We start from the raw sequence: 113,735 nt of genomic DNA, 5'->3' as shown, positions 1-113,735 counted from the left end.
AGGCCGAGCGGAGGGAGGACCGTGGCCGTCACGCTGCACGACGTCGCCCGCGCCGCCGACGTCTCGATCAAGACCGTCTCGAACGTGATCAACGACTATCCGCACGTGCGCCCGGCCACCCGCTCCCGGGTGCAGGCGGCCATCGCGCAGCTGGGCTACCGGCCCAACCTCTCCGCGCGGAGCCTGCGCCGCGGCCGTACCGGCGTGATCGGCCTCGCCCTGCCGGAGCTGAGCCTCCCCTACTTCGCCGAGCTCGCCGACAGCGTGATGCGCGCCGCCGACGAGCGCGGCCTGACGGTGCTGATCGAGCAGACCGGCGGCGACCCCGAGCGCGAGCGGAGCGTCCTGGCGAGCGAGCGCCGGCAGCTCACCGACGGGCTGCTCTTCAGCCCGCTGGGCCTCGCCGACGAGGACGCGCTCGCGGTCGGCTTCCCCCTGGTGCTGCTCGGCGAGCGGATCTTCACCGGGCTGGTCGACCACGTCACCATGCAGAACACCGCCGCGGCGCACGCGGCCACCGCGCACCTGCTCGCCTCCGGCCGGCGCCGGATCGTGGCGCTCGGGACCCACCCCGACGCCGCCGTCAGCTCGGCGTCGCTCCGCCTCGAGGGCTACCGCGCCGCGCTCGCCGAGGCCGGCATCGCCTACGACGAGCGGATGATCGGCGTCTCGGGCCCGTGGCGGCGCTCCGGCGGCGCCGAGGCGATGCGCCGCGTGCTGGCCTCCGGGCTCGACTTCGACGCCGTGTTCGCGCTCAACGACACCCTCGCGCTCGGCGCGGTCCGCGCGCTCCAGGAGGCGGGGGTCCGCGTCCCCGAGGAGGTGGCGGTGATCGGCTTCGACGACATCGACGAGGCGGGCTACTCCTCCCCCAGCCTCTCCAGCGTGGACTCGGGGCGCGACGAGATCGCGCGCACCGCGGTCGAGGTGCTGCAGGCCCGGATCGAGGGCACCCGCACCGGCCCCGGGACGCTCCACGAGGCGGCGTTCACCGTGGTCGCCCGGGAGTCGACCGCGGGCCGGCCGATCGCGGAGGACCCGGCCGTCGGACGGGCGTCGGCCGGGGCCTAGGCGCAGGTCCCGCTGCCGCAGATCTCGCGGCGGATCCATGCTCCCGCGTCCACGACGGCCAGCTCGCCGCGGCGGAGGAGCCGGCTCCACTCCACGGCCCGCGTCGTCAGCCGGTCGTCGGCCGAGCCGCGGACGTCGCCGCCGACGGTCCGGAGGAACAGGTGCGCGAGCGGGCCGCCGAGGTACAGCGTGGCGCCCGCGACGCCGGCGAAGTGGCGGGCCTGGCCGCGGGTGCCGTCGTCGTAGGGGCGGCGGAAGCCCTTCCCCCGGACCCGGTTGCGGCCGCCGTGCGCCAGGTCGAGGGCGCCGAGCGGGGCGCTGCGGATGCCGGCGACGTCCTTCGCGACGGCCGCGAGGAACGCGCGCGGGCGGGGATGCGACGCCGCGAGGGCGTCGGCGCGGTCGGCGAGCTCGGAGCAGGCGTCGGTGGCGGCATCGGAGGTGGGCACCCGCCCAGTCGAGCACACGTGCGCTGAGCGGCGGCGGGGAGACGCGACGCCCGAAGAGGTCTGCCGCCGTCGGCAGCGGCGAGCATCGAGGCGGGTGGGGCCCGTGCCGCTCTTGACAGCAGCGGAGGCGGGGCGGACCATCGTGTACAACGTTAGAAAGACCGCTCGCCGCCGAGCCCGCTGCGGGAGCCCGAAGCCCGAAAGGCCCTCATGACCGACGCCCCCGCCGCCACCGCGCGCATCAGCCTCGACCCCGCCGCGGTCGTCGCCCCCGTCACTCCGCGCCTCTTCGGCTCGTTCGTCGAGCACCTCGGCCGCTGCGTGTACGACGGCATCTACGAGCCCGGCCACCCCGCCTCGAACGAGGACGGCTTCCGCCTCGACGTGGTCGAGCTGGTCAAGGAGCTGGGCACCACGACGATCCGCTACCCCGGCGGCAACTTCGTCTCGGGCTACCGCTGGGAGGACGGCGTCGGCCCCCGCTCCGAGCGCCCCCGCCGCCGCGACCTGGCCTGGCACTCGCTCGAGACCAACGAGGTCGGGCTGGACGACTTCGCGAAGTGGGCGGAGCTGACCGGCAGCGAGATCATGTACGCCGTCAACCTCGGCACCCGCGGCGTCCTCGAGGCGCTCGACGTCCTCGAGTACGCCAACGGACCGGCCGGCACCGCTCTCGCCGACCAGCGCATCGCCAACGGCGGGACCGAGCCCTACGACATCCGGATGTGGTGCCTCGGGAACGAGATGGACGGCCCCTGGCAGGTCGGCCACATGAGCGCCGACGACTACGGCAAGCTCGCCTCCCGCACCGCCAAGGCCCTCAAGATCGCCGACCCCTCGCTCGAGCTGGTCGTCTGCGGCTCGTCGAGCTCGTCGATGCCCACCTTCGGCGAGTGGGAGCGCGTGGTCCTCGAGCACGCGTACGACGACGTCGAGTACGTCTCGTGCCACGCCTACTACCAGGAGTACGACGGCGACCTCGGCTCCTTCCTCGCCTCCTCCCTCGACATGGAGTACTTCATCGCCACCGTCGCAGCGACGGTGGACCACGTGAAGTTCAAGCTCAAGAAGACGAAGGACATCAAGCTCTCCTTCGACGAGTGGAACGTCTGGTACCTCGAGGAGTGGCAGGCCAAGGAGAAGGCCGACGCCGAGGGCGACCAGAGCACCCGCGAGTGGGCCTACGCCCCGCGCCTGCTCGAGGACGTCTACTCCGTCGCCGACGCCGTCGTCCTCGGCAACCTGATGATCACGCTGCTGAAGAACTCCGACCGGGTCACCTCCGCCTCCCTCGCGCAGCTCGTCAACGTGATCGCGCCGATCATGACCGAGCCGGGCGGAGCCGCCTGGCGCCAGACCACGTTCTTCCCGTTCTCGACCACCGCGCGCGTGGCCTCCGGCTCGGTGCTGCGCCCCCGGATCGACGCGGGGACCTACTCGACCGCCCGTCACGGCGACGCTCCGCTCATCGACTCCGTCGCCACCGTCGACGAGGGCCGCGCGGCCGTCTTCCTGGTGAACCGGTCGCAGACGGAGCCGATCGAGGTCACCGTCGACGTCAGCGGCCTCGGAGTCTCGAGCATCGCGGAGGCGGTGGCCCTGTTCGACGAGGACCCCTACGCGAAGAACACGCGTGACGACCAGGACCGCGTGCGCCTGCGCGAGGCCCCGGCGTCGCTCGAGGACGGCGTGCTGACGCTGACCCTCCCGCCCGTCTCGTGGACGGCGGTCGCGCTCACGGCGTAGCGGCGTCCGACCCGCGGGACCGCGTCCGGCTTCCCGGAGCCGCGCGGTCCGGCGGGCCCTGTCGGGAACCGTCCCGGCTCAGGCCGCAGCCGCAGCGGGGAGGAGGCGCTCGAGCTGGTCCGCGAGGTCGTCCGCCACCCCCACGAGTACGTGGCGGGGATCGGGCTCGACAACCTCGAGACGGCGGGTCCGCCCGAGCGCTTCGCCGATGCTTACCGCCTCGCCGGGGAGGCCGGCCTGGGCCGGACCGCCCACTCCTCCGAGCACGCCCCGACCGCGGCCAACACGACGACCTGCCTCGATCTGCTGGGCTGCGACCGGATCGACCACGGCTACTTCGTCCTCGAGGACCCCGCCGTCGTCGAGCGCGTCCGCGAGCAGGGCGTGGTGTTCACCGTCGCGTCGACGACCTCGCGCCGCTCCTGGCGGCCCTGGCGGCGCGCGTCCATCCGGGCGATGCTCGATGCGGGACTGCGGGTCGTGCCGTGCTCCGACGATCCCGGGATGTTCCCGACCACGCTCGCCGACGAGTACCGCCTCGCCGCCGGCCCGATCGGCGCGACCGCCGCTCAGCTGCGCGAGATGGCGCTCACCGGAGCGGAGGCCTCCTGGCTGCCCGCCGATGAGAAGGAGAGTCTGCGCGCGTCGTTCGCCGCGGAGCTGGACGCGCTGGACGCGGAGTTCGGGCTCGTCTGAGGCCTGGGACGCGACGGGCTCCCCGCCCTGACAGAGTGGACGGATGAGCCCCCTCCCCGATCCCCTGGCCTTCGACCTCGAGGCGCTGCGCCGGGAGGTGCTGCCGGACGACGGGGGCGAGGTCGACGACAGCATCCCCGCGCTCGCGGACGCCGACCCGGGTCTCTGCGCGATCGCGCTCGTCCTGCCCGACGGGTCCGTCCGCGCGAGCGCCGACGCGGAGGAGCGGTTCAGCATCCAGTCGGCCGTGAAGCCGTTCCTGTTCGCGCTCGCGCTCCTCGACACCGGCGGCGACGCGCTCGACCGCGTCGGCATCGAGCCCACCGGCGAGGCCTTCGACGCCCTCACGCTCGAGAGCGGCACCGGGCGCCCGCCGAACCCGATGGTCAACGCGGGAGCGCTGCTGACCGCCGCCCTGGTCGACGGGGGCGACGCCGACGGCCGGAGCGAGCGGATCCTCCGCGGCCTCTCCGCCTTCGCCGGCCGCCCGCTCTCCGTCGACGAGAGCGTCGCCGCCGACGAGCACCTCCTCGGCGACCGGAACCACGCCCTCGCGCACCTGATGCGCGCGGAGGGCACCCTGCACCGCAGCGCCGACGACGCCGTCTCCGCGTACGCCCGGGCATGCGCCGTGCTGGTCGACGTCCGCGACCTGGCCGCGATGGGCGCGACGCTCGCGCTCGGCGGCGTGCACCCGGGGACCGGCGAGCGGGTCGTGCCGGCGTCGGTCGCGCGCGACGTGGTCGCGGTCATGGCGACGTGCGGTGTCTACGACGGCTCGGGCCGCTGGATGCGCGCGGTCGGCGTCCCCGCCAAGTCGAGCGTCTCGGGCGCCCTCGTCCTCTCCGCTCCCGGCCGCCTCGGCGCCGCCGTCGTCAGCCCGCCGCTGGACCCCCAGGGCACCAGCGTCCGCGGCGCCCGCGTCGCCGCCCGCCTGAGCGACGCCCTCGCCCTGCACTCCTTCGCCGTCTCCCCCCGCTGACCGCTGCCGTTCCCCCGGTCTCCCCGCTCCCGCCGGCGCAGCCGCGGCCCGTGCCCCGCGCCGTCGCAGGCGCCGGCGCCCACCGCACCCTCAGCGGAGACCACCCGGCCCCCTCGACAGCGAAGGGCCGAGCCGCACCCGTGCACGCTCGCCCTCAGGGCCGAGCCACGTCAGCGCACGCTCGCCCGCAGGGCCGAGCTGACCGCCGAATCGCGTTCCAGCGATTCGCCGTAGCGGTACACTCCCCGCTCCACGACACGCCCCCACCTCGTACAACCGACCTCGGAGCCGATGACGACGAAGGAAGAATCCGCTCGATCGAGCACCGCCCAGCTCACCGCCGAATCCCGTTCCAGCGGTTCGCCGTAGCGGTACGCTCCCCGCTCCACGAAACACACCACCTCGTACAACCGACCGCGGAGCCGATGACGACGAAGGAGGAATCCGCTCGATCGAGCACCGCCCAGCTCACCGCCGAATCCCGTTCCAGCGGTTCGCTCCCCGCTCCACGAAACACACCACCTCGTACAGCCGACCGCGGAGCCGATGACGACGAAGGAGGAATCCGCTCAATCCAAGAGCAGCGCCGGTTCCTCCAGCACGCTGGCGACGTCGGCGACGAAGCGGCTGACCACGTCGCCGTCGACGACGCGGTGGTCGAAGGAGCCGCCGACCGTGGTGACGAAGCGGGGGCGGACCTCGCCGTCGACGACCCAGGGCTTCTGCTTGATCGTGCCGAGGGCGATGATCGCGACTTCGCCGGGGTTGAGGATCGGGGTGCCCGTGTCCATCCCGAAGACGCCGATGTTGGTGATGGTGATGGTGCCGTTCTGCATGTCGGCGGCGGTGGTCTTGCCGTCGCGGGCGTCGAGGGTGAGCTTCTCGAGGGCCTGGGCCAGTTCGAGGAGGCTCATCGACTGGGCGTCCTTGACGTTGGGGACGAGCAGTCCGCGCGGGGTGGCCGCGGCGATGCCGAGGTTGACGTAGTGGCGGACGACGATCTCGGTGTCGGTCCAGGCGGAGTTGACGGTGGGGTTGCGGCGGACGGCCCAGATGATGGCCTTGGCCATGATGAGCAGCGGCGAGACCTTGACGCCGGCGAAGTCGGGCGAGTTCTTGAGGCGCTTGACGAACTCCATGGTGCGGGTCGCGTCGACGTCGACGAAGACGCTGACGTGGGGCGCGGTGAACGCGCTCGTCGACATCGCGGCGGCGATCGCCTTGCGGACGCCGCGCACGGGGATGCGCTCCTCGCGGTCGTCGCCCCAGGCGGGGGTCTGGATGTTGCGGAAGACGCTGGCCTGGGAGGCGTGGCGGATGACGTCGTCGCGGGTGACCTCGCCGGCGAGGCCGGTGGCCTGCACCTCGAGGAGGTCGACGTCGAGGTCCTTCGCGAGCTTGCGGATCGGCGGCTTCGCGATGACGGGGAGCGCGGCGGCGGCCGGCGCGGGGTGGGCCGGGATCGCGGGCACCTCGGAGCCGATCGAGCCGGCTCCGGCCTGGACGGTGATGATCGCGGTGCCGACGTCGACCGTCTGGCCCTCGTCGACGAGCACGTCGACCACGGTGCCGCTGAACGGCGAGGGGAGCTCGACGAGCGACTTGGCGGTCTCGATCTCGACGAGGACCTGGTTGACGGCCACCTCGTCGCCGACCTTGACCTTCCAGGCCACGATCTCGGCCTCGGTGAGGCCCTCGCCGACGTCGGGGAGGAGGAACTGCTCTGTCATCGGGGGGGACTCCTGTGGGCTCGTGCGGGCGGATGTCGCGCGCGTCAGTACGCGAGCGAGCGGTCGACGGCCTCGAGCACGCGGTCGACGTCGGGGAGGAAGAGCTTCTCGACCTTGGCGGGCGGGAAGGGGGTGTCGAAGCCGGCGACCCGGAGGACCGGCGCCTCCAGCGAGAAGAAGGCGCGCTCGGTGACGGTCGCCGCGATCTCGGAGCCGAGGCTCACGTTCGCGGACGCCTCCTGCGCGACGACGAGCCGGCCGGTCCTGCGGACCGACGCGAGCAGCGGCTCCCAGTCGATCGGGGAGAGCGAGCGCAGGTCGACGACCTCGACGCTCGTGCCCTCCTCGCCCGCGAGCTCGGCGGCCTGGAGGAGGACCGCGACCATCGGGCCCCAGCCGACCAGCGTGACCTCGGTGCCCTGGCGGACGACGCGGCTGGCGTGCAGCGGCGCGGCGGAACCGCTGAGGTCGACGTCGCCCTTGGGCCAGTAGCGGCTCTTGGGCTCGAAGAACATGACGGGGTCGTCCGAGGCGATGGCCTCCTGGATCATCCAGTAGGCGTCGTTGGGAGTCGACGGGCTGACCGCGCGCAGGCCCGCGGTGTGCGCGAAGTACGCCTCGTTGCTCTCCTGGTGGTGCTCGACCGCTCCGATGTGCCCGCCGTAGGGCACGCGGATGACGACGGGCATGGTGATCGCGCCCTCGTGGCGGTTGGTCATCTTGGCCAGCTGCGAGGTGATCTGGTCGAACGCCGGGTAGATGAACCCGTCGAACTGGATCTCGCAGACCGGGCGGAAGCCGCGCATCGCGAGCCCGATCGCGGTGCCGACGATGCCGGACTCGGCGAGCGGCGTGTCGAGCACGCGCTTCGCCCCGAACTCGGCGTGCAGGCCCTCGGTGATGCGGAAGACGCCGCCCAGGGGGCCGATGTCCTCGCCCATCAGGAGGACTCGGTCGTCCTGCGTCATCGCGCGGCGGAGGCCGGCGTTGAGCGCCTTGGCCATGGACATGGACTCGAGCTGCGACCCGGTGAGGGGCGGCTGCGCGGCCGTCGTGCTGGTGTCGATCGTCATCACTCGCCTCCGAACGATTCTTCGTAGCGCTGAAGCCACGCCTTCTGCTCCTCGACGAGCACGTGCGGCTCCGAGTAGACGTGGTCGAACATGACGCCCGTGGGAGGGACCTCGAGGGCGAGGAGGCGGCGGCGGATGTCGGACGCGAAGTCCTTCGCCTCCTCGTCGACCTCGTCGAAGAAGGACTGCTCCACGCCCTCGCTCCGCAGGAACGCGGCGAAGCGGGTGATCGGATCCTTCGCGACCCACGAGGCGAGCTCGTCGTCGGTGCGGTACTTCGTCGGGTCGTCGCTCGAGGTGTGCGCGCCGATCCGGTAGGTCAGCGCCTCGATGAACTGGGGACCGCCGCCGGAGCGCGCGTCCTGCAGGTGCTTGGCGGTGACCGCGTAGCTCGCGAGCACGTCGTTGCCGTCGATCTGCACGCCGGGGATGCCGAAGCCGGAGGAGCGGAGGTAGAGGGGGCTGCGCGACTGCGTGGCCACGGGGACCGAGATCGCGTAGTGGTTGTTCTGGAGGAAGAAGACCTCGGGAGCCTGGTAGCTCGCGGCGAAGACCATCGCCTCGCTGACGTCGCCCTGGCTGGAGGCGCCGTCGCCGAAGTAGACGACGACGGCCGCGTCCTTCTCGGGGTCGCCCGTGCCGGTCGCTCCGTCGAGGGTGAGGCCCATCGCGTAGCCGGTCGCGTGCAGGGCCTGCGAGCCGAGCACCAGCGTGTAGAGGTGGAAGTTCCCGTTCGTCGGGTCGGTCGGGTCCCAGCCCCCGTGCGTCGTGCCGCGCAGGAGCGCGAGGACGCCGAGCAGGTCGATGCCGCGGATCTTGCCGACGACGTGCTCGCGGTAGGAGGGGAACACGTGGTCCTGCGGACGCATCGCGAACGCGGAGCCGACCTGCGCCGCCTCCTGGCCGTGGCTCGGGACCCACAGTCCGAGCTGGCCCTGGCGCTGCAGGTTCGCGGCCTCGGTGTCGAAGCGGCGGACCACCGCCATCTCGCGGTAGAAGGAGCGGTGCTGCGCCTCGTCCACCCCGTCGAGGTAGGAGGCGTACTGCTCGGCCGCGGGGGTCGGCGAGAACCGCCCGTCCGCGGAGAGGAACTGGACAGTCGGCGACTCCGTGCTGGTGGCTACCACCCGACTAACCTATCCGTCTCGCGGGGTGGCCCTCGGGGAGGGAAGCCACAATCTCGGCCGCCGCGCTGAGGAGCTTGTCGACAGAGCGCGCCTCGCCGACGGAGACGCGGATCCCCTCCGGCGGGAACGCGCGGACCACGACCCCGGCGCGCTCGAAGACCTCGGCGGCCCGCGCCGTGTCCTCGCGGGTGTCGAACCAGAGGAAGTTCGCCTGCGACTCCGGGATCGTCCAGCCCTGGTCGAGCAGCGCCCGCCAGAGGTCGTCGCGGAGGCGGGTGATGCGGTGGACGCGCTCGAGGAGCTCCTCGCGGTGCTCGAGGGAGGCGACCGCCGCGGTCTCGGCGAACCGGGTGACCGAGAGCGGGATGGCGGTGGAGCGGGCGGCGTCGAGGATCCGCGCGTGGCCGATCGCGTAGCCGACGCGGAGGCCGGCGAGGCCGTACGCCTTGGAGAAGGTGCGGGCGATCACGAGGTTCGGGTAGCGGCCGAGCAGGCGGGTGCCGTCCACGGCCCGCTCGTCGTCGACGAACTCGGCGTAGGCCTCGTCGAGGAGCACGAGGACGTCTCCCGGGACGCGCTCGAGGAGCGCCTCGACGTCGTCGGCGGTGGCGACGGTGCCGGTGGGGTTGTTGGGGCTGCAGACGATCAGCAGGCGGGTGCGCTCGGTGACGGCCTGGGCCATGGCGTCGAGGTCGTGGGTGTCGTCGGCGCGGAGCGGCACGCGCACGCTGGTGGCGCCCGCGGTCGTGACGAGCGAGGGGTAGGCCTCGAACGAGCGCCAGGCGTAGACGACCTCGTCGCCCGGGCCCGCCGCCGCGGTGATCAGCTGGGCGATGACCGCGACGGAGCCGGCTCCGACGATCACCTCCTCGATCGGGACGCCGTACTCCGCGGCGAGCGCTGTGCGCAGGGCGGTCGCCGCCGCGTCCGGGTACCGGTTGAAGTCGTCCACCTCGCGGACCCGCGCGAGCACGGAGGGCAGCGGGTCGAACGGGTTCTCGTTGGAGGAGAGCTTGAAGGCGTCGGCGGCGGCCGCGCGGCCCTGCTTGTAGGCGGGGAGCGCCAGGATCTCGGGGCGGAGGCGGACGGGAGGCTCCTGCTGGTCGGTCACCCGCCCCATGCTAGGCGGCGCGGCGGCGGGCGCCCCGCCGTTCCGCGCGCGCCGTCCCCCGCCCTCGACGGGTGTGCGCCGGGCCCCCTTCCCACCGGTCGAGCGCCGTGGGTGCGGCCCGGAGGTGCGGCCGACCCGGGTCTCGGATGCGCGAACCGCCCCGCTGACCGGCGCCCACGGCGGCCGTCCCCCGATTAGGGTGCAGTGATGCGGAGTCGAGGGCGAGCCGAGCGGCGCGGGGGTGCGCGCCCGCTCCTCCGGGGCGCCACGGCCGCGATCGCCCTGCTCGTCGCCGCCGGCGCGCTCACCGGATGCACGCCCTCCGCGGAGGGCACGCAGGCGACCCCGACTCTCCGCGAGACGTCCATCGACGTCGCCGCGCCTCCGGCCTACACCGCCGCGCGCGAGGCCGGCCTCGCGCTGCGGGACGACTCGCTCGCGCTCCTCACCGCGACCGACGGCACCGTCGCGGGCGCGGCCCGCACCGATCTGCTGGTGGCGATCGGATCCCTGAACGCAGCGCTCGAGGGAGTCTCGGCCGACGCCATCACCACCGCGACGACCGCGGCCGGGGAGCAGCGGACGGCGCTGGCCGAGCGCGTGCTCGGCCTCGCCACGTCGACCCTCGCCTCCGGTCGCGGATCGACGTCCCGGCGGGCGGTGCTGACCGACGCGGTCGAGCAGCTCCGGAGCGCCCTCGCCTCGGGAGCCGCGGTCGCTCCGCTGGCCGTCGCCGTGATCGAGGCGCGCGAGCCGCTCGTCCCGGAGCCGGGCAGCGGATTCGCTCCTCCCCCGCGCCCCGCGCCTCCCGCAGCTCCCCGGCCGACCAGTGCACCCGAGCCGACCCAGGAGCCGACGCCCGATCCCCCGGCTCCGGAGCCGGCTCCCGCGCCCGCCCCCGAGCCGACCGAGGCCCCGCAGCCGACGGCGGAGCCCCTGCCGCAGCCCGAGCCCACCGCGGTGCTCCCTCCGCGGACCTGCGCCGACGACCCCCGCCTCTGCACTCCTGCGCCCGAGCCGACCATCGGCGGGCCCCTCACCTGAGCCCCGGCTCGCGGCGCGCCCCGCCTGCGGGGATAGTGGAGGCATGAGCAGACTCCTCCTCGGCCTCCTGACCAACGCCGTCGCGATCTGGCTCACGACCCTGGTCGTAGCGGGCGTGCGCGTGGACCCGTACGAGGAGGGCCCCGCCGCGGCGGTCCTCACGTACCTGCTGGTCGCGGTGATCTTCGGCGTCGTCAACGCCGTCGTCGGCGGAGTGGTGCGGGTGGTCGCGTTCCCCCTGTACGTGCTGACGCTCGGCCTGGTCTCGTTCCTCGTCAACGGCCTCCTGCTGCTCGTGACCGCCTGGATCAGCGGCCTCTTCGGCTTCGGCCTCGTCGTGGACGGCTTCTGGTGGGGCGTGCTCGGCGCCCTCGTGCTCGCCCTGGTGAACTGGTTCATCGGCCTCCTCCTGCGCCCCTTCCTCCGCCGCCGTCAGGACTGACACCGCCGGCTCGGCAGCCAGCATCGGCCGCGCCGCCGCCGCCCGGGAGGCCGCGCGCGCCATCGGTGGACGGCGGCCGCGATCGGCCTGCTGTGGAGGAGCCGCGGTGCGCCATGATGGGCGGGTGACCCCCGACTCCCCTGCGCCCTCGGCCTTCGCCGTGTGCTTCGTCTGCACCGGCAACATCTGCCGGTCGCCGATGGCCGAGGTGGTGCTGCGCTCCCTGGCGGAGCAGGCGGGGCTCGGCTCCGCGATCGAGATCAGCTCGGCCGGCACCGGCGAGTGGCACCTCGGCGAACACGCCGACAGCCGCGCCCTCGCGGCGCTGGAGCGGCACGGCTTCGACGGGGGCCGCCACCGCGCCCAGCTCTTCGACCCGTCCCGCTTCGCCGAGTTCGACCTGGTCGTCGCGCTCGACCACGGGCACGAGCGCGCGCTGCGCTCCTGGGCGCGCACCGAGGTCGACCGGCAGAAGATCCGCCGCCTGCTCGACTTCGAGCCCGGCCTCTCCCCGCAGGGCGACGTCCCCGACCCCTACTATTCCGATGCGGCGGCGTTCGACTCGGTGCTCGCGCTCATCGAGCGCGCCTGCCGGGCCCTCTTCGCTCAGATCGAACCAGGACTGCGCGGCAACCGCTCGGTCCGCCCCGACTCCACCGACGCGCGCGCCGCCCTCGCGCAGGACACCTGAGAACCGGAAGGCACCACCGCATGACCTCGCTCCCCACCCAGCCGCTGAGCCCCCTCGACGGCCGCTACAGCGGTGCCGTCTCGTCGCTCGGCGAGTACCTCTCGGAGGCGGGGCTGAACCGCGCGCGGGTGCACGTCGAGGTCGAGTGGCTGCTGGCGCTGACCGACCGCCGCCTCTTCGGCTCCGAGCCCGTCGACGCGGCGACCGCCGAGGAGCTGCGCCGCCGCGCCCGCGACTTCGGCCAGCCCGAGATCGACGAGCTGGCCGCCCTCGAGGCCCGCACCCGCCACGACGTGAAGGCCGTGGAGTACCTCGTCCGCCAGTGGCTCGAGGAGCTGGGACTGCAGCGCATCGCCGAGCTCACCCACTTCGCCGCCACCAGCGAGGACATCAACAACCTCTCCTACGCGATCGTGGTCCGCCAGGCCGTCGGCGAGATCTGGCTGCCGAAGCTGCGCTCGGTCGTCGCGTCGCTCCGGGAGCTGGCCGTCCGCTACCGCGACGAGTCGATGCTCAGCCGCACCCACGGCCAGCCCGCGACCCCGACCACGATGGGCAAGGAGTTCGCCGTCTACGCCTACCGGCTCGAGCGGGTCGTCGCGCAGATCGAGGCGACGGAGTACCTGGGCAAGTTCAGCGGAGCGACGGGCACGTTCGCCGCGCACCTCGCCGCCGACCCCGGCACCGACTGGCCCGCCCTCGCGGAGGAGTTCGTCACCTCCCTCGGCCTCGTCTTCAACCCGCTGACCACCCAGATCGAGTCGCACGACTGGCAGGCCGAGCTCTACGGCAGGGCCGCGCACGCGAACCGCATCCTGCACAACATCTGCACCGATGTCTGGACCTACATCTCGCTCGGCTACTTCCGGCAGATCCCCCAGGCCGGGGCGACCGGCTCGTCCACGATGCCGCACAAGATCAACCCGATCCGCTTCGAGAACGCCGAGGCGAACCTCGAGCTCTCCAGCGCCCTGCTCGACTCGCTCGCGCAGACCCTGGTCACCTCGCGCCTCCAGCGCGACCTCACCGACTCGACCACGCAGCGCAACATCGGCGTCGCGTTCGGCCACTCCCTTCTCGCCCTCGACAACATCGCCCGCGGCCTGCTCGAGATCGACCTCGACCCGACCGCCCTCGCCGCCGACCTCGACGGCAACTGGGAGGTGCTGGCCGAGGCGATCCAGACGGTGATCCGCGCGGAGGTGGCGGCCGGCCGCTCCTCGATCACCGACCCGTACGCGCTGCTGAAGGACCTGACCCGCGGCAAGCGCCTCGGCGCCGACGACCTCGCCGTCTTCGTGCAGGGTCTCGACATCGGCGACGCGGCGAAGGAGCGCCTGCTGGCGCTGACGCCGGGCGGCTACACGGGCCTCGCCTCGTCGCTGGTCGACCGCCTGAGCTGATCCGCCGGGCCGCGCGGGCGCATGACGCCGTCCTCGAGCGCGAGCACTCCGACTCCTGCGTGCTCGCGGCGGCGCGGTCGACGGCGGCGCGATGTCGGGGGTCGCACCTAGCGTCGGCGGCATGTCAGCGTGCGCGATCGGAGGGTGCGCGTCCTCGGCCGAGACGGGCGCCCCCCTCGCGCTCTGCGCGGCGCACCTCGGGCTCGCGCACGACTGGGTCGCCCGGGAGGACGGCGTGATCGACGCCCTGCCCTCGCCGTGCGCCGCGTGCGGGTCCCGCCTGGGCGTCCGGCTCCCCTCCGCCTGGCTCTGCGTCGCCTGCGAGTGGCGGCTCGGTGACGCTCCCGACGGCGAGCTTCCGCCGCCCCGGGTCGACGTCGTCTACTACATCCGCTTCGACGAGCGGATCAAGATCGGCACCAGCGGCAATCCCCGGCAGCGCCTCCACCGGCTCCGGCACGAGGAGCTCCTCGCGTTCGAGCGCGGCGGGCGAGCACTCGAGCAGCAGCGGCACGCCCAGTTCGCCGACGAGCGCCTGGAGCGCACCGAGTGGTTCGCGCGCAGCCCCGCGCTCGACGCCCACATCGAGACCGTGCGCGCCGGGGAGCCCGACCCCTGGGCCCTGCACCGCCGCTGGCGCAGCGAGGCGCTGGCCCTGCGGCTCTGACGCGTCGGCTGCGAGCCGGCGGCGACGACTCGACCGCTCCGACTCGCCGGTTCCCACGCGACGGTTCCCACTCGACGGTTCCCACTCGACGGTTCCCACTCGACGGTTCCCACTCGCCGGCATTGCATCCGCGGGTCCCGCTCCGCCGAGCCGGACACCGGGACGGAGCGACGGGGACGGAGCGACGGGGACGGATCCCGGAGGACCGTCCCGCAGCCGCCGCGCGACGCGCTCAGCGCCCCCAGGCGTCGACGAGCAGCGGACCGCGGACATCGCGGAGCCGGTCGACCAGGCGGTCCGCCAGCGCGGCCGTGACCCCCGTGGAGACCAGGTCGTGGGGGCCGAGCGGCAGCAGCTTCCCCGTGCGGATGCGCACCACCTCCCATCCGGCGGAGCGGAGCGCGCGGTCCTTCCGCCGGTCGGCCTCCTCGCGGTGCCCGACGTGCTCGAGTCCGTGACGGCCGGTGGAGTCGTACTCGATCGCGACGCGCAGCTCGCCGAGCACCAGGTCGGGCCACGCCTCGCAGTGCTCGAAGAACGGCCGCTTCAGACGCACCGCCGTGTGCGCCGGGTCGAAGACGAGCCGCTCGGCGAGGAGAGCCCGGAGCCGGGCCTCGACGGCGGAGGCGGGAGGAGGCGCGCACCGGCTCGCGAAGGGCTCGCCGACGGGGAGGTCCGGCGTCTTCGGGCACACGCGGGCGGGCCGGGGCCGGGAGCGCACCGGGCGGGCGGCGGGACCGGCGGACGGGACCGCGGCCGGAACGGCGGAGGCGGGAGGGGCGGACAGGAGCGCGGCCGGAGCGGCGGCAGCTGGAGGGCTCGATCGAGCGGACGGAGGAGTCGACGACGCGGCGGGCGCGGATCCGCTCGGGTCGGCGGGTGACGCGGACCCGCGGCCGGTGGGCGACGCGGACATCGGGAGCCCCCGCGCGATCACGGCGGGCGGCGCCAGGAGGACGAAGGAGCCGTCGTCGGGGGCGGCCGTCGGCGCGAACACCTCGGCGAGCCGGCCGCCGATCATCGGCGCGGCCCGGGGCAGGCGCGGCGAGGCGAGCTCGGCGCAGTCGGGGCACCAGGAGGAGCGGCGCCGCTCCCGGCCGGGACGGTGGCGCTGCTCCTCGGGAGTGGCGACGAAGACGTGTCCGGCGTCGCAGAGCCAGCACAGGTACACGTCGGCCGCGGGCGGGATCTGGCTGAGCACGATGCCCTCGTTGTACTCGGGCCGGTACTGCCGCACCAGGACGGGGTAGGACGCCCAGGCCTCCCGGTAGGTGCCGACCGCGTAGGGGACGTCGGCGCCGCGCGAGAACCGCCGCCTCTGCCACCACCGCCCGATCGCCTCCGCCACCCTCCGCACGCTACGCGCGACCACCGACGCGGAAGCGGCGCCGGCGTGCGCAGGCGGGATCCCGAGACGCCCTGCGGGCTGCTCGATCAGCATGCGCGGCGGAAGGGACCCTCCACCCGCGACGCTGTGCTCCCGGCCGACTAGGTGACGGCGGAGCCGTCCCTCACCTAGTGAGCGGAGTCCTGCTCGTCGATATCCGCGATCTCGGCCTCGTCGGGCTTGAAGGTCAGTGAGAACATGGCGATCGCGACGAGCACGACGATGAAGGCGACGCCGAACGAGATGAGCGCGACGACCGGCTCGCGGGTCGAGAGCATGACGACCAGGCCGACGAAGGCCGCCATCACCGCGGAGAAGCCGATGAGCTCGAGCGGGCGCAGGCGGTCCTTGCGCGTCGGCTGGAACGTGCGGGGCGTGAACTCGCCGGGGTCGCGCGCCGGGGCGGAGTCGGCCGCCGAGGCGCGGTCGGCGGGAGAGGCGGGGTCGGGGTGCTGGCCTTCGGCGGTCATCGGTCTCCTCCGGAGGTCGGTGTCGTGGGGGCGACGGGATCGTGTCCGGTGGCTGCGTCGGCGCCGGCGGCCCATTTGAGCGAGAACGCCGCGATGGCGAGGAACACGGCGACCATCACGGCGTAGGCGCCGAGGAGGCCGACGGTGACGACGGGGTGGGGCGGGAGGAGTCCGAAGGCGGCGCCGAGGAGCATCGTGCCGATGCCGACGATCACGGAGTCGCGGGCGGCGAGGCCCTGACCGCGGCGGCCGCTCGAGAACTCGAGGAAGCCGGAGAGCAGCGCCCAGCCGGCGACGAGGGCGACGAAGGAGAGCAGGTTGGCGACCGGGAGCGCGACGAGCGCCGCGACTCCGGCGACCAGGGTGAGCACCGCGGAGCCGAGGGCGAGCGGGCGGCCCCGGCCGCTCCAGCTGCGGAGCCCGAGGGCGAGCGAGACGGCGCCGGTCGCGATCGCGAAGCCGCCGAAGACGGCGAGGCCGAAGGCGGGCCCGTGGTCGGGCGAGAAGGTGACGACGCAGCCGGCGACCGCCGCGATCACGGCGCGCGCGAGGGGCAGGGTCCACAGGCGGCGGTCGGAGTCGGCGGCGATGGCCACGGTCGAGCCTCTCTGGGATGGAGGGAGAAGGCGTCCGGGAGCGGACGGCTGGGCGCGCGACGGCACGGCGACGCGGACTCCAGCGATTTTACGCTCCCGCGGCTCCGCCCAGGCCCGGAGCGGGGCCCGGGGCGCGATCCGGGGCGAAGTCGCAGGCGGCTCAGCCGAGCCAGACCTCCTCGACCCGCGGGAACACGGCGTCGGCGGAGAAGCGCTCGCGGAAGCGCGCCCCGGCCTTCTCGACGACCTCGGCACGGGTGTCCTCGTCGGTGATGAGCTCGGTCAGCGCGGCGGCGAGGCCCTCCACGTCTCCGGGCGCGACCACGCGGCCGCAGCCGTCGCCGAGGACCTCGGGGATGCCGCCGACCGCGGTCGAGACGACGGCGGCGTCGCGGGCGAGAGCTTCGAGGATGAAGATCGGCATCGCCTCGTCGCGCGAGGGCAGGACGGCGATGGACGCCTCGTCGAGCAGGGCGAGCAGGCGGGCGTTCTCGAGCGAGCCGAGGAACTCGATCCCCGGGACGCCGCGGTCGACGACCTCCGGCTCGCGGATCGGACCGGCGACCAGCAGGCGCCAGCCCTCCTTGCCCTCGACCTGCGCCCACGCCTTCTGCAGCACGTCGACGCCCTTGCGGTGGCTGACGACGCCGCCGAAGACGACGGTGCGGGTCTTCTCACGCGGGGTGCCCTGCTCGAGCGCGTTCGGCACGAGGTGCACACGCTCGGCGGGGACGTAGCGGCGGCAGATCGCCGAGGTCTCCTCCGAGAGCGAGATGATCTCGTCCGCGCTGCGCAGCACGTCCTTCACCAGGCGCGGGTGCGCGGCGGTGAAGGCGGCGAACTCGCTGCCGTGCAGGTGGGCGACCGTGCGCAGGCCCAGGCGGTGCGCGAGGCGGAGGAGGGACCCCTCGCGGAGGAACGAGCCGCGCTCCGAGAGGTGGACGACGATCACGGCGCCGGGCTCCCGGCGCGCGATCCTGACGATGCGGGCGGCGGCGCCGGCGGCCAGGCGGGCCGCGGCGACGTGCTCGCCCGGAGCGGTGCGGGAGGAGATCACCCGGACGTCCGAGCGCTCGAACGGCCAGCGCAGGTACCCGTTGACGACCTGCGTCATGCCTCCGGGGACCTCTCCGCTGCGGCCGACGTGGTACACCCGCGTCTTCGGGCCGGCAGGGGCTGCAACGGCGGCCGGGCGGCTGCGGGGCGGCACGGCGAGCAGCGCCTGGATGTCGTCGCGGACGCCGCGGAGGCGCCCGCGGGCGACGAGCAGCTTCTCGAGCAGCTCGCTCCGGCGGGCGACCACGGCGGAGAAGGTCTCGACGCCGGCGGCCGGGGTCGTCCGGGACATGTCGACGGTGACGTCGTGGATCCCGATGGTCTCGAAGTGGCGCGAGGCCTTCGTCGATCCGTCCATCTGCAGGCTCACCGGGGCGGCGCCCTCGGTGAACGCCATGATGATCACGTGCAGCCGGTCGCTCATCGCGACGCGGGCCGTGCGGTAGAGCTCGCGCAGCAGGATCTCGTGCTCGTCGTGGGTGTGCGCCGGATCCCAGTCGAGGATGTCCGCGTCGAGGTCGGCGGCGAGACGGCGGGAGCGCTCGGCGTCGACGGCGACCTGCGTGACCACGACGATGTCGAGGTCCTCGCGCTCGGCGAAGCCCTTGATCACGGCCAGCCACTCCTGCTCGGGATAGGGGCGGGCGTCCACCTCGTGGTCCTCGCGGAGGGAGAGGACCAGCACACGCCGCTCCTCGTCGGGCTGCGCGGCGAACGCGGTCAGCTCCGCGTCGCTCGAGCCCTCGCCGTAGCCGAGGTCGGGCATGGCGGCGCCGACGCGCATGTAGCCGGCGGTCTTGTCGTCGCGCCAGCGGGTGTAGCTCGAGAGCGCCATCGAGGGCCACATGATCGCGCGGGGCAGCGGGGCGAAGTTGCGGGTGCCCACGCCGGCGCGGATCACGCGGCCGCCGCCGAGGCGCACCAGGGCGATGCCCGGGAGCATCACGAGGTGCTCCTTCATCCCGATCAGGGTCAGCTGGATCTCTCCCGGCTTGAACACCGAGTTCGCCCGGCCGGCGAGGGCCTCGCGGGCGAGCGCCGCGTACCAGCGCAGGAGCGAGCGGTACACCGTGTCGTCCGGGCCCAGGCGCAGGCCGTCGTCGTAGCCCCACGGCGAGTGGCCCACGTAGACGTGGAGCGGACCCGACTCGCGGAGCCAGTCGAGGAGCTGGCGGCGCAGGATGATGTCGCCGATGTTCTCGTACTGGCCGCGGCCGACGGCGAAGATCGATCGGGCAGGTGTCACGGGCGGGCCTTTCGGAGGGGTTCGCGTGGGGGTGACCGGTGCGGAGCGGGGAGCGTCGCGGGTCTCCCCGGTCGATCCTCCTGCCGCGCTGCCGTCGTGGGCCGGGCCGGCCGGGCTCCGCAGGAGCGGGCTCGGGGCCGATGGCGCCCCGGGCAGACTAGCGCAGGCGGGCTCGGCGGCTCGAGGAGGAGTGCTCGCGTCAACAGCCGTTGGTGACCAGGAAGGCCTTGAGGAACGCGCCGGTCTGGTAGATGTACTGGTTCACCAGGTAGTCCAGGCCCATCGGCTCCCCCGAGGGCACCATCGAGAGCTCGCCGGGGTAGCAGCGCTCGATGATCATCTCGGCGCGCACGAGGTGGGAGGCGTTGGTGATCACGATGACGTGGTCCCAGCCGTACTGCTCGGCCATGTCGCGCAGCTGCCGGGCCTCTCCCTGGGTCGTGAGCGGCTCGGCGGAGTAGCAGAGGACGTCGCCGCCGGGCTCGTTGCACTTCTTGTACTTCTTGGCCTCGTAGGGGGCGTTCATCTCGCCGGGGCCGACCGAGAGCACCATCGTGTCCGTCGCTCCGGAGGTGATGATCCGGCGGGCGAACTCGACGCGCGCCCTCGTGGACGGGCCGAGCACGAAGACCGCGTCCGCCTGCTCGGGGATCGGGTCGATCGGGGGCGTGACGTAGAGCGGGATCCCGGCGCCGAAGAGGGCGAGCACCACGAGGGGGACGAGGAGGAGCCGTCCGATCACGGTGCGAGCGCGGCTCCGGGGGCGTCTCGGGCGCTCCCGGGACGGCGGGGTGGACGGGCGGTCGCCGGTCGCGGTCGTGGCCGTGTCCATCGCGTCCTCCCTCTCGTCGGGACCGCCGCTCGCCCGCGGCGGGTGATCCGCGACGCGGGTGCGACGGCGATCACCAGTGGAGAGCCCATCATCGCAGTGTTTCGGCGCGGGGTCGGCCCGGTGAACGCCCGGTCAATTCTCTCGCCCAGCGGCCCGGCCCGGGGCCGTGTCCAGAGTCGCCGGATAGGGTCGCCGTTCCTCGACCGAGCAGCACTCCCCCTCGTCCATTCCGCGGACGGGCATTCCCGGAGTCCCCTCCCGATCCGACATCCGCCCTCCGATCCGTCGTCGACAGCGCGTGTGACCGTTCCGCGTACACGCATGCGCGGCGGTTCGCCAGTCCTTCAGCGGAATCGCTGATACGAGCCCGACCACCACGCCCGAATGGGGCACTACAACCTGAATCCGTCTCATCCAGCCATCAGTCGCAAGGCCCGTCTATAGCGTCGGGAGGACCAGCACCACCCCCTTGAGCAGCCCCCTCGAACCGCCCCCGACGCCCCCTCGAAGACCCGGAGCCGATCGTGAATCCTCAGACGACGCCAGACCCGACCCGCCCTCGCCGACGACGCGCACGCCTCTCCCTCACCACCGCTCTGATCGCCGCTCTCGGCATCCTTGTCGCCCCCCTCACGGCGCCCGCCGCCTCCGCGGCCACTCTCGACCCGGGCGCCGGGCAGAGCACGCGGATCCAGGAGACGAACTCCTCGCTGACCTACAGCGGCTCGTGGCGCACGATGACGGGCGGCGACAGCGGCGGCGGGATCAAGTTCCTCAACAGCACCGGCTCCGTCTCGTTCAGCTTCCGCGGCACCGGCTTCAGCTGGGTCAGCCGCACCACCGCCTCCGCCGGCATCGCCACCGTCACGGTCGACGGCGCGAGCACCTCGGTCGACCGGTACACGAAGACCACGGCGTACCAGGTCCCGGTGTTCACGAAGAAGGACCTCGCCGACACCGTCCACACGGTCAAGATCGCCTGGAGCGGCAAGGCCAACAGCTCCGCGAGCGACAAGAACCTCGTCATCGATGCATTCGACATCACCCGCGCGACTCCCGCCACCGAGGAGCCGACCGACGAGACCGGCGGCGGCGAGGAGGACGGCCCCGTGCTCGACCCCTCCGGAGCGACCAGCCTCCTCGTGCAGGAGACCGATCCCGCACTGCAGTACACCGGCTCGTGGAAGTCCATGGCGGGCGGCGACAGCGGCGGCGGGATGAAGTACCTGACCTCCGCCGGCTCGGTGTCGTTCACCTTCGTGGGAACGTCGTGGCGCTGGATCAGCCGGAAGACCTCCTCCTCCGGCATCGCCGCGGTCTCGGTCGACGGCGGACCCGTCACCAAGGTCGACCGCTACAGCTCGACCGCGCAGTACCAGGTGCCGGTCTACGAGACGACCGACCTCGCCGAGGGCACGCACACCGTGACCATCTCCTACACGGGGACGAAGAACTCCAAGTCGACCGACAAGAACCTGATCATCGACGCGTTCGTCCTCGCCGAGGACGGCCTCGCGACCGACGCCGTGGAGCTCTCCCCCCTGACCGACGGCTACACCGTCGCCTGGGACGCGCCCTTCAGCTCGCGGGTCGTCTCGTACGACGTGCACCGCTCGAACGAAGACGGCTCCGGCGACACGGTCGTCGGCACCGTCGCCGACCCGGTGCGCCAGTACCGCGACGAGACCGCCGAGGCGGGACGCGCCTACACGTACACCGTCACGGCGACCGACGACGCCGGCCGCGACTCGCGGCTGAAGGAGTCGGCCACCACCTCGGCCGACATCCTCGCCTCCCGCGCCTCGCTGCTCGCGGCCTTCGACTGCCCCGCCGCCACCAAGACGGTGTCGACCTCGGCCCAGCTCGTCACGGCCCTGACCAACCCCTCCTCCGGCGACGTCATCCGCCTGGCAGACGGCGTCTACACCGGCAAGTTCGCCCTCCGCGGCACCGCCGCCCAGCCCGGGTCGATCTGGATCTGCGGCTCGCCCAACGCGGTCCTCACCTCCGGATCCACCTCGAGCGGCACCGCGCTCATCCTGAACACGGTGAGCGACGTGCACCTCGTGGGCTTCTCGGTCCGCAGCTCCTTCCAGGGCATCCAGGTGCTCGCCAGCAAGGGCGTCCAGATGGCCGGCCTGACGGTGAGCGAGATCGGCTACGAGGCGGTCCACTTCCGCAACCAGACCACCGACTCCCTGATCGTCGGCAGCACCATCCGCCGCACCGGCATCGTCTCCGCCAAGTACGGCGAGGGCGTCTACGTCGGCACCTCCGACCGCAACTGGTGCGAGTACAACGACTGCGACCCGGACCGCACGGCCCGCATCGCCGTCGTGGACAACACGATCAGCGACACCGGCGCCGAGCCGATCGAGGCCAAGGAGGGCACCCTCGACGGCGACATCATCGGGAACACGGTCGTCGGCGGATCGCGGCTCGCCTCGGACGTGGTCTCGCTGATCCTCGTCTCGGGCAACGGCTGGCTGGCCGCGGGCAACTCCGCCGCAGGCACCACCACCTACGGCTACCAGGTGATCACCCGCGCCGACGGCTCGGGCAACGACAACACGATCAGCGGGAACCTCGCGCTGAAGACCAGCAACGCGGTGGTCTACCTCCACCAGCCGTCCAACTGGTCCACCAGCGGCAACACGCTGAGCTGCTCCAACTCCGGGAAGGACCTGATCGGGAACGTGGCCTGCACGCCGTGACCTGATCCGCTGCCCGCGCACAGAACCGCCGCCGTCGTCCCCTCGACGGCGGCGGTTCTGCGTGTGCCCGCCTCCCGCCGACCACGCGCGAGTCGGCGGAGTCGCGCGCGACGACCGCGACTACCGCGGACTCGCGAGGGCGCGGGCGGGCGCGCGGCGCCCGTGGGCCGCGGGAGGAGCCGAGCGGACGGGGACGGGGACGGGATCGGAGGCCGGCTGACGCGCCCGCGCCTCTCCAGCACGCGGAAGTGGGCGGAGTCGCGCGCGAGTACTGCGGCTTGTGGGGGCTCGCGGGGTGAGCGGGCTCCCGGGAGCCGGTGAGGCACGTGATCAGGCCACGGCGGGCGCTGGAGACGCTGAGGAGGGACAGACGGGCGGGCCAGGCCCCGAAGAGCCCGCGGGCCCGGACGGCGACGCCGCCTCCTGCCGAGTCCGCGGAGGTGGGCGGAGTCGCGCGCGAGTACCGCGACTTCTGCGGGCTCGCGGAGTGAGCGGGCTCGCGGAGGGGTGGAGGGGCTGGAGTGCCGGCCAGGCGTCGGCGGGGCCGGCTGGGCCCGGAGAGAGGGCAGCCGGGCCCGGGCGGGCACCGCGCAGTCTCCGGACGCAGAAGAGCGCACCGCGGCCGGGGCCGGGGTGCGCTCTCCGCAGCGTGCGAGGACGCGATCAGACGATCGCGGGGGCCTTCTGCAGCTTGTGGCGGGCCAGGACGACCGCGCCGACCACGGGGGTGCCGGCGGTCTCGATCCAGTGCACGTCGGCGGCGGCCTGGGGCGAGTCGACCTTGCCCTCGATCAGGACGAGGACGGCGCCGTCGGCCACGCCGCGGAAGGTCGGCGACTGCTCGGTCGCGCCGAGGGTGCCGGTGACGATCAGGACGATGTCGTAGACCTTCTCGAGCTCCTCGACCAGCGCGCGGAGGGCGTCGGTCGGCATCGGCGTGCCGGCCTGGGCGCCGCCCGCGGGGAGCAGGTCGACGCGGTCGGTCGAGCGCTTGATGATCGCGTCGTCGAGCGAGGCGGCTCCGGCGAGCACCTCGCGCAGGCCCGGGCGTCCGCCCGAGGCGGAAGCGAGAGCCGAGCCCTCGGCGGTGCCGTCCACGATCACGACGGACGAGCCGAGCACGGCCAGCGCCTTGGCGAGCAGCACCGCGCTGGCGGTGTGCGGGGTCTTCTCGGATGCCGGGGCGATCGCGAAGGAGGAGTACGAGCGGGTGCGCGCGATGGCGGAGAGCTCGAACGCGACGGCCGAGTAGCGGGCCGGGATCTCGGTCGAGTTCAGCATCTCGTCGAGCTTGGTGGCCTTGACCGGGACGATGCCCAGCAGCGGCCGGTCGATCGCGGAGCGGACGTCGTCGCCGCTGCGGAGGCGGCGGTCGAGGGCGGTCAACACGATCGCCACTCCCACGCCGACCACGGCGCCGCCGAGGATGCCGAGCGCGAGCAGGACGAGGATGCCACCGGTGACCGGCAGCTCCGGCGGGAGCGCCTGGCTGAGCACCTGGAGCTGGATCTGCGGGACGGCGACGCCGTTCGTGGTGGTCGTCGGGTCGGCCCCCTTCACGGCCGCGTCGAGCTGGGCGGCGACCGCGTTGGCGATGACCGCGGCCTGCTCGGGCGAGGGGTCGGTGGCCGAGATCGTGATGACCACGGACTCCGGCTCGGCGAGGACGGTCACGCGCTTGGCGAAGTCCTCGATGGGCTCGTCGATGCCGAGGCCGTCGATGACGCCCTGCAGGACGGTGTCCGAGGTGCCGAGGGCGACGGAGGTGACCGTGGCCTGGGAGGCGGCGCTGTTGGCCGCGACCCGGTCCGCGGTCGAGAGGACCCCGGACGAGGAGACCGCGACGTACACGCGTGCGTCCGCCTTGTACTGCGGGAGGAGGACGGCGTTGAGTACCAGGGCCGCCACGGCGCCGAGCAGAGCGAAGGCGACGATGTAGACCCACCTCCGGCCGATGCCGGCGAACAGTCCGTTCAAGGTCATGGTGTGTGGTGTCCCTTTCGTCGACTGCACCGGAGTGCAGGGGGTCTGACTGTAGCGTCGTGATGTGTCGTCCGCGTTGCGCGGAACCGGCCGCGAGGTTTCGCGCGGGAGCGGTGGATCAGAGGTGGGCCTGCAGGAAGGCGAGGATCGCCTTCTTGTTGTTCGGGGTGTTGTTCTGGAGCCCGTGGTGGCCGGAGCCGTCCACGCCGACCTCGGACGCCACTCCGGCGTCCTGCAGGGCGACCTGCATCGCGTCGGCCTGCTCGACCGGGACGAGCTCGTCCTCGGAGGTCAGCCAGATCTGCGGGGCGTCCGTGGAGTCGACCGAGGTGATCGGCGACGCGGGGATGCTCTGCGGGCAGGTCGTCGAGTCGATCTCGTCGCAGTCCAGGTAGGCGAGGATCTGCTCCTTCGCCTCGGGCACCGGCGTGCCCAGCGACATCCCGGTCTCGGTCATGTCGGCGACCGCCGAGAAGGCGACGACCGTCTTGACCCGCGAGCCCTCGGTGAGGGAGCCCTCGCCGAGCGTGCCCATGGTCGCTCCGATGATCGCTCCGGCGGAGCTGCCCATCACTCCGATGCGGGCGGGGTCGAGGCCGAAGCGCGTGACCTGCGCGGGCTCGCGCAGCCACTCCACGGCGGCCTGCGCGTCCTCGATCTGGCCGGGGTACCGGCTGTCCTGGAGGAGGCGGTAGTCGACGGAGACCGAGACGAAGCCGCGCTCGGCGTAGTACTCGCAGAGCTCGGTCATCCCGCCCTCGTCGCGGGCGCCGTCGACGAACCCTCCGCCGTGCAGCATCAGCAGCGCGGGGCGGTCGGTGCCGCCCGCGGTGGGGAGGCAGGCGTCGGCCTTCAGCGAGACGCCGTCGACCGAGCGGTACTCGATCGCCTTCTCCGTCGTGAAGCCGTCGGGCGTGCGGACGGGCTCGGGCTGCGAGGAGCAGCCGGCCAGCCCGAGGGCGACGGCCACGACGGCCGCCAGGACTCCGGCTCTGCGTGCTCGTGTCGTCTTCACTCGTGGGACTCCGCTCTCTTCTTCTCGTAACTGGGGGAGGTGCCGGGCTCATCGGCCGGGACCGCGACGGGATCGGAGACGACTCCGGGGCCGCGCGCAGGGACGGGCACGGGCTTGCGCCGCTTGCCGGGGCCGCCGAGGGCGGCCGGGGGGACGTAGATCCACTTGACCTTCGAGAGGTAGCGGGTCACGAAGAGCGAGAGGACGACCGCGAGCACCATCACGACCAGCAGCAGCGGCACCTCGAAGCCGCCGATCTCGGAGCGGTCCTCGGGGAGGATCACCCGCAGGATCGTGATGGCGATCACGATGAAGTAGAGGTGCAGCAGATAGATGTGCAGGCTGCGCTCGCCGCAGATCGTGAAGAAGTTCAGGAATCGCACGCGGGAGAGGGCCCGCGACACGAGGATGCCCATCGCGACGGCGGCCATCTGGCCGGCGAGGGCGAGGAACGGCACCCAGCGGATCGGGAAGAGGAAGAGCACCGCGCTCAGCACGACGAAGACCGGAGTGACGTAGAGGAACGCGCGGCTCCCCTTCTGCTCGACGAAGTCGATGATCCTCTTCGAGTAGAGCGTGCCCACCAGGAAGAAGACGAACAGGGCGCCGATGCGGTTCCAGCCCACGTTGGTCGTGTTGAGGAGACCGGTGGTGAACATCGTCCCCATCACCGCGGCGAGGGCGACCTGCACGCGGTGGTCGACCTTGCGCAGGAGCCACGCGCCGAGCGTGAAGAGGACGAGGCCGTAGATGAACCAGTAGCTGCTGCTGGGCCAGAAGAACAGCAGGAGCAGGTTGAGCGGGTCGGTCGCGGGGAGCTCGCCGAGTCCGCCGTTCGCGAGCGGCACGACCAGGTAGAAGGCCATGCGGATCACGGACCAGACCACGTAGAGCCAGAGCAGCGGGTACAGCCTGCGGCGCCAGAGGTCGCCGAAGCTCCAGGTGCGGATGCGCGAGCCGAAGAGACCGGACACCAGGAAGAAGAGGGGCATCGGGAACAGCTCGAACACGACCTTGATGCGGCCGAGAGTGTTCTCGACCCCGATGTCACCGAGGTACAACGACGTGTGGTAATACACGACCATCAGGATGGCGGCACCCTTGGCGAAATCCACCCATTCGCGTCGGGCCCCGCCCGCAGGCTTCAGCAGCTTCATTCTCTCCCCCTTGTGCCCGGTCGTACCGCTCGTGAATTCCATCCGAGGTGAACAAGGCTCAGAGAAGGACGCAGGCTCGGTCGCAGAATGCGACCGAGGATCAAGACTAAGGGTGTATCGTCCGCGCCGCACATTCGGCGGAATAGTGACGAGGACTCGATTGCCGGAAAGTGCACTCCGGCCTCTCCGCTCACCGGGGAGACGACGGTCACCGGCGTCCGTTCCCGGCGCTCATCGCCGCACGGTAGAGCGCGGGCGCCGCGGCGGCGAGCCCGAAGAGGACGGAGCGCTTGAGGTCGCGCCGGCGCACGAGCGCGACCAGGTGCCGGAGCCCCGCCTCGTCGTGCGCGGCCCGCCAGAGCCGGTCGGCCTCCTCGGGGCTGTGCGCGCCCGAGGTGGCGTCCTTGAAGCGGGAGAGCAGGGAGAAGCGCGCGCGGTAGTAGGAGTAGTCCTGCGAGTCGAGGATGCGCGGGTCGAGCCCGCGGGCCGTCCGCTCGATCACGGCGGCGAGCCCGGCGAGCGAGTCGGCGCGCTTCGCGCCCGAGCGGATGATCGAGCCGGAGCGGAGGCGGTACTCGTAGACGGAGTCGGGGACGACGACGACCTCGTCGGCCGCGGCGAGCAGCTGCGCGACCTGCGCCTGGTCCGAGTGCTGGCGGATCCGCGTGAAGTCGATGCCGTCGAACAGCTCGCGGCGGAACAGCTTGTTCCAGAGGTGCCCGGTCAGCTCCCCGACCAGGAGCGCGGTGAAGGCGCCCCGGCCCGAGAGCGCGAGCGGGCCGCGCAGGGAGCCGACGGGCGTGGATCCGGTGGCGTCGACCGTGACCGCCTGGGCGACCACCACGTCGGCGCGGCCCGCCTCCCCCGCGGCGAGCATGGCCTCGACCGCGGTCTCCGGCCACTCGTCGTCGGCGTCGACCAGCCAGACCCATTCGCCGGCGGCATCGCCGACGGCGCGCTCGCGAGCGGCGGCGACGCCCTGGTTCTCGTCCTGGCGCAGGTAGCGGATCCGCTCGTGCTCCTCGGCGAACGCGCGGCCGATCGCCTCGGTCCCGTCGGTCGAGGCGTCGTCGACCACGAGGATCTCGAGCTCGGCGTGGGTCTGCCGCAGCAGGCGCTCCAGGGCGGAGGCGAGGTGCGCCTCCTCCTGGTGCGCCGGGACCACCACCGAGACGAGGGTCACTTCTGCCCCACGACCCGGCGGAGCACCGTCTCGAGGTCGCGGCCGCTCGACTCCAGCGAGAAGCGGTCGAGCCAGCGGTCGATGCCGGTGATCTCGAGCTCGCTCGCGCGGATCAGCGCGTCGGCGAGGTCTGAGGCGGAGGGGGTGAGCGCGAGCTCGCCGGTGAGGCCGGGGACGATCGCGTCCGCGACTCCGAGCGCCCCGGACACGGCGACCGAGGGGACGCCGGCGGCGGCCGCCTCGACCAGCACGTTGCCGAAGCCCTCGCGCAGCGATGGGAGCAGCACGACGGCGTTCTCGTCGAAGTGGTGGAACCAGTCCTCGACCCAGCCCATGTCCTGGAAGTCCACGCCGCGCGCGGTCGCCTCCGCCTTCATGCTGCCGAGCAGCGGGCCGCCGCCGAAGGAGACGACCTTCGCGGGGATGCCGCGGCGCTCCAGCTCCTCGGCCGCGAGGATCGCGAGCTCGGGGCGCTTCTGGACGACGAGGCGGCAGGGCAGCACGATCTGCAGGCCCGCCGCGGTGCCGGGGGTCCGCGAGACCTGGCGCGAGCGGTCGACCTTGGCGGTCGCCGGGTTCGGCACGACGGTGCAGCGCTCGCCCGAGACGCCGAAGCCGGCGACGAGCTCGCCCGCGACGGGGTGCGAGATCGCGATGACGTGGTCGGCGCGACGGTAGAGCGTCTTGGCGAGCCCGAGCTGCACCTTCTGGGTCCTCGAGAAGCCCGGGATGCCGAGCGAGACGAGGTTGCGCTCGCTCACGATGGTCTTCGGGCGGTCCGCCTTCGCGGTCATCTCGGCCGAGGCCAGGAGCACGATGTTCGGGTAGCCCTGCAGGGCGATCGCGACGTCGGGGGTGCGGCGGCGGAACAGCTCCTTGAGCATCCGCGCCTTGCCGACGTGGCCCTTGCCCTCGCCGATGCGGTGCAGCACCGCGCCCTCGGGGAGGTACTCGTCGGTGCCCTTCACCGAGGTGGTGACGACGTCGACGTGGTGGCCCTGCTCGAGGAGCCAGCCCATCCAGGTGCGGGCGACGAACTCGGCCCCGCCGCCGTGCAGCGACGTGACGACGAACATGATCCGCATGCGCGGTCCCTTCTCCTGCGCCGCGCTCATCGCACGACCTCCGCGCCGAGGCCGCGGGTGTTGAGCGCCGAGAGGCGGCGCACCTCGGGCATGGCCGCGTCGATGGTGGCGCGCACGCCGCCGTCGCCCGGCTCCGCGAGGATGCGGTCGATCACCGGGAGGACGCGGTCGGCGAAGCCGGGGACCGGCTCGACGCACAGCTGCGGCAGGCCGATGAGGCGCATGATGCCCTCGACCTTGCCCTGGGTGGCGAGGGTGATCGCGGGGACGCCGAGCGAGAGCGACATGATCGCGAGGTGCATGCGGCCGGTGACGGTCAGCAGGGCGTCCTCGGCGAGGCCGCGGATCTCTGCGGGCATGAGCACGCGGTCGACGACGGTGACGCCCTCGGATCCCACGCGCTCGGCGACCGCGCGGACGGCCACCTTGTCGTCGCCGATGGGGCGGGAGACGTGCGGGAGGAGCACGACGTGCACGCCGGCGGCGCGGAGGCGGTCGACGATGCGCTCGTACTCCGGCACCTGGTCGACCATGCCGGCGACGAGGGCGCTCGCATTCACGAGCGCGAAGGGGACGCCCTCGGGCAGCCCCAGCCCCTCGCGGAAGCTGCGGTCGCGGGTGCGCGCCGAGAAGACGATGTCCGTGACCTCCTCGACGCGCTGCACTCCGATGCTCCGGGCGCGCTCCGCCGAGAGCGGGTCGCGGAGCATCGGGACGACGCCGGCGCGGGAGGCGGCGATCAGGGAGCGGCGGGCGGCGAGGCGGGCCGCCGCGTTCCAGGAGAAGCCGAGGATGCGCGTGGGCACCCCTGCCTCGGCGGCCGCCTGCGCGAGCAGGGAGCGGCGGACCGAGCCGCGGAGGCTGTACTTGCCGTCCATCATGTCGGCACCGACGACCGAGACCGAGCGGGCGCGGCGGATCAGCGCGGCGTAGGCGCGGAGGTCGGCGGCGTGCGCGTCGCCCACTCCGTAGACCAGGTGCGGGAGCTCGACGACCTCGACCCGGTCGGCCTGCTCCTCGGGGATCACGACGTCGCCGGCGTAGCGCTGGACGACCACGACAGGACCGGTGGTGTTCTCGAGGAACGCCTCCAGCATCGCCTGGTCGCCGATGTTGCCGCTGCCGGGAGCGGCGATCACGAGGTGCGACTCGGGCTCGGGTCGGAGGTCCGCGAGGGCGGCGCGGAGCACCGCCGCGTCGCGGCGGGCGGGCAGGCGGGTCGTCGTGACGAAGTCCTTCTTCCAGGACTTGACGACGCCGAGCTTGAGTTTCATCGATCTCTTTCGGTGGGGGGAACGGCGGCGGGAGGCCGCTCGGAGTCGGGGGTGCCGGCCGTGACGGCTCCGTCGACCAGCGCGCTGTCACCGGTGGGGCTGGTGGCGTCGACCGTGGCCGGGGCGGGAGCGGCGGCCGGGCGGCTGCGGCGGAAGTGGCGGCGCAGGTCGGCGAGGCCGAGGATCTGGCGGCGGAACGCGGGGAGGATCAGCATCCAGAGCCCGACCCCGACCAGGACGGCGGCACCGCCCACGAGGAGGCGGAGGACGGGCTGGTCGGCGGCGATCCAGACGGTGGAGAAGGAGGAGCCCACCGTGATCGAGCCGAACGCGATGCCGCTGCGGAGGCCGTTGGTGAACATCTCGCGGGCGGGGGCGTCGGAGGTGCGGCCGATCCAGATCAGCGCGATCGGCCAGGTGAGGGCGAGCGAGCCGGCGTACGCGACCGCGACACCCGTCACTCCCCAGTTGGAGCCGAGCAGGATCAGGACGACCATCAGCGGGCGGGTCGCCAGGCTGTACCAGACGCTCTGGCGCACGAGGCCCTTGGAGAGGAACACCCACCAGGAGCAGTACGCCGTGGCCTGGAAGAACCCGGCCACGAGCAGGATCTGGAAGATCGGGACCGAGGCGAGCCAGCGCTCCCCCAGCAGGATCCGGATGACCGAGTCGGACTGGGAGCCGAGGACGGCGAGCACGAGGCCCATCACCGTCAGCATCGCCGACTGGCCGAAGAGGATGAACGTGCGGAACCGCTCGCGCTCGTCCTGCAGCTTGGAGAGCACGGGCAGGGCGACGCGCTGCGCCGGCGCGTTCAGCTGCTGCAGCGGCAGCATCATCAGCTGGAACGCGCGGTTGTAGAGCCCCAGGTCGACCGGGCCGAAGCGCGCGCCGATGATGACGGAGTCGACGTTCTTGCTCGCGTAGGTCAGCGCCTGGGTCGCGAAGACGCCGCCTCCGTAGCGGAGGAAGTGGCCCATCGCCTCGCCGCGGCGGTAGCGGCCGGGACGCCAGCCCGTGATGAAGACCAGCATCAGCACGCCGATGAGCGGCTGCACGACCTGGCTCGCGGCCAGCGCCCAGTAGCCGGCGCCGCCGAGCGCCATCAGCACGCCGACCACGAGGCCCAGCACCTGGCCGACGATGTCGACCAGGGTGAGCTTCACGAAGCGGAGGTGCCGGGCGAGGTCGGCGCGGAACTGCGTCGAGATCCCGTTGAGGAGGAACGTCGAGGAGAGCACGACGGTCAGCAGCTGGAGCCGGTCGTCGCCGTAGAGGGCGGCGATCGGCCACGAGGCCGCGATGACCAGCAGGGTGAGGGTGAGGCCGATGCCCGCGTTCATCCAGAACAGGTTGCTCTTCTGGCCCGGTGTGATCTCCTTCGCCTGGATGGCGGCGGAGGAGAGGCCGAAGTCGCGGAAGATCTCGCCGATGCCGATGATCGCCGTGACCATCGCGAGCAGGCCGTAGTCGGCCGGCGCGAGCAGGCGCGCGAGGACGACGATGCTGCCCAGCTGGACGGCGATGCGGATCGCCTGCCCGCCGATGGTGACGGCGGCGCCGCGGCTCGCCGAGCGGCCGAGGCTCGGGGACGGCTTCTGCGTGGTCCCGGTCATCGGGTCGACCCCTTCTTGGTGGCGATCGCGCCCTCGTAGGCCTTCTTGAGCTGGAGTCCGAGCACGTCCCAGTCGCGACCGGAGAGGGCGGGGAGCCCCTCCGGCGGGCGGGTGCGCGTGCGCTCGAGGGCGGAGGTGATCAGCTCGGGGGTGAGATCGCCGTCGTACTCGATCACCCAGTCGCTGCCGACCTCCTCGGCCAGGGCCGTGTTGGTGGGCGTGCGCGGCACCAGGATGGGCCGGCCGAGCGAGAGGGCGACCAGGATCGAGCCGGAGTTGTGCATCTCGCGGTAGGGCAGGACGATCAGCTCGGCCCGGCCGATCTCGTCGACCATCTCGGCGTCGTCGACCCGGCGGAGCGTGGTGCGCACCCGGGTGTCGCGGGCGGCCCGCTCCTCGACCAGCTCGCGCTGGCCCGTGCTGGGGCTGCCGACCACGTGCAGGGAGAGGGAGTCGTCCTCCACGCCGCGGAACACGTCCATCAGCTCGACGACGCCCTTGTACGGGCGGATGATGCCGAAGTAGAGGACGCGGCCGTGCTCGGGCTCGGGCAGCGGGTGCTGGGCGAACTGGTCGCGGTAGTGGCCGTGCAGCACGGTGACGGCGGGCGCCCGGCCGGGAGTGACGGTCGTGGGGTTCAGGCGGACGAACAGGTCGGTCGCGCGGTCGATCCGGGCCAGCGAGCGGCGCTCGGCGGCGGGACCGAGCTCGTGCGGGTGCAGGTTGTGCACCGTGCGCACGAGCGGGATGCGCTGGAGCGCCAGGCGCACCAGCAGCACGTCGAGGGCGCGGCGGCGCAGGAAGCGGTGCAGCGGGCTGCGGCCGCGGATCATCAGCTCGGGCCAGTGCACGTGCAGCACGTCGTAGTCGGCGAGCAGGGCGCTGCGCCAGGAGAAGAACAGCAGCTCGACGCCGGGCGCCAGGCCGTCGACGATCGAGTCGACGTACTGCGTCGTCGAGTCCGGCGGCGCGAGCGACTGCTGGACGACGAGCGCGGCCGGCGACGAGTCGTTCCGGCGGGAGCGGCGGCTCACCGGTCGCCCCGCATCCCGACGGCCATCGGCGCGTCGAAGATCCGCGCACCGAGGGGCTGGCGCATCCGGATGCCCTTCGAGAAGTCGGGGACGTGCACCGGGTTCAGGCAGATGATGACGAGGAAGCCCAGGAGCAGGTGGCTGGGGCGGACCGCGTCGATGGCGTTGTAGCCGGCGAGGCAGACCATGAAGCCGAGCAGGCCGGCCGCGGGGCCGACGTCGCGACGGCTGAGCGTAGCGCCGAACATCGCGGCCACCATGATCACGAAGAACAGCAGGCCGGGGATGCCCACGCTGATCAGCAATTGCAGGAACGAGTTCTCGATGACCACGTCCGAGAACCGCCTGCCGCTGATGCCGGACGTCGCCGCTCCGGAGCCGAGCCAGTGCGTGAGCTCGGCCGCCTTCAACGACACGGTCACCGCGAGGTCGCGGGCGCCGGCCGAAATGGAGGCGTCGAGGTTGTTGTTGCGGGCGGTGACGGGCTCGAAGTTCAGGACTCCGACGCCCGCGATGAGGCCGGCGATCAGGATCGAGCCGGGCCGGAGCAGCGAGCGGTCCGGGTTGAGGAAGCCGACGGCGACGAGCGCGACGACGACCGCGACGGCGATGGCCGCCATCGGTCCGCGCGAGACGGTCGCCACGACACCGCCCGAGGCCAGGATGCCCAGCAGCAGGTCCGACTTGCGGGAGCCCTGGAGCCAGGAGCCGAAGGCGAGCCCGGCGCCCACGGTGAGGAAGGTGCCGGCGAGCAGCGGGTGGCCGAAGGTGATCTCGGCGCGGTAGAGCGACCAGTGCTGGTCCTGCTCGTAGCCGAGGGCGCCGTAGACGGCACCGAGGATCGGGGAGCTCTGCGCGACCAGCTCGAGGGCGGCGTAGAGGGCGAGCAGTCCGGAGAGGATCACCCACGTCTTGCGCAGCAGCACGGCCTCGCGCTGGGCGTCGAAGACGAGCATCGGCACGCCCACGCAGATCGCGAAGCTGAACAGCCACGAGACTCCCTCGCTCGCGAAGGAGCTGCGCACCGTCGCGACGGCCGACCAGAGCATGAGGGCGATGAACGCGAGGATCACCACGGCCCGCCAAGGGGAGAGCACGAGCTCACGGGTCCACGCCTTGACGGGGGCGCGCCACAGCTCGGGGGCGAGCCCGCGCCGGATCGCCCAGATCACGAGGATGACCGCCCAGAGCGTCATGCGGAACGTCAGGGTCGAGGGGGTGAGCGGCGTCGGGACGAGCGCGAAGAACGCGAGCGCCATCGCCGGCAGCCAGTGCGCGGGGACCCGCAGCAGCACGTAGGCGCCGACGATGCCGCCGACTCCGGCGGCGATCACCAGGAGGCCGGTGGCCGGCTCCCGGGTCGAGAAGATGTACCCCATCCCGAGGACGATCACCAGGGCGACCGAGAAGAGCGCGCCGACGAGGAGTCGTCGCGGGAGGATGTCGATCACGTCAGGGAGTCCTTCTGGCGTCGGAGCGGAGTGGTGGAGGAGGGGGCGGGCGGTGCGGCGCTCACGGGAGCGGTCCCGTCGGCCTCGATGAGGATCGCGATGCCCTCGCGAGCCGCCTCTCGGCGGCTGGGACGCCTGCGATGCCGTGCCCTCCTCCTCCACTGCTCGACCCTGGCGCCGACCCCCGGGGAGGAGGGGTCGCGTCGGTCCTGCCGCAGATCAGGCGGGGCCCTCCTGGAGCCAGCGGCGGAAGGTCTCGACCGAGTCCTTGTTGGTGGTGGTCGGGACGATGTGGCCGCCCTGGTAGCCGTCGCTGCTGTGGTACGCGATCGTCGCCTCCTTGGCGACGGGGAGCGCGAGTCGGCGCAGGCGTCCGCCGTGGAGCTCGGCCGGAGCGAGCTGGTCGGCCGTGCCGGCGCTGACGCGCAGGCGGATGCCCTTCCACGCGTCCTGCGGCAGCCGGGCCGGGTTGGTCGCGCGCATCAGCGCCCGGTCTCCGCCGTACACGGCGAGGACGCGGTTCGGCTGGGTGTCGTCGCGCGCCGCGAGGTCCTCGACGTCGAAGACGCTGCTGGCGTGGTAGGCCCCGTAGATGTTCGGCACCATCTTCTTCGCGTAGGCCCAGCACATCATCGCTCCGCCGCCGGAGTTCGAACGGAGGAAGCTCGCGCGGACGTTCCAGAGGCTCTGGACCCAGGCCGTGGCCGCCGTCTGCACGGCGAGCGCGGTGGGGTTGGTGTAGTTGCTCGGGCCGCCGAAGTCGGGGCTTATGCTGACGAAGCCCAGGTCGACGAGCGGATCCGCCGAGTAGCTGTACGCGTTGTCGAGGGCTTTGTAGCTGCTGCCGCTGGCGTGGTAGAACCAGGCGACCGGCACCGAGGAGCCTGAATTCGGCTTCGCCGAGTGCGGGACGAAGAGACGGGTGGAGTCGTTGCCGATCTTCACATCGATGATCTCGTACGGCTTCCTGCCGTTCCTCGAGATCGCGGTGTCGAGTCGCGAGACCTCGCCGGGGAGCTTCGGGATCACGCTGTAGTTCGGCGCGGCGAGCGCCGGGGTCGCCACCAGCGCGGAGGCGGTCGCTGCGGCTCCGACGGCGGAGGCGGCGAGCAGGAGGCGGCGCGAGAGGCCGCGCGGGGTGTCAGTCATATCGAGAATCCTTCGGAGCTTTCGCCATCAGTGTCGAGTCGGCCGACCATTCCGAATTCGACGCACATGAAGTGACGTCCGGCCCCCCAACCCATTCGAGAGTGTACGGGCCGCGGATGACGCGTGGATGTCGTTCTCATCACGTCTGGTCGCTCGGGCGGGGATCAGCGGGAGGAGGGGAAGAGTCGGCGGGAGAGGCTCGAGGACTTCTCGGCCGTCTCGTGCACCACGAAGGGCACGGCGGAATCGGCGGAGACGACCCGCCTCGCCGCGGCGAGTTCGAGCGTCTCGCGGGAGAGGCCCTCGATGTCGACGGTGACCGCGAGGCCGGAGTCGGCCAGGCGCGTGGCGATCTGCACCTGGTGGTCGTCGACGTGCTCGCCGAACGAGGCGCGGCGCGGGACCAGGATCGGCACCCGGCCCTGCTCGATGGCGCTGAGCGCGGTGCCCACTCCCCCGTGGGCGATGACGACGTCGGCCGCCTTCATCGCGGCGTTGAGCTCGTCGTGCGGCACGGAGTGGCGGCCGTCGATCCCGAGCCCGGAGACGTCGTTCGCTCCGGTCTGCCAGAGCACCTCCACGCCCTCGAGCAGCGGCGCGAGCGCGGCGAAGAAGCGGGGGAACGGGTAGCCGTCCTGCGTGCCGACCGAGACCACGGCGCGGCGGATCGGCTGCGGGACGACGTCCTCGACGCGGTAGGTGTCGAAGATCGAGCCGCCGAAGCTCCAGCGGTCGTCGGCCCAGGAGCGGTACTGCGTGTAGGTCGAGACGGCGGGGACCCGGGCGAGGATCCGACCGGTCATCGACGGGCCGAGCACGCGGGCGGCGCTCTCGATGTAGTGCGCGGGGATGCCGCGCGAGGCCGCGAGCGGCAGGAAGGAGAGGGCGGGGCTGGCGCCGGTACTGAAGACGGCGTCGAAGGACCCGCGGGCCAGCAGGGAGCGGCCGATCATCGCGTTGCGGAGCACCGGCACCACGGCGCGGGGCGGCGGATCGGCGAGGTGGGTCACGCGCCGGTCGGCGAGGAGGGTTCGGCTGAGGGCGCTGTCGACGGTCGCCCAGTGCTGCTCCTCCGGGTCGACTGCGAGGAGCCCCGAGAGGGCGAACATCTCCTTGAGATGCCCGCCGCCGGAGCAGACGAAGAGATACGAAGCCATACGCGCCTTCACTGGTGATGATCGAGATAACAGGCGTGTGGATGATCGATCGTCCGCCGAGAACGACCCCCCGGTCCCTGGTGCAGAAGTCGCCCGATCATAGCAGGGAGGGTCTCCGAGGGGCACTTCTCTGAGAGAACTGTTCACCTCGCCGGAAAGCGATAGCGGCTCATTCGACAGGCGATATCCGCTCACTTCTCCGGCGGGTGGAAAGCGATATCCGCTCGGTTCGGGGATGACCGCGAACGCCCATAGAGCGCTCGATAGCGGACTGGCCGATTCCCGTCGATCACCTGCACCGCACGGTCCGCGCGCGTAGCGTCGGACCACCGGCGCAGAGGCCGGTCGACCCAGGAGGAGCGCCATGAGCGACAACGAGCAGAACAGCCCCGTGATGGACGGAGCCGAGGACGCCAGCAACGACGAGAAGCTCGGCGGCCTGATCGACCAGGTCGAGCACGACCACGGAGCCGAGGGCGCCGGCGCGATGGCCGACGCGCTCCGCGACCGCGCCGACGAGACCGACACCGAGATCACCGAGGAGTCGGACGCGTCCGGCCCGGTCGAGGACAGCGGCACCGCCCAGGTCTGAGCGACGGGGCCCGGAGGACGACTCCGGGCCCCGCTCCCGGATCGCCGGGGTGAGCGAGCAGCCCGGAAGCACCGGTGGAGCCTCCGGATCGCTCGTGAGAGCGGCCCGGCGAGCGCCACCCGATGTGCACCGGAGCGGCCCGGTGAGCGCCGCCCCACCCCCAAAGCCCTTTTTGACGGTGCGGGAGCCGCCGGACACCCTGGCCGCATGTCCTCTCTCGACGAGCTGCGCGCCACCGCGCACCCGATCCGCCTCCGCCTGCTGTCCCTGGTGACGGGAGCGGCGATGAGCGCCGCGGAGGCCGCCCGCGAGCTGCAGCTGTCACAGGCGACGGCGAGCTACCACTTCCGCGTGCTGGAGCGCGCCGGGCTCGTGACCGTCGTCGAGACCGTGCGCCTGCGGGGCGGCGAGGCGAAGAGGTACCGGCACGAGGCCTCCGGAAGGCCCTTCGACGTGACCGCGTCAGTGGACGCCGGGCCGGAGGAGGAGCGGGACCTGCACCTCGAGGCCCTGATCGAGGAGCTCCGGCGGCGCTCGTCGAGCCGGGCGGACGGTCCTCAGCTCTCGACGGACGCGGAGCTCTGGGTCGACCCCGAGGTCTGGCGGCGGGTGGTGCGGCACGTCGGGGAGGCGTCCGCGCTGCTGCACGCGGCGGCCCGGCCGCCGAGGACGCCCGGGACCGCGCCGGTGTCGATGACGACCGCGATGTTCCCGCTCCGCCGGCCGTGACCCGCGACGGGCGCGGGCCGCTGGCGCACGGGCCTCTCGCGCACAGCCCCTTCCGCTGGCTCCTCGCCGCCCGCACGACCGGCGTCCTCGGCAACGCCGTCGCTCCGATCGCCCTGGCCTTCGCCGTGCTGGACCTGACGGGCTCGCCGACGGACCTCGGACTCGTCGTCGCCGCGCGCTCCCTCGCCAACGTCGCCGTCCTGCTGCTCGGCGGCGTCCTCGCCGACCGGATCCCCCGCTCCGTGATCCTCGTCGGCACCTCGCTCGCGGCGGCGGCCACGCAGGCCGTGGTCGCCGTGACGGTGATCACGGGCACGGCGACCGTCGCGGCCCTGGTCGTGCTCAGCGTGCTCAACGGCGCCGTCGCGGCGATGAGCCTGCCCGCCGCGGCCGCCCTCGTCCCCGAGACGGTGCCGGTCGGCGAGCTCCGCCCGGCCAACGCCCTGCTCCGCCTGGGCCTGAACGCCGGGAGCATCGTCGGCGCCTCGGGCGGGGCCGCGCTCGTCGCACTGGTGGGTCCCGGGTGGGGGCTGGCGGTCGACGCCGCGGGCTTCGCCCTGGCCGCGGTCCTCTACTCCCGTGTGCGGCTGCCGCGGACGGTCCGCTCGGGCCCGGGCGCCTCCGTCCTCGCCGACCTCCGCGAAGGGTGGCTCTCCTCATCGTGTCGGTCGAGCAGCCCGCAGAACGGCGGGGGCGGCGGGCGCGAGGCTCGCAGGGCCGGACCGCCATCGGACGGTCCTGCCGTGGGGACCGGAGTAGAGGTGGGTCCGAGGCTAGTCCCTTCCCGGAGGTGTGCGGACGGAGTGCGCTCCCGCGTCAGTCGGCGAAGATCGCGCCGACCGGCTCGCGCTTCTCGGCCTGGAAGCGGTCCTCGGCGCGGCCGAGAGCCCAGTAGGCCGAGAGCGAGAGCGCCCGGCGCTCCACGCCCCACTCGTCCTGCAGGAGGGCGCGCAGCTGCTTCATCGCGGTGCGCTCGCCGTGCGCGAAGACCTCGAGCACGCCCTCGGGCCTCGGCTCGGCCCGCACGGCCGCGACCAGCGCCCGGCCGGCCTCGAGACCGCCGCGGTGCAGCCAGCGCACCTCCACTCCGGCCGGAGCGGGAAGATCGAGCTCGTCGGCGGCCGAGTCCACCTCGATCAGGACGAGGCCGCGCGCGTGCGCGGGCATCCCCTCGAGGGCCGAGGCGATCGCCGGCAGAGCGGAGTCGTCGCCGAGCAGCAGGTGCACGACCTCAGGGTCGGCGCTCGGCGACCAGGCGCCGCCGGGCGCGGAGAGGGCGATCCGGTCGCCGGGAGCCGCGGCGAGCGCCCACGGACCCGCCACCCCTTCGTCGCCGTGCACGACGAAGTCGACGGCGATCGAGCGCCGCTCGAGGTCGACCGAGCGGACGGTGTAGGTGCGGCGCACGGGCAGCTGCTCGGGGGCGACGCTCGCCCGGAGCGCGTCGAGGTCGAAGGGCGGCTGGAGGTCGGAGCCGCGCGGCGGGAGCAGGAGCTTCACGTAGCGGTCGGTCGCGGCGAGGCGCTCGGGGTCGGACTCGGCGAGGAACGCGTCGAGCCCGTCGCCGCCGAGGTGCACGCGGACCAGGTGGCCGGTGAGGCGCTCGGTCCGCAGCACGGTGAGCACGTGCTGGCTGCGGGCGCGGCGCGGGCGGTCGGGGGACGGGGCGGCGTCGGTCATCCGCCCAGCATGCCCGGTCGTGCTCGGTGCGGGCCGAGTGCGGGCCGCTCGCGGGCGGGCGCCGAGGGGTCACGAACGGTCGCTTCCGACGGGCGGAGGGGACCGTTCTCGACGCATCGGAGCGGTCCGGGGGCACGGCCGGGACATCCCGGCGCCGAGCGCGAGGCGGCGCCGCGAGCGCGCGTACGGACGAACGCGCGCCGAGGGGTCACGAACGGTCGCTTCGGAAGGACGGAAGGAGCCGTTCGCGACGCATCGGAGCAGGCCGAGGGCACGGACGGGGCATCGCGGCGGGGATCCGCGCGAGGCGGCGGCGCGCGCGGGCGCTGATCCGTCGCTCACGGCCCGCGGAGGAGCGCAGGACGGGCCGTCCGTGACAGATCGGAGCGGGCCGGGCGCGCCTGGGCGCCGCATGCGGAGCGAGCGCGGGCCTGCCGGAAGGCGCCGGGCGTCGATCCGTCACGAACGGCCCGTGCGGGAGGACGGAACGGGCCGTCAGCGACGGATCGGAGCGGGCGGCCGGAGGCCCTAGCCGACGGAGCGGAGCGGACAGCAGCGCACGTCGGCGGAGCGGGCGGCGCCGCGGCCGTTCGCGACGGATCGGAGCGGGCGGCCGGAGGCCCGGGCCGACGGAGCGGAGCGGACAGCAGCGCACGTCGGCGGAGCGGGCGGCGCCGCGCCCGGTCAGCGACGGATCGGAGCGGGCGGCCGGAGGCCCGGGCCGACGGAGCGGAGCGGACAGCAGCGCACGTGGGCGGGGCGGGCGGCGCCGCGCCCGGTCAGCGACGGCTGGGAGCGGGCGGCCGGAGGCCCCGGCCGACGGAGGGGAGCGGACAGCAGCGCACGTCGGCGGAGCGGGTGGCGCCCCGGCCGACGGCCCGGCCGACGGCCCGGCGGACGGCCGGTGGCGCGAGGTGCGCTCGCGCGGGGCGCGGCGGCGGGGGCGCGCCTACTCTCGCGGGATGACTGCGACGGCTCCGCGACTCCGGCACGACCGACTGGTCGCCCCCGATGTGCTGCGCGGAGTGGCGGTGGCGGCCATGCTCGTCGCGCACGCGATGCCGCTCGTGCCGAGCGCGCGCACAGGGGTCGTCGGGTTCCTGGCGTGGAACGTCAACGATCTCGCGTCGCCGCTGTTCGCGCTGGTGATGGGGATGTCGGCGGCCCTGGTGCTCGCGCGGCCCGGTGCCTCACCCGGGCGGGTGCTGCTGCGGAACGCGATCCGCGGCGCGGTGCTCGTGGCACTCGGCGTCTGGCTCGAGACCTGGGGCAGCTGGATCGCGATCGTGCTGCAGTACCTCGGCGTCGTGCTCGTGCTCGGCACGCCGCTGCTCCTCCTCCGCTCCCGGACGATCGCCGCGCTGGCCGCCGTGCTCGCGCTCGCCGCCGGGCCCGTGAACGCCGCGGTCGCCGCCGCCGCACCCGGCTCTCCGCTCGCTCTCTGGCTCTTCACCGGGCCGAGCTACCGCGCGACCAACCTGCTCCCCTTCTTCCTCCTCGGAGCCCTGCTGCTGCGGCACGGCGCGCAGCGCGACCGGCTGCTGCCGGTGCTCGCGGCGGTCGCGGTCGTCGCGTATCCGGTGCGGCCGCTGGTCGCGCTCCTGCTCGGCGTGGAGTCGCCCTCCGGCAGCCTCCCGGACACCCTGCACGACCTCGGGCTCGTGCTCCTGGCCTACGTCGCGGTGGTGCTGCTGACCACGTCGCGCTCCACCGCTGTCCAGCGGCTGCTGGTGCCGCTCCGGGCGATCGGCACGCTCGCGCTCTCGGTCTACGTGCTGCAGGTGGCGCTCGTCGCAGCGCTCGCGCGGGCGGGCCTCGGCTACTCCGCCGACACTCCGCTCGCCGCTCTCGCCCTGGTGCTCGGGCTGTGCACGGCCGCCGTGCTGTGGTGGCGGTTCCTCGGTGCCGGCCCCGTCGAGCGGCTGACGGCGCGGCTCACCGGGCTCGTGCCGCGCTGAGCCGCCCGGCCGCCCGGGCGAGCCCGCGGCGAGGACCTGAGCTCGCCTGAGCTCGCAAGGTCCGCGGCGAACCCGGCTGATCCGCCGACACCCGGCGGCCCGCACACGAGCGCAGGCCGCCGGGCGTCCCCTCCCTCAGCGCGCGAGCGCCGACGCCTCCTTCGCGAGGGCCGGGCCGTGCGCCGCGAGCACCAGGTCGCGCACCGCGGTGGCCGGGAGCGACGCGGCTCCGGCCGGCAGCAGGTCCGCGTCCGAGGCCAGCACGAGCGGAGTGTCCGCCGACGAGGACGGCAGCCTCCCGTGCGTGCCGCGCACGAGCGACGCGTCCAGCGGCACCAGGTTCATCGCGTAGCGCAGCCCGAGCGCCTTCTTGGCGAGGTTGCCCGCCGCCTTCGCCTTCACCAGCGGGTCGGCCGGATCGAAGAAGAGCTCGGCCGGGTCGTAGCCGGGCTTGCGGTGGATGTCGACGCCGCGGGCGAAGTCGGGCGCGCGGTCGTCGTCGAGCCAGTAGTAGTAGGTGAACCACGCCCCCGGCCGGGCGACCACGACGAACTCGCCCGAGCGCTCGTGGTCGAGGCCGTAGCGGGCCTGCGCCTCCCGGTCGAGCACCTCGTCGACGCCGTCGAGCCCCTCGAGGATCGAGCGCACCCGCGGCAGGTCCGCCGCGTCCTGCACGTAGACGTGCGCGACCTGGTGGTCGGCGACGGCGAACGCGCGCGACGTCCACGGGTCCAGCTGCTCGCGGCCGTCCTGCACGTAGACCTCGAGCAGGCCCTCGCGGCGGAGCGCCCGGTTCACGTCGACCGGGGTGTCGGCGTCGGCGATCCCGTACTCGGCGACCACGATCACCGAGGCGCCCAGCGCCTCCGCGTCGTCGAGCAGCGGAGCGAGCACCACGTCGAGCTCCGACGCGGCCCGGCGCGCCTCGGGCGAGTCCGGTCCGAAGCGCTGGAGGTCGTAGTCGAGGTGCGGCAGGTACGCCGTGGTCAGCTCGGGCGGTCCGGACCCGTCTCCGGCCAGCACGTGCCGGGTCGCGTCGACCATCCACTGGGTCGAGCGGAGCGACGCGGTCGGCCCCCAGTACTGGAACAGCGGGAAGGCGCCGAAGCGCGAGACCAGCTCGTCGTGCAGCGCCGGCGGGCGCACGTAGGCGTCCGGCGACTTGCGGCCGTCGGCGTGGTAGATCGGGCGCGGAGTGACGGTGACGTCGGTCGACGCCCCCATCGCGTACCACCAGCCGATGTTGGCCGCGCGGTACGGCTCGCCGCTCAGCCGGCGCGCGGTCTCCCAGACCTTCTCCCCCGTGACCAAGCGGTTGTGCTGGCGCCACAGGTGCACCTCGCCGAGGTCGCGGAAGTACCAGCCGTTGCCGACGATCCCGTGCTGCGCGGGCATCGAGCCGGTGAGCATGGTCGACTGCACGCTGCAGGTGACCGCGGGCAGGACCGTGTCCAGCGGCAGGCGCCCGCCCCCGCGGGCCAGCCGCGAGAGGCGGGGCATGTCGGCGAGCGCCGTCGAGGTCAGCCCGACCACGTCGAGCAGCAGCACGGGCCTCACAGCGCCGCCGCCTGCGGGAGGAGGGGCGCCAGCAGCGCCTCTCGGGAGGCGGGCGTGAGCAGGTGCGCGGCCGCCCAGGCGAGCTCGGCGCCGATGCCCGTCGAGAGGTCGCTCGGGGCGTCGGCGAGCACCGACCAGGTGTAGGTCTCGACGTCGAGGTGGATCTCGTCGTACGGCCAGGCGGCGTCGACCGCCGAGACCGCCTCCGCCAGGACGGCCGTGGTGGCCGAGAGCGGCGCCTCCGGCCGGTGGTGCAGCGGCACGTGGAAGTGCACGCGCCACGGGCCGGTGCCGGGGAGCGTGTCCAGCGCCTCGGGCAGATCGTCCACGCGGAGCACTCCGTCGATCCCGTTCTCGCGGGTCTGGTGCAGGTAGCGCTTCTCGACGAACGGGGTGAGCGCGGCGCGGCCCGAGGGGTCCTCCAGGTGGAGCGCGGCCGAGGCCTGCACCTTGACCACGCGCAGGCCCGCGTCGCGGATGCGGCGGACGGCCGAGACCGGGTCGGCGAAGGAGACGGCGAGGTGGCAGGTGTCGAGGCACACGCCCACGTACGCCGGGTCGACCACTCCGATGCGCGGGTGCAGCCAGTCGACGACGTCGTCCACGGTGTCGAGGATGCAGCCGGGCTCGGGCTCGATCGCCAGGCGGATCGCGTGGCCGGTGGAGCGGCGCAGGTCGCGCAGCTCCTCGACGAGCCGGGCGAGGTTCCGGCAGGCGGCCTCGTCCTGCTCCCGTCCCCAGCCCTCGCGCCAGCCCAGAGGCAGCGTCGAGATGCTGCCGTCGGCGCCGGCGGGCAGCAGGTCGGCCAGGATCCGCGCGCAGTCGATCGTGTACTGCAGGCGCTCCGGCGTGGTCCAGTCGGGGCGGTAGACGTCGAGCTTCACGACCTCGGCGTGGAACGCGGCGTACGGGAAGGCGTTGAGCGTGCGCACCTCCAGGCCGTTGCGCTGCAGGGCCGCGCGGAGGACGGCGCGGTCCTCGGCGCTGGCGACCAGGCGGGCCGCGAGGTCGCGCGGGATCCACAGGCCGACTCCGACCAGTGCGAGCCCGGCGGCCACGCGCGCGGGTCCGGCGTACACGTCGAGCTGGCGGACGACTCCGGCCAGGTCCTCGGCGGGATGGACGTTGGTGCAGTAGGAGAGGTGCATCACACGACCTCCGCCACGCGCGGCGCGCCCCGGAGCACGGAGTTGCCCTCGAAGGTGCGGCCGGCCGACTCCTGCACGTCGAAGCCCGCGACGGGCGAGAGGTCCAGGCGTCCGCTCTGCCCGTAGAACTCGACCGGGTTCTGCCAGAGCAGCCGGTCGACGTCGCCCGCGCTGAAGCCGGCGACGAGGAGGAGGCGGCCGGTCTTCGCGGTCGTGAGCGGGTCGGAGCGGCCCCAGTCGGCGGCGGAGTTGACCAGCACGTGGTCCAGCCCGATCCGCTCGACCAGCGTCACCAGGCGCGTCTCGTCCATCTTCGTGTCGGGGTAGATGGAGAAGCCCATCCAGCAGCCGGAGTCGCGGACCGCGTCGACGGTGACCTCGTTGAGGTGGTCGACGAGGACCCGCCCGGGCTCGAGCCCCGAGTCGGCGACGACCTCGAGGGTGCGGCGGGTGCCCGACTCCTTGTCGCGGTGCGGAGTGTGCACCATCGCGGGGAGGCCGTGCTCGCCGGCGAGCTCGAGCTGCTGGCGGAAGACCTGGTCCTCCTCGGGGGTGAGCGAGTCGTAGCCGGTCTCGCCGACCGCGACGACGCCGTCCTTGGCGAGGTAGCGGTCGAGCTCGGGCAGGACGGCCCGGCAGCGCGGGTCGTTCGCCTCCTTCGGGTTGAGCCCGATGGTGCAGTGGTGGCGGATGCCGAACTGCGCGGCGCGGAAGCGCTCCCAGCCGATCAGGGCGTCGAAGTAGTCCGTGAACGAGCCGACGTTCGTGCGCGGCTGGCCGAGCCAGAAGGAGGGTTCGACGACCGCGCGGACGCCGGCGTCGAACATCGCCTGGTAGTCGTCGGTGGTGCGGGAGGTCATGTGGATGTGCGGGTCGAAGATGCGCATCGTCGCGCCTTTCTCATCGGTGGTGGTGCCCCGCGGTCGGGGCGGCGTTCGGGGGCGGTCAGCTCGGCAGGAGCACCGCCAGATCGTCCGGGAGCGGGCGCCCGGCCGCGCGGCGCTCGTCCGCGAAGCGGCCGGCCATCGCGCGCAGCTCGGCGTCGCTGCGCTCCTCCAGCCCGGCGACCGCCGCGAGCGGGACGCCGAGGAAGACGAGCTTGAGCACCCCGTGCCGCCAGGCGTGCGCGTCGAGGTGGCGGCGGGCGAAGGAGCCCATCGCCGCGGCGACGAGCCGGGTGTCGTTGGCGCGCAGGGCGTCGGCGGTCAGCTCGAGGCCGGCGAGGGCCGTCGCCGGTCCCGGGTCGCCGAGGGCGTTCAGCGCGGCCAGCACTCCGCGGCGCTCGGCGCCGTCCCCGCCGCGGTAGAGGCGGAGGAGGAGAGCGGCCAGGTCGTCGTCGCCGAGCGCCTGCGCGGCGGCCTGCACCAGGGCGGCGCGGGCCGCGTCGTCGTGCGTGCCGTGGACGAGGCCGTGCGGGTCCTCGGCGGGCCGGAGCGGCTCGCGTCCGGCCTCGCGGCCCGCGGCGGGGAAGAAGCGCTCGATCCGCGACGGGCGCTCGAGGACGGCGGAGCGGGCGGCCGCGGTCCACGGGTGCTCGGCGTGCGAGGAGGCGCCGCCGAGCGCCTCCTCCATCGCCGCGAGGCTCGCCACGGCCAGGCGGGGCGCGTCGTGCGAGTGCCGGGGCAGCTCGACGGCGGCGATCCCGCGGTAGCCGATCTCGGCGAGGGTCGCGAAGGCGGCCGCGAGGTCGAGCGATCCGGTGCCGAGCTCGAGGTGCTCGTGCCGCTCCGGGAGCATGTCGTCGACCTGCACGTTCAGGAGCAGGTCCCCGGCGCTGCGGAGGGCTCCGACCACGCCGTCCGGCTCCACCACGACGCAGTGGCCGAGGTCGACCGTCAGACCGACCGACTCCGGGTCGCCGAGCTCGCGGCGCAGCAGCAGCGCGTCGGCCACCGTCTCCACCAGCATCCCCGGCTCGGGCTCGACGGCCAGCCGCACGCCGTGGCGCTCGGCCGTCGCGACGACGCCGCGCATCCGCTCGACGAGCAGCCGCCAGGCCGCGGCCGCATCGGCGCCCGCCGGCACGACCCCCGACCAGAGGGAGACGGCGTCGGCGCCCAGCAGCGCGGCGATCTCGATCGCGCGCTCGAGGAAGCGGACCCGGGGGCCGGCCTCCTCGTCGACCAGCGTGGGGCGGTGCTTCGCGAACGGGTCGAGCAGGTACCGCGCTCCCGTCTCGACGACCACGCGCAGGCCCAGCTCGTCGAGCCGCGACCGGAGCGCCAGCGTCCGCTCGCGCCAGTCGGCCGCGAAGGGATCGAGGTGCGGGTGCCCGAGGGTGAGCGCGACGGCGCGGTACCCCGCGGCGTGGATCACCGTGAGCGCGTCGTCGAGGGTGTGGTCGGTGAAGCCGTTGGTGCCGTAGCCGAGGACGGGTCCGGTGGCGCTCATGTGATGTCCGCCGTCCGCGGGCGGCGGAGCAGGAGGGAGCCGAGCGCGTCGAGCGCGAGCAGCGCCGCCCCCAGCTCGGGACGCTTCAGGCCGGCGAGCGCGGCCTGCAGCGGGATCATCCCGGTGATGCCCGCGCGGGTCGCCGTCCGCGCGGCCGCGGCCGTCGGCGTCCGCACGGCCTGCAGCTGCGCGGTGAGCACGAGCAGGAGCCAGCGCCCGAGGCCCGCGGCGACGACCGCGGCGGGGGCGGCCCGGCGCTCGGCCAGAGCGCCGGCCGCGGTGGACAGCGCGATCGCCGCGGTGCCGGCCGAGACCGCTCCCGCCGCGACCGGAGTGGTCCCGTGCACCTCGCCGCGCGAGAGCACGGTGACGCCGAGCGTGTGCGCGGCCACGGCGGCGGAGGCGGGGGCCGCCGCGCGCACGCCGTCGACGCCCGCGCCGAGCAGCACGTCGAGACCGCGGCAGGCCGCCATCACGACCGGGCCCAGCGGAGTCGGCTTCGCGAGCAGGTCGTACGACCAGATCCCGGCCGCGAGCGGCAGCGAGAGCGCGAGCGAGCGCCGCCCGTCCACGACGGCCGCCACGGCGATCCCCGCCGCGGTCAGCGCCGCCGCCGTGCCCAGCGCCGCCGAGCGCCGGATGCGCCCCGAGGGGATCGGCCGCTCCGGCCGCTCCCGGGCGTCGAGCTCGGCGTCCGCGTAGTCGTTGAGCGCCATGCCCGCCGAGTAGAGCAGCGCCGAGGACAGCGGGAGCGCGACCGTGCGCGCTCCCACTCCGCGGCCCGCCCACGCTCCGCCCGCGACGGTGTCGCCGATCACGGTCAGCGCGGCCTTCGCGCGGACGAGCTCGAGGTAGTCGCGCAGCTCAGCCATCGCTCCGCGTCCCGCTCGTCACCGGGGTGCGGCGCTCGGCGACGAGCGCGCCTGTGCGGGCGGACCAGGCCACCAGCTCCGCGGTCTGCTCGGCGAAGCCGTGCACGTCGCTGCCCCACGGGTCCTTGAAGAAGAAGCCGAGCTCGCCGACAGGGCCCGAGACGCCGGCCTCGTCCGCGAGCGCCAGCAGGCGGGCGAGGTCGAGGATCAGCGGCGCCGCGAGGGCCGAGTCGTATGCCGACCAGATCGTCTGCACCGTGATCCGCGAGCCGAGGAAGCCCTCCGCGTGCACGTGGTCCCAGGCGGTCTTGACGTCGCCGAGGTCCGGGACGTTGTCGATGTGGAGTGGAGTGACGACGTCGTCGCCGAGGAGGCTGCGGAGTCCGCGGTTCTTCGAGACGAGCTTCGAGCGCACCGCCTCCGGGTCGGCGAGGGTCTGCCCGTCGCCGCCGCCGAGGAGGTTCGCGCCCGCCCACGAGAGCACGCGCATCCCGCGCGCCGTGAACATCGGCGCGAGCACGCTGCGGAGCAGGGTCTCCCCCGTCTTGCCGTCCTGCCCGGCGATCGGGATCCCGGCCTCGGCGGCCCACTCCTCCAGGGCCGGCAGGGCCAGCGCGGTCGAGGGAGTGAAGCAGGCGTAGGCCGCGCCCGCGACGACGGCCGAGAGGGCGGCGATCGAGCTCGGCGGCAGGAGGCGCTCGCCCGGACGCGCCAGGGCGGCGCGCAGAGCGGCGAGGTCGTGGAACTCGGGACGGTCGACCGGCAGCACCTCGGTCGAGGCGACGTCGATCACGACGACCCGGGCGAGGCCGTGGCGCTCGCGGAAGGCGACGATGTCGGCGGCCCGGCGGTCGATCTCCTCCTGCTGCGACGCGGCGTCGGAGGGGGCGAGGCGGATCTCGGCGTCGGTCGCGTCGATCCGGTCGGCCACCTCGGCGACGACCGAGGTCGGGAACATGCCGCCGGCCGCGAGGCCCGTGGCCTTCTCGAGCAGCGGAGTCGGCGAGACGTCGTGGCCGCCGATGACGATGTCGGCGAACCCGGCGAGCGGGACGTCCTCGAAGGCGGGGGTCGCGGTGGCGCACCCCGAGCTGGGCGCGGCTCCGGCGGCGATGGCGTGCAGGCCCACGGCGGCCGTGGTGGCGACGCTGCCCCGGGCCCCGATCAGCCAGAGGCCGATGCGCCCGCTCGATCGGGGGGCGCCTGTGGTGGTGGTGTCGGACGAGGTCATCGTTCTCTCCTGTCTGGAAGGGCTGGCTGAGCGGCGATCGTCGGGGCGCACCCGGGCGATCGGAGTGGGGAGGGGCCGCGGCGGGGCGCGCGACGCGCCTCCGCCTGGCCGTGTCGCGCACGACCCGCACGGGGGGCCCGCTGAGATTGCGCGACCGTGCGACGCCTGGTTTCCTCAGGTGTGCTGTCCCCCGAACCCGTCCTCCGGGCCGAGAGAAGGAGCTGAGCGTGGCCGAGCGCGCGGGTACCGCGACCGGCGACATGCTGAGGCTGTTCGCCGACGGTCGGCCGCGCACCCGCGCCGAGCTGGTCGAGGAGACGGGCCTCGCGCGGACCGCGGTGATGACGCGCCTGGAGCAGTTCTTCGAGCTCGGACTGATCGCGCACCTCGACCGCGCTCCGTCGACCGGCGGCCGTCCGTCCGCGCGTCTCGTCTTCGACCCGGCCGTCCGCTCGCTCCTGGCCATCGACCTGGGCGCGGCGCACTCGACCATCGCGCTGACCGACTTCGACGGCCGCATCATCGCCGAGCGCCGCGAGGAGCTCGACATCGCGCAGGGCCCCGTGGCGGTGCTCGGACACGCGCTCGACGTCTGCGACGGGATCCTCGCCGCGGCCGGCGTCGACCGCTCCGCCCTCGCGGGCATCGGGGTCGGCGTGCCCGGCCCGGTGGAGCACGCGAGCGGCCGCCCGGTGCGCCCGCCGATCATGCCCGGCTGGGACGGCTTCGACATCCCCGCCTTCGTGCGCCGGCGCTACGACACCACGGTGCTCGTCGACAACGACGTGAACCTGCTGGCGCTCGGCGAGCGGGCCTCGCGCTTCCCGCACGCCCTCGACCTGATGTTCGTGAAGGTCGGCACCGGCATCGGCGCGGGCATCGTCTCGTCCGGGCTGCTCCAGCGCGGAGCCCTCGGCTCCGCCGGCGATCTCGGCCACGTCCAGGTGCCGCGCACGGCCCCGGCCGCGGCGGGCGGTCAGGAGGGGGACCTCGAGGCGGTCGCGGGCGGCTCCGCTCTGGCCGCCGGGCTCGCCCGGGCGGGCCGCGACGTGCAGTCGGTGCGCGAGCTGATCGACTTGCTGAAGGCGCGCGATCCCGAAGCCGTCGAGGCGGCGCGGATCGCGGGACTCCAGCTCGGCGAGGTGCTGGCCACCTGCGTGAGCCTGCTGAACCCCTCCGTCATCGTGCTGGGCGGCGCGGTCGCCCTCGCCAGCCCGGAGATCCTGACGGCCGTGCGCTCGGTGATCGACGAGCGCTCTCTCCCCCTCGCGACGCAGCGGCTCGACGTGGTGACCGCCGAGCTGGGCGGCAGCGGGGGCGTGCGCGGTGCCGCGCTGATGCTGCGCGGGCACCTGCTCAGCCCCGCCGTGGTGGACGGCTTCCTCGAGCAGCTGCGCGCCGAGGGGCGGGCGGTCCGCTAGAGCGGCGGCCGCGGGCCCGGAGGCGGCGGGCCGTGCCGGCGCGATCCCCCGCGGACCGCGTCGGCCGCACCCGGTCAGGAGCGGACCTCCGCGCGGTCGGCGTCCTCCGGCTGGGCGCCGAGAGCGGCGGCGACGGCGGCGTCGATGCGCGCCTGCTCCCCCGCGGCCCGGCGGCGGCGGCGGACGACGGTCAGCACGATGAGCCCGATGAGCAGGGCGAGGAGGAGCACGGCGCTCCACGGCACGGCCGCGGCCGAGGTCTCGGCGGTGGCGACCGGCACGTCGGGGACGACGACGGCGGAGTCGGCCTGTGCGGCCTGGTCGGCGGTGACGACGGTGCCCGAGAGCGCGGCGCGGGCGGTCGCGACGAAGAGCGGCCAGACTCCGGCGACGGTCACGGTGCGCGAGACGGAGGTTCCGGGGAGGAGCTCGGGCAGCGGCTCCGGGTCGGTCGCGGACACCGGCGCGAGGCCGAAGAGGCCGGCGACGCTGATCTCGGCGCCCGGCGCGATGCGGGTGTTGCCCGCGTTGGTCACGGTGTAGTCGACGGTCGCGGAGCCGGGGGCGAAGGGGTTCCAGCCGCCCTCGTACGAGACGGCGAGGTCGTCGATCGACAGGCGCGGGGCGAGCTCGCCGCCGACGCGGAGGTACATGCGCGAGCCCAGGCGCCGGTCGACCGAGACTCCGGTCTCGCCCTGCACCAGGATCGAGGACACGACGCCCGCGGCGTAGTCGCCCGGGGTCACGTCGTCGGGGACGACGACCTCGAACGGGACCTGCACGCTCTCGCCGGCGGGCACGGTGACCTCGGGCTCGGGGAACGCGATCCAGCTGCCGAGCTGCGTCGAGGGCTCCGCGGCGGGGAGCAGGTCGAGCTGGCCGGCCTCGGTGATGAAGCCGTCGGAGCCGTAGACGCGGAACGTCTGCTCCTCGTCGTCGTAGTTGGAGACGATCAGGGCGTCGCTGAGGCGTCCGCCGGGATCGAGGGCGTAGGCGTAGTTCGGCCGCTCGCTGCCCTGCTCGGTGTCGGCGGGGCGCACCCCCCAGGTGACCGGCGTGGAGGCGGGGTCCGCCTCCTGGGCACCCGCCTGAGCCGAGAGGCCGCCGGCTGCGAGGAGCGTCATCAGCAGCAGGGCGGCGGTGGTGCGGGAGGTGCGTGGCATGAGCGACATCGATCAGGCTTCCGTTGCAAGGGGGGATGCCTCCCCGCGGGACGCCGCTCCGGTGCGCGGCACGCCGAGCGGGGCGTACCGGAGTGGCGTCTCGCGGGGAGACGGGGGGAGGGTGGGGCGGCCCGGAGGCCGCCCCACCGGTGCTAGCCGAGCGCGGTGAGCGTCAGCGTCGCGGTGTAGGTGCCGGTTCCGACCGAGAGCGGGAGCTTCAGGTCGAGGTCGGCGCCCAGGACCGAGGATCCGGTCGGGTGCTGCGCCGCGGCGGAGCCGAGGACGCGGGGCGTGGCGAGGCCGTTGCCCGAGTCGAACCCGGAGGGGACGGCAGCGCCGGCGACGGCACCGCCCGTGTTCTCCAGGACCTCGGGGGTCCAGCCGAGGTGCTTGCCCGAGAACGTCTTCTCGCCGGAGCGGAAGTCGCTCAGCTGGCCGGTGACCGACCAGGCCGGGCCGTTGAGGCGGGTGTCGGTCACGCGGACCGGCACGAGCTCACCGGAGGCGGCGAAGTGGTCGCCCTGCTCCTCGGCGACGCCGAGGTTCACCAGGTTGCTGGTGCCCTCGAGCGTCCAGGTCAGCTCGCCCTTGTTGGCCTCGGGGACGATGACGGCCACGGCCTGGTCGCCGGCCGCCGCAGCGCCCGCCGCCGTTCCCGTGAAGGTGCCGTCGACTCCGGCGGCGGTGTTGCCCGCGCCGAAGTTGACCGCCGGCGCGTTGTCGGTGAGCGCGATGCGCCCGCCGACCGTCGAGCCCGCGAGCTGGACGTTGCCGGAGTTGCCCGAGAGCGTGAGATCCCCGCCCACCGTGTTGCCGAGGGCCGAGGCCGAGCCGTCCTCGTTCGCGCCCAGAAGAACGCCGCGCGAGGAGCCGGTGACGGCGAGCGAGCCGCCGACGATGGCGCCCTGCACGTTCACGCCGAAGTCGCTGCCGGCGAAGGTGGCGTCGCCGCCGACGCTGGTGCGGTCGACGTCGACGTAGTTCGCCGCGTCGGTGCTGACCGAGCCGTCGACCGAGAGGTCGCTGAACTCGACGTCGATCCCGCCGGCCTCGACCATGCCGCCGACCGTGAGGTCGCGCAGGTAGAGGAAGCCGCTGCGGCTGCCGTCCGAGAACGACACGACGTCTCCGCCGACGCTGGTGCCGTCGATCGAGATGCCGTACGCGTCGGTGCCGATGACGTCGCCGCCGATGGTCGCCGAGGTGGCGTCCAGCCAGGCGTCGTCGCCGACGATGACGTTGCCGGTGACGGTCACGTTGCCGAGCACGCAGGTCTGGCCCGCGCCGACGTTGAGGTCTCCGGTGATCGTCTGGTTCCCGAGCTCGGTGGTGCAGTCCGTCGTCGCCGCGAAGGCGGACGGTGCGGCGACCATCGCGAGGGAGGCGGCCGCGAGGACCGCCGTGGGCGTCTTCCACTTCATGGGGGTTCTCCTCGGTGCGCTCGTGCGCGTCGTGCTGGTGGTGGTGCTGTCGGTGCGGCGCGCGCGGCGCGGGGTGCGCTCAGCCACGGAGCGCAGCGATCGCGGAGTAGCTGCGGGAAGCGGCCTCGAGGGAGTTCCCCGTGCTCGGCGGCGTCGCCAGCGTGGGAGCGGTGTCCTGCTCCCAGACGCCGAAGCGCTGGCCGCGGTCGCGCAGCTCCGAGAGGAACGCCTGGTAGGGCAGGTTGCCCGCGCCGAACTCGACGATGTCGTAGCCGTTGGTGTTGGCGTTGTTCGTCTTGCCGTCCTTGAGGTGCAGGATCGGGTAGCGGCGCGGGTTGCGCTTGATGTAGTCGAGCGGCTCGAAGCCCGGGTAGAGCTTCTTGCCGACGTACGCCCAGTAGACGTCCATCTCGAGGTACACGTGACGCGGGTCGGTGTTGTCGTAGAAGAGGTCGTACAGGCGGGTCTTGGGGTCGTCCGTGGCGAACCCGAACTCACCGGCGTGGTTGTGCTGGTAGAGCTTCATGCCCGCGGCCGAGACCTGCTGGCCCCACTTGTTCCACTCCTCCGCCGCGGCGAGGTAGCCCGCCTTGGTGTTGACGTTGGTGGGCGCGTTGCCGGTGCCGAGGTGCGGCGTGCCGAGGATCTGCGCGATCTCGATCTGCTTGCCCAGCTCCGAGCGGAGGAGGTTGGTGCCGACGTGCGAGCCGACGGCGCGGAGGCCGTTGTCATCGAGCAGCTGGCGGATCTGCTGCGGCGTGATCGCTCCGACGTTGCCCTGGGTGTACCCGGCGAACTCGATCTCGCTGTAGCCGATGCGGCCGAGCTCCTCGAAGACGGCCCGGAAGCCGAGCGACGAGACCTTGTCGCGGACGCTGTAGAGCTGGATGCCGATGCGGTTGATCGGGACCAGGCGCGTGGATCCGGACGAGGGCGCGGGGGCGGCCGTGGCGGGCGCCGCGAGGGCTCCCGCTCCGACGCCGACCGCGACGGTCGATGCGGCCAGGGCCGTCATCAGCGAGCGCCGGCTCATCGGCTTGGCCGTGATGGATGCGTGGTGGTGGTGCATCATTTCTCCTTCGAAATGGCAGATGGTGCAGGGGGTGGGGGGCCGGCCGGCCCGGTCGAGCCGGCCGGCCCCTGCGCGGGGGCTACTGCTGGACGGTGAGGTTCAGCAGCGCCGACGCGGCGTTGGTGTCCGCCGTGGCGGTGTGGGTGACGGTCAGCTTGTAGCTGCCCGCCGCGAGCTTCGGGAGCGTCACCACGACGTGCCCGTTCTCGTCGAGGGTCCCGGTGAGCATCGCGACGGTGGAGAGGTTCCTCTTCACCATCACGCTCACCTGACCGGTGCCGGCGACACCCGTCGAGGACTTCGCGTCGACCGTGACCTGCGCGCTTGCGCCCGGCTTGACCGGGTTGGGCGAGACGGTCGCGGTGAGCTCCGAGGCTGCCTTCGAGACGATCAGGCGGGCGGTGCCCTCCGAGGCCTTGAAGGTGGCGTCCGAGCCGTACGCCGCACGGAGGGTGTGGGTGCCGGCGCCGAGGGTCTTCGGCAGGGCGAAGGTCGCCTTGCCGTCCTTCAGCGTCGCGCGGCCCAGCTCGGTGGCGCCCTCGTAGAGGACGACCTCTCCGCCGGGGTTCCCACCCTGACCGGTGACCGTGACGGTCGCCTCGCCCGGTGCCCCGAAGGTCACGCGGGGAGCCGAGAGCGCCACGGTGGTGGTCGACGCGGCGGTCGGGGCGTTCGCCGCGGCCAGGTCGATCGTGAACTTCACCGTGCCGACCGCCGAGACGTTGCCGCCGGTGTCGGTGGCGCGGTACTGGATCGTCCGGGCGCCGTTCGTGGTGAACGGGACCGTGTACGCGCCGTTGACGGCGCGGACCGTGGTCCACGTCGTGCCGTTGTCGGCGGAGTACTGGACGGTGGAGATCGCTCCGTTGTCCGTGGCGGTGAGGCCGAGGGTCACGGGCTTGTTGTAGACGCCGCCGACGCCCGCAGGCGCTGCCGGGTCGAGGGTCGCCGCGACGGTCGGAGCCGTCTTGTCACCGGCGCCGACACCCTGGAAGGTGAGGGAGTCGAGCGACAGGCCGCTGGGCGAGGTCACGTAGAGCGAGCCGGTGCCGCGGGGGACGTTGGTGCCGAAGGGGACGAGGACGTCCTTCCAGCCGGCTCCCGCGGGGATGGTCGCCGTTCCGAAGGGCGCTGCGTCGGCAGCGTTCCAGCGGAGGTCGACGGTGCCCTCACCGGTGGCGCGGACCACGACGCCGGTCAGGTTGGCGAAGTTCACCGGGTCCCAGCGCAGGAAGGATCCCGCACCGAGTCCGCTGACGGCGTTGCCGCCGCTGGCGGTGGTGTCCGCGTAGGGCAGGACGCCCTCACGGGCGGCGTGCTCCGCCTCCTGCGTCTTCGGGTTCAGCCGCAGCGTCGCCTCGGCCGCAGCCGGGGGCAGGCCGTTGAAGCCGCCGTCCGTGTAGGTCACGACGACGGTGCCGTACAGCAGCGCGCCGGGGCCGTGCTCGGGCGAGTCCTTCGACGTCGGGAACGCTCCCTTGGCACCGGTGCCGGTGACCTCGGGGTGGGCGTGCTCGTCGTGGCCGAGGCCGTAGGTCCAGCCCACGCGGCTGCTGACGATCTGGTCGCCGTCCTCAGCGTCCTTGCCGGTCACCTGGTAGGGGATCGCGTCGCCCCAGTTGAAGAACGAGCCGTTGCCGGGCGTCTGGATCTGGATCTGCGGCGCCTGGTTGCCGACCGAGATGACCCGCGAGGTCAGGCTGAACTTGCCCTTGGCGTCGGTGACGCGCAGACGGGCCGTGAACTGTCCGAGCTCGGTGTAGGTCTTCTTGACGGTCACTCCGGTGGCGTCGAAGGTGCCGTCGCCGTCGAAGTCCCAGTCGTAGGTGAGCGCGTCGCCCTCGGGGTCGGTCGAGCCCTTGGCGTCGAACGTGACCTCGAGCGGGGTCTGCGAGGCGGACAGGGGGGTCGCGGTGAAGCGGGCCTGCGGCGCCTTGTTGCCCTCGGCGTAGTCGATCCGGTACAGGCCCGCGTCGGGGTTGGCGCGGAAGAATCCGTCGCCGTACTCGATCACGTACATCGACCCGTCGGGGCCGAACTCCATGTCCATCGGGTTGTCGTGGATCGGCTGCGCGGCCTGGCTGAGCGCCGCGTTGGGGAGGAAGTCCTCGATGTGCGTGACCGCGCGGTCCTCATCGAGCGTGAACGCCGCGATGTAGTCCTGCGAGAACTCGCCGAAGAAGGTCTTCTTGTCCCAGTACTCCGGGAACTTCGACGTCGAGGTGTTCTCCGCGTCGAAGTGGTACACCGGTCCGCCCATGGGGCCCTGGCCGTTGCTGGTTCCGAAGTTGACGAGCTCGTCGAACGGCTGGTCGCCGGGGTTGTCGCCGTAGTAGACGGTCGCCGCCTTGGCGTCCGGGATGTCGACGAGGCCGGTGTTCCAGCGCGAGTTGTTCTTCAGGTTCTCCGGGTCGAAGAAGCCGCGGGGCGTCGACGTCTCGAAGTTCCACTCGTTGTACGGCGCGTTGGGTCCGTGGACGTAGGGCCAGCCGGAGTTGTGCGGCTCGTCCAGTCCGGTCGCGTTCCACTCGACGAGGCCCATCGGGCCGCGGACGCCGTCGGCCGCAGCGGCCTTCGTGGCGTCGGGGCCGTAGTCGCCCCAGGAGAGGGTGTTCGTCTCGGCGTCGACGTCGATCTTGAACGGGTTGCGGACGCCCATCACGAAGATCTCGGGGCGGGTCTTCTCGGTTCCCACCGGGAAGAGGTTGCCCTCGGGGATCGTGTACGAGCCGTCCTCCTGCACGGTGATCCGGAGGATCTTGCCGCGGAGGTCGTTCGTGTTGCCGGCGCCGCGACGCGAGTCGAAGCCCGGGTTCATGCGGGGCGCGTCGTTGTTCGGCGCGAAGCCCGCGGCACCCGGAGCGCTCGCCGGCGTGTTGTCGCCGGTGGAGAGGTACAGGTTGCCGTCGGCGTCCCAGTCGAAGTCGGCACCCACGTGGCAGCACTGCCCGCGCTGGGTCTCGATGTCGATGATCTTCTGCTCGCTCGCGAGGTCGAGGCCCGAGCCGGTCCACTTGAACCGGGAGAGGCGGTTGATGCCCTTCCACTGGTCCCAGTAGCTGTCGGTCGCGCCCTCGGGCAGCATGTTCGGAGCCGCGCCGGTCGGGGTGTTCCCGGGGGGCGCGTAGACGAGGTAGACCCACTTGTTCTCGGCGAAGTCGGGATCGATGCCGACGGACTGCAGTCCGTCCTCCGAGTTCTGGTACACGGGGATCGTGTTGACGACACGGGTGGTGCCGGTCTTGGGGTCGGTGTGGCGGATCTCGCCGTTCCGAGCGGTGTGGAGGACCGACTTGTCCGGGAGGACGGCCAGGTCGAGGGGCTCGCCGACGTTCTTCGTCAGCAGGACCTTCTCGTAGTTGCTCCAGTCGAGAGCGGATGCTCCGCCCTCGGAACCGTGGTCCACTCCGTCGTGGGCCGAGGCGGGCAGGCCGAGGGCGGTGAGTCCGGAGACCGTCACCATCCCGGCGATGCCGAGTGCGAGAAGACGCCTGATGCTTCTTCTCGAGGATCGCTTACCATTCATGCGTGATGTGATTCCTTCAATGAGGTGTTCATCGCAGAGGCCGGGTCCGTCGCTGTCCGCACGACTGAGCGGATCCGGTCTCCTCCTGTCCGGCCCTGGGGCCGGTGTCTTGCACTCCTCCTCCTCTCGCGGATGCCGGTGGCGCTGCGCTGCGGGTCGTCAGTGATCCCGGGGCGGCGCCGAGGTGGGGGCCGGCGCGGGATGGTTCCCGCGCCGACCCGGGCTGGTGGGGCCGATCAGGACTCGAAGGCCGAGGGCAGGTACTCGGAGACGTTGTCCTTGGTGACGACCGGCGCGAAGAGCTGGATCTGGCGCGGGACGCCGAGCGAGCTGGTGTCGGCCATCGACTTGTTCTGCTCGACGAGGCGGGCGAGCTTGATGCCGTCCGCGGCCTGGGTCGAGGGGTAGACGACCGTGGCCTTGACGACGGAGTCGTCGGCCTCGATCGCGCGCATCACGTTGGCCGAGCCGGCGCCGCCGACGAAGAGGAACTCGTCGCGTCCGGCGGTGTCGATCGCCGCGAGGACGCCGACGCCCTGGTCGTCGTCGTGGTTCCAGATGGCGTCGATCTTCGGCGCGGCCTGGAGGAGGTTGGCCGCGGCCTGCTCTCCGCCCTGGACGGTGAAGTCGGCGGCGACGCGGTTGTCCACGTCGAGTCCGCAGCCCTCGAGCGCGTCCGAGAAGCCCTGGCTGCGCTCCTGCGTCAGCGGGAGGGAGTCGATGCCGGCGATCTCGGCGACGACGGCGTCGGGGTTGTCGCCGAGCTCCTCGCAGATGTAGGTGCCGGCGCTGACGCCCATGCCGTAGTTGTCGCCGAGGATGGTCGACCGGGCGGCGAAGGGGCTGGAGAACTCGCGGTCCACGTTGATGACGGTGATGCCCGCCTCCATCGCCTGGGTGGCGACCTGCGTGAGCGCCGCTCCGTCGATCGGCAGGAGCACGATCGCGTCGACGCCGTCGTTGATGAAGGTCTCGACCTGGCTGATCTGGAGGTTGACGTCGTTGGTCCCCTCCGCGGTGCGGAGCTCCACGTCGTCGTACTTCTCGGCCTCGGCGATGGCGGCGCGGCTGACCGCGCCCATCCAGCCGTGGTCGGCGGCGGGAGCGGTGAAGCCGATGACGACGTTGTCGCCGGAGGCGTCGTTGTCCGAGGCGGCCACGGCGGCGGCGGTCCCGTCGGAGGCGGCGTTGCCGGTCTCGACCGGGGCGTTCGAGATGCAGCCGGTGAGCATCAGCGCGACGGCGCCGAAGGCGACGCCGGCCGAGCCGAGTCGGGCGGTGCGGGAGAGGCGGCTGCGGGTGAAGGGGCGTGCGGGCATGGAAGTGATCTCCTTCGATCGATCCGAGGGGTCCGAGGGCACACGTGTCCTGCGGAGAGGTGACCTGAGTGGTCGGGTGGGTTGCTGTGTGTGGAGGAGCGGGGCCGGAGCCCCGGGGTCAGGACTTCCTGCCGCGGGCGGCGAACCGCTGCTGCAGCAGGACGGCGGCGACGATGATCGCGCCCTTCGCGACGGCCTGAGTCGAGGTCGACATGTTGTTCTGTGTGAACACGTTGGTCAGGGTCGTGAAGATGAGGACGCCGAACACGGTGCCGACGATGGTGCCGCGGCCGCCGGCCAGCAGCGTGCCTCCGACGACGACCGCCGCGATGGCGTCGAGCTCGTAGAGGAGGCCGTTGGTCGAGCTGCCGGCGGTGGTGCGGGCGAGCATCATGACGGCGGCGATGCCGGCGGTGAGCCCGGCGAGGCCGTAGACGTACATGGTGTGGCGGCGGACCTTGATGCCGGCGAGGCGGGCGGCCTCGGGGTTGCCGCCGACCGCGATGGTGCGACGGCCGAAGGTGGTGCGGTTGAGCAGGATCCAGCCGGCGACGGCGACGACCACGAAGATCAGCACGAGCACCGGGATGCCGAGCACGTCGGCGCGGAAGAAGTCGAGGAACGGCGTGACCGTGACGACCTGCGTCTGGCGGTTCGAGATCAGCTCGGCGAAGCCGCGGGCGGCGACGAGCATCGCCAGGGTCGCCATGAAGGCGACGACCCGGCCGTAGGCGATCAGCGCGCCGTTGATGAGGCCGCAGACGAGGCCGACGACGACCGCGGTGAGCACGATCACCAGCCAGGAGGTGTTGGCCGCGTAGTACTGGGTCGAGACCGTGCTCGCCCAGACCGTCGCGAGCCCCATCACGGAGCCGACCGAGAGGTCGATGCCGCCGGAGGTGATGACGAAGGTCATGCCGATGCTCAGCACGCCGATGACGGCGGCGAGGCGGAGGATCGTGAGGACGTTGTCGACGCTGGCGAAGCGCTCCCCCGCGGTCGCGAATCCGACGATGCAGAGGATCACCAGCGCGAGCAGCAGCCCGACGTTGCGGCCGAGGGAGCCCTGCATGAGGCGGGCGATCCCGGAGCGGGAGTCCTTCGAGGGCACGCCCCCGGAGGAGCCTCCCGTCGCGGCCGACGCGTGACGGGCGGCGTCCTCCTGCGGACCGCCGATCGACGGCGACGCGGTGTCGAGCTGTCCGCTCACGCTGCACTTCCTTCCATGACGAGATCGAGCACGCGGTGCTCGTCGATCGAATCGGCCGGGCCCTCGTGGACCACGGCGCCGTCGGAGATCACGAGCACTCGGTCGGAGAGTCCGAGGACCTCGCCGATCTCGCTGGAGACCACGAGCACGGCGGCGCCGTTGGTCGCGAGGTCCCTGATCAGGGTGTAGATCTCGGCCCGTGCGCCGACGTCGACCCCGCGGGTCGGCTCGTCGAGCAGCAGGACGCGGCAGCCGCGCACGAGCCAGCGGGCGAGGAGCGCCTTCTGCTGGTTGCCTCCGGAGAGGGTGCGGGCGTCGCGGTCGACCCCGGAGGGCCGCAGGTCGAGGGAGACCGCCTGCTCGGCCGCCGCCGCGCGCTCGGAGCGCTCGTCGAGGAAGCCGCGCTTGGCGAAGCGGTCGAAGGTCGAGAGGGTGATGTTGCGGTAGACCGGCTCGTCCAGGAGCAGGCCCTGGCTCTTGCGCTCCTCCGGGCAGAGGCCGATGCCGGCGTCGACCGCCGAGGTGACGGAGCCGGCGCGCAGGCGCTTGCCCGCCACGCTGACCGTCCCGGTGGTGGCGCGGCGCGCCCCGTAGATGGTCTCGAGGATCTCGGAGCGGCCGGAGCCGACCAGCCCCGCGAGGCCGACGACCTCGCCGGCGCGGATCTCGAGGGAGACGTCCGAGAAGGAGCCCTGCAGGCCCAGCTTCTCGACCTTCAGCAGCGTCTCGGCCTCGACGTCGAGCTCCTGGCGGTCCGGGAAGACGTACTCGACGGCGCGGCCGGTCATCAGGGTGATGAGCTTCGAGGTGGGGGTGTCGGCGACCGCGAGGTTCTGCGCGACGGTCGCGCCGTCCTTGATCACGGTGATCCGGTCGCCGATGGCGCGGATCTCGTCGAGGCGGTGCGAGATGTAGACGATGGCGACGCCGGAGGCGGTGAGCTGGCGCACCACGTGGAAGAGGTTCTCCACCTCCTCGGAGTCGAGCACCGCGGAGGGCTCGTCCATGATGATGACCCGCGCGTCGTGCGAGAGGGCGCGGGCCATCTGCACGATCTGCTTGCCGGCGGCGGAGAGCGTGCCGACCTCGCGGTTCGGCGAGATCTCGGAGTGGCCGAGGCGCTCCATCAGCTCGCGGGTGATCCTCGTGGCCTTCGCCCGGGCGGTGAAGCCGCCGCGGGAGAGCTCGTGGCCGAGGAAGATGTTCTCGGCGACGGAGAGGCCGTCGACGACGTCGAGCTCCTGGTACATCGTCGCGATGCCCAGGGCGAGGGCCGCCGTCGGGGACGGGATCGTGACGACGTTCCCGTCGACGAGGATCTCGCCCTCGGTGGGCTGGTGGGCCCCGGCGAGGGTCTTGATGAGGGTGGACTTGCCGGCGCCGTTCTGGCCGAGGAGGCAGTGCACCTCACCGGGTCGGACATCGAGGTCGACGCCGTCGAGAGCACGGGCGCCGGGGAAGACCTTCACGATGCCGCGCATCTGCAGAAGCAGCTGCTGAGACTCGTCGGAGGTGCGGGGAAGAGGCTGTGCAGCAGTGCTGCGGGGGTCTGCGGTGACCATGCGGATGAAGCTACTTCCACTTACGTCGCGGGTCAAGCAAAAGTTCTGAACCGATTCGAAGGCGGTTCGGGTGATCGCCCAGTCGCCCGGGAGGCTTCCTGCTACCGCGTCAGGGCAGGGATCCGCGGGATTACGCGACATCTGACGGCGGCTGTTGAGACATTCCGTCCGTGATAGAGCGCTCTCCGAACCCTATGAACGTGCTCATGTCCGTGCAGCCCGGGCGCGTCGCCCCGGAGGGAGCCTCGCCGAGCGCGGTAGCGCCCGCGCCCCGACCCGTGGCAGGGTCGTACGGCCGACGAAAGGACGACGATGTCGAACGACCGAGCCCTGCGCGTCGCGATGGTGGGGACCGCCTTCATGGGCCGCACCCACTCGCACGCCTGGCGCACAGCCTCCCGCTTCTTCCCCCTCCCCCTCCGCCCCGAGCTCGCCGTGCTCGTGGGGAGCAACCCCGACTCGACCGCGGAGCGCGCCGAGCGGCTGGGCTGGAGCGAGGCCTCCACCGACTGGCGGGCCGTCATCGCCCGCGACGACATCGACCTCGTCGACATCTGCACCCCGGGCGACACCCACGCCGAGATCGCCATCGCGGCCCTCGAGGCCGGCAAGCACGTGCTGTGCGAGAAGCCCCTCGCCAACTCCGTCGAGGAGGCGGAGCGGATGGTCGCCGCGGCCGCCGCCTCCGGGAAGGTGGCGATGTGCGGCTTCAGCTACCGCCGCACCCCGGCCCTCGCCCTCGCGAAGCGCTTCATCGAGGAGGGCCGCCTCGGCGACATCCGGCACGTGCGCGCCCAGTACCTGCAGGACTGGCTGTCCGACTCCGAGGCGCCGCTGACCTGGCGCCTGCAGAAGGAGCGCGCCGGCTCGGGCGCCCTCGGTGACATCGGCGCGCACAGCATCGACACCGCCCAGTGGCTGACCGGCCGCGGCATCACCTCGGTCTCGGCGACGCTGCGCACCTTCACCACCGAGCGCCCCGTGCTCAGCGAGCAGGTCGGCCTCGGCGGCCGCGCAGGTGCCGACGCCCCGCGCGGCGCCGTGACCGTCGACGACGCCGCGGCCTTCACCGCCTCCTTCGAGGGCGGCGCCCTGGGCGTCTTCGAGGCGACCCGCGTCGCGACCGGCCGCCGCAACGCCAACCGGATCGAGGTGAACGGCGAGCTCGGCTCGATCGCGTTCGACTTCGAGCGGATGAACGAGCTCGAGTACTACGACGCCCGCGACCCCGAGGAGGCGCAGGGCTTCCGGCGCATCCAGGTCACCGAGCCGGCGCACCCGTACATGTCCGCCTGGTGGCCGACCGGGCACGGCATCGGCTACGAGCACCTCTTCACGCACCAGGTCGTCGACCTCGTCGAGGCGATCGCCGGCGGCACGGCGGTCACGCCCACCTTCGCCGACGCCCTCGACGTGCAGCGAGTCCTCGACGCGGTGGCCACCAGCGCCGGCGCGTCGTCCGTCTCCACGCCGGTCGCCCGCTGACCCGCCCGTCCCCTCCCCGCGAGATGCCGCTCCGGTACGCCTCCCCTGCGTGTCGCGTACCCGAGCGGCCTCTCGCGAAGGGGGACGGAGGGCTGGTGCGGGACGCGTTCGGCGCCGTGCGCCGATCCTGCGCCATAATGCGCCTATGAGCAAGAAGATTGACGCCGCGCATCGCGCGCTGGTAGACGCCCTCGACAAGCACGCCCGACTCGTCTCGGACAAGGAGTCGAAGCCGCGGAAGGTCGAACGGGCGGGAGCCGAGCTCCGCGCCGCGACGAAGGCGTACGCCGCGCTCGTGTCCGCGCGCACCGGCGCCGCGAGCCCCTTCGCCGACCTGGCCGACCCCCGCCTGGACAAGCCGACCATCGCGTCGCTCCGGGCCGAGCGCGACGCGATCGCGAAGCGGATCGCCAAGCACGAGGCGTCGGCGGGCGAGGACGGCGCGCTCGCGAGCTGAGCGCCCGGCGCGGCGCGGTCAGGCGCTGAGCTGCAGCCCCAGCGGTCTCGAGAGCTCGTGCGCGCGGCACGGCGCGATCCCGCGATGAGCGGCCGCCACGGCGCGCTCAGGCGGTGAGCGCGCGCCTCCGCTGCCTCCGAGTCGCCGTGTTACGCGCGGGTTCCGCGCGGGTCCGACCGCCTTCGTAAGGTGATCCCCGGGATCCGCGCAGTCGCGGCGCCGAGCGACCGGAGGCCGGTCGCAGCGCCGGCGGTGACCAGCACCGCCCGGTCGGTGCCGAGTGCCCGGATCCTCTCCACGGAAGGATCCCCACAGCCATGACCCTGCGCACCCGACTCCTCGCGACCTCCGCGATCGCCGCCTCCGCCGCCCTCCTCCTCGCCGGCTGCTCCGGCGCGGGCGGCGGCGACGACACCGTCCGCATCGGCGTGGTCGGCGCGAGCGACCCCTACTGGGCCACCTACGAGAAGGCCGCCGCCGACGCCGGGATCGACGTCGAGATCGTCGACTTCAGCGACTACAACCAGCCCAACCCCGCCCTCACCGAGGGCGAGATCGACCTCAACCAGTTCCAGCACATCGCCTACCTGGCGCAGTACAACACCTCGGCCGACGCCGACCTCGTGCCGATCGGCGCGACCGCGATCTACCCGCTCGGCCTCTACTCCTCGCAGTACGACGACGTCGCGGACATCCCCGCCGGCTCCACCGTCGCGATCCCCAACGACGAGACCAATCAGGCGCGCGCGCTGCTGGTGCTGCAGTCGGCCGGGCTCGTCGAGCTGAAGGACGGCGGCGGAGTGCTCTCGAACGTCGACGACGTCGAGTCCTCCTCGAAGGTGGAGGTCACCGCGCTCGAGGCCTCCCTCACCCCGACGTCGCTCCCGGACGTGGCCGCCGCGATCATCAACAACGACTTCATCGAGAACGCGGGCCTCAAGGCCTCGGACGCGATCGCCCAGGACGACCCGAGCGACCCCGCCTCCCTGCTCTACACGAACATCTTCGCCGCCCGGGCCGACGACGCCGAGAACGAGACCTACACGAAGCTCGTCTCGATCTACCAGGACAGCCAGGACGTGCTCGACGGCGTCTCGGAGCAGTCCGGCGGCACCGCGGTCTTCCTGAAGACCCCCGCCTCCGAGCTGGAGACCTCGCTCGAGTCCGCCGAGACCGACATCTCCGCCGCCTCCTGACTCCGGCACCCGCGGCACCGCGCCGGTCGGGTCCTCCGCTCGCGGAGCTCCCCACCGGCGCGGTCCCGCGCCTCCCCCGCAACAGAAAGGGCGCCCCGTGCCGCTCATCCGCATGACCGACGTGCGCAAGGTGTACCCCGGCGCAGGGCGCGGCGCCGCCCCGACCGCGGCCGTCGACGGCGTGAGCCTCGAGATCGAGGCGGGCGACGTCTACGGCGTGATCGGCTACTCCGGCGCCGGCAAGAGCACGCTCGCGCGCCTCGTCAACGCCCTGGAGCCCGCGACCAGCGGCAGCATCGAGATCGACGGCCGCGAGACCGTGGGCCTGCCCGAGCGCGAGCTGCGCCGGCTGCGCCTGGGGATCGGGATGATCTTCCAGCAGTTCAACCTGTTCGGCTCGAAGACCGTGGGGCAGAACGTCGCCTACCCGCTGCAGGTCGCGGGCGTCCCGCGCGCGGAGCAGCGCGCCCGCGTCGACGAGATGCTCCGCTTCGTCGGCCTGAGCGACAAGGCGCGCAGCCACCCGGAGCAGCTCTCGGGCGGGCAGAAGCAGCGCGTCGGCATCGCCCGCGCCCTCGCCGCCTCCCCGCGCATCCTGCTGGCCGACGAGGCCACCAGCGCGCTCGACCCGGACACCACCGGCGAGGTGCTCGCCCTCCTCCGCCGCATCAACGAGGAGCTGGGCGTCACCATCGTCGTGATCACCCACGAGATGGACGTGGTCCAGCAGCTCGCGACGAAGGTCGCGGTGATGGAGTCGGGCCGCATCGTGGAGCGCGGGCCCGTCTTCGACGTGTTCTCGGCCCCGCGCGAGCCGGTCACCCGCCGCTTCGTCTCCACGGTCGTCCGCTCGGTGCCCTCGCCCGCGGAGGCGGCCGTGCTGCGCGCGCGCCACCGCGGCCGGCTGGTCACGCTCTCGTTCTCGGACGACTCCGCCTCCCAGGGCGACGTCTTCGCCGAGGTCGCGGCCGCCGGCGTGCCGCTCGAGCTCGTCTACGGCGGCATCACCGACGTGCGCGGGCGGGCCTTCGGCCACCTCACGGTCGCCCTCGACGCGCCGGACGGCGTCGTCGACCCCCTCCTCGCCCGCCTCGGCGAACGCGTCGCCCTCACGGAGGTGCCCCGATGAACGAGCTGATCCCGCTCCTGCCCAAGCTCGTCCAGGCGACCGGCGAGACGCTCTACATCGTCGCGCTGAGCCTCCTCTTCGGCGGGCTCGGCGGACTGCTGATCGGACTGGGCCTCGCGCTCACCCGCGGCGGCGCCCTCTACGCGAACCGGGTGGTCTACGGACTGCTCAACGTGATCGTGAACGTGTTCCGGCCGATCCCGTTCATCATCTTCATCGCCGCGGCCCAGCCGCTGGCCCGGCTGGTGGTCGGCTCCGGCATCGGCACGGACGCCATCGTCTTCACCCTCTCGCTCGGCGCCGCCTTCGGCATCGGGCGGATCGTGGAGCAGAACCTGCTGACCGTGCAGCCCGGCGTGATCGAGGCGGCGCGGTCGGTCGGAGCGAGCCGATTCCGGATCGTCCGCACGGTGCTGCTGCCGGAGGCGCTCGGTCCGCTGATCCTCGGCTACACGTTCGTGTTCGTCGCCGTGATCGACATGTCGGCGGTCGCCGGCTACATCGGCGCCGGCGGGCTCGGCAACTTCGCGATCCAGTACGGCTACCGGCAGTTCGAGCCGGTCGTCACCTGGGCCGCGGTGCTCGTGATCATCGTGATCGTGCAGCTGGTGCAGCTGCTCGGCAACGTGCTGGCCCGGCGCGTCCTGCGCCGCTGAGGCCGCCCCCCGCACGAACGCGAGACGCCACTCCGGTACGCGACACGCAAGGGTCGCTGTACCGGAGTGGCGTCTCGTGGAGGCCCGTCCGCCGGGGCGGGAGGCGTCAGTAGCGCGGCTTGCGCTCCGGGCGCTCGCTCGAGCGGCTCGGGCCGCTGGGGCGTGCGCCGCGGTCGGCGCCGGCGCGGCTCGGACGGCGGTCCGGCTTCAGCTCGATCAGCTGGCCGCTGATGCGGGTGTCGGCGAGGCGGTCGAGCACGTCCTGGGGCAGGTCGGCCGGCAGCTCCACGATCGAGAAGTCCGGGCGGATGTCGATGTGCCCGAAGTCACCGCGGTTGAGGCCGCCCTCGTTCGCGAGCGCGCCCACGATCTGGCGGGGCTCGACGCGCTGGCGGCGGCCGACCTCGATCCGGTACGAGGCGAGGTTGCTGTTCGCCGGGCGCTGACGGCGCTCGGGACGCTCGCCGCGGTCGCCGCCGCGGTCGAAGCGGTCGCCGCGCTCGGGTCGGTCGCCGCGGTCGGGCCGGGAGTCGCGGTCCTCGCGCTCGCGACGGGCGAAGCGGGGGTCGTCGGGCGAGAGCAGCAGCGGCTCCTCGCCCTGCGCGACGATGGCCAGCGCGGCGGCGACGTCCGACTCGACCACGTCGTGGTGCTCGACGTAGTGGCCGATGATGTCGCGGAAGCGCTGCAGGCGCTCGGTGTCGGCGAGCGCGGCGGTGATCGCGTCGTCGAAGCGCGAGAGGCGGGTGACGTTGACGTCCTCGACGCTCGGCATCCGCATCTCGGTCAGCGGCTGGCGGGTGGCCTTCTCGATGGCGGCGAGGAGGCGGCGCTCGCGCGGCGTGACGAAGCTGATCGCCGCTCCGCTGCGCCCCGCGCGACCGGTGCGGCCGATGCGGTGGACGTACGACTCGGTGTCGATCGGGATGTCGTAGTTGACGACGTGGCTGATGCGCTCGACGTCGAGGCCGCGGGCGGCGACGTCGGTCGCGACGAGGATGTCGAGCTTGCCCGACTTCAGCTGCTCGACGGTGCGCTCGCGCTGGGCCTGGGCCACGTCTCCGCTGATCGCCGCCGCGGTGTAGCCGCGGGCGCGCAGCTTCTCGGCCAGCGTCTCCGTCTCGCTCTTCGTGCGGACGAACACGATCATGCCCTCGAAGTTCTCGACCTCGAGGATGCGGGTGAGCGCGTCGACCTTCTGCGGGTACGACACCATCAGGTAGCGCTGGGTGGTGTTGACGGAGGTCGTGGTCTTGTTCTTGACCGTGATCTCCTCCGGCTCCTTCAGGTACTTGCCCGAGATGCGGCGGATCTGCGCGGGCATCGTGGCCGAGAACAGCGCGATCTGCTTCTCGACGGGGGTGTCGGCGAGGATCGTCTCGACGTCCTCCGCGAAGCCCATCTTGAGCATCTCGTCGGCCTCGTCGAGAACCAGGAACTTCAGCTGCGAGAGGTCGAGGGTGCCCTTCTCGAGGTGGTCCATGATGCGGCCGGGCGTGCCGACGACGACGTGGACGCCGCGGCGGAGCGCGGAGAGCTGGGTGCCGTAGCCCTGGCCGCCGTAGACGGGGAGGACGTGGACGCCGCGGAGGCCGGACGCGTAGCGCTCGAACGCCTCGCAGACCTGCAGCGCGAGCTCGCGGGTCGGGGCCAGCACGAGGGCCTGCGGCGTCTTCTGCGAGACGTCGAGGCGCGAGAGGATCGGCAGCGCGAACGCCGCGGTCTTGCCGGTGCCGGTCTGGGCGACGCCGAGGACGTCGCGGCCGGAGAGGAGGGACGGGATCGTCGCGGCCTGGATGGCCGAGGGCGTCTCGTAGCCGACCTCCTTGAGGGCCTTGAGGACCGGGTCGGAGAGACCGAGGTCGGAGAAGGTGAGCGTGGGGGCGCTCTCGGAAGCGGTGTCGGCTTCGGGGGCGGAATCGGGGGTATCGGTGGACGCCATGGTGCAACGGTAGTGCTCCGGCGGCGCCGCCGTCCGAGGGAACCCCGAACGCTCGGGCGATCCCGACCCTCCGGAGGCGCCTCGAGCGCCCGTCACGGGGTGAAGTCGAGCAGCACCTTGCTCGAGCGCGAGGCGTCGCGGGCGAGCTCGAAGGCCTCGAGCGCGCGCTCCAGCGGCACCACCTGCGTGACCACCGGCGCCACCGCGAGGCTTCCGTCGGCGAGCGCCGCCAGCACCTCGTCGATCTCGTCGACGAAGCGGAAGGAGCCGATCAGGCGCAGCTCCCGGGTGATCGCGAGCGAGATCAGGGCCGGCTGCTCGCCCGAGGGGAGGAGTCCCACCATCACGACGGTGCCGCCGCGGGCGGCGCCCCGGACGGCCGAGGCGAGGCCGCGCGGGCTGCCCGAGGACTCGAAGACGACGTCGGCCGCGACCTCGGCGATCGCGTCGGCGTCGGTCGCGCGGATCGTCCGGGTCGCGCCGACCGCGCGGGCGATCGCGAGGGGCTCCTCGGCCAGGTCGACCGCGACGATCTCGGCCGCCCCCGCCCGCTTCAGCACGGCGACGATCAGCGCTCCGATCGGGCCGCTGCCGATCACCAGCGCGCGCCGTCCCGACACCTCCCCCGCGCGGGACACCGCGTGCCAGGCGACGCCCGCCGGCTCCGCGAGCGCCGCCTCCCGGAGCCCGAGACCGGCGGGCAGCTCGCGGAGCATGCGCGCCGGCAGCACCGCGTGGCGGGCGAACGCGCCCTGGGTGTGCGGCATCCGCGCGGCGCTGCCCAGGTAGGTGCCCTCGGTCGCGAGGTTCGGGCGCCCGTCTGGCCACTCGCCGCGCGCGGTCGCGGGGTGCACGGCGACGGCCGCGCCGACCGGGGGTCCGGAGCCGTCCGCCGCTGCCTCGACGACCGTGCCGACCACCTCGTGGCCGAGCGTCAGCGGCTCGCGGAGGATCGACTCGCCCGCGGCGCCGTGCGTCCAGTAGTGCAGATCGGAGCCGCAGATCCCGCCGTACGCGACGGCGACGAGGGCCTCGCCGGGGCCGCGCGGCGCGAGCGGCGCGTCCTCGACGCGGAGGTCGCCGGCGGCGTGGACGACGACGCGGGTGGTGGAGGCGGGGACGAGCGCGGTCATGCGGGTTCCGTTCGGTGGGTCGAGGGGTGGCTCAGACGACGACGGTCATGCCGCCGTCGATGAAGACGACCTGCCCGTTGACGTAGTCCGAGCCGTCGGAGGCGAGCCAGACGGCAGGGCCGATCAGGTCCTCGACGCGGCCCCAGCGCGCGGCGGGAGTGCGGCCGAGGATCCAGCTGTTGAACGCCTCGTCGTCGACGAGGCCCTGCGTCATCTCGGTGTGGATGTAGCCCGGCGCGATCGCGTTGACCTGGATGCCGTGCTGCGCCCACTCCGCCGTCATCGCGCGGGTGAGGTTGCGGATCCCGCCCTTCGAGGCGGTGTAGGGCGCGATCGTCGGCCGCGCGAGATCGGCCTGCACCGAGGCGACGTTGACGATCTTCCCGGCGCCGCGCGGGATCATCCGCTTCGCCGCCGCCCGGCCGACCACGAAGGCGCTGGTGAGGTTCGTGCGCAGCACCCGCTCCCAGTCGGCGACCTCGAGCTCGAGCAGGGGCACGCGGTGCTGGACGCCGGCGTTGTTGACCAGGATGCGCAGCGGGCCCACCGCCTCCTCGATCCACGCGACGCCCGCCTCGGCGGCCGCGTCATCGGTGACGTCGAAGGCGCGGGCGTGGATCCGCGGGCGGTCGTCGGTGCCGGCGAACCGCTCCGCGAGCTCGGCTCGGGCGGCCTCGAGGCGCTCGGGGTCGAGGCCGTTCAGGACGACGGTGGCGCCCGCCTCGGCGAGGCCGGTGGCGACGGCGCGGCCGATGCCGCGGCTGGATCCGGTGACGAGCGCCACGCGGTCGGTCAGGTCGAAGAGCACGGTTCCTCCAGAGGGTCGGAGCGGATGTCAGGGCTGCGGAGGCGCCGCGCGCGGAGGGCCCGCGACAGTGCGGCTCGCGAGCGCGCCGATCCCGTCGAGGGCGATCAGCACCTCCTGGCCGGGCCCGACCTCGACGGCGGTGCCGGGCGAGCCGGTGAGGACGACGTCTCCCGGGTGGAGCGTGAGGTGGGAGGTGAGGTGCACCAGGATCTCGGCGGCGCGCCAGCCGAGGCGCTCGGTCGAGGAGACGGCCCGCACCTCCCCGTCGACGCTCACCGTGATGCCGACCGCGTCGACGTCGACTCCGGTCTCGATCCACGGTCCGAGCGGCGTCCAGCCGTCGCCGTTCTTGCCCTGGAGGAAGAGGCCGTCGGCGGCGATCATCCCGGGAGCGGTGACGTCGTTCGCGACCGTCGCTCCGAGCACGTGCGCGAGCGCGTCCTCGGGCGTGAGGTGCCGCGCGGTGCGGCCGATGACCAGGGCGAGCTCGCCCTCGACGACCACCGGGCCGATGCCCTCATCGAGGACGATCGGGTCGCCGGGCCCGGCCAGCGTGTGCGCGGTCTTGTGGAAGGCCTGCGGCGGCAGCAGCCGGTCGGCAGCGGAGCCGTTGTGCGCCATGCCGAGGATGACGCGCGGCTCCACCGGGGCCAGCAGCTGCGCGCCCTCGACGGGCCAGCGGCGGCCGGTCTCGACCGGCTCCGCGGCGAAGGCGTCCTCGATCTCGCGCCAGTCCCCCGCGACCTGGAGGACGACGGCCGGTCCGTCCTCGGCCCGGATCCGCGCGAGGCGCATCAGCGGACGCCCCTCGGCTCGACGCCGGTGCTGCTGCTCGTTCTGCTGGTCGCCACGGTGCCTCGCTCACTCCGGCCCGCGGAGGCGGGATGGGCCGAGCGTAACAGCCCAGTGAACGGCATTCAACGGAATGGACGGCGAGGCGTCAGGCGGGCGCTCCGGCGACGAGGGGCGGGCGGCCGAGCGCCGCGGCGGCCTCGCGGAGGGCCGCGACGACCTCCTCCTGATCGTCGGCTACCGGCCGGACCAGCGAGACGCCGACCGCGACCGAGAGATCGGAGCGGGTGGCGGCCGGGACCGCGACGGCGACGCCCAGAACGCTGGGGTGCAGCTCGCCGTCGTCGATCGCGTAGCCGCGCACGCGCGCCGCGGCGACCTTGCGGAGCAGCTCGCGGGTCGAGGACGTGGACCGGTCGGTGAAGACGACGATGTCGCGGTCGTCGGCGAAGCGCTCGGCGATCTCGCTGTCGTCGAGCTCGGCCAGAAGCGCCGTTCCGACGGCCGTGGCGGAGGCGGGGTACCGGTCGCCGACGCTCGCGGAGAGCGCGAACCGCTCCCGCCCCTCGTGCACCGCCAGGTAGAGGACCCGCGTGCCGTCGAGCAGCGCGATCTGCACCAGCTGACGCGAGAGCACCGGCGACTCCTCACAGAGCCGGTAGAACTCGCGCACCGGGTCAAAGCCGGCGAGGTAGTGGCTGCCGAGCTCGACGGTGCGCCGGCCGAGGAGGAAGCCGGAGCCGACGCGGCGGATGAGCCGGCCCTCCTCGAGCGCGGCGCAGAGGTTCGAGGTCGACGACTTGGCGATCCCGAGCTCGCGGGCGATGTCCGTCAGCGTGCGCGGGCCGCCCGCGTCGGCGAGGAGGTCGAGGATCCGCATGGCGCGCGACACGGCCGGGGCGCCCGAGCCCCTGTCGGAGTCGACCGTCGTCGGGGGCGCATCGGGGCGGGCCATGGCGTCCTCTTCCGGGGGCGGGGTCAGTAGAACTCCACCGTATCGACTCGGTTGATCAGGGGCTCCCCGTCGAGGAAGCGGGTGGCGTTGCGCGCGAAGAGCTCGGCGATCAGGCGGTCCTCCGCGACGTTCAGCGCCGCGGTGTGGGGGCTGATCAGGACGCTCGGGTGGCTCCAGAGCGGGCTGCTCTGCTCGAGCGGCTCCTCCGCCACCACGTCGAGCGCGGCGAAGCCGACGCGGCCGTCGTCGAGGGCGGCGAGCAGCGCCTCCTCGTCGACGACCGTCCCGCGCCCGACGCTGACGAACGAGGCGCCGGGGCGCAGCGCGGCGAAGAACTCGGAGCCGACCAGCTTCTCGGTGGCGGCGGTGCCGGGGAGCGTGACGACGACCCCGTCGATCCGGCCCGCCACCTCCGCGATCGCGTCGGGGGCGACGATCTCGTCGACGTGCTCCACCTCGGTCTCGTGGCGGCTCGTGCCGATCACGCGGGCGCCGAGCTGCTGGAGCTTGCGGGCGGTTGCGCGCCCGATCGTGCCGAGCCCCACGATCAGGACCGTCTGCTCCGAGATCAGCCCCATCGTCCACCGGCCGCCCCAGACGCGCTCGCACTGGAGGGATTGGAGGCGCGGGAGGGACTTGGCGCCGGCCAGGAGTCCGAAGACCCCGAACTCGGCGAGCGGCTCGGAGTGGACTCCCGCGGAGGTCGAGAACGCGATGCGCTCGAGCTGCGCGTCGTCGAGCCCCGCGGCCCGCACCTGCGCGCCTCCGCCCGCGGGCATCGTCTGCACCCAGCGGAGGCGCGGATTCGCGGCCGCCGTGCGCGCGAGGGCGGCGGGGGTCTCGTCCGGCACTCCGTAGAGCACGTCGGCGGAGTCGACGAGCTCGTCGAAGGCGCGCTGCTGCTCCGGGGTGCGCCGGAAGGAGGGGTCTCCGCCGTGGTCGCCGGGGTGGCGCATCGGAGGGAGGAGGCTCTGGTCGGCGACGACGTCGAGGCGCGGCTCGAGCTCGACGATGCGGGCGATCAGCTCGGAGCTGAGCGGCGAGGCGATGACGACGCGGAGGCGATCGGTCACGGGTGTCCCTTCGCGGGACGGTGCGGGAGGCTCTCCCCCGGATCGGCCCGCGCCCACCCTACTTCACTCCTGTGAACCGTGTTCGATATGCTGGGCGCATGCCGGACACCACGACCGCCGCCCTCCCGCCCGCGCGCACCGGCTTCGTCGGGCTCGGGAGTATGGGCGCCCCGATGGCCCGGCACCTCGTCGCCGCCGGCGTCCCGCTCGGGATCACCGCGCGCCCCGCGTCCGCCGACCGCGCCCGCCGCGCCGTCCCCGGGGCGCAGTGGCACGACTCCGCCCGCTCGCTCGCCGCCGCCTCGGACGTGCTGATCGTGATGGTGCCGGACCTGCCGCAGCTCGAGGAGGTGCTCGAAGGAGAGGAGGGAGTGCTCGCCGCGGAGTCGGACCTCGTGCTCGTCGTCTGCTCCAGCGTGTCCGCCTCCGGCCTGCGCGAGCTGGCGGGGCGCCACCCGCGGCTCCGCCTCGTCGACGCCCCGGTCAGCGGCGGCACCGAGGGCGCCGAGGCGGGAACCCTCTCGATCATGGTCGGCGGGGCGGAGGAGGACGTCGCCCGGGCGCTGCCCGTGCTGTCCGCCTGCGGGACCGCCGTCCGCCTCGGGCCGCTCGGCGCCGGCGAGGTGGCGAAGGCCTGCAACCAGCTCGTCGTCGCCGCGACCATGACCGCGATCGCGGAGGCCGCCGTCATCGCCGAGCGCTCCGGCCTCGACCTCGACACGCTGCTCGCCCTGCTGCAGGGCGGCTACGCGGGCAGCCGCGTGCTCGAGACCAAGCGCAATGCCCTGGTCGCCCGCGACTACACGCCGACCGGCGTCGCCTCCTTCATGGACAAGGACCTGCGGGCCGCGGCCGACGAGGCGGAGGCGACGGGCACCTCCGCTCCGCTGCTCGGCACGCTCCGCACCGTGTTCCACGAACTGGTCGACGCCGGCCTCGGCGACGAGGACCTCGCGGTGGTGCACCGCTTCGTCGCCGAGCGCTGAGGCGGGGAGCGTTCGCGCAGAGGCCGGGCGGAGACGTCCCGCTGCGCGCCGGGACACCGGCGCGCGGGCGGCGTCTCGGCGAGGGGTGGCGTCTCGGCGAGGAGGCGCCCGCGCGAGAGCAGCCTCGACGCGTCGGCGCAAGGGCCCCCGCTCCGGGCGTCCCCGACCTAGCGTCGGTGGAACGGCATCATCGAGCGAAGGAGCACGGCATGGCATCAGGAGTCGCAACGGTCTGGGTCCCCGTCACGGACATGGAGCGGGCGGTCGCGTTCTACCGCGACACGCTCGGCCTCGAGGTCAAGGACACCTCGGCCGACTGGTCGGAGCTGGACGCCGGCGGGCTGATGATCGGCCTGAACGCCCGCGAATCGGCCGCGGTCGCGGAGCAGGGCGGGGCGGTCATCTCGTTCCAGCCCGAGGGCTCGATCGAGGACGAGCTGGAGCGCCTCACGGCGCGGGGCGCGTCGATCGAGGGCGAGATCAGCGACCACGAGTGGGGCCGCATCCTCCCCTTCAAGGACTCGGAGGGCAACGACCTCCAGTTCTACTCGCCGCCGCAGAGCTGAGCGGAGGGCCGCCGTCGAGGCGGCCGCGACGAGCGGCGGGCGGGCCGGAGCCGGAGGGCTGCGGTCCGCCCGCCGCTGTGCGTCGCGCGGCCCGTCGGTCCTCGCGCAGGCGCGTCGCCCGGCCGGTCCGATCCTCGGATCGTCTCTCCGCCGCACCTGAGGCCTCACTTACAGCCTTTCTCCGCACCTGAGGTCTTAGGATCAGCTGTCCGCCGCATCTGCGGACTCCTGATCCGGAGGTCCCCGTGCGTCGTCGCCTGCTCCCCCTCGTCCCGGCCGCTGCCGCGCTCCTCCTGCTCGCCGGCTGCTCCGCTCCGTCGACCCCCGCCGGCGATGCGGCCACCGGCGGCGCGACGTCCTCGGCCGGCGGCTCCATCACGGTCTTCGCCGCCGCCTCGCTGAAGGGCGCGTTCACCGAGCTCGCCACGGGGTTCGAGGCCGCCGAGCCCGGAGCCGAGGTCGAGCTCTCCTTCGCCGGCTCCTCCGACCTCGCGACGCAGATCGTCAACGGCGCCCCGGCCGACGTCTTCGCCTCCGCCGACGAGCGCACGATGTCCACCGTCGCCGAGGCCGGGCTCGTCGACGGGGACCCGGTCGACATCGCCACGAACACGCTCGAGATCGCCGTGCCCCCCGGCAACCCGGCACAGGTCGCCTCGCTCGCCGACCTCGCCCGGCCCGGGACCGCCACCGTCGTCTGCGCGCCGCAGGTGCCGTGCGGAGCAGCGGCCGTCGCGGTCGAGCAGGCCGCCGGGGTCGACATCTCCCCCGTGAGCGAGGAGTCGTCGGTCACCGACGTGCTCGGCAAGGTGTCCTCGGGCGAGGCGGACGCCGGGCTCGTCTACGCGACCGACGTCCGCGGGGCTGCGGGCTCGGTCACCGGCATCCCCTTCGCCGAGGCCTCGGAGGCGGTGAACACGTACCCGATCGCGGCGCTGACCGGAGCGGGCGACCCGGCCACGGCGGCGGCCTTCGTCGCGTACGTCGCCTCCGACGCCGGGCGCGCGGTGCTCGCGGCGGCCGGGTTCGGAGCGCCGTGAGGAGCGTCGCGGCGTCGGACGAGGGGTGCAGGACGGTCAGCGGGTCGGTCATAGGAGGGTCGTAGGACGGTCATCGGAGGCGCAGAGCCCCGGCCGCCAGGGTTGCTCGCGACGGACACCACGACCGACGAGGAGCACGACCATGACCCGCATCCCGGAGCCCCGCAGCACGCCCGACGGACCGGCCTACGAGGGCCGCCGGCTCGACCGCCCCGAGGAGGAGGTGGTCGACCAGGGCCTCCCGTTCGACGTGGGGACCCTCTTCTCACGGCGCGGCGTGCTGACGCTGGTCGGCGCGGGGGCGGCGACCCTCGGGCTCGCAGCATGCGCCACCGGGGGATCGGGATCCGCCTCCTCCGCCGCCGCGACCGCCACCGCGACTCCCACCGCGACCGCCACGGCCGGGGCCGGCACCGCGGTCGCCGGCGAGATCCCCGACGAGACGGCCGGCCCCTACCCGGGCGACGGCTCGAACGGGGTCGACGTCCTCGAGCGCTCCGGGATCGTCCGCAGCGACCTGCGCACCAGCATCGGCGGCGGCGCGACGGCCGACGGGGTCCCCCTGGCGCTCACTCTGACGATCCTCGACGCGGCGAACGGGGACGTGCCGTTCGCCGGAGCCGCCGTGTACGTCTGGCACTGCGACGCGAACGGGGACTACTCGATGTACTCCAGCGGCGTCGAGGACGAGACGTACCTCCGCGGCGTGCAGGTCGCCGACGCGTCGGGCGTCGTCTCCTTCGCCTCGATCGTCCCGGCCTGCTACTCCGGCCGCTGGCCGCACATCCACTTCGAGGTGTACCCGGGAGTGGACTCGATCACCGACGCGTCGAACGCGATCGCGACCTCGCAGGTCGCCCTGCAGGAGGAGGCGTGCACCGCGGTCTACGCCCTCGACGCGTACGCGGGCTCGGCCGCGAACCTCGCCCGGGTCGGCCTGGACACCGACTCCGTCTTCGGCGACGACGGCGGAGCCCTGCAGCTCGCGACGATGTCCGGCAGCCCGGCGTCCGGCTACTCCGCGGCACTCACGGCGAGCGTCGACACCCGCACCGCGCCGACCGCCGGCGCCGCGCCCCGCAGCCGCTGACTGCGTCCTCCTCCGCGGGACGCCGCTCCGGTCCGCGACACGCCGACGGCGGCGTACCGGAGCGGCCTCTCGCGAGAGGGGAACGGGCGTCAGCGCAGGAGGCGGCGGGCGACGGCCACGGCGCCGAGGGCGGCGAGGACCCAGGGGCCGCCGACGAGCAGCGGGTCGAGGATCTGGTGGCGCACGTCGGTCCGGCCGCGGCTCGAGGCGATCGGGTGCGCGACGAGAACAGGTGGTACCCCTCGGCGACGTGCTCGAGCGGGATGCGGTGCGTGATCAGGTCGCTGGGCGTGATGTGCCCGGTCCGGATGTGCTCGAACAGGCGCGGCCACTGGCGGGTGACGGGGGCCTGGTTCATCCGCAGCGTGAGGCCCGTGTTGACGGCGTCGCCGAACTTGACGGCGCTCGCGAGCGGACCGTAGGCGCCCATCACCGAGACGGTGCCGCCCTTGCGGACGCCGTCGATCGCCCAGTTGAGCGCGATCGGCGAGCCGCCCTGCAGCGTGAGCTCGGCGCCGGTGACGTGCTGGAGGAGGTTCCCGTCGGCCTCCGCGCCGACCGCGTCGATCACGACGTCGGCGCCGAGCCCGCCGGTGGTCTTCTTGAGGGTGACGACGAGGTCGTCCTCCTCGGTGTAGTCGATGGTCTCGGCGAAGGCGAAGTCGCGGGCCTTGGCGAGGCGGTAGTCGATCTGGTCGACGACGATGACGCGGCCGGCGCCCATCAGCCAGGCGGAGCGCGCGGCGGCCAGGCCGACCGGTCCGGCTCCGAGCACCACGACCGTGTCGCCCTCGACGATGTCGCCGAGCTGCGCGCCGAAGTAGCCGGTCGAGAAGGCGTCGGTGAGCATCAGGGCGTCCTCGTGCGGCAGCCACTCGGGGATCTTCGTCGGGCCCACGTCGGCGAACGGGACGCGCACGTACTCCGCCTGCCCGCCGTCGTAGCCGCCCGCCGAGTGCGAGTAGCCGTAGATGCCGCCGATCGCGGTGGCGTTCGGATTCACGTTGTGGCAGTTGGAGTAGAGGCCGCGGGAGCAGAACCAGCAGGAGCCGCAGGAGATGGTGAAGGGGACCATCACCGTGTCGCCGACGCTGAGGTTCTGCACCGACGAGCCGACCTCGTCGACCACGCCGATGAACTCGTGGCCGAAGGTGTGGCCGATCCGGGTGTCCGGGAGAAGCCCGTGGTAGAGGTGCAGGTCGGATCCGCAGATCGCCGCCATCGTCACCCGGACGATCGCGTCGTTCGGGTGCTCGATCCTCGGCCGGTCCTTCTCCTCCACGCGGACCTTGTAGGGGCCCCGGTAGACCATCGCGCGCATGCCGCCTCCTGTGTCGTCGTCCCTTCAGCGTGCGTCGTGCTCCCGCCGGTCCTCCGGGGGGTTGCGCGCGGGGCCCGGGATCCCCAGCGCCCGTTCCTCCGCGTTCCGCTCCTCCCTCTCCGCGAGATGCCGTGCGGGTACGCGGCGCGCCGGAGGAGGCGCACCGCGGCGGCGCCTCGTGGAGAGGAGACGGACATGGCACAGCCTCAGCCGCGGACGTAGGATCGACTCCATGCCGCAGATACGGATCAGGGACGCCGCCGCCGCGCTCGGCGTGAGCGACGACACGCTGCGGCGCTGGATCGAGAACGGGACGCTCGAGAGCGCGAAGGACGCGTCCGGGAGACGCGTCGTCGACGGCCTCGAGGTCGCCCGGCTCGCCCGCGCGAACGCCGTGCTGCCGGAGGATCCGTCCCCGGTCGCGCGCTCGGCCCGCAACCGCTTCGTCGGGATCGTCACCGGCATCGTGATGGACACCGTGATGGCGCAGGTCGAGCTGCAGTGCGGTCCGCACCGCGTGGTCTCGCTGATGAGCAGCGAGGCGGTCCGCGAGCTCGGGCTCGAGCCCGGATCTCCCGCGGTGGCGGTGGTCAAGGCGACCACGGTCATCGTCGAGACGCCGCTCGCCCGCGGCTGATGCGCACCGGGTCCGGCCTGCCGCGCTGGGTCGTGGCCGTCGCCGCGCTCGGCGCCCTGCTGGTGCTGCTCCCGCTCGCCGCGATCCTCGCCCGCGTCGACTGGCCGCAGTTCCTGCCGCTGATCACCTCCGACTCCTCCGTCGCCGCGCTCCTGCTGAGCCTGCGCACCTCCGCCGTCGCGACCCTGCTGTGCCTGCTGCTCGGCACCCCGATGGCCCTCGTGCTCGCCCGCACGGCCTTCCCCGGCCAGCGCCTGCTCCGCTCGCTGGTGCTGCTGCCGCTGGTGCTCCCGCCGGTGGTCGGCGGGCTGGCGCTGCTCTTCACCTTCGGGCGGATGGGCCTGCTCGGCGGCGCACTGGAGGCCCTCGGCGTCCGCATCGCGTTCTCGACCACCGCCGTCGTGATCGCGCAGACCTTCGTGGCCCTGCCGTTCCTGGTGCTGACGCTCGAGGGCGCGCTGCGCAGCGCCGGCGCGCGGTACGAGTCGGTCGCCGCGACGCTCGGCGCCTCCCCCGGGACGGTGCTCCGGCGGATCACGCTGCCGCTGATCCTGCCGGGCCTCGCCTCGGGCGCGATCCTCTCGTTCGCGCGGGCGCTGGGCGAGTTCGGAGCGACGCTGACCTTCGCCGGCAGCCTCGAGGGCACGACGCGCACCCTCCCGCTCGAGATCTACCTGCAGCGCGAGAGCGATCCGGACGCGGCGGTCGCCCTCGCGCTGGTGCTCGTGGTGGTCGCAGTGCTCGTGATCGGTCTCGCGCACGGCCGCTCCGCCCGGGGGGTGCCGCGGTGAGCCTGCTGCTGGAGGCGCGGCTCGCGGCGCGCGGGATCGACGTGCGGATCGACGTTGCCGAGGGCGAGACGATCGCGCTGCTCGGGCCCAACGGCGCGGGCAAGTCGACCGTGCTCGCGCTGATCGCCGGCCTCGTCCGCGCCGACTCCGGGCGGGCGACCGCCGGCGGCGACCTGCTCTTCGACGACCGCCGGTGGACTCCTCCGCACCGCCGCCCCGTCGCCCTGCTGGCGCAGGACCCGCTGCTGTTCCCGCACCTCAGCGTGCGCGAGAACGCGGCGTTCGGTCCGCGCAGCGCCGGCGCCGGACGGGCGCGGTCCCGCGAGCGGGCCGAGCGCGAGCTGGCCGCAGCGGGCGTGGCCGACCTGGCCGACAGGCGCCCGGGGAGCCTCTCCGGCGGCCAGGCTCAGCGGGTCGCCCTCGCCCGAGCCCTCGCGACCGACCCGCGCCTCCTCCTGCTCGACGAGCCGCTGGCCGCGGTCGACGCCCGGACCGCCCCGCTCCTCCGCCGGATGCTCCGCGAGGTGCTCGCCGACCGCTCGGCGATCGTGGTCACCCACGACGTGCTCGACGCCTGGACCCTCGCCGACCGGGTTCTGGTGCTGCACGGCGGCCGGGTGGTCGAGGAGGGGCCGACCGCCCGCGTCCTCACGCGCCCGCGCACCGCGTTCACCGCCGAGCTCGCCGGGCTCGAGCTGCTCGAGGGCGTCCGCACCGCGACGGGTCTGCGCACCGCCGACGGCCACGAGCTGTCCGGAGTCGCGGCCGAGCCGGTCGCGGTCGGCGCCGCGGTGCTCGCCGCGGTCCGCCCCTCCGCCGTCTCCGTCGGAGAGGGAGGCCTCCGCGCCGTGATCACCGATGTGGAGCAGCGGGGAGACGCGGTGCGGGTGCGCAGCGCGCTCCTGACCGCCGACGTCCCGGCGGCCGACGCGGCGCGCCTCGACCTCGCGCCCGGCCGCGAGGCAGGCTTCACCGTCGCTCCGGAGGATCTGCTGGTCTACCCGGCGTGAGGGGCGGGCACGAGGAGACGGCTCGCCATCCGGCATGAATCCGTCCCTCGGACCGCCCTGCGTTCGACGCGAGGGACGGCGGGAGCGCCCGTCCCGTTACTCCGCCCCGCCGCCGTCCCCGCCGGGCGCAGCGCCGGACAGCGGGAGCCGCGCCCTCAGCCGCGCCCCCGCCAGCACGGGCGAGTCCGAGAGCTCCAGCGAGCCCCCGTAGACCGCGAGCTGCCGCTCCAGCCGCGCCAGGCCCGAGCGCGTCGACCCCTCGACGAGTCCGCGGCCGTCGTCGTCGAGGGTGAGCACCACGACGCCCGCCTCCTCGTCGCCGCGCACCCGCAGCGAGGAGGCGCCGCCGTGCTTCAGCGCGTTGGTGACCGCCTCCTCCAGGAACCGGACCAGGAGCATCCGCTGGTCGAGCGGCGGCTCGGCACCCTCGGCGGCGAGCGCCGGGATGCGGCCGAGGTCGACGTCGACGGCGATCTCGGGAGGGAGGCGCGCGACGAGGTCGCGGACGGCGGGGACCAGGCCGTGGTCGATCTCGACCGGGTAGAGGGCGTGGCCGACTGCGCGCACCTCGTCCTCGCGGAGCCGGTCGAGCCGGGCCGCGATGGCGAGCAGCCGCTCCGAGGCCGCCTCGTCGGATGTGCTCGCGACCGCGTGCAGCTCGGCGGTCAGCACCACGAGTCCGTTCTGGAGGCCGCCGTGCAGGCTCTGCGCGACGTCGCGCCGCACCCGCAGCTCCTCCCGCTGCAGGGCCTGCACCGCCTCGAGCGCCTGCACGGAGGCGCGGGCGTGCTCCCGCTCCTTCTCGCGAACCCGCCGCGCCGCGCGCACGAGCAGGTAGCCGTAGGCCGTGATCAGCGCGATCACCGTGGAACCGACGACCAGCTCGACCGCGAGAGCGGGGAGGGCCGAGAGCGGGTAGACGCCGGTCAGCACCTGGAGGCAGCAGCGGAGGAGTCCCATCCCCACGGCGATGACCGCCGTCCGGGCCACCCGGCCGCTGCCGGTCGAGCCCTCGGGACGCAGCACCGCGACCAGGGCGATCGCGAGCCCGATCGTCGACACGTTGACCAGGACGCGCGTCGTCACGTCGAGCAGCGGCCCCGGATCGACGCCCCGCAGCGTCCGCGACAGCATCCCGAGCGCGAAGACGGCCTGGAGCGCAGCCAGCAGCGAGAGCACGCCGCCCAGGAGGGCCATCGCTCCGAGGACGATGCGGTTGTCCTCGCGCGCGTCGCGCGGGCCGGCGCTCATCCGGTGTGCTCGAGGAAGAGGAGCGTCGCGTCGACCCGCGGGTTGCGCTCGCCGTCCGAGCGGACGCCGAGGGACGCGTAGACGGCGTTGACGTGGTTGTCGACCGAGCGGACCGCGATGCCGAGGCGCTCGCCGATCGCGGCGTTGGTCAACCCCGATGCGAGACCCGAGAGCACCTCGTACTGGCGCGGGCTCAGCGCGGCGACCGGGGAGTCGCGGCGGGCCGCGCGGGCCGCGACCAGCGCCGGATCGAGCACGGTGCGGCCGTCCGCCGTCGCGCGGACGGAGGCGAGCAGGGCGGGGGCGGAGAGGGAGGAGGTCTTCGAGAGGTAGCTCCAGCCGCGGGCCTCGGCGCGGTCGAGGCGGAGGAAGCGGTGCATCGCGTCGACGGCCGAGAGCAGGACGATGCCCAGCCCCGGCGCGGTGGACCGCAGCCGGCGCCCGAGCTCGATGCCGTCCCCGTCGCCGAGCTCGATGTCGAGGATCGCCACGTCGAGCTCCGCGGGCCGCAGCACCGACCGCGCCTCCGTGGCGGATCCGGCCTCCACGACGCTCCTCACGCCCGGCACCGCGCGCAGCAGCGACGACAGCATGTGCCGGTAGAGGGGCTGGTCGTCGACGACGGCCAGCCTGAGCTCCGGAACGCCCCCCACGGATGTCATCCGCCCATCTTCACCCATGCTCCGGAGGTCGAGGCGTCCCTCGACCGGGGGTCGTCGCGCGGAGGGGCGGGTGGCGGCGAAGGGCGGCGAGGAGCGGAGCCGCACGCCGTTCCTGAGCACCCCACCGCGCCGCTCAGGACAGCCGGACGCCCGTCAGCGCGAGGCCCGCGGCGGCCGCCGCGACGGCGAGCGCCGCCGTGCCGACGCCGTAGCCCAGGCCGGCCGCCCAGCGCCGGTCGAGCAGCAGCCGCGCGGTCTCGACGCTCGCCGTGCTGAACGTGGTGAAGCCGCCGAGCACGCCCGTCCCGAGCACGGCCCGCCACACCGGGTCGAGGACGCCGGCCAGCACGAGCCCGGTGACGACTCCGAGCAGCAGCGACCCGCTGACGTTGATCAGCGCGGTGCCGACCGGCCAGCGCGCCGGCACGAGCGACCGCGCGACCCCGTCGACGACGAGCCGTGCGGCCGCTCCGACTCCGCCCGCGAGAGCGACCGCGAGCAGCAGGCCGGGCGTCACGCCGCCGCCCTCCGCCGCCCCGCGACCGCGATGCCCAGCGCCGCGGCGAGCACGCCCAGCACGAGCGTGCCGCCGGTGTAGAGCAGGTACTCCACGACGTGGCCGCCCTCGAGCAGCGCGACCGTGTCGAGCGAGAAGGTGCTGTAGGTCGTGAATCCGCCCAGCACGCCGGTGCCGAGCAGGAGGCGGAGGGTGCGGCGCCCGCCCTCGTCCGGCCCGCGCCGCGCCAGCGCCTCGAGCAGGAGGCCCAGGAGGAACGCGCCCGGCAGGTTCACGGCGATCGTCGCGACCGGCACGACGCCCAGCGGGGGCAGTGCGGCGCCGATCGCGGCGCGGGCAGCCGTGCCGACGGCTCCGCCCGCCGCGACGAGGAGGATCGCGGAGGGGCGCAGGTGGAGGGGTCGCGTCACTCCGCGAGGTCCCAGGGCGCCGGGCGCGACGGGTCGCGGTCGGCGCGCGGGACGACGAGCACGGGGCGGTGCTGGCGGTGAGCGAGGTGGGCGGCGACGCTCCCGCTGAGGAACTCGGCGATGCTCGCGAGCACGCCCGCGTCGCGGGTGCCGACCACGATCATCCGCGCGTCGACCTCCTCGGCGACCTCGGCGAGCGCCAGGGCGGGCTCGCCTCGCGCCGCGCGCAGCGACCACTGCACGGTGCTGCCGTCCAGCTCGTGCTCGACCGTCTCGCGGAGCCCGGGCGGGAGGGACGGGCCTTCGCCGCGGTCGGCCGCGGCGCCGACGAAGCCGAGCGGGATGCCGCCTGTCATCGGATCGACGTACTCGCCGACGAGGTACGGATCGGCCGAGACCGACACGAGCAGCAGTGCGGCTCCGGCGTCGGCGGCGACGCGGGCGGCGGTGCGCAGGACCTCGGGTCGCTGGCCGTCGACGATGCCGACGAGGACGGGCCCGGTGGGGGTGGGTGCGGTCATGAGGAGCTCCTTCCCGGTTGCGCCCCATCCTGGCACCGCGCGGGCGCGAGCGGTCGGAGCATCTGTGCCGGATCCGTCGTGATCGTTCCGTTATGCACGGGCCTCGGGCTAGAGTGGCTCGTCGCCGGATCCCCACCGGCGCCCGACCCCCGTCACCACCGTCATCCGAGGAGAACGCACGCGTGTCGAAGCCAGGCATTCCCACCCCTGAGGAGAGTGCCGGCACCCCGACCACTGCATCCCTGACCCGGCGCGAGGCGCGCGAGGCCGAGCGCCGTGCGGCCCTGGCCGAGGCGGAGACGGGCGCGGCGACCGCCGGTGCCGCGGTCGAGGGCAGCGGATCGGACGACTCCGCCGCTTCCGCAGGCGCTGGCGACTCCGCGCCCACCGCCGTCGACGCCGCAACGGCCGCGGCGACCGCTCCGACCGTCTCGGTCGAGGTCCCCGCCGTCGCCTCCCCCGCCTCCCGGTCGATCCCGGCCTCACCGCGCCGCGCGTCCGCCTCCCGCCCCGTCGCTCCCCGCGCCGCCGAACCCGCCCGAGCCCGTGGCCTCAGCCGTCGCGCCCTCGCCTTCGGCACCTTCTCGGTGGTCGGCGGCCTCTTCGCCACGGCCGCGATCCCCGCGTACGGCGCCCGCAGCTCCTCCGCCACCGCGACCGGCCGCACCGCCGCGAACCGGGTCGGCCTCCAGAACCTCACCGTCTCCTCCGACGCCGCCGGTCAGACCGCCGTCCGCGACGCCTTCGCCGCCCCGACCCAGGCGCAGCTCGACGAGGCCAGCCGCCAGGCGGCCGTGCTCTCCGGATCCAACGGCGGCGAGTTCTCGACCGTGCAGACCCGCGCGGTCGGCGACGACTACCCGTGGCCCTACGAGACCATCGACGACGACGGCGGCGGACTCTCGCCCCTCGGCTACTACTACCGCGAGTGCGTCGACTTCGTGGCCTGGCGCCTCAACCGCGACGCCGGTCGCACCTCCGCGCCGTGGAAGTACACGTGGGGGAACATCACCCCGCTCGGCGGCAGCGCCTACGAGTGGCCGGACAACTGGGCCGCGAAGGGCTGGGCGACCAGCAGCGTCCCGATCGTCGGCTGCGTCGCGTGGTGGACCTACAACCACGTCTCGTACGTGCAGAAGGTCAACGACGACGGCACCGTGCTCCTCGAGGAGTACAACTACGGCGGCAAGCACAGCTACGTGACCCGCACCTTCCCCACCGCGCAGGTCCCGCTCTTCCTGTATCCGCCGGTCCTGTAGGGGGCCCGTTCCCGTCGCGCGTCGGCGGGCGGGAGCGTCGCAGTCCTGCTCCCGGCGCGCGTCAGCCGAGCGCTGTGAGGAGTATCGCGAAGGCGGGCGTCGTCGGATCGACGAGCGCCATGTGGTCGGCGTCGGCGAGCTCGTGCAGCTGCACGGCGGGGTGCCGGTCGGCGTAGCGGCGGCTGTAGGCGACGGGGACGTCCTCGTCGAGTACGCCGTGGATCAGCGTGGTCGGCTGCGGCGGCGCGGGCAGCTGCGCGGGGTCGGCGATCGGGAGCAGCGCGAGGTCGCCGCCGAGGAGCTCTCCCACGGCGTCGTCGCTGAGGCGGTCGGTGGAGGCGGCGGCCAGGTCGAGCACGCCCGCCAATGCCACCACAGCGGCGACGTGCGGCGACGGACGCGCGGCCTGCGACCAGACGGCGAGGTGGCCGCCGGCGGAGTGGCCGACGAGGGTGACCGGTCCGGCGCCGGGCAGCAGTGCCGGGAGCGCCGCGAGCACGGCCAGGACGTCGTCACCGGTGCCCGGCCACCCGCCTCCCGTGTCGCCCGTGCGCCGGTACTCGGGGAGGAGCACGTCGTGCCCGCGGTCGGCCAGCGCCGCCGCGAGCGGCCGGGCGTGCCGCCGGTCCCACCGCGCCCGCCAGAATCCGCCGTGCACGAGCACGACCGGCCGGCGCGCCCCGCCGGGCGCCCCGCGGAAGACGTCCGCGATCTGCTCCGGCGCCTCCCCGTACCGGCGCACCTCGTCCGGCTCGCGCCCCTCCGACTGCTGCATCCCCCCAGTACCTCCCCGCGGGACGCCACGTCGGTACGGCCGGCACGGCGTGTCGCGTACCGGAGCGGCATCCCGCGGAGAGGGAGACGGAGGCGCGGGAGCGGGCGTCAGGACTCGAACCAGCCCCGGGGGTGGTGGTCGGCCGTGAGGGGCGTGCGCGGCCGAGTCGGGCGGGCCCAGCGGACGGCGTTCGCCAGCACGCGCCGGATGTCCGGGTGGTGGTAGACGGGGTAGTCCTGGTCGCCGGGCGAGAAGTAGAAGACCTTCCCGAGGCCGCGGGTGTAGGTCACGCCGGAGCGGAACACCTCGCCGCCGGTGAACGTCGACAGGAACACCGTCTCCTCCGGCACCGGGATGTCGAAGTACTCGCCGTACATCTCCTGCTCGGGGATGATCAGCGGGCTGGGCACGCCCTCGGCGATCGGATGCGTGGGCGCGATTGTCCAGACCAGCTCGCGGTCGCGGTCGTTGCGCCACTTCAGCGAGCAGGTCGTGCCCATGAGCGCCTTGAAGATCGACGAGTAGTGGCCGGAGTGCAGGACCAGGATCCCCATCCCCTCCTGCACATGCCGCAGGACGCGCTGGACGACCTCGTCCGACACCTCCTCGTGCGCGATGTGCCCCCACCACAGCAGCACGTCCGTCGTCGCGAGCGCCTCCTCGGTGAGCCCGTGCTCGGGCTCGGGGAGCGTCGCGGTGCGCACCGAGACGGCGTCGCCGAGCGACTCCGCGAGCCCGTCCGCGATGACGCGGTGGATGCCGTCCGGGTAGTGGCGCAGCACGGTCTCGTCGCCGCGGGTCTCGTGGCGGAACTCGTTCCAGACGAGGACCTCGATCGGGGCGCTCATGCGACCGCCACCTCCTTCTTCTCGGCGGCGGAGCGGTAGATCGCGTCGACCACCCGGCTGCGGTGCAGCGCGTACTCGCCGTAGTGGCCGGAGTAGCGGGGGCCGCCCGCGGGCGCGTCGGCTCCCGAGGCGATCGCCTCCAGGAACTCGGCGATGACCGAGCGGTGGTGTCCGGCGGGGACCTTCACGTCGGGGTGCGAGACGGTCGGCGCTCCGGCGACCTCGGAGTAGAGCGTCAGAGTCCCCTCCGTGGCGTAGTCGGCGATGTGGAGGCGCGCGCCCCCGGCCGAGCCGAGCAGCTCGACCTCGATGTCCTCGTCGACCTTGGAGTAGCTGGCCCAGGAGGCGTCGAGCTGGAGCGAGCGGCCGTTGTCGAGGCGCAGCAGGGCGCTCGAGAAGTCCTCCACCTCGAACGCGTGCGTGCCGGTGGCGGCGACGCCGTGCGGGCGCCCTCCGCGGCCGGAGCGGCCGATCTCGCCGTACGCGACCGCCGAGACGCTGGTCACGCGCGGCTCGTCGAGCAGGTGCAGCGCGATGTCGAGCACGTGGGAGCCGAGGTCGATGAGCGGGCCGCCGCCGGCGAGCTCCTTGCTGGTGAACCAGGAGCCGATGCCGGGGATGCCGGTGCGCCGCTGCCAGCTCGCGCGGGCGTGGTAGACGTCGCCGAGCGGTGCGTCGTCGAGGTAGTCGCGGAGGAAGGCGACGTCGGCGCGGCGGCGGTGGTTGTAGGCGATCTCGAGCACGCGGTCGTTCGTGCGGGCGGCCTCGACCATCTCGGCCGCCAGCTCGGCGGTGGTGGCGAGCGGCTTCTCGCAGAAGACGTGCTTGCCGCTCGCGAGCGCGGCCACGGCGATCGGGTGGTGCAGGTGGTTCGGGACGCCGATGGAGACGACGTCGAGGTCGTCGCGGGCGACGAGGTCCTCCCAGTCGGCGTAGAGGTCGGGGACGCCGCGGGTCGCGCCGAGTTCGTGCAGGCGCGCCTCCTCCTGGCCGGCGAGCGCGACGACGCGGGCGCCGGGCAGGGACTGGAAGGCGTCGAGGTGGGTGGTGCCGGCGAAGCCGAGGCCGACGACCCCCACGCGCAGCTCAGTGGTGTTCTCTGTCATGCGCCGAGCCTACTCGAATCGATTCGAGCACTCCACGGGTGGTGCGGCTTCCCGGAGCGCCGGGCAGGGCGGGCGTCAGGCCGCGAGGCGCGCCTCGAGCGCGGCGAGCGACGCGCGCAGGGCCGGCGCCTCGAGGGCGTCGCCGTCGGCGGCGGCGTGCGCGGCGGCGAACGCCTGGACCTGGCGGTGCAGCTCGACGCGGGTCCCGCCGCGGGCGACGACCGCGAGCCGCTCGGCGAGGCGCACGCCGGCGCGGACGACGAGCGGCTGCTCCATCGCGTACGAGCGCAGGGCGAGGAACACGTCGGCCAGCAGCTCGCCCGCTCGGGGCCACGGGACGACTAGGCGGACGACTCCGTCGGCGTCGGAGTAGCGGCCGCGCGCCTCCGGCCGGCCGCAGAGGTCGACGAGCGCGCTGGTCAGGGCCTCGACGGCGCCGACCGCGGTGTACGGGTCGTTCGTGCCGGTCGCGAGCCCGCGGACTCCGATCTCGACCACCTGCTGGACGGCGTAGCGGAGGTCCTGGTGCGGGGTGCGCGCGTCGGCGACGACGACCGCGGCGACCGCCTCCTCCTGGGCGACGGACCCCTCCAGGACCTCGAGCACCGGGTCGCCGACGAGGACGTGGTCGCCGGGCAGCGCGAGCACCCGGAGCCGCGCGTCGCCGCGGCGGGCCAGGGCGACCAGCCGCTCGATCTCGACCTGCTCGACGTAGCCGCCCCGCACCGCCCGCAGGACGACCGGCTCGCGCCCCGCCGGCGGCAGGGCCTCCTCCGCCAGCAGGGCCTTCTCCGGATCCGTCGACTCCTCCCCGTCCTCCGGATGCAGCCGCCCGATGACGTCGACGAGCTCGCCGAGCACCCGCTGCTGCAGCGTCGTCACCTGCACCGACAGCGCGATGTGGTGGATGAAGTAGACGAGCACCGCGACGTCGCCCACCGCGAGCAGCACCGAGAACGAGACGGCCACCACCGGCACGAACGTCAGCGACGCGTCCTCCTCCGTGTGCACCGCGCGCAGCACGATCAGCGAGTAGAGGAACGTGGACGTGAGCACCGCCAGGACGACCTGGTTGCCGCGGTCGGCCATGAAGTTGCGGACCAGCCGGGGCCCGTAGGCGGAGGACGTGGTCGCCAGCACCGAGATCGTGATCGAGAACGAGGTCGCGGCGACACCGAGCATCGTCCCGCCGATCGCCGAGAGGATCGCCCGGCCGCCGGTCGGCGACAGGTCCTCGATCAGGGGGATGTCGCTGACGCCGGCGCGGACCAGCAGATGGTCGACCTCGACCAGCCCCAGCGCCAGCCCGACGGCGAGGACGCCGAACAGGGCCGGGAGGAACCAGAAGGATTCGCGGAGGTGGAGGAGCCGGGAGCGCATCCTCGAAGGCTAGAGCGGCGCCTCCTCGCGGGCCGCGCCGCCGCGGAGGCTTGCGCGCCGGGCCGGGACGTGCCGCGGTGCCCGGTGCGGGGGCGTCCTCGCGACGGACGCCGGACGCACCGGAGGCGCCGACCCACGGGGATCGGCGCCTCCACCGGGCGTCAGGTGACGTTGATGAGCGTGCGCTGCCAGCCGGAGGATCCGTCGGGCGCGACCGGCGCGCGGTCCTCGATCTGGACCATGCCGTTCTTGTCGACCGCGCGGACCGCGACGTAGTGCGAGCCCGGCTGGGCGTCCCAGTCGACGAACCACTGCACCCAGGTGTCGAGGTTGACCGGGGTCGAGAGCGTCGCCTCCTGCCAGTCGCCGTTGTCGATGCTCACCTCGACCTTCTCGATGCCGATGCTCTGCGCCCAGGCGACGCCAGCGATCTTGAGAGCGCCCGAGGTGACGGGGACACCGATCCGCGGGGTGTCGATCCGCGAGGACATCTTGATGGGGGCCTCGGCGGAGTAGCCGCGCGGGGTCCAGTAGGCCTGGTCGGCCTCGAAGGTGGTGACCTTGAGCTCGGTGAGCCACTTGGTGGCCGAGACGTAGCCGTAGAGGCCGGGCACGATCATCCGCACCGGGAAGCCGTGCTCGAACGGGAGGGGCTCGCCGTTCATGCCGACGGCGAGGATCGCGTCGAGGTTGTCGTCCGTGACCGCGGTGATCGGGGTGGACGCCGTGTAGCCGTCGCTGCTGGTCGAGAGGAGCATGTCGGCTCCGCTCTGCACGCCGGCCATCTTCAGCACGTCGCGCAGGGGGACGCCGAGCCACTTGGCGTTGCCGACGAGATTGCCGCCGACCTGGTTCGAGACGCAGGTGAGGGTGATGCCGTACTCGTCGAGGCCCATGTCGAAGATCTGCTGGAGGTTCAGCGTCACCTCGCGGTCGACCATGCCGGTGATCTTCAGCGACCAGGCCGACGGGTCCAGGTTGGGCACGGTGAGGGCGGTGTCGACGCGGTAGAAGTCGGCGTTCGGCGTGTAGAGCGGCGTGATGCCCTCGATGTCGAGCTCGGCGCCCGCGGGGACCGAGACGGTGCTGCGCGGAGACGGGAGGCGCAGGGCGTCGCGCACACCGGCGAGGGAGGAGGTCGCCGCGTTGACCAGTCGGGCACCGGTGCCGACGACGGCCGCGCCGACGGCGGAGATCAGCGCGATGCGGAAGAAGCCGCGGCGCTCGAGGGCGCCCGGACGGGCCTCGGAGGATGTTCCCCTGGCCTCCGAGGCCCGGGCTGCACGCCAGCCGCGCAGGCGCGTGAAGAGGAGGTGCATGACGACGACGGCGACGACGAGTCCGACCAGCGTGGGCACCGCGGCGAGCGGCGACGCTCCGGTACGGGTCACGATGGCGGCGATCGAGAGGCCGCCGGCGATCACGAGCAGCACCTGGCCGAGCGGCGGGCGGACCAGCTGGAGCACTCCGGCGATCGCGGCGGCGACGACGACCGCGGCGCCCACGCTGCCGAGCAGGAAGGTCTTGTCGTTCTCGCCGAACGTCTCGATCGCGAACTCCTTGAGCGGGCGCGGGACGATGTCGACGATGAAGGCGCCGAGGGCGAGCACGGGGCTCGCGGTGCGGGCGACCGCGAGGGCGATGAGCTCGGCGACGGCGAGGAGGACTCCGCCCGTGACGATGCCCGCGAGGGCGGCGAGCAGGAAGTAGAGAGCTCGATGCTCGCGCACGGGTGCCGCTGTCTGGTTCATGGAGGAGAGTTTTCTCCCGCGACCTGCCGTTTCCCAGGGTGTCCCTGGTTTGGTCGTGTAAGCCCCTTTTTCATAACGAACAGGTAACGCACAGCGGCGGGACCGCGGGCGGGTCGGTCGAGGGGCCGACCCGCGAGGTCGGCCCGGCGTCGGCCCGGATCCGTCTCGAGATCGCCGACGATGAGGATCGTCGACGCCGGTCCCGTGCGGTGGGCTCGGCGCAGGCGCGCTCGGACCCGCGCGACGGACGCGCGTCCCCTCTCCCCCTCCGCGGTCCGGAGTGACGGTGCCGCGGACCGCTCGGGTCGGCTGCTCGCCGCCGCGCCTCCTCTTCCGCCGCCCCCCCTCGAGGGCCCCGTCCGTCAGAGCGCCCCGAGGACCGGGCCGCCGAGGATCGCCTCCGCCTCGTGCCAGAGCCGCGCGCCCAGCGCCGCGTCGGTCGAGCTGGGCACGGGAGTCGCGAGCACCGGCTCTCCCGCGGCTCCGTGGCGGGGGCCGATGTAGGCGTTCCGCGGCAGTGTCGGTGCGGCGACGGCGGCGACGGCGGGTCGCGCCGCGGAGTCCTTCCCCTGCACCAGGCGCGAGACCAGCGGCGCGAGGGCGGGTGCGAGGAGCCGCACGGGCAGCGGCCGCTCGTGGAGCGGCGGCCGCTCGGGGGTGAGGGCGTCGATGGCGCCGCCGGGGTGGGCGACGACGGAGCGGATCCGAGACCCCGCCTCGAGGAGGCGCCGGTCGAGCTCGAACCCCAGGATCTCCGCGGCGTGCTTGGACATCGCGTAGGCGACGCGGGGGCGGTAGGACTTCTGCGAGAGCCAGTCGTCGGGGTCGAAGGGGATCCGCCGGGTGAGCATGCTGCCGGTGCTGACGATCCGTGCGGCCGGCGCCTCCTCGAGCGCCGGCAGTGCGGAGCGCAGGAGCTCGACATGCGCGAGGACGTTCACGCCGACCGTCGACTCGACGCCGAAAGCGCCCGTCGCAGCGATCCTCGGCGCGGTGATGATCCCCGCGTTGAGGACGATGCCGTCGAGGGTGCCGAGGCGCCGGAGGGCGTCCCCCGCCGACAGGATCGACTCCCGGTCGGAGAGGTCCAGCGGCAGGTGGCGGTGCCGGCCCGGGTCGGGGAGCAGCCCGATGGCCGCGAGCGCCCGAGCCTCGGAGCGGGCGGCGACGACGACCCGCGCGCCGAGGCGGGCGAGTCCCTCCGCGACGAAGAAGCCGATGCCACCGGCGGCCCCGGTGACGACGACGGTGCGCCCGTCGAGTCGTGCGATCTCCACGGCGGTCTCCCTTCGGCGCCCGAGAAGGGGCGCGGTGGTCTCGGAAGGGCTCAGATTCCCTTCAATCCTTGAAGCTTCAAGGTACATGCTTCAGGACTTGAAGCGATATTCTGATCGCATGGCGACGCGACGGGACGAGCGGCTGGCGGACGCACTGGCCGCGGTCTACGACGTGGTGGCGCGCACCGACGAGGCGCTCGCTCCGGCACTGCGCGAGTACGGCATCACCGCCACGACCGCCCACCTCCTCTGGAGCATCGACCCCGGCGAGCCCGCTCCGTCCATGAGCGAGGCGGCCGCCCGAGCGCACTGCACCCCTCAGAACGTCACCTTCCTCTGCCGGCAGCTCGAGGCGCGGGGACTGGTCGAGCGCCGGGTGTCGCCGACGGACCAGCGGCAGCGCGTCATCGGGATCACGCCGCTCGGCCGCGTCGCCCGCGAGCGGATCAGCGCGCTCGTCTCCGCCGACTCCCCCCTGGCGCGGAGGACCGATGCGGTGCTCGACGCCGTCGTCGAGCTGCTCGGCCCGCCGCCGGGCCTCACCGCGCGTGACGCCCCCGCCGGAGGACCGCCGCGTTCGCGGTGACGATGAGGGCGATGCCGATCCATCCGGCCGCGCCGACGTCCTGCCCGAGCACGACCGCGCCGATGAGGGCGGCCAGGACGGGGTTGACGCTCATGAGCGTCCCGAACACGCTCGCCGGGAGCCTCCGGAGCGCGATCACGTCGGCCACGAACGGGACGGCCGTCGCGAGGACGCCGGCGCCGACCGCCAGGAGCACGGTGCCCGCGTCGGGGCGCGTCGTGACGAGCGTCCAGACGGCGACGGGCAGGAAGACGGCGGCGGAGATCCCGGTCGCCGTGGCGGTCCCCTGCGCTCCGGGCAGCCGGAGTCCGATGATCCGGTTGAGCAGGATGTACGCGGCCCAGCAGCACGCGGCCGCGAGACCGAGCGCGATCCCCAGCTGGTCGGACGAGGGCCTCGGCCCGGCGATCGCGACGACGCCCGCTCCGGCGACGAGGGCGCAGAGCGCGCTGGTCCTGCTCCGGGAGCCGAGGAGCGCGACCGCCAGCGGCCCGCAGAACTCCAGGGTCACCGCCAGCCCCAGCCCGATGCGGTCGATGGCCGCGTAGAGCGTGAGGTTCATCGCTCCGAACACCACGGCGAGGAGCAGGACGGGCCACCACTGCGCGCGGGTCAGGTCGCGGATCCGCGGCCGCACGACCGGGAGGAGGATCAGCGCGGCGACGATCTGCCGGACGGCGACCACTCCGACGGATCCCAGGACCGGGAAGGCCAGAGTCCCGGAGGCCGCCCCGAGCTGATTCGAGAGGGCGCTCGCGAGGGCGGTCGCGACGCCGACGGTCCGTCCGTCGCCGGGGAGCTGCTTCGTCATGCCGGAAGTCTGCGAGCCGTCCGGCCCCGGCTCACAATGCATAACCGGTCCGATCGATGCGGGAACCGCATGAATAGGATGCGGTCATGGATCTGGAACTGCGCCACCTCCGGTCGTTCGTCGGCGTCGTGGACGCCGGGACCTTCACCGACGCGGGGATCGACCTCGGCATCTCCCAGACGGCGGTCTCCCGCAACGTCGCGGCGCTCGAGTCCGTCCTCGGACGAAGGCTCCTCCACCGGACGACCCGCAGCGTCGAGCTCGCGCCGGCGGGCGAGCGGGTGCTGCGGCACGCCCGCCGCGTCCTGGCCGTCGTCGACGATCTGCGCGAGGAGGCGGCGGCCGGAACGGACACGATCCGGATCGGCTACGCCTGGTCGGCTCTCGGCGAGCACACCCAGGAGTTCCAGCGCCGCTGGGCCGCGGCGCTCCCCCGCCACGAGCTGCGGCTGATCCGCTCCAACACCCCCACCGCGGGGCTCGCGGAGGGCCTCAGCGACCTGGCGATCCTCCGGCGCGGATCTCCGGCTGCGGACGTCGAGTCGGCTCTGATCGGCACCGAGAAGCGCTACTGCGCCCTGTCCGTCGACGACCCGCTCGCCGCGAAGCGCACGGTCACCCTCGCCCAGGTGGCGACCGCTCCGCTCGCGCTCGACGACCGGACCGGGAGCACCCGGCTCGACCTCTGGCCCGAGCACGACCGGCCGCGGATCACCGTCCCGACGACCGACGTCGACGACTGGCTCACGGTGATCAGCAGCGGCACCGCCCGCGGAGTGACCGCGGAGTCGACGGTGAGCCAGTACCGGCGGCAGGGCCTCGCCTACCGAGTCGTCCGCGATGCCCCGCCGGTCCCCGTGCACGCCGCGTGGATCCGGAGCGACCCGCCGCCCGTCCTGGGCGACGTCATCGGGCTGCTCCAGGGCCTCTACCGCACCTCCGACTGACGACGACGGCCGCCGGGGCGAGCCCGGCGGCCGTCGTCGTCATCTCACTTGCAGGTGAGAGCGGAGTACGCGGCCTGCTTCATGGTCGTCACCGCGGCTCCGTCCAGGGTGGCCGTCGCGGTCACCGTCGCCGAGCCCGCGGCCACCGAGGCGGAGCGGGTGGTGAAGGCGTGGGAGGCGCTCGACCCCGGAGCGATCCCGGTGAACGACTTCGAGCCCCAGGAGGACGCGATGGTGATCGCCGCCGGGACCTTCGCGTCGTTCCGAGCGGAGACCGTCACCACGACCTTGCCCGCCACGCAGCGGCTGGTGGCCGTCACGGTGGTCGGCACCGTCGCCGCGGAGGCGCGGACGATAGAGAGGCGGTAGGTCGCGGTGGTCGTGTGGTCCTGCGCCGACGACTCGACGACCACGCTCGTCGCGCCCGACGCCGCGAGCGGCACTGTGCGTCGGAGGGTGTCGTCGATCAGCACGCCGTCGACCTTCACCAGACCGCTGGGCACGGCCGGGTCGAGGTCGAGCGAGACGCTGGTCGTGCCGGCCGGCACCGTCAGGGTGTGGTCCCGCACCCCGGCGGCGAGCGCCGGCGAGAGCGTCCCGACGTCGGAGGAGAGCTTCGTCAGCTCCGGGTCCACCGCGTAGGTGGTCGACTCCGTGGTGTAGACCCCGAAGACGCCGCCGACGTAGCTGGACCCGGTGCCCTGGAAGCGCACCGTGACGACGGGGATCTTCCGTCCCTGCGCGTCGAGCACGTACTTCCCGCTCTGGTCGCGCTTGTAGCTGTCCTTCGCGGCAAGGCCGCTGAGGACGGACGCCGGGATCCGGTCGTACTGGACGTACCAGCTCGTCGCTCCGGCCGCTCCCGAGACCACCTCGGTCTTGAGCTTCACGTCGTTGAGGTAGACGTCGAAGGTGCGTCCCGCGTCGCCGCCGTAGTAGCGGACGCCGAGGTAGTTGGCCGGCAGGGTCGGGTCGACGATCATGTCGTACTGGAAGTACGCCTCCGCCGATCGCTCGCCGTCGCGGTAGCCCTCCCCGCGCCAGGTGCCGACTCCGGACCGCGCGGTCTTGTAGTTCTTGTCGGCCTCGCTGTTGTTGTTGTCGAACGAGGTGAGGGAGTCGATGGTCGTCTCGTCGACGCGCAGCTGCTCCTTCTGGGTCCGGATCAGCGCCTGCGCCGCGGCCGAGTCGGGCTCGATCAGGGTCATGTACGTCGCGTAGCGGGCGTTGTAGAGGCTGTAGTACGGGGTGAAGACCCGGGCGGCGGAGGCGGCGTCGACGTTCTTCATGCCGAAGCGCATCGTGGTGCGGCCGTTGCCGTCCGCGCCGTCGGGCAGGCGCACCAGGTTGTCGCGGATCGCCGATGTCCAGGCCGCGGAGTCGCCGACGACGATGTTCGAGTTCACGGACTTGTCGGCCGTGCCCATCCGCACCAGGACGCCGGCGACGTAGGACGCCTCGACGTTCGAGCGGTTGAGCTCGGTCGCCAGCAGCACCGGTCCGTAGCGGAAGGCGGTCCAGTCGGCGCTCTCGGTGTCCGCGACGGCGGCGACCGCGGCGGGCAGCTTCCAGGTGAGGACGTCGCCGGCGGCGACGGCGACGGAGACGTAGCCGGCCTCGGCCGTGACCGTGCGGGTCGCGCCGTTCACGGTCAGCGTCGGTGCTCCGTCGATCCAGGACGGGACGCGCAGCTTCAGGGTCGTGCCCGCGGCCACGGCTCCTCCCGCCAGCGCCTCGACCCGCAGGGTCGCGGTGTCGGTGACGGGGATGTCCGCCGTCTGGCTCAGCCTCAGGTTGTTCGCCGGGGAGCGGAGCACGGAGGAGCGGAACTGGTTCACGAAGACGGTCTTCGGCTTCTCGAAGTAGATCGAGTCGCCGAGCTTCGTGAAGCTCTCGATGCCGGTGCCGTGATCGCACCAGAACTCGTCGTGCTCGTGCCCGAAGACCTTCGCGTAGCCCGCGGTCTGCGGCTGGAAGTAGGTCACCATGCCCGTGTCCGGGTTCTGCACCGAGAGGACGCCGTTGATGAACGCCTCCTCGTAGAAGTCGGCGTACTTCACGTCCTCGGTCACCTGGAACAGCGACCGGGTGAGCTTGAGCATGTTGTAGATGTTGCAGCCCTCGGAGGTGGAGTTCTCGCCGTAGCCGGTCGTCTGGCCGTTGGTCGCGTACTCGTGGAGGGTGCCGGGGGCGTGGAAGTGCTCGGACTGGCTGTTGCCGCCGTTGGCGTAGGTGTGGGTCTCGTCGACCATCCGCCAGAAGTTCTCGGCGGCGCGGCGGTACATGTCGAGGTCCGACTTCTCGGCGTCGGTCAGCGTCGCGTAGAGCGCCGGGTCGTCGGTGAAGACGCGGTAGCGCTTCAGCGCGCCGATCAGCTTCGGGATCGTGGTGTTCGCGTGCAGCCCGTTGAGGACGTCCTCGTTGTTCGCCAGCTTGCGGAACAGCGCCGTCTCGTCGAAGTACTCCGCCGCGCGCTTGTGCGCCGGGTCGTGCGTGGTCTCGTAGAGGCGGTAGAGCGCCTCGTTCATCCCGCCGTACTCGGTGTTGAGGAGCTGACCGGGGTTCGCCTGACGGCCCGCCCAGGCGGTGATCCAGCTGCCGAAGCCGCCGGCGACGACGAGCGCCTTCTGCGAGACGGCGTCGGGGGCGTGCTCGTGGGCGTCGAGGAGGCCCGCGAGCACCTTGTGCAGGTTGTAGAAGGGGACGAGCAGGCCGTCGCCGCCCGAGGGGAGGTAGCGGGTCGGGAACGGCGAGACGTAGCCGGCGTTCGCGGGGTCCTTCAGCGCGTACGCGTCCTGGACCTTCTTCAGCCCGTCGACGGAGGCGGTGAGCTTCGCGAGCAGGGCGGCCTTCGTGGTCGGGTCCTCGGTGGTGGCGTAGGCCTGCGAGAGCGCGGAGACGTAGTGGCCGAAGAAGTGGCCCTGGAACCGGGTGCCGTTCTCGCGCTCCCAGCCCCCGTATCCGCCGCTCGTGGTCGGGGCGAGCCCGGCCTCGCGGTAGAAGGAGTAGAGGAACATCTCGGGGTCGAGGCTCAGCAGGTACTCGACGGTCTGCTGCTCCCCGTTCTCGAGGTACGGGTCCTGCACGGAGACGTCGGACAGGCCGGCCTCCACGAGGTAGTTCGACGTCTTCACTCCCCGGGGCTGCACCTGGAGAGTGTAGGTCTTCGTGACCGCGGTGCTGCCCCCGTAGGTGGCGGAGCCGGTGAGGACGACCTGCGTCGCGGAGCCGGTGGGCGGCGTGACCGCGGCCGTGCCTCCGCTGATCGCGACGGTCGCCGGGTCGGAGGAGGTCCAGCTGAGGGCGGACCCCTTCGCGCCGACGGTGGGCAGGGTGAAGCCGGTGCTGGTGCTCGCGGGCGGGGCGACCAGCTCGAGGTCGGCCCGGGCGATGCTCGCGGGGTCGAAGGAGGGGTTCCCGGCCTTCGTCAGGGCGACGACGTCGGTGGTGGTCGCGACGCCGTTGTAGAGCGCGTAGTCGTCGAGCAGGCCGCGCAGGTGCGCGCCGTTGTACTGGGGGCCGTTGAAGCCGAGGGTCTTCGTCGAGGTGCTCTCGGAGCCGAGGACGCCGGATGCGGAGGAGGACGGCGCGGTCTTGACGACGGCGGTCTGCTTCACCCCGTTGCGGTAGAAGGCGACGGCCTTGGTGCTCTTGTCGTACGTGGCGACCACGTGCGTCCACTCCCCCGCGGGGAAGAAGCCGGAGCGGGCGGTCTCGACGGCGACCTTGTACGGCTGACCGCCGGACGGGCCGATCGAGAGGGCGAGCGGGGTGCCGTCGCCCTCGGAGGTGAGGTACCAGCCGTCGGAGTTGTAGGCGGTCTTGTTCCAGGTGAAGACCTGCTCACCGGTCATCGCGCTGGTCGGCTTGTACCAGAACGAGACGGTGAGGTCTGCGGGCTGCAGCGCCGCCGCAGTGCCGAGCGAGATCGCGTTCGATCCGGTGAACTCGAACGCCCGGCCGTTCAGGCCGGTGCCGTAGGAGGCCGTGCCCTTCTGCATCCCGAGGGCGGTACCACGACCGCTGGTGTCGGCGAGCGACCCGTCGAACGGGAGCTCGAGCACCTTCGCGGCGTCGAGCGAGGTGGTGGGGGCGGCCTGGGCCGTGGGGCCGACCGACAGGAGACCCGCCGTCAGCGCCATCACCGCCACGGTGGCCAGGGGGAGTCGTCGTCTCATTTGTGAGGCCTCTCGTCGTTGAGAAATCCGGCCCAGGGGGGCGGGCCGCCTCGAATGTTACCGTTAACAATAGTTTTCGGTGAGGTTTCGGTGAGAGGACTGACAGGGTCGTCGGGCGCTCAGCGGCGCCGGTCCAGAGCCGCCCGGAGGTACGGAGCGGTGCGGCTGCCCGCGGCCTCGGCGACCTCCTCCGGAGCGCCCGTCGCGACCACCGAGCCGCCGGCCCGGCCCGCCCCCGGGCCGAGGTCCACGACCCAGTCCGCGTCGGCGACGACGCGCATGTCGTGCTCGACGACGATCACCGTGTTGCCCGCGTCGACCAGGTGCTGCAGGTGCTCGAGCAGGCGGTCGGCGTCGGCGGGGTGCAGGCCCGACGTCGGCTCGTCGAGCAGGTAGAGCGTGTCCCCGCGCTGGGCGCGACGCAGCTCCGAGGCGAGCTTCACCCGCTGCGCCTCTCCCCCGGACAGCTCGGGCGCCGGCTGGCCGAGCGAGACGTAGCCGAGCCCCACGTCCACCAGCGCGTCGAGGTGGCGGGCGACCTCGCGGTCCTCGGCGAAGGCCTCGCGCGCGTCGGCGACGCTCAGCGCGAGGACGTCGGCGATCGTCCGGCCGCCCAGTGTGACCTCGAGGGTCTCGTCGTTGTACCGGCTGCCGCCGCACGCCGAGCAGGGCGCCTCGACGGTCGGGAGGAACAGCAGCTCCACCTCCACGGAGCCCTCGCCCTTGCAGACGGGGCAGCGCCCGCTGGGCAGGTTGAAGGAGAAGCGGCTCGCCGAGAAGCGGCGGCGCTTCGCCTCCGGGGTGGCCGCGAAGAGCGTCCGCACCCGGTCGAACAGGCCCGTGTAGGTCGCGACGTTCGAGCGCGAGGTCCGGCCGATCGGGGTCTGGGTCACCTGCACCACGCGGCGCAGGCGGTCCGCGGGCCCGGAGGCGGTGCCGCGGGTCGCCGCCGCGGCCGCGTCGAGCAGCGGGTCCGCCTCCCCGCCCTCCTCCGCCGGCGCGTCCTCGGCGACGTCGGCGCGGAGCGAGGCGCGCAGCAGATCGGGCAGCGCCTGGTTCACGAGCGTCGACTTGCCCGATCCGGAGACGCCGGTGACCGCGGTGAGCACCCCGACCGGGAACGCGACGGAGAGGTCGTCGAGGGTGTGCCGCGAGACTCCGGCGAGCTCGATCCACTGCTCCGCGGTGCGGCGGGAGCGCAGCGGCGCCGGGTCGCCCTCGGGGAAGAGATAGCGGCGGGTGACGGAGCCGCGGGCGCCCGGCAGGCCGTCGAGCGTGCCGGAGTAGACGACGGTGCCGCCTCCGGAACCCGCGCCCGGGCCGATGTCGACGATCCAGTCGGCCTCGCGGATGACGTCGAGGGAGTGCTCGACGAAGAAGACGGTGTTGCCGGTCGCCCGCAGAGTCCGCAGGATGCCGAGCAGCGCCTCCGTGTCGGCGGGGTGCAGGCCCGTGGACGGTTCGTCGAGCACGAAGACGACGCCGAAGAGGCGCGAGAGCACCTGCGTCGCGAGGCGCATCCGCTGGAGCTCCCCCGAGGAGAGCGTCGGCGTGGAGCGGTCGAGCGAGAGGTGGCCGAGGCCCAGGTCGACGATCGGCGCGAGGCGGGCGACGAGGTCCTCGACCAGCCGCTGCGCGGCCAGGCGGGTCTGCGGAGCGCCGTCGGCCGGGGTCCAGCCGGGCTCCAGCACGCGCCGCGCGACGACGACCAGCTCCTCGAGCGGGAGCGCCGACAGCTCGGTGATGTCGAGCCCCTCGAAGGTGACGGCGAGCGCGTCGGGCTTCAGCCTCCGGCCGCCGCACACCGGGCAGGCGACGCTGACGACGAACGAGGCCGCGCGCTCGCGCATCCGGGCGCTCTTCGAGCCGGCGAAGGTGTCGAGCACGTAGCGGCGCACCCCGAGGAACGTGCTCATGTAGCGCGGCTCGTCCCCGGCGGCCACGGAGGCGCGCACCTCCGCGGGCGAGCGGTCGGTCCACACGGGAACCTGCGGCGAGTCGGGCGTGTGCAGGATCCAGTCGCGGTCCTCCGCGGGCAGATCGCGCCACGGAGCGTCGATGTCGTGGCCGAGCGAGATCAGGCTGTCGCGCAGCTGCTTGCCGTGCCAGGCGGTCGGCCAGGCGGCGAGCGCCCCGTCGCGGATCGAGAGCGAGTCGTCCGGCACCATCAGCTCGTCGGGGACGTCGTAGACCCGGCCGATGCCGTGGCAGCTGGGGCACGCTCCCTGCACGGTGTTGGCCGAGAAGTCCTCCGCGAGCAGCATCGGCGCGCCCTCGGGGTAGGCGCCGATGCGCGAGAAGACCATCCGCACCACGCTCGAGAGCGTCGTCGCGCTGCCGACCGTGGAGCGCGCCGAGCCTCCGGAGCGCCGCTGCGGGAGGGCGACGGCCGGCGGCAGGCCCTCGATCGAGTCGACGTCCGGCACGCCGACCTGGTCGATCAGCCGCCGCGCGTAGGGGGCGACCGACTCGAAGTAGCGGCGCTGCGCCTCCGCGTAGAGCGTGCCGAAGGCGAGCGAGCTCTTGCCCGATCCGGAGACCCCCGTGAAGGCGACGAGGGCGTCGCGCGGCACGTCGACGTCGACGCTCCGGAGGTTGTTCTCGCGGGCGCCGCGCACGCGGACGCGGTCGAGGGGGTCGGTGGTTCCAGGCGCGCTCATCCGTACAGCCTGCCGTGCCGGGATGTGGGGCGGCCGCCGCGGAGCTCCGAGGCGCTCGACGCCGAGACGGCCCGCTCCCGGCCGAGGCACCGCAGTGGGGCGGTGTCTCGGCGGGGGCGGGCCGTCTCGGCGTCAGCGGCGCGCGTGCGTCAGCAGGTGCGCGCCGGGTAGGCCGCGGTCAGGGCGCCCGCGGTGAGCGAGGCGGCCGGGACCGAGGCCTGACGGGTGGTGAAGGCGGCCGAGGCGCTGGCGCCGGGGGCGGCGGTCAGCGTCTGCGAGGCGCCGAACGGCGAGCGGATGACGACCGAGAGGGGCGTCGTGCCCGTGTTCTTCACCACTCCGGTGAGGACGACCTTGCCCGCGACGCAGCGGGTGGACGCGGTGAGCGTCGAGGTCGGTGCCGTCACCACCACGGTCGCGGTGACCGTGACGGCCGTGGAGCTCGAGAGCCGACGGTCGGCGGCGTTGTAGGCCGTCGATCCGTTCGCGCCCACCCACTGGTTGTCGTTCGCACCGATCGTGCGGACGACTCCGGTGACGGAGTAGCGGCCGGGCGCCGTCGCCACCGCGGAGGTGTTCCAGGTGACCGGCTGCGAGGCGGTGCCCCGGTTGTAGGCGAGCACGACGTCGGCGCGGGCGGGCAGAGCCGCCGCGGCGTCGGTGCCGGAGGCGACCGTCACCTCGCCGAGGTCCGAGCGGACCGCGGAGGCGGCGTCGGCCGAGCGGACCTCGGCGTACTGCCCCGCGGTCAGCGAGACGATGCCGCCGTGCTTGGTCGACGAGGCGAGCGAGAAGCCCGGGTCGGTGAGCTGGGTCCAGCCCGTGTCGAGGTCGTTCGTCACCATCGGCTTGTAGCCGGTCGCGGGGATCACGTCGACGTACAGGTACCAGGTGTCCTCGCCGTGGTCCTTGAACACCGCGGGGCCCTCGACCCCACCGGGGTTGCCGCCGGACCACACCGCGCCGATGCGCGACTGGATCTGCGTCCACGAGGTCGTCGGCAGCCACCAGGTCGCCGAGGTGGTCGACTCCATGTAGATGCCCTTGCCGGTGCCGTTGTCCTTCGAGATCCGGTAGGTCGTGCCGGAGTCCTGGATCAGCGTGGTGTCGATCGTGTCGGCCCCGGTGTCGATGAAGGTGCCGCCGTACGAGTAGGTGGCCTGCGTGAAGTCCGTGGTCGCTCCCCAGAGCACGCGGGAGGATCCGGTGCCCGGCGTGTGCGCCGCGGTCGGGTAGACCGTCGAGGACCAGTAGACGACGAACGCGCCCTTGCCGGGTCCCGCGTAGTCCGGCACCCACGTGGCCTCGGGAGCCCACATCATGCCGGCCTCGAGCTTCTTCGTCCCCGCGGCGTCGAGCGCCACGTCGAACTGCCGGACGTCGCTCCACGACACGAGGTCGCTCGACTCCCAGACGTTCATCTTCGTGCTGCCCTTGGTGGTCCAGTAGCACCAGGTGTCGCAGGTGCTGGGGCCCCGGTCGCCGCCGAAGACGCGGAGGTCCGTGGCGATGATGTAGTACTTCTCCGTGTCGGGGTTGTAGGTCAGGTACGGGTCGCGGACACCGGTGGTGCCGAGGTCGGAGGCCAGGATCGGCTTCGCGCCGTTGAGCGGGTCCCACTTCTCCGGGTCGTCGCCGCGGGAGACGTCGAGGTAGATCTTCTCGGCGTAGCCCTGGGAGTCCTCGACGAAGTGGACCATCAGGTAGCCGTAGGGGGTGTCGACGCCGACCTGCGGCTCGACCGTCACGGCGATCGAGCGGGTCTGCACGATTCCGCGGATCGACGCCGTCGCGGTGAGCGACGAGGTGCGCGCGGCCTGGCCCACGGCGGGGCGGTCGGCGCTGAGGGTGCGGCCGTCGGCCGAGACGCGCAGGGTCGGGTCGCTGGAGGACCAGGTCACCGCTCCCCCGTAGTCGGGCAGGTTGGTGGTCGAGTCGTCGACGGTGAGCGGGGCGACCCCGGCCAGCACGGCGGCGGCGATCGGGGAGAACGTGGAGGCGTGAGGCTTCGCGTCGACGCTCGACACGGCCACCACCTCCGCCCCGGTGAGCGCGCGGTCGTAGACGCGGAACGCCGAGACCTCGCCCGTGTAGAACGGGTCGGGGTACGGTGCGCGGCCGATCGTGTTCAGCGACTGGTCGGCCACCGACGAGGGGCGCAGGGCGGTGGGCGCCGAGGCGACCTGGACGCCGTCGACGAAGAACGAGATCGTGCCGGCGCTGCCGTCGATCACCGAGGTGAGGCTGTACCAGCGGTCGGCGGTGAGGGCGGAGGCGCTGCGGGCATTGTTCTCGCCGTTCCCTCCGCTGGTCGTGATCGCGGTGCGCACGCGGTCGCGGACGGACGCGAACCAGTACTGGTTCGTGCTGTCGCTGCCGATGTTCCACAGGAAGTGGAAGTTCGAGAGCATCGACGCGCCGGCGCGAGTCTCGATCGTGACGGTGGCCGACGAGCGACCGGTCAGCAGGTTCGCGGGCAGCTGCACCCAGGGGGCGGTGGTGCTGCTCTTGGGGCCGCCGGTGAGGCGGAGCGACGTGCCGGTCCAGAGCGCGTCGGTCGCGTTGCGGACGGTGGCGGCTCCCACGCCTCCGCTCACGGAGTTCGGGACCGCGCTGCCGGTGGTCTGCGTGAACCGGTAGTCGGCGAGGAGGCCCTGCTGCGGGATCACGGCCTCGGCCGCCTGCGCGGCCGGAGCCGGGGCGACGAGGCCCGAGAGCAGCACTGCTCCGAGGCCGAGCGCGGCGAGCGCTGCGCGCAGCGGCGCTCGCCGCGCGGGTGTGGTGGTGGGGGGCATGGTGCTCCTTCAGTGGAGTGGTGCGGGTCGGGGGGAGGGTCTCGGGGTGCCGGGTCGAGCAGCGCCGTCAGGGGCGTGTCGGGACCTGTGTGCGGAGCACGGGGGGGATCTCGGTACGCCGCTGCGCGGCTGCTCGGCCGGCAGAGGGGGGCGGCTCGGCCGGCGACGTCCCTTGCTGGTCGAGCAGCCCCGCCAGGGGCGTATCGAGACCCGTGTACGGAGCACGAGGTCTCGATACGCCGCTGCGCCGGCTGCGCGACCGGCAGGAGGATCAGCCGCAGGTGAGGGCGGGGTGGCTCGCGGTGACGGTCGCGGTGCGGCCGGCGTCGTCGGTGCCCGCGACGGCGACCGTCGTGGATCCGGCCGGGACGCTCGCCTGACGGGTCGTCACGGCGGTCGACGTGCTCACTCCACCGGCGAGCGCGGTGACCCGCTTCGCCGCGGTGCCGGTGCCGATCGTGACGTCGACGGGCAGGTCGTCCGCGTTCCTCACGACCGTGGTGACGACGACCTTGCCGGCGACGCAGCGCGCGGCCGAGGTCGCCACCGGCTGCAGCGGCACCGTCGACGCCGGGGCGCCGAGCGAGACGCGGAAGCGCTGGCAGTCGTTGTTCAGGACACTCCACTGCCCGATCCTGGTGCCGTTCTGCGCGGAGCAGTTCGACAGGTCGAGCGCCTTGCCGCTGTGCGCGGCCCGCAGCTCGACGGTGCCGTCGTTGCCCGGGCGGAGGCGCCAGCTGCTGCCCGTGACGCCGCACGCGCCCTGGGTGACGGTCGCGCCGTCGGCGGCGGAGCCTCCGGTGACCGCGAGGCACTTGGCGGCGGCCGAGACGGGGTGCATCTCGAGCGCGCCGTCGGCGGCGGAGCCGAAGGTGACGCGCTGGCAGGGCGAGCCGAGCCAGTCCTGCTGCTGGAGCAGGGCGCCGTCGGCCGTGGAGCAGTTCGGCAGGTCGAAGGACTTGCCGGTGACGAAGGACGTGACGGCGACGGGTCCGGCGGGGCGCAGCACCCACTCCTGAGCCGCGGCGGAGGTGGCGGCCGCCTGGCGGACGGTCGAGCCGGACGCCTCCAGCAGCTTGCCGCTGGTGCGGTTCGTCAGAGTCGAGTAGCCGCCGGTCGCCGGGGCGACCGTCCACTGCTGGCAGCTCGTGGTGAGCCACGCGGACTGCTGGAGCCCGGCGGTTGCGGTGGCGCAGCCGACCGGTCCGAGCGCCTTGCCACTCGAGGCGTTCATCACGCGGAGGGTGCCCTCGCCGGTGGCGTCGAGCATCCAGTTCGCGCGCGGGGTCGAGCAGGAGCCCTGCACGACGCCGGCGCCGTCGCCGCTCTGCGCGGAGGAGACGGTGGCGCAGAGGCCGGTGCTGCGGCTGACGAGCTGCCACGGGGCGCCCTCGACGCGAGCGGTGATCGGGGCGTTCTCGCCGCTGGGGACGGGGATGCGGGCCGCGGTGCCGAGCGGAGCGCCGAAGTCGGGCTCGCCGGTCGCCGTCCATTCCACGATGTGCGCGCGGGCCGAGCGCTGGCGGCCGCAGCCGTCGTTCGGGCCGGGGTTCGCGTGGTACAGGTTCCAGGTCTCGGTGCCGTCGGGCGAGTCGAAGAAGTCGTTGTGGCCGGTGCCGTACTCGCCGTTCGCCTTCGAGAAGACGGGTCCGTCGCTCTTGGTCCAGGAGGAGGCGAGCACCGGGTCGCCGGTGCCGTCGTACTCGAGGGTGCCCAGCTGGTAGTCCTCGGTGCCGCAGAAGCTCGCCGAGTAGACGATCCAGGTGCGGCCGTCCTTCTGCAGCGGGATCGGTCCCTCGTTGACGGGCATGCCGATGGTCTCCCACGGCTCGACCGGCTCCGAGAGGACGGTGCCGGTGCTGGTCGCGGTCCACGGGTCCGACATCCGGGCGATGTAGTTGCTCTGGAGGCCGTTCCCGGGCTGGAACTCGGACCAGGTCATGAACAGCTCGCCGTTGAGCTCCAGGTACGCGCCGTCGATGTTCCACCGGTCGGTCGGCACGGGGCGGCCCTTGTAGGTGTAGGGGCCCATCGGGTCGTCCCCGGCGCTCTCGATCACCTGCAGGTGCTGGCCGTCGAAGTTCCCCGCGGTCCCCATCGTGTACATGAGGTACCAGCGCCAGCCGTTCGGGCCCTGGAGCCGCTGCAGCTCGGGCGCCCACATGTTGGCGTTCCGGCCGGGGTTCGTGTCGGTGTACACGGTGGTCGGGGCGGTGGTGCCGAGCGCCGCGAGGGTGGGCGCCTTCCGCATCACGACGCGGTTGTCCCACGTCGTCGCGACCATGTAGTAGTTGCCGTCGTGGAACTCGATCGTGGGGTCGGCGGTGTCCGGAGCGATCGGGTTGGTGAAGGTCGGCTCGCCGAGGGCGACGGCCGGGGAGGCGGCGGTGAAGGGCAGGGCCACCACCGCGGCGAGCAGGATCAGCAGCCCGGCCGTGAGGCGGCGCCGGAGCCTCGCGGATCGGGGGCGCTCGGCGTCGGCGGGCATCGGTGCGGTCGTCATCGTGACTCCATCGTCAGGGGGCGGCGTGGGGCCCGGAGGCGCACCGTGGGCGGCGCGCCCCCGGGGGCTGAGGGGCTCCGGGAAGCGCCGGAGGGCGCCGCGGAGAGAGGCCCGGTGGACCTCGGAGAAGGACTTCCCGTGCCTCGCAGGATTCGGCGCGACCTCCACCTCGAGGTCTCCGACGCCGCCGGCCGCACGGTTTGTTCACGGTAACAGGGCGTCTGCGCGAACTCAACGGCCCCCGTCAGAGGGGGTGGCATCGGCTCACGGCGCCTGCGGTCCCCGCGGTCGCGTTCACAACGGAGGAAGGATCCACGGCGCCCCGCGGAACGGCGCGGGCGAGGAGGGCCGGATCGGACGTTCGTCCTCCGTTGCGAACGGCTCGACCGCCCGGAGCGCCGACCGCGCCGCGCTCAGGCCGGCGCACCCAGGTACGTCGACAGCTCGCGCGCCGTGAGCGAGACGTAGGCACCGAGCGCGTCCAGCTGCGATCCGATCCTCGACTTCGGGGCGCTGACGTTGATCGCCGCGACGATGCGGCCCGAGAAGTCGCGGACCGGGGCCGAGGCGCCCACCACCCCCCGCTCCAGCTCCTCGTCGAGCGTGGCCCAGCCCCGCTCGCGGATCCGCGCGAGCTCGGCGATGAGCGAGTCGAAATCCGAGACGACCGCCTTGTCGACCGGCGGCTCCTCGAGCACCGAGAAGCCGGCCGCGGCCATGGCCGGATCGACCGGCCCCACCACCGGCCGGTCGTGCCCGTGCTCGTCGTACCAGGCCGAGAGGGAGGCGCGGTCCCAGTCGCTGATCAGGACCCGCCCCGAGGGCGTGCGCCAGGCGGCCGTGATGACTCCCTCCCAGCCGGTGGTGCGGACCTCGTGGGGACTGAGCTCGCTCAGCACGGTGAGCACATTGCCGCCGCGGAGGACGCAGAGGTGCGTCGTCTCCCGGGTCGAGCGGGCGATCCTCCGCAGGTGCGGGCGCGACCGCGCGATCAGCTGCGACTCGAGGGTGCGGGCGGCGAGCGAGAAGATCCGGCTCCCGAGCCGGTAGCCGAGCGTGACGGGATCGCGGTCGAGCAGGCCCGCGTCGGAGAGCGTGGCGAGGCTGCGCGAGATGACCGCCTTGTCGCGGCCGGTGAGCTGCGCGATGCGCATCACGCCCAGCCCGCCCGACTCCTCGGCCTCCGGACCGCCCAGGATCTCGAGGATCTCGATGTCGCGGGCCAGGCCCGAGGAATTGCGCCGGGGTGCTGCGCTGTCGTCCTGCATGACGCCACGGTAGACGGCAGTTGTCATATGAGCAACATCCATTGTCTTTATGGCACCGCTCTTCGTACTCTGACCACGTCGCCACTCGGCGGCCCCGCTCAATGAAGAGAAGGGAGTCATCCGTGCCCGGATCCGACGTCTCCGGACTCGTCGTCTTCCTCGGTCGCCGTTCCGACGACATCGCGGAGCTCGTCCTCGAGCACGTGCTCGTCGTGGCGGTCTCGCTCGCCATCGCCCTGGTGCTCGGCGTCGTGATCGGCCTGCTGGTGTGGGACCGCCCGATCCCCCGCTCGCTCGCCATCACCGCCGCCGGCATAGCGATCACGATCCCCTCGCTGGCCCTGCTGGCGATCCTCAGCCCCGTGCTCGGGCTCGGCTGGGCGCCGACCGTGGTGGCGCTGGTCTTCTACTCGCTGCTGCCGATCATCCGGAACACGGTGGTCGGCCTCCGCGAGGTCCCGAGCCACGTGCTCGAGGCGGCGCGCGGGATGGGGATGGGTCCGCTGCGGGTCCTGCTCACCACGCAGCTGCCGATCGCCTGGCCGATCATCCTCACCGGCGTCCGCGTCGCCGCGCAGCTCACCATCGGCATCGCCGCCATCGCCGCGTACGTCGCCGGTCCCGGCCTCGGCCAGTACATCTTCAAGGGCCTCTCCTCGCTCGGCTCGAAGAACGCGCTCAACTACGCCCTCACCGGCACCGTCGCCGTCGTCGTCCTGGCGCTGCTGGTCGACGCCGCCTTCCTCCTGATCACCCGCTTCACCACCTCGAGAGGTCTGCGTGCCTGAGATGACCACCCCCGAACCCACCGACACGGGCTTCCTCTCCGCGATCTCGCAGCGGGAGGGAGGAGTCGCCATCGAGCTCGAGGGCGTCAGCAAGACCTACTCCGGCCAGTCGGCACCCGCTGTGGAGGACTTCTCGATGCGGATCGAGCCCGGCGAGCTGGTCATGTTCGTCGGACCGAGCGGATGCGGCAAGACCACCACGATGAAGATGATCAACCGCATCATCGAGCCGACGAGCGGAGTGATCCGGATCGACGGCAAGAACGTGCTCAGCCTGGATCCCAACCAGCTGCGACGGCACATCGGCTACGTGATCCAGCAGATCGGCCTGTTCCCGCACCTCACGATCGCCGAGAACATCGCGGTCGTCCCGAGGCTCCTCGGCTGGACGAAGCAGCGCACGGCCGAGCGCGTCGACGAGCTGCTGCGCACGGTGCAGCTCGACCCGGGCCAGTTCGCGCAGCGCTACCCCAAGCAGCTCTCCGGCGGGCAGCAGCAGCGGGCCGGAGTCGCGCGGGCTCTCGCCGCCGATCCGCCGGTCATGCTCATGGACGAGCCGTTCGGCGCGACGGACCCGATCACGCGGGAGAAGCTGCAGGCGGAGTTCCTGCGCCTGCAGAGCGAGATCGGCAAGACGATCATCTTCGTCACCCACGACTTCGATGAGGCGATCCGCCTCGGCGACAGGATCGCCGTGATGAGCGAGAGGTCGCGCATCGAGCAGTTCGACACTCCGGCAGCCATCCTCGCGGCGCCGGCGAACGACTACGTCGCCTCCTTCATCGGCAGCGGCGCGGCGCTCAAGCGCCTCGCACTGATCCCGGTGCGGGGCGCCCGCCTCGGGGCGGCGGGCCCCTCGGGGTCGCCGCGGGTGGGCTTCTCGGCCACCCTCCGCGACGCCCTCGACCTGCTCGTGCTCACCGGAGCACCCTGCGTCGACGTGGTGGACGGCGGCGGAACCGTCCGCGGCTCCCTCGACCACGCCGCGATCTCGGCGGTGCTCACCGGCGACTCCGATCCGCTGGCCGCGCCGGGACAGGACCGCTGACATGGCCGTCATCGCTCCCCCCGTCGCGCTCCGGACGGGCCGCTCGGGCCGTGTGCTCCGCCGGGTCGCCGCTCCACTGTCGGTGGTCGTGGTGCTCGCCGTCACCCTGCTCTGGCTGAGCAGCAGCACCCTCGACTCGATCGAGCAGCGCACCCTCAACCCGGGCTACATCCTCGCCCGCGTCGGCGAGCACGTCGTGCTCACCGTGACGGCCTCAGCGCTCGTCGCGGTCCTCGCGATCCCGGCCGGCATCGCCGTCTACCGGGCGGAGTCGAAGGTGTTCCACACCGTCGTGCTGGGCCTGGCGAACATCGGCCAGGCGACGCCCGCGGTGGGCGTGGTGATCCTGCTGGCGATCGTGTGGCAGACCGGATTCGCTACCGCACTGGTCGCGCTGGTCGCCTACTCCTTCCTCCCCGTGCTGCGGAACACGCTGACGGGGCTGGAGCAGGTCGACGCCGGTGTCCGCGAGTCGGCGCGCGGGATGGGGATGACCCCGAACCAGGTCCTGCGGCGGATCGAGCTGCCGCTGGCCTCGCCGGTGATCCTCGCCGGGCTCCGCACCTCGCTCGTCTTCTGCGTCGGCGTCGCCACCATCGCCACCTTCATCAACGCCGGCGGGCTCGGCGACATGATCGTCAACGGCCTGAAGCTGCAGCGCTATCCCGTCCTGATCACGGGCGCCGTGCTCGTGGCCTGCATCGCGGTGCTCATCGACTGGGCCGCCGGCCTGGTCGAGGACGCCGTGCGCCCGCGCGGCCTCTAGCCGCCGGCCCGCCCCCTCACTCCTGCACCTCCGCACCCCGCACACCCCTGCACAGAAGGAACAACCATGAAGAAGCGAACCGTCGTCATCGTCGCCGCGGCCGTCTCGAGCGTCGCCGCCCTGAGCGGATGCTCCGGGGGCGCCTCCCAGGGCTCGGGAGGAGCGGGGGACGAGCTCTCGGGCCTCTCCGGGGAGATCGGGTCGAAGGACTTCTCGGAGCAGTACATCCTCGCCCACATCACCACCGACCTCCTCAACGCCCACGGCGCCGATCTCGAGGCGAACACCAAGCTCGTCGGCTCGGCGAACGTGCGCCAGGCGCTCGAGAACAAGGACTTCGTCGGCTACTGGGAGTACACCGGCACCTCCTGGATCACCTACAACGGCAACACGTCGCCGATCCCTGGCGCCGAGGCCCAGTTCGCCGCGGTGAAGGAGGCCGACGCGAAGAAGGACATCGCCTGGCTCGACCCCGCGCCCCTCAACAACACCTACGCCTTCGCGATCCGCTCCTCCGAGGCGGAGGAGCTCGGCGTGAAGAGCCTCAGCGACGTCGCGAAGCTGCCCGCCGACGAGCAGACCTTCTGCATCGAGAGCGAGTTCTCGACCCGGGACGACGGCTGGCCCGGCCTCAAGACGGCCTACGGGCTCGACGTGCCCGACTCGAACGTCACGCTCCTGGACACCGGCGTCATCTACACCGCCACGCAGAAGGGCGACGACTGCAACTTCGGCGAGGTCTTCCAGACCGACGGCCGCATCTCGGCCCTCGACCTGACCGTGATGGCGGACGACCAGCAGTTCTTCCCCGTCTACCAGGGCGGCTTCACACTCCAGCAGTCGGTGCTCGACGAGTACCCGGCGATCGCCGACGTGATGGCCGAGGTCTCCCCGCTTCTCACCACGGAGGAGATGCAGAAGCTCAACGCCCGCGTGGACGTGGACGGCGAGGACCCGGAGGACGTCGCGAGCGAGTGGCTCGACGAGCAGGGGCTCCTCGGATGACCGCCCCGATCCTCGAAGTCGGCGAGAGCTTCGTCGGCGAGGGCGTCAACGCCGCCCACATCAACACCGTTCTCGGCGCCCGCACCGGCCCGGCCGGGACGGCCTGGGCGACCGCGCTCGCGACTCCCAGCGCCGGCCACGTCCCCTTCGTCGCGGTGCTGCGCCCCTCGCTCCCGGTGAAGCCGCTCACGCTCTTCGTCACCAAGTCGGCCCCGGCCGGCGACGAGCACGGCGTGATGATCTGGGGCCCGGCGCAGGCCGGCGTCGCGGCGGGAGTGGCGGACGCGGTGGCCGACGGCTCCGTCGATCCCGCCGTGGTGGACGAGTGCGTCGTGATCGCCGCGGTCTGGGTGAACGCAGCGGCCGACGACGCCGACGCCGTCTACCGCCACAACCGCGAGGCGACCGCCACCGCGCTCCGCAACGGCGCCCGACGCCTGCCGCCGCTGGAGGACGTCCTCGCCGCCCGCGGCGCTCCGGCGAACCCGTTCTACACGGCTCCGGCCGTCCCATGACAGGAGACACGATCACCATGCCCCCCGCCACCACCCCGACCGTCGGGTTCATCGGCCTCGGCAACATGGGCTCCGGGATGACCAGGAACCTGCAGAAGGCCGGCTTCCCGCTCGTCGTCACGGACATCCGCCGCGAGTCGGCCGACGAGCTGGTGGCGGGCGGCGCCGTCTGGGCGGCGACCGCCGCCGAGGTCGCGGCCTCGAGCGACCTCGTCATCACGATGCTGCCGACTCCGCGCCACGTCTCGGACGTCGTCGGCGGCCCCTCGGGCATCCTCGCCGGGATCGCCGACGGCGGCACCTGGATCGACATGTCGACCTCGGTCCCCGAGGTGGCGGACCGGGTCCGCGCCGAGGAACGGCACCGGGGCCTGCGGGTCCTGGACGCGCCGGTCAGCGGCATGGCCGTCGGCGCCGCCAGCGGGATGCTGCAGATCTTCGTCGGCGGAGAGGCCGAGGACGTCGCCCGGGTCCGCCCGGTGCTCGAGGCGATGGGCGATCCGGAGCGGATCCTGCACGTCGGCGGCCACGGCACCGGATACGCGGTGAAGCTGATGATCAACCAGCTGTGGTTCTCCCACCTGGTCGCGACCGCCGAGGTGCTGGCGATCGGCACGAAGGCCGGCGTCGACCTCGGAGTGCTGCGCGACTCCCTCATCGCGAGCCCCGCGAACAGCACCTTCGTCGAGCGCGACGTGCTCTCGATCCTGACCGCCGGCGACTACGACGAGGGCTTCGCCATCGCTCTCGCCTGCAAGGACCTCGGCCTCTCGATCGACCTCGCCCGCTCGGTGGGCGTGCCCGCCGAGCTCAGCGGCCTGGTGGAGCAGATCTACCGCCGCGCCCGCGCCTCCTACGGCGATCGCGCCGGAGAGATGACGCCCTTCCGCCTCTACGAGGACCTCATCGGGCGGGACCTGCGCCTGTGACCGCCACGACAACCACCCCGGAGACCCCCATGACCACCGCAGCCGACGAGGCCGCCCTCCTCGCCCGGATCCCCGTGCAGCTGCTGCTCGGCTCCGGCTGGACCGACTCCGCCGACGGCTCCACCTTCGCCGTCCAGGATCCCGCCACCGGCCGCACGCTGCTCGAGATCGCCGATGCCCGCCCCGAGGACGGCGCCCGCGCGCTCGACGCCGCGGCCGCCGCGCAACGCGACTGGGCCGCGACCGCACCCCGCGCCCGCGCCGAGATCCTCCGCCGCTCCTTCGAGCTCGTCACCGAGCGCGCCGAGGACTTCGCGCTGCTGATGACCCTCGAGATGGGCAAGCCGCTGGCGGAGTCGCGCGGCGAGGTCGCTTACGGCGCCGAGTTCCTGCGCTGGTTCTCGGAGGAGGCACCGCGGATCTCCGGGCGCTACGCCACAGCACCCGACGGACTCAATCGCCTCCTGGTGCTGAAGCGCCCGGTCGGTCCGTGCCTGTTCATCACCCCCTGGAACTTCCCGCTGGCGATGGCCACCCGCAAGATCGCGCCGGCGATCGCGGCCGGGTGCACGATGATCCTCAAGCCCGCCGCTCTCACACCGCTGACCGCCCTGCTGCTGGCG

At 73.2% G+C, this 113,735-nt stretch carries 93 protein-coding genes and 3 pseudogenes (1 of these 96 only partly in view); 37 read left to right on the top strand and 59 right to left on the bottom strand.

The features are described 5' to 3' along the window. The first annotated feature begins 21 nt into the window (after positions 1-21). A complete protein-coding gene (locus C5C59_RS00725) occupies positions 22-1,071 on the top strand; it encodes a LacI family DNA-binding transcriptional regulator (protein ID WP_104238384.1) in 1,050 nt (349 codons plus the stop codon). Here the strand turns inward: C5C59_RS00725 and C5C59_RS00720 are convergent. After that, positions 1,068-1,520, bottom strand: a complete 453-nt coding sequence (locus tag C5C59_RS00720) for a hypothetical protein (RefSeq protein WP_104238385.1) — start codon at positions 1,518-1,520, stop codon at positions 1,068-1,070. The two genes, C5C59_RS00725 and C5C59_RS00720, sit on opposite strands and share 4 nt — an antisense overlap. A gap of 210 nt (positions 1,521-1,730) precedes the next feature. Between C5C59_RS00720 and C5C59_RS00715 the strand changes: the two genes are divergently transcribed. The 3 genes and pseudogenes from C5C59_RS00715 (at position 1,731) to glsA (ending at position 4,944) form a co-directional block, all read left to right on the top strand. Continuing rightward, the gene (locus C5C59_RS00715; RefSeq protein ID WP_104238386.1) at positions 1,731-3,266 is read left to right on the top strand and encodes an alpha-N-arabinofuranosidase; all 1,536 of its coding nucleotides are present in this window, start codon (positions 1,731-1,733) and stop codon (positions 3,264-3,266) included. Between the two features lie 111 nt (positions 3,267-3,377). Further along, positions 3,378-3,962, top strand: a pseudogene (locus C5C59_RS00710) (adenosine deaminase); the annotation flags it as partial. A 43-nt stretch (positions 3,963-4,005) separates the two neighbouring features. Further along, complete coding sequence (gene glsA, locus C5C59_RS00705) at positions 4,006-4,944, top strand: glutaminase A (protein WP_104238388.1); 939 nt, start codon at positions 4,006-4,008, stop codon at positions 4,942-4,944. A 569-nt stretch (positions 4,945-5,513) separates the two neighbouring features. On the opposite strand, the gene C5C59_RS00695 is transcribed toward glsA, so the two are convergent. The 4 genes from C5C59_RS00695 to hisC form a co-directional block, all read right to left on the bottom strand. Beyond that, positions 5,514-6,674: a dihydrolipoamide acetyltransferase family protein gene (locus tag C5C59_RS00695; protein WP_104251200.1), complete on the bottom strand. Its 1,161-nt coding sequence runs from the start codon at positions 6,672-6,674 to the stop codon at positions 5,514-5,516. A 44-nt stretch (positions 6,675-6,718) separates the two neighbouring features. Continuing rightward, positions 6,719-7,684 (bottom strand): alpha-ketoacid dehydrogenase subunit beta, encoded by a 966-nt coding sequence (locus tag C5C59_RS00690; protein ID WP_181027250.1) that lies wholly within the window; start codon positions 7,682-7,684, stop codon positions 6,719-6,721. Between the two features lie 62 nt (positions 7,685-7,746). Next, positions 7,747-8,874 (bottom strand): thiamine pyrophosphate-dependent dehydrogenase E1 component subunit alpha, encoded by a 1,128-nt coding sequence (locus tag C5C59_RS00685; protein ID WP_104226633.1) that lies wholly within the window; start codon positions 8,872-8,874, stop codon positions 7,747-7,749. Positions 8,875-8,878: 4 nt separating this feature from the next. Next, complete coding sequence (gene hisC / locus C5C59_RS00680) at positions 8,879-9,994, bottom strand: histidinol-phosphate transaminase (RefSeq protein ID WP_104226632.1); 1,116 nt, start codon at positions 9,992-9,994, stop codon at positions 8,879-8,881. Between the two features lie 198 nt (positions 9,995-10,192). Between hisC and C5C59_RS00675 the strand changes: the two genes are divergently transcribed. The 5 genes from C5C59_RS00675 (at position 10,193) to C5C59_RS00655 (ending at position 14,232) form a co-directional block, all read left to right on the top strand. After that, entirely contained in the window at positions 10,193-11,029 is an 837-nt protein-coding gene (locus C5C59_RS00675; protein WP_104346608.1) for a hypothetical protein, read from the top strand. 43 nt (positions 11,030-11,072) lie between these two features. Beyond that, complete coding sequence (locus C5C59_RS00670) at positions 11,073-11,471, top strand: phage holin family protein (RefSeq protein WP_104237970.1); 399 nt, start codon at positions 11,073-11,075, stop codon at positions 11,469-11,471. A gap of 124 nt (positions 11,472-11,595) precedes the next feature. Continuing rightward, positions 11,596-12,162: a low molecular weight protein-tyrosine-phosphatase gene (locus C5C59_RS00665; RefSeq protein ID WP_181027248.1), complete on the top strand. Its 567-nt coding sequence runs from the start codon at positions 11,596-11,598 to the stop codon at positions 12,160-12,162. A 20-nt stretch (positions 12,163-12,182) separates the two neighbouring features. Next, the gene (gene purB / locus C5C59_RS00660) at positions 12,183-13,565 is read left to right on the top strand and encodes an adenylosuccinate lyase (protein WP_104237969.1); all 1,383 of its coding nucleotides are present in this window, start codon (positions 12,183-12,185) and stop codon (positions 13,563-13,565) included. A 121-nt stretch (positions 13,566-13,686) separates the two neighbouring features. Further along, positions 13,687-14,232 (top strand): GIY-YIG nuclease family protein, encoded by a 546-nt coding sequence (locus tag C5C59_RS00655; protein WP_104237968.1) that lies wholly within the window; start codon positions 13,687-13,689, stop codon positions 14,230-14,232. Positions 14,233-14,464: 232 nt separating this feature from the next. Here C5C59_RS00655 and C5C59_RS00650 read toward each other — a convergent pair whose 3' ends face one another. The 5 genes from C5C59_RS00650 to C5C59_RS00630 form a co-directional block, all read right to left on the bottom strand. Next, positions 14,465-15,580, bottom strand: coding sequence for an endonuclease domain-containing protein (locus tag C5C59_RS00650; protein ID WP_258062503.1), 1,116 nt, complete (start codon positions 15,578-15,580; stop codon positions 14,465-14,467). Between the two features lie 167 nt (positions 15,581-15,747). Further along, complete coding sequence (locus C5C59_RS17515; protein ID WP_258062502.1) at positions 15,748-16,089, bottom strand: hypothetical protein; 342 nt, start codon at positions 16,087-16,089, stop codon at positions 15,748-15,750. Then, positions 16,086-16,685 carry an HdeD family acid-resistance protein gene (locus C5C59_RS00640; protein WP_104237967.1) on the bottom strand — a complete coding sequence of 200 codons (600 nt, stop codon included), beginning with the start codon at positions 16,683-16,685 and terminating at the stop codon, positions 16,086-16,088. The genes C5C59_RS17515 and C5C59_RS00640 overlap by 4 nt, the downstream gene beginning before the upstream one ends. Before the next feature lie 160 nt (positions 16,686-16,845). Beyond that, a complete protein-coding gene (locus tag C5C59_RS00635) occupies positions 16,846-18,987 on the bottom strand; it encodes a glycosyltransferase family 4 protein (protein ID WP_104237966.1) in 2,142 nt (713 codons plus the stop codon). 199 nt (positions 18,988-19,186) lie between these two features. Beyond that, entirely contained in the window at positions 19,187-19,729 is a 543-nt protein-coding gene (locus C5C59_RS00630; RefSeq protein WP_219813998.1) for a YdcF family protein, read from the bottom strand. Between the two features lie 614 nt (positions 19,730-20,343). Between C5C59_RS00630 and C5C59_RS00625 the strand changes: the two genes are divergently transcribed. Continuing rightward, positions 20,344-22,533: a hypothetical protein gene (locus tag C5C59_RS00625; protein ID WP_104237964.1), complete on the top strand. Its 2,190-nt coding sequence runs from the start codon at positions 20,344-20,346 to the stop codon at positions 22,531-22,533. Positions 22,534-23,196: 663 nt separating this feature from the next. On the opposite strand, the gene C5C59_RS00620 is transcribed toward C5C59_RS00625, so the two are convergent. The 11 genes from C5C59_RS00620 to C5C59_RS00570 all read right to left on the bottom strand — a co-directional run bounded on the left by C5C59_RS00620 (position 23,197) and on the right by C5C59_RS00570 (position 36,637). Beyond that, entirely contained in the window at positions 23,197-24,516 is a 1,320-nt protein-coding gene (locus C5C59_RS00620) for a Wzz/FepE/Etk N-terminal domain-containing protein (RefSeq protein WP_104237963.1), read from the bottom strand. A gap of 118 nt (positions 24,517-24,634) precedes the next feature. Then, a complete protein-coding gene (locus C5C59_RS00615) occupies positions 24,635-25,531 on the bottom strand; it encodes an alpha/beta hydrolase (protein WP_104314440.1) in 897 nt (298 codons plus the stop codon). After that, positions 25,528-26,688, bottom strand: a complete 1,161-nt coding sequence (locus tag C5C59_RS00610; RefSeq protein WP_181027202.1) for an acyltransferase family protein — start codon at positions 26,686-26,688, stop codon at positions 25,528-25,530. The genes C5C59_RS00615 and C5C59_RS00610 overlap by 4 nt, the downstream gene beginning before the upstream one ends. Before the next feature lie 208 nt (positions 26,689-26,896). Beyond that, positions 26,897-27,871, bottom strand: coding sequence for a glycosyltransferase family 2 protein (locus tag C5C59_RS00605; protein WP_104237961.1), 975 nt, complete (start codon positions 27,869-27,871; stop codon positions 26,897-26,899). Continuing rightward, on the bottom strand, positions 27,868-28,986 hold the full coding sequence (locus tag C5C59_RS00600; protein ID WP_104237960.1) for a glycosyltransferase: 1,119 nt from the start codon (positions 28,984-28,986) through the stop codon (positions 27,868-27,870). Before C5C59_RS00600 ends, C5C59_RS00605 begins: the two co-directional genes overlap by 4 nt. Further along, positions 28,983-30,230 carry a polysaccharide pyruvyl transferase family protein gene (locus C5C59_RS00595; RefSeq protein ID WP_104233543.1) on the bottom strand — a complete coding sequence of 416 codons (1,248 nt, stop codon included), beginning with the start codon at positions 30,228-30,230 and terminating at the stop codon, positions 28,983-28,985. Before C5C59_RS00595 ends, C5C59_RS00600 begins: the two co-directional genes overlap by 4 nt. Beyond that, complete coding sequence (locus tag C5C59_RS00590; RefSeq protein ID WP_104237959.1) at positions 30,227-31,846, bottom strand: lipopolysaccharide biosynthesis protein; 1,620 nt, start codon at positions 31,844-31,846, stop codon at positions 30,227-30,229. Before C5C59_RS00590 ends, C5C59_RS00595 begins: the two co-directional genes overlap by 4 nt. Next, the gene (locus C5C59_RS00585; RefSeq protein ID WP_104237958.1) at positions 31,843-32,880 is read right to left on the bottom strand and encodes a glycosyltransferase; all 1,038 of its coding nucleotides are present in this window, start codon (positions 32,878-32,880) and stop codon (positions 31,843-31,845) included. Before C5C59_RS00585 ends, C5C59_RS00590 begins: the two co-directional genes overlap by 4 nt. Next, complete coding sequence (locus C5C59_RS00580; RefSeq protein WP_104237957.1) at positions 32,877-34,331, bottom strand: O-antigen ligase; 1,455 nt, start codon at positions 34,329-34,331, stop codon at positions 32,877-32,879. Before C5C59_RS00580 ends, C5C59_RS00585 begins: the two co-directional genes overlap by 4 nt. 219 nt (positions 34,332-34,550) lie before the next feature. Continuing rightward, entirely contained in the window at positions 34,551-35,480 is a 930-nt protein-coding gene (locus C5C59_RS00575; RefSeq protein ID WP_104237956.1) for a S9 family peptidase, read from the bottom strand. Between the two features lie 164 nt (positions 35,481-35,644). Further along, positions 35,645-36,637, bottom strand: coding sequence for a glycosyltransferase (locus tag C5C59_RS00570; RefSeq protein ID WP_181134786.1), 993 nt, complete (start codon positions 36,635-36,637; stop codon positions 35,645-35,647). 364 nt (positions 36,638-37,001) lie between these two features. Between C5C59_RS00570 and C5C59_RS00565 the strand changes: the two genes are divergently transcribed. From C5C59_RS00565 to C5C59_RS00555, 3 genes and pseudogenes are all read left to right on the top strand, one after another. Beyond that, positions 37,002-37,229, top strand: coding sequence for a hypothetical protein (locus tag C5C59_RS00565; RefSeq protein ID WP_104222474.1), 228 nt, complete (start codon positions 37,002-37,004; stop codon positions 37,227-37,229). Between the two features lie 207 nt (positions 37,230-37,436). Further along, on the top strand, positions 37,437-37,958 hold the full coding sequence (locus C5C59_RS00560) for a helix-turn-helix domain-containing protein (RefSeq protein ID WP_104237954.1): 522 nt from the start codon (positions 37,437-37,439) through the stop codon (positions 37,956-37,958). After that, positions 37,955-38,596 (top strand): annotated as a pseudogene (locus tag C5C59_RS00555) (MFS transporter); the annotation flags it as partial. The gene C5C59_RS00560 and the pseudogene C5C59_RS00555, both read left to right, overlap by 4 nt. A gap of 178 nt (positions 38,597-38,774) precedes the next feature. Here C5C59_RS00555 and C5C59_RS00550 read toward each other — a convergent pair. Continuing rightward, positions 38,775-39,638: a siderophore-interacting protein gene (locus C5C59_RS00550; RefSeq protein ID WP_104237953.1), complete on the bottom strand. Its 864-nt coding sequence runs from the start codon at positions 39,636-39,638 to the stop codon at positions 38,775-38,777. Positions 39,639-40,600: 962 nt separating this feature from the next. Here C5C59_RS00550 and C5C59_RS00545 point away from each other — a divergent pair. Continuing rightward, complete coding sequence (locus tag C5C59_RS00545; RefSeq protein WP_104237952.1) at positions 40,601-41,596, top strand: DUF418 domain-containing protein; 996 nt, start codon at positions 40,601-40,603, stop codon at positions 41,594-41,596. Positions 41,597-41,731: 135 nt separating this feature from the next. Here C5C59_RS00545 and C5C59_RS00540 read toward each other — a convergent pair whose 3' ends face one another. From C5C59_RS00540 to C5C59_RS00515, 6 genes are read right to left on the bottom strand one after another with little or no spacing between them, the layout of a single operon-like run. Further along, positions 41,732-43,153: an alkaline phosphatase family protein gene (locus tag C5C59_RS00540; RefSeq protein ID WP_104237951.1), complete on the bottom strand. Its 1,422-nt coding sequence runs from the start codon at positions 43,151-43,153 to the stop codon at positions 41,732-41,734. Next, positions 43,150-44,301 (bottom strand): metabolite traffic protein EboE, encoded by a 1,152-nt coding sequence (eboE, locus tag C5C59_RS00535; protein WP_104222467.1) that lies wholly within the window; start codon positions 44,299-44,301, stop codon positions 43,150-43,152. The genes C5C59_RS00540 and eboE overlap by 4 nt, the downstream gene beginning before the upstream one ends. After that, positions 44,301-45,188, bottom strand: coding sequence for a TatD family hydrolase (locus C5C59_RS00530; protein ID WP_104237950.1), 888 nt, complete (start codon positions 45,186-45,188; stop codon positions 44,301-44,303). Before C5C59_RS00530 ends, eboE begins: the two co-directional genes overlap by 1 nt. A 58-nt stretch (positions 45,189-45,246) precedes the next feature. Beyond that, the gene (locus C5C59_RS17510) at positions 45,247-46,692 is read right to left on the bottom strand and encodes an EboA domain-containing protein (protein ID WP_104237949.1); all 1,446 of its coding nucleotides are present in this window, start codon (positions 46,690-46,692) and stop codon (positions 45,247-45,249) included. Beyond that, entirely contained in the window at positions 46,689-47,564 is an 876-nt protein-coding gene (locus C5C59_RS00520) for an SCO3242 family prenyltransferase (RefSeq protein ID WP_208543324.1), read from the bottom strand. Before C5C59_RS00520 ends, C5C59_RS17510 begins: the two co-directional genes overlap by 4 nt. Then, positions 47,557-48,795, bottom strand: a complete 1,239-nt coding sequence (locus tag C5C59_RS00515) for an inositol-3-phosphate synthase (protein ID WP_104237948.1) — start codon at positions 48,793-48,795, stop codon at positions 47,557-47,559. The genes C5C59_RS00520 and C5C59_RS00515 overlap by 8 nt, the downstream gene beginning before the upstream one ends. A gap of 227 nt (positions 48,796-49,022) precedes the next feature. Between C5C59_RS00515 and C5C59_RS00510 the strand changes: the two genes are divergently transcribed. Continuing rightward, the gene (locus tag C5C59_RS00510) at positions 49,023-50,216 is read left to right on the top strand and encodes an ROK family protein (protein ID WP_244229502.1); all 1,194 of its coding nucleotides are present in this window, start codon (positions 49,023-49,025) and stop codon (positions 50,214-50,216) included. Between the two features lie 74 nt (positions 50,217-50,290). On the opposite strand, the gene C5C59_RS00505 is transcribed toward C5C59_RS00510, so the two are convergent. The 7 genes from C5C59_RS00505 to C5C59_RS00475 form a co-directional block, all read right to left on the bottom strand. Then, entirely contained in the window at positions 50,291-51,379 is a 1,089-nt protein-coding gene (locus C5C59_RS00505) for a hypothetical protein (protein WP_146082808.1), read from the bottom strand. Positions 51,380-51,531: 152 nt separating this feature from the next. Next, positions 51,532-52,800, bottom strand: coding sequence for a hypothetical protein (locus tag C5C59_RS00500; protein WP_104237946.1), 1,269 nt, complete (start codon positions 52,798-52,800; stop codon positions 51,532-51,534). A 79-nt stretch (positions 52,801-52,879) separates the two neighbouring features. Beyond that, entirely contained in the window at positions 52,880-53,869 is a 990-nt protein-coding gene (locus tag C5C59_RS00495) for a sugar phosphate isomerase/epimerase (protein ID WP_219813126.1), read from the bottom strand. 82 nt (positions 53,870-53,951) lie between these two features. Then, the gene (locus C5C59_RS00490) at positions 53,952-57,398 is read right to left on the bottom strand and encodes a PQQ-dependent sugar dehydrogenase (protein ID WP_181134785.1); all 3,447 of its coding nucleotides are present in this window, start codon (positions 57,396-57,398) and stop codon (positions 53,952-53,954) included. 236 nt (positions 57,399-57,634) lie between these two features. After that, positions 57,635-58,717, bottom strand: a complete 1,083-nt coding sequence (locus C5C59_RS00485) for a substrate-binding domain-containing protein (protein WP_104237945.1) — start codon at positions 58,715-58,717, stop codon at positions 57,635-57,637. A gap of 118 nt (positions 58,718-58,835) precedes the next feature. Then, complete coding sequence (locus tag C5C59_RS00480) at positions 58,836-59,789, bottom strand: ABC transporter permease (RefSeq protein ID WP_068256795.1); 954 nt, start codon at positions 59,787-59,789, stop codon at positions 58,836-58,838. A gap of 134 nt (positions 59,790-59,923) precedes the next feature. Continuing rightward, positions 59,924-61,408, bottom strand: coding sequence for a sugar ABC transporter ATP-binding protein (locus C5C59_RS00475; protein ID WP_219812427.1), 1,485 nt, complete (start codon positions 61,406-61,408; stop codon positions 59,924-59,926). 393 nt (positions 61,409-61,801) lie between these two features. Here C5C59_RS00475 and C5C59_RS00470 point away from each other — a divergent pair, with 393 nt between their 5' ends. The 5 genes from C5C59_RS00470 (at position 61,802) to C5C59_RS00450 (ending at position 66,412) form a co-directional block, all read left to right on the top strand. After that, positions 61,802-62,974: a Gfo/Idh/MocA family protein gene (locus C5C59_RS00470; RefSeq protein WP_104233530.1), complete on the top strand. Its 1,173-nt coding sequence runs from the start codon at positions 61,802-61,804 to the stop codon at positions 62,972-62,974. Positions 62,975-63,119: 145 nt separating this feature from the next. Next, the gene (locus C5C59_RS00465; protein ID WP_104233529.1) at positions 63,120-63,431 is read left to right on the top strand and encodes a hypothetical protein; all 312 of its coding nucleotides are present in this window, start codon (positions 63,120-63,122) and stop codon (positions 63,429-63,431) included. Positions 63,432-63,748: 317 nt separating this feature from the next. After that, entirely contained in the window at positions 63,749-64,627 is an 879-nt protein-coding gene (locus C5C59_RS00460; protein WP_104237943.1) for a MetQ/NlpA family ABC transporter substrate-binding protein, read from the top strand. Positions 64,628-64,724: 97 nt separating this feature from the next. Continuing rightward, positions 64,725-65,756 carry a methionine ABC transporter ATP-binding protein gene (locus tag C5C59_RS00455; protein ID WP_244229504.1) on the top strand — a complete coding sequence of 344 codons (1,032 nt, stop codon included), beginning with the start codon at positions 64,725-64,727 and terminating at the stop codon, positions 65,754-65,756. Next, the gene (locus C5C59_RS00450; RefSeq protein ID WP_104237942.1) at positions 65,753-66,412 is read left to right on the top strand and encodes a methionine ABC transporter permease; all 660 of its coding nucleotides are present in this window, start codon (positions 65,753-65,755) and stop codon (positions 66,410-66,412) included. Before C5C59_RS00455 ends, C5C59_RS00450 begins: the two co-directional genes overlap by 4 nt. Positions 66,413-66,518: 106 nt before the next feature. Here C5C59_RS00450 and C5C59_RS00445 read toward each other — a convergent pair whose 3' ends face one another. From C5C59_RS00445 to C5C59_RS00420, 6 genes are all read right to left on the bottom strand, one after another. Next, positions 66,519-68,354: a DEAD/DEAH box helicase gene (locus C5C59_RS00445; protein ID WP_104237941.1), complete on the bottom strand. Its 1,836-nt coding sequence runs from the start codon at positions 68,352-68,354 to the stop codon at positions 66,519-66,521. A 92-nt stretch (positions 68,355-68,446) separates the two neighbouring features. Beyond that, entirely contained in the window at positions 68,447-69,487 is a 1,041-nt protein-coding gene (locus C5C59_RS00440; protein WP_104237940.1) for an L-idonate 5-dehydrogenase, read from the bottom strand. A gap of 31 nt (positions 69,488-69,518) precedes the next feature. Then, positions 69,519-70,295: an SDR family oxidoreductase gene (locus C5C59_RS00435; RefSeq protein WP_104237939.1), complete on the bottom strand. Its 777-nt coding sequence runs from the start codon at positions 70,293-70,295 to the stop codon at positions 69,519-69,521. A 27-nt stretch (positions 70,296-70,322) separates the two neighbouring features. Further along, entirely contained in the window at positions 70,323-71,090 is a 768-nt protein-coding gene (locus tag C5C59_RS00430; RefSeq protein WP_104237938.1) for a fumarylacetoacetate hydrolase family protein, read from the bottom strand. 145 nt (positions 71,091-71,235) lie between these two features. Further along, entirely contained in the window at positions 71,236-72,042 is an 807-nt protein-coding gene (locus C5C59_RS00425) for an IclR family transcriptional regulator (RefSeq protein WP_104237937.1), read from the bottom strand. Positions 72,043-72,065: 23 nt separating this feature from the next. After that, positions 72,066-73,115: a D-2-hydroxyacid dehydrogenase gene (locus tag C5C59_RS00420; RefSeq protein WP_258062498.1), complete on the bottom strand. Its 1,050-nt coding sequence runs from the start codon at positions 73,113-73,115 to the stop codon at positions 72,066-72,068. A gap of 98 nt (positions 73,116-73,213) precedes the next feature. Between C5C59_RS00420 and C5C59_RS00415 the strand changes: the two genes are divergently transcribed. From C5C59_RS00415 to C5C59_RS00400, 4 genes are all read left to right on the top strand, one after another. Beyond that, positions 73,214-74,101 (top strand): NAD(P)-dependent oxidoreductase, encoded by an 888-nt coding sequence (locus tag C5C59_RS00415; protein ID WP_104237935.1) that lies wholly within the window; start codon positions 73,214-73,216, stop codon positions 74,099-74,101. 209 nt (positions 74,102-74,310) lie between these two features. Next, positions 74,311-74,667, top strand: coding sequence for a VOC family protein (locus C5C59_RS00410; protein ID WP_104237934.1), 357 nt, complete (start codon positions 74,311-74,313; stop codon positions 74,665-74,667). Between the two features lie 245 nt (positions 74,668-74,912). Continuing rightward, positions 74,913-75,707, top strand: a complete 795-nt coding sequence (gene modA, locus C5C59_RS00405; protein WP_104237933.1) for a molybdate ABC transporter substrate-binding protein — start codon at positions 74,913-74,915, stop codon at positions 75,705-75,707. A gap of 142 nt (positions 75,708-75,849) precedes the next feature. Next, on the top strand, positions 75,850-76,797 hold the full coding sequence (locus C5C59_RS00400; protein WP_104237932.1) for an intradiol ring-cleavage dioxygenase: 948 nt from the start codon (positions 75,850-75,852) through the stop codon (positions 76,795-76,797). A gap of 217 nt (positions 76,798-77,014) precedes the next feature. On the opposite strand, the pseudogene C5C59_RS00395 reads toward C5C59_RS00400, so the two are convergent. After that, positions 77,015-78,118: pseudogene (locus C5C59_RS00395) on the bottom strand (zinc-dependent alcohol dehydrogenase); the annotation flags it as partial. A gap of 232 nt (positions 78,119-78,350) precedes the next feature. Here C5C59_RS00395 and C5C59_RS00390 point away from each other — a divergent pair. The 3 genes from C5C59_RS00390 to C5C59_RS00380 are packed head-to-tail and all read left to right on the top strand — an operon-like array spanning position 78,351 to position 80,556. Next, positions 78,351-78,755 carry a molybdopterin-binding protein gene (locus C5C59_RS00390; protein WP_104222447.1) on the top strand — a complete coding sequence of 135 codons (405 nt, stop codon included), beginning with the start codon at positions 78,351-78,353 and terminating at the stop codon, positions 78,753-78,755. Then, the gene (locus C5C59_RS00385) at positions 78,755-79,546 is read left to right on the top strand and encodes an ABC transporter permease (protein WP_104222446.1); all 792 of its coding nucleotides are present in this window, start codon (positions 78,755-78,757) and stop codon (positions 79,544-79,546) included. The genes C5C59_RS00390 and C5C59_RS00385 overlap by 1 nt, the downstream gene beginning before the upstream one ends. Further along, on the top strand, positions 79,543-80,556 hold the full coding sequence (locus tag C5C59_RS00380) for a sulfate/molybdate ABC transporter ATP-binding protein (protein ID WP_104237931.1): 1,014 nt from the start codon (positions 79,543-79,545) through the stop codon (positions 80,554-80,556). The genes C5C59_RS00385 and C5C59_RS00380 overlap by 4 nt, the downstream gene beginning before the upstream one ends. 96 nt (positions 80,557-80,652) lie before the next feature. Here C5C59_RS00380 and C5C59_RS00375 read toward each other — a convergent pair whose 3' ends face one another. The 5 genes from C5C59_RS00375 to C5C59_RS00355 all read right to left on the bottom strand — a co-directional run bounded on the left by C5C59_RS00375 (position 80,653) and on the right by C5C59_RS00355 (position 83,917). Next, entirely contained in the window at positions 80,653-81,807 is a 1,155-nt protein-coding gene (locus tag C5C59_RS00375; protein WP_104237930.1) for a sensor histidine kinase, read from the bottom strand. Then, positions 81,804-82,469, bottom strand: coding sequence for a response regulator transcription factor (locus C5C59_RS00370; RefSeq protein ID WP_104237929.1), 666 nt, complete (start codon positions 82,467-82,469; stop codon positions 81,804-81,806). Before C5C59_RS00370 ends, C5C59_RS00375 begins: the two co-directional genes overlap by 4 nt. 133 nt (positions 82,470-82,602) lie before the next feature. Further along, positions 82,603-82,986 (bottom strand): CrcB family protein, encoded by a 384-nt coding sequence (locus C5C59_RS00365; protein WP_104226584.1) that lies wholly within the window; start codon positions 82,984-82,986, stop codon positions 82,603-82,605. Continuing rightward, positions 82,983-83,396, bottom strand: coding sequence for a CrcB family protein (locus C5C59_RS00360; RefSeq protein ID WP_104251199.1), 414 nt, complete (start codon positions 83,394-83,396; stop codon positions 82,983-82,985). Before C5C59_RS00360 ends, C5C59_RS00365 begins: the two co-directional genes overlap by 4 nt. Further along, entirely contained in the window at positions 83,393-83,917 is a 525-nt protein-coding gene (locus tag C5C59_RS00355; protein WP_104239244.1) for a universal stress protein, read from the bottom strand. The genes C5C59_RS00360 and C5C59_RS00355 overlap by 4 nt, the downstream gene beginning before the upstream one ends. A 182-nt stretch (positions 83,918-84,099) precedes the next feature. On the opposite strand from C5C59_RS00355, the gene C5C59_RS00350 reads away from it, so the two are divergent. Then, on the top strand, positions 84,100-85,176 hold the full coding sequence (locus C5C59_RS00350) for a CHAP domain-containing protein (protein WP_104239243.1): 1,077 nt from the start codon (positions 84,100-84,102) through the stop codon (positions 85,174-85,176). A 61-nt stretch (positions 85,177-85,237) separates the two neighbouring features. Here the strand turns inward: C5C59_RS00350 and C5C59_RS00345 are convergent, their stop codons facing one another. The 6 genes from C5C59_RS00345 to C5C59_RS00320 all read right to left on the bottom strand — a co-directional run bounded on the left by C5C59_RS00345 (position 85,238) and on the right by C5C59_RS00320 (position 92,313). Next, entirely contained in the window at positions 85,238-85,951 is a 714-nt protein-coding gene (locus tag C5C59_RS00345) for an alpha/beta fold hydrolase (RefSeq protein WP_104239242.1), read from the bottom strand. Positions 85,952-86,058: 107 nt separating this feature from the next. Further along, positions 86,059-86,799, bottom strand: coding sequence for a ThuA domain-containing protein (locus C5C59_RS00340; RefSeq protein WP_104226581.1), 741 nt, complete (start codon positions 86,797-86,799; stop codon positions 86,059-86,061). After that, entirely contained in the window at positions 86,796-87,905 is a 1,110-nt protein-coding gene (locus C5C59_RS00335) for a Gfo/Idh/MocA family protein (RefSeq protein ID WP_104239241.1), read from the bottom strand. Before C5C59_RS00335 ends, C5C59_RS00340 begins: the two co-directional genes overlap by 4 nt. Positions 87,906-87,980: 75 nt before the next feature. Beyond that, the gene (locus tag C5C59_RS00330) at positions 87,981-89,285 is read right to left on the bottom strand and encodes a DUF2254 domain-containing protein (protein WP_104239240.1); all 1,305 of its coding nucleotides are present in this window, start codon (positions 89,283-89,285) and stop codon (positions 87,981-87,983) included. A gap of 161 nt (positions 89,286-89,446) precedes the next feature. Further along, entirely contained in the window at positions 89,447-91,036 is a 1,590-nt protein-coding gene (locus tag C5C59_RS00325) for a molybdopterin-dependent oxidoreductase (RefSeq protein WP_104239239.1), read from the bottom strand. Positions 91,037-91,398: 362 nt separating this feature from the next. Next, positions 91,399-92,313 carry an SDR family NAD(P)-dependent oxidoreductase gene (locus C5C59_RS00320; protein WP_181134784.1) on the bottom strand — a complete coding sequence of 305 codons (915 nt, stop codon included), beginning with the start codon at positions 92,311-92,313 and terminating at the stop codon, positions 91,399-91,401. Between the two features lie 118 nt (positions 92,314-92,431). Here C5C59_RS00320 and C5C59_RS17105 point away from each other — a divergent pair, with 118 nt between their 5' ends. Continuing rightward, a complete protein-coding gene (locus tag C5C59_RS17105; RefSeq protein WP_181134783.1) occupies positions 92,432-92,899 on the top strand; it encodes a MarR family winged helix-turn-helix transcriptional regulator in 468 nt (155 codons plus the stop codon). Here C5C59_RS17105 and C5C59_RS00310 read toward each other — a convergent pair. Beyond that, positions 92,853-93,710, bottom strand: coding sequence for a DMT family transporter (locus tag C5C59_RS00310; RefSeq protein ID WP_104239237.1), 858 nt, complete (start codon positions 93,708-93,710; stop codon positions 92,853-92,855). The genes C5C59_RS17105 and C5C59_RS00310 overlap by 47 nt on opposite strands. A gap of 86 nt (positions 93,711-93,796) precedes the next feature. Between C5C59_RS00310 and C5C59_RS00305 the strand changes: the two genes are divergently transcribed. Continuing rightward, on the top strand, positions 93,797-94,657 hold the full coding sequence (locus tag C5C59_RS00305; RefSeq protein ID WP_104239236.1) for a LysR family transcriptional regulator: 861 nt from the start codon (positions 93,797-93,799) through the stop codon (positions 94,655-94,657). 44 nt (positions 94,658-94,701) lie between these two features. Here C5C59_RS00305 and C5C59_RS00300 read toward each other — a convergent pair whose 3' ends face one another. The 5 genes from C5C59_RS00300 to C5C59_RS00280 all read right to left on the bottom strand — a co-directional run bounded on the left by C5C59_RS00300 (position 94,702) and on the right by C5C59_RS00280 (position 108,061). Next, complete coding sequence (locus C5C59_RS00300) at positions 94,702-98,835, bottom strand: beta-L-arabinofuranosidase domain-containing protein (protein ID WP_104239235.1); 4,134 nt, start codon at positions 98,833-98,835, stop codon at positions 94,702-94,704. Between the two features lie 119 nt (positions 98,836-98,954). Next, positions 98,955-101,495 carry an excinuclease ABC subunit UvrA gene (locus C5C59_RS00295; RefSeq protein WP_104239234.1) on the bottom strand — a complete coding sequence of 847 codons (2,541 nt, stop codon included), beginning with the start codon at positions 101,493-101,495 and terminating at the stop codon, positions 98,955-98,957. A 149-nt stretch (positions 101,496-101,644) separates the two neighbouring features. Continuing rightward, the gene (locus C5C59_RS00290) at positions 101,645-104,290 is read right to left on the bottom strand and encodes a LamG-like jellyroll fold domain-containing protein (RefSeq protein WP_104239233.1); all 2,646 of its coding nucleotides are present in this window, start codon (positions 104,288-104,290) and stop codon (positions 101,645-101,647) included. A gap of 271 nt (positions 104,291-104,561) precedes the next feature. Beyond that, positions 104,562-106,793, bottom strand: a complete 2,232-nt coding sequence (locus C5C59_RS00285) for a family 43 glycosylhydrolase (RefSeq protein ID WP_219813997.1) — start codon at positions 106,791-106,793, stop codon at positions 104,562-104,564. Between the two features lie 413 nt (positions 106,794-107,206). After that, on the bottom strand, positions 107,207-108,061 hold the full coding sequence (locus tag C5C59_RS00280) for an IclR family transcriptional regulator (protein WP_104239641.1): 855 nt from the start codon (positions 108,059-108,061) through the stop codon (positions 107,207-107,209). Positions 108,062-108,183: 122 nt separating this feature from the next. Between C5C59_RS00280 and C5C59_RS00275 the strand changes: the two genes are divergently transcribed. From C5C59_RS00275 to C5C59_RS00245, 7 genes are all read left to right on the top strand, one after another. Further along, a complete protein-coding gene (locus C5C59_RS00275) occupies positions 108,184-108,849 on the top strand; it encodes an ABC transporter permease (protein ID WP_308470727.1) in 666 nt (221 codons plus the stop codon). 1 nt (position 108,850) lies between these two features. Continuing rightward, entirely contained in the window at positions 108,851-109,897 is a 1,047-nt protein-coding gene (locus C5C59_RS00270; protein WP_104239637.1) for an ABC transporter ATP-binding protein, read from the top strand. Position 109,898: 1 nt separating this feature from the next. After that, positions 109,899-110,663: an ABC transporter permease gene (locus tag C5C59_RS00265; RefSeq protein WP_104239638.1), complete on the top strand. Its 765-nt coding sequence runs from the start codon at positions 109,899-109,901 to the stop codon at positions 110,661-110,663. Positions 110,664-110,729: 66 nt separating this feature from the next. Next, complete coding sequence (locus C5C59_RS00260) at positions 110,730-111,668, top strand: glycine betaine ABC transporter substrate-binding protein (RefSeq protein WP_104239639.1); 939 nt, start codon at positions 110,730-110,732, stop codon at positions 111,666-111,668. Continuing rightward, positions 111,665-112,183: a formaldehyde-activating enzyme gene (fae, locus tag C5C59_RS00255; RefSeq protein WP_104251198.1), complete on the top strand. Its 519-nt coding sequence runs from the start codon at positions 111,665-111,667 to the stop codon at positions 112,181-112,183. The genes C5C59_RS00260 and fae overlap by 4 nt, the downstream gene beginning before the upstream one ends. Positions 112,184-112,200: 17 nt before the next feature. Beyond that, a complete protein-coding gene (locus tag C5C59_RS00250; RefSeq protein ID WP_104239398.1) occupies positions 112,201-113,112 on the top strand; it encodes an NAD(P)-dependent oxidoreductase in 912 nt (303 codons plus the stop codon). A gap of 29 nt (positions 113,113-113,141) precedes the next feature. Then, on the top strand, positions 113,142-113,735 hold the 5' end (the start) of the coding sequence (locus tag C5C59_RS00245) for an NAD-dependent succinate-semialdehyde dehydrogenase (protein WP_104239397.1). Its footprint extends 885 nt past the window's final position; the window shows 594 of its 1,479 coding nt (coding positions 1-594); it begins with the start codon at positions 113,142-113,144; its stop codon lies off the right edge, out of view.

The organism is Rathayibacter sp. AY1F4 (genome assembly GCF_002931775.1).
Classification (GTDB): Bacteria; Actinomycetota; Actinomycetes; order Actinomycetales; family Microbacteriaceae; genus Rathayibacter.
Note: the sequence above shows the minus strand (reverse complement) of the source record. Positions and strands in the feature narration are given on the sequence as shown.

Excerpts from the sequence above, each read along its gene's own strand:
- C5C59_RS00340 (WP_104226581.1), bottom strand. The coding sequence starts at position 86,799 with ATGAGCGCCCCGATCGAGGTCCTCGTCTGGAACGAGTTCCGCCACGAG.
- C5C59_RS00545 (WP_104237952.1), top strand. The coding sequence starts at position 40,601 with ATGACTGCGACGGCTCCGCGACTCCGGCACGACCGACTGGTCGCCCCC.
- C5C59_RS00370 (WP_104237929.1), bottom strand. The coding sequence starts at position 82,469 with ATGACATCCGTGGGGGGCGTTCCGGAGCTCAGGCTGGCCGTCGTCGAC.
- C5C59_RS00520 (WP_208543324.1), bottom strand. The coding sequence starts at position 47,564 with ATGGCTGAGCTGCGCGACTACCTCGAGCTCGTCCGCGCGAAGGCCGCG.
- C5C59_RS00490 (WP_181134785.1), bottom strand. The coding sequence starts at position 57,398 with ATGAATGGTAAGCGATCCTCGAGAAGAAGCATCAGGCGTCTTCTCGCA.
- purB (WP_104237969.1), top strand. The coding sequence starts at position 12,183 with ATGACCTCGCTCCCCACCCAGCCGCTGAGCCCCCTCGACGGCCGCTAC.
- C5C59_RS00460 (WP_104237943.1), top strand. The coding sequence starts at position 63,749 with ATGACCCTGCGCACCCGACTCCTCGCGACCTCCGCGATCGCCGCCTCC.
- C5C59_RS00475 (WP_219812427.1), bottom strand. The coding sequence starts at position 61,408 with ATGCGCGGCATCGTGAAGGTCTTCCCCGGCGCCCGTGCTCTCGACGGC.
- fae (WP_104251198.1), top strand. The coding sequence starts at position 111,665 with ATGACCGCCCCGATCCTCGAAGTCGGCGAGAGCTTCGTCGGCGAGGGC.
- C5C59_RS00425 (WP_104237937.1), bottom strand. The coding sequence starts at position 72,042 with ATGGCCCGCCCCGATGCGCCCCCGACGACGGTCGACTCCGACAGGGGC.
- C5C59_RS00560 (WP_104237954.1), top strand. The coding sequence starts at position 37,437 with ATGTCCTCTCTCGACGAGCTGCGCGCCACCGCGCACCCGATCCGCCTC.
- C5C59_RS00485 (WP_104237945.1), bottom strand. The coding sequence starts at position 58,717 with ATGCCCGCACGCCCCTTCACCCGCAGCCGCCTCTCCCGCACCGCCCGA.
- C5C59_RS00285 (WP_219813997.1), bottom strand. The coding sequence starts at position 106,793 with ATGACGACCGCACCGATGCCCGCCGACGCCGAGCGCCCCCGATCCGCG.
- C5C59_RS00595 (WP_104233543.1), bottom strand. The coding sequence starts at position 30,230 with ATGAAACTCAAGCTCGGCGTCGTCAAGTCCTGGAAGAAGGACTTCGTC.
- C5C59_RS00530 (WP_104237950.1), bottom strand. The coding sequence starts at position 45,188 with ATGCGCATCTTCGACCCGCACATCCACATGACCTCCCGCACCACCGAC.
- C5C59_RS00355 (WP_104239244.1), bottom strand. The coding sequence starts at position 83,917 with ATGACCGCACCCACCCCCACCGGGCCCGTCCTCGTCGGCATCGTCGAC.
- C5C59_RS00390 (WP_104222447.1), top strand. The coding sequence starts at position 78,351 with ATGCCGCAGATACGGATCAGGGACGCCGCCGCCGCGCTCGGCGTGAGC.
- C5C59_RS00620 (WP_104237963.1), bottom strand. The coding sequence starts at position 24,516 with ATGACCTTGAACGGACTGTTCGCCGGCATCGGCCGGAGGTGGGTCTAC.
- C5C59_RS00290 (WP_104239233.1), bottom strand. The coding sequence starts at position 104,290 with ATGCCCCCCACCACCACACCCGCGCGGCGAGCGCCGCTGCGCGCAGCG.
- C5C59_RS17105 (WP_181134783.1), top strand. The coding sequence starts at position 92,432 with ATGGCGACGCGACGGGACGAGCGGCTGGCGGACGCACTGGCCGCGGTC.
- C5C59_RS00600 (WP_104237960.1), bottom strand. The coding sequence starts at position 28,986 with ATGAGCGCGGCGCAGGAGAAGGGACCGCGCATGCGGATCATGTTCGTC.
- C5C59_RS00410 (WP_104237934.1), top strand. The coding sequence starts at position 74,311 with ATGGCATCAGGAGTCGCAACGGTCTGGGTCCCCGTCACGGACATGGAG.
- C5C59_RS00495 (WP_219813126.1), bottom strand. The coding sequence starts at position 53,869 with ATGCACCACCACCACGCATCCATCACGGCCAAGCCGATGAGCCGGCGC.
- C5C59_RS00550 (WP_104237953.1), bottom strand. The coding sequence starts at position 39,638 with ATGACCGACGCCGCCCCGTCCCCCGACCGCCCGCGCCGCGCCCGCAGC.
- C5C59_RS00440 (WP_104237940.1), bottom strand. The coding sequence starts at position 69,487 with ATGACCGCGCTCGTCCCCGCCTCCACCACCCGCGTCGTCGTCCACGCC.
- C5C59_RS00325 (WP_104239239.1), bottom strand. The coding sequence starts at position 91,036 with ATGAACCAGACAGCGGCACCCGTGCGCGAGCATCGAGCTCTCTACTTC.
- C5C59_RS00515 (WP_104237948.1), bottom strand. The coding sequence starts at position 48,795 with ATGACCTCGTCCGACACCACCACCACAGGCGCCCCCCGATCGAGCGGG.
- C5C59_RS00715 (WP_104238386.1), top strand. The coding sequence starts at position 1,731 with ATGACCGACGCCCCCGCCGCCACCGCGCGCATCAGCCTCGACCCCGCC.
- C5C59_RS00385 (WP_104222446.1), top strand. The coding sequence starts at position 78,755 with ATGCGCACCGGGTCCGGCCTGCCGCGCTGGGTCGTGGCCGTCGCCGCG.
- C5C59_RS00375 (WP_104237930.1), bottom strand. The coding sequence starts at position 81,807 with ATGAGCGCCGGCCCGCGCGACGCGCGCGAGGACAACCGCATCGTCCTC.
- C5C59_RS00345 (WP_104239242.1), bottom strand. The coding sequence starts at position 85,951 with ATGCAGCAGTCGGAGGGGCGCGAGCCGGACGAGGTGCGCCGGTACGGG.
- C5C59_RS00430 (WP_104237938.1), bottom strand. The coding sequence starts at position 71,090 with ATGCGCCTCGCGCGGATCCGGGCCGAGGACGGACCGGCCGTCGTCCTC.
- C5C59_RS00270 (WP_104239637.1), top strand. The coding sequence starts at position 108,851 with ATGACCACCCCCGAACCCACCGACACGGGCTTCCTCTCCGCGATCTCG.
- C5C59_RS00690 (WP_181027250.1), bottom strand. The coding sequence starts at position 7,684 with ATGTCCATGGCCAAGGCGCTCAACGCCGGCCTCCGCCGCGCGATGACG.
- C5C59_RS00300 (WP_104239235.1), bottom strand. The coding sequence starts at position 98,835 with ATGAGACGACGACTCCCCCTGGCCACCGTGGCGGTGATGGCGCTGACG.
- C5C59_RS00675 (WP_104346608.1), top strand. The coding sequence starts at position 10,193 with ATGCGGAGTCGAGGGCGAGCCGAGCGGCGCGGGGGTGCGCGCCCGCTC.
- C5C59_RS00305 (WP_104239236.1), top strand. The coding sequence starts at position 93,797 with ATGGATCTGGAACTGCGCCACCTCCGGTCGTTCGTCGGCGTCGTGGAC.
- glsA (WP_104238388.1), top strand. The coding sequence starts at position 4,006 with ATGAGCCCCCTCCCCGATCCCCTGGCCTTCGACCTCGAGGCGCTGCGC.
- C5C59_RS00575 (WP_104237956.1), bottom strand. The coding sequence starts at position 35,480 with ATGACTGACACCCCGCGCGGCCTCTCGCGCCGCCTCCTGCTCGCCGCC.
- C5C59_RS00450 (WP_104237942.1), top strand. The coding sequence starts at position 65,753 with ATGAACGAGCTGATCCCGCTCCTGCCCAAGCTCGTCCAGGCGACCGGC.
- C5C59_RS00310 (WP_104239237.1), bottom strand. The coding sequence starts at position 93,710 with ATGACGAAGCAGCTCCCCGGCGACGGACGGACCGTCGGCGTCGCGACC.
- C5C59_RS00470 (WP_104233530.1), top strand. The coding sequence starts at position 61,802 with ATGTCGAACGACCGAGCCCTGCGCGTCGCGATGGTGGGGACCGCCTTC.
- C5C59_RS00250 (WP_104239398.1), top strand. The coding sequence starts at position 112,201 with ATGCCCCCCGCCACCACCCCGACCGTCGGGTTCATCGGCCTCGGCAAC.
- C5C59_RS00295 (WP_104239234.1), bottom strand. The coding sequence starts at position 101,495 with ATGAGCGCGCCTGGAACCACCGACCCCCTCGACCGCGTCCGCGTGCGC.
- C5C59_RS00330 (WP_104239240.1), bottom strand. The coding sequence starts at position 89,285 with ATGCGCTCCCGGCTCCTCCACCTCCGCGAATCCTTCTGGTTCCTCCCG.
- hisC (WP_104226632.1), bottom strand. The coding sequence starts at position 9,994 with ATGGGGCGGGTGACCGACCAGCAGGAGCCTCCCGTCCGCCTCCGCCCC.
- C5C59_RS17510 (WP_104237949.1), bottom strand. The coding sequence starts at position 46,692 with ATGAGCGCCACCGGACCCGTCCTCGGCTACGGCACCAACGGCTTCACC.
- C5C59_RS00445 (WP_104237941.1), bottom strand. The coding sequence starts at position 68,354 with ATGGCGTCCACCGATACCCCCGATTCCGCCCCCGAAGCCGACACCGCT.
- C5C59_RS00695 (WP_104251200.1), bottom strand. The coding sequence starts at position 6,674 with ATGACAGAGCAGTTCCTCCTCCCCGACGTCGGCGAGGGCCTCACCGAG.
- C5C59_RS00670 (WP_104237970.1), top strand. The coding sequence starts at position 11,073 with ATGAGCAGACTCCTCCTCGGCCTCCTGACCAACGCCGTCGCGATCTGG.
- C5C59_RS00400 (WP_104237932.1), top strand. The coding sequence starts at position 75,850 with ATGACCCGCATCCCGGAGCCCCGCAGCACGCCCGACGGACCGGCCTAC.
- C5C59_RS00465 (WP_104233529.1), top strand. The coding sequence starts at position 63,120 with ATGAGCAAGAAGATTGACGCCGCGCATCGCGCGCTGGTAGACGCCCTC.
- C5C59_RS00265 (WP_104239638.1), top strand. The coding sequence starts at position 109,899 with ATGGCCGTCATCGCTCCCCCCGTCGCGCTCCGGACGGGCCGCTCGGGC.
- C5C59_RS00500 (WP_104237946.1), bottom strand. The coding sequence starts at position 52,800 with ATGAAGTGGAAGACGCCCACGGCGGTCCTCGCGGCCGCCTCCCTCGCG.
- C5C59_RS00505 (WP_146082808.1), bottom strand. The coding sequence starts at position 51,379 with ATGCCACGCACCTCCCGCACCACCGCCGCCCTGCTGCTGATGACGCTC.
- C5C59_RS00335 (WP_104239241.1), bottom strand. The coding sequence starts at position 87,905 with ATGACAGAGAACACCACTGAGCTGCGCGTGGGGGTCGTCGGCCTCGGC.
- C5C59_RS00655 (WP_104237968.1), top strand. The coding sequence starts at position 13,687 with ATGTCAGCGTGCGCGATCGGAGGGTGCGCGTCCTCGGCCGAGACGGGC.
- C5C59_RS00565 (WP_104222474.1), top strand. The coding sequence starts at position 37,002 with ATGAGCGACAACGAGCAGAACAGCCCCGTGATGGACGGAGCCGAGGAC.
- eboE (WP_104222467.1), bottom strand. The coding sequence starts at position 44,301 with ATGCACCTCTCCTACTGCACCAACGTCCATCCCGCCGAGGACCTGGCC.
- C5C59_RS00590 (WP_104237959.1), bottom strand. The coding sequence starts at position 31,846 with ATGACCGGGACCACGCAGAAGCCGTCCCCGAGCCTCGGCCGCTCGGCG.
- C5C59_RS00260 (WP_104239639.1), top strand. The coding sequence starts at position 110,730 with ATGAAGAAGCGAACCGTCGTCATCGTCGCCGCGGCCGTCTCGAGCGTC.
- C5C59_RS17515 (WP_258062502.1), bottom strand. The coding sequence starts at position 16,089 with ATGACCGCCGAAGGCCAGCACCCCGACCCCGCCTCTCCCGCCGACCGC.
- C5C59_RS00480 (WP_068256795.1), bottom strand. The coding sequence starts at position 59,789 with ATGCAGGGCTCCCTCGGCCGCAACGTCGGGCTGCTGCTCGCGCTGGTG.
- C5C59_RS00570 (WP_181134786.1), bottom strand. The coding sequence starts at position 36,637 with ATGGCTTCGTATCTCTTCGTCTGCTCCGGCGGCGGGCATCTCAAGGAG.
- C5C59_RS00415 (WP_104237935.1), top strand. The coding sequence starts at position 73,214 with ATGCCGGACACCACGACCGCCGCCCTCCCGCCCGCGCGCACCGGCTTC.
- C5C59_RS00610 (WP_181027202.1), bottom strand. The coding sequence starts at position 26,688 with ATGAAGCTGCTGAAGCCTGCGGGCGGGGCCCGACGCGAATGGGTGGAT.
- C5C59_RS00280 (WP_104239641.1), bottom strand. The coding sequence starts at position 108,061 with ATGCAGGACGACAGCGCAGCACCCCGGCGCAATTCCTCGGGCCTGGCC.